This window comes from Streptomyces lasalocidi, from assembly GCF_005280215.1.
Lineage (GTDB): Bacteria > Actinomycetota > Actinomycetes > Streptomycetales > Streptomycetaceae > Streptomyces > Streptomyces longwoodensis.
The window spans coordinates 2,380,496-2,494,213 of the sequence record NZ_SZNQ01000001.1 but is presented as its reverse complement, the minus strand read 5'-3'; the positions used below and the strand labels follow the sequence as shown (position 1 = coordinate 2,494,213).

Genomic DNA, 113,718 nt, shown 5'->3' with positions numbered 1-113,718 from the left:
CGGAACTCGCCCGCCGCGAGGCCCGCGCGCTCGTCGATGAGGCCGCCCACCTGTGCGAGGAAGGCGCGGGTGCGGGCGCGGACCGTGCGGGGCAGCGTGCGCAGCAGCACGTCGCGCACACCGGGGCGGAAGGCGTAGTGGCCGGGGCTGCCGGGCGTGGCCGTGAGCATGCCGCTGAGGACGACCTCGGCCAGGTGCTGCGGACGCGGGTCGCGCTCCACGGTCCGCTGCACGAGCCGCATCACCGGCACCGACGGCACGGCTAGCGCCAGGTGGCCCGCCAGCCGGAACGCCTCCGGCGAGGCCGTCGCGCGGAAGCGCAGCACCAGGTCCTGCGGGGAGGACGGGCCGACTCCGCCGGCCGGTGCGGCGGGCTCCGGCGGGGCGGGGGCGAGCCGGGCGGCCGCGCCCGGCAGCCGGGTACCGCCCGGACCGGCCAGCAGCGACGCCCAGTTGGCCAGCCAGGGCGCGCCCGGCTCCAGCACCTGCAGCGGCAGGGACCCGGGCGGGCGGGCCGCGGAGCCGGGGTCGTCCTCGGCGCCTGGGTCGGGGTCGGGATCGGGGTCGTACGGGGTGAACGTCAGGGTGGCCGTCGGGGCCGCCGCGGCCCGCGCCGACAGCAGGCCCGGTTCGGCGGGCAGCGCGGTGGTGTGCCACAGGTGTTCCGGCAGCGGCTGGACGACGGCCAGCGGCACGTGGGCCGCCCAGTGCCGCAGGGTCGCGTACCAGCGGGTGCCCGCCGCGCCGGGCCGCCACTGCGGGCCCATGCAGTCGCTGAGCACCAGCGTGACGGTACGGCCGTCCGCCGGGACCGGGACGTGCCGGGCGCGCCCGTCGGGGCCGACCGGGTGCAGGGTGACCGTGCGGAAGACGCCCGACTGGGCGAGCACGGTGTGCAGTTCGCGCACCAGCGGCCGCCAGAGCGGCATGGTCGGGCCGGTGTCGTGCACCAGGTTCAGCCGCAGCCAGCGGTCGTGCGCCGGGCGCAGCACCGGCAGCCACACGTCCGGGTGGGCGCCGAGCCGGGCGATGCGGTCCGCGGTGGCCCGCTCGTCCAGCACCCGGGTCCGGGGCTCGGGCACCCGCCGCTTCAGCGGGCGCAGCGCGCGCTGGAGGGCCAGCGGGCGGTGCAGCATCGGCGGGGCGGGAGCGAGCAGGGACGGCCCGCCGGCCGGGGGACGGGTGCCGGGGTCCGGCCCGGGGGCCACGGGGGCGTCCGGCTGGGCGTCCGGGGCCGGGAGGTGCAGGGGGACCCGGGGGTCGGGCGGGGCCTGCCGCACGGCCGGGGAAGGGAGGCCGGGGGTCTGCCCGTCGGGGGCGTGCGGGACCGGCCCGGCCGCCTGCCGCGGTGGGTCGGGGGGCGTCGGGCCCGCCTCCTGCGCGGTCTCCGACTGACCGGCCAGCCACAGCACTTCCGCGATCTCGCGCGGGGTCGGTGCCGTGCCCGCGGCGGCGGTCAGCAGCGCCGCCAGCCGGGACACGGCGGCCGGGCCGTCGGACGCCTCAGAGGCCATCGCCGTCCGCCGGGGCGCTCAGGTAGGGCATGAGCTGTTCCGCCAGCGCGTCGCGCGAGTCGGCGTCCAGGCCCGCGACGCCGGTCAGGTAGACGGCGTTCAGCAGCTGGTCGGTGGCCAGTTCGCCGTCCTTGGCGCGCTCCACGAACCGGTCGATCAGCCGGCCCGCCCCGCCGGTGGCCGTGCCGAGGTGGGCGCGCACGATCTCGGCGAGCCGCTCGCCGTCCGGGCGGCGCAGCGCGAGCCGCACGCAGCGGCGCAGGAAGGCGGGCGGGAACTCGCGCTCGCCGTTGCTGGTCAGCACGACGAACGGGAACGCCCGGCAGCGCACCCGGCCGCGGCGGACCGGGACCGGGGCGCCGGTGCCGTCGGCGAGGACCTCGACGGCCTCCTCACCGGCCCCTCCGCCGCTCTCCGCGTCGGCCCCTCCGCGGGTCTCCGCGCCGGTCTCTCCACGGGTCTCTGCGCGGGTCTCGCCGGTCGTCCGGCGCGTGGCCCGCATCAGTTCCGGGATCTCGTACTGCCCCTCCTCCAGCACGTTCAGCAGGTCGTTGGGCAGGTCGAGGTCGCTCTTGTCGATCTCGTCGACGAGCAGCACCCGGGGGCGCGCGTACGGCAGCAGCGCGGTGCCCAGCGGGCCGAGGCGCAGGTGGTCCTCCACCCCGGTCGCGCCTGTCGCGTCGCCGGCCAAGGACGCCTGGCGGGCCGCGTACAGGCGGGACAGCGGGTCGTACTGGTAGAGGCCGTCGGCGAGGGTGCTGCGGCTGGTGATGTTCCAGCGCAGCACCGGGCCGAGCCGCAGCTCGCGGGCGACGGCGTAGGCCAGCGAGGACTTGCCGGTGCCGGGCGGGCCGGTGACCAGCAGCGGGCGGCGCAGCACCAGGGCGGCGTTGACCAGCTGGACGGCCTCCGGGGTGGCGACGTAGGTGCGGGCGCGGTGCACGCGGTCGGGGGACACGGCCGCCTCGTCGTCGGCGTCCCGGGGCGGGGGCAGGACGGGCGTGCCGTCGAAGGCCCGCCAGGGCGGCGGGGCGGGCAGACGGTCGATGCCGTCGTGCGGCTCGCTGTTGCCGGTGTAGACGGACCAGTGCGGCATGGGCGGTTCTCGGTCTCCGACGATCGGGTGCGGGTGGGCGCGTGCGGGCACGCGTGCGGGTGCGGGGGTCAAGTCGGCTGGGGCGTACGGCCGTTCAGGTTACGGGTGAGCGGGCGTGGGCCGGTTCGGTGGCGTGCGGGTCGGGGAAGACGCGGGGGTCGTCCCACAGCAACTGGAGGTCGCGCGCCCAGTGGTCGTCCTCGGCGTCGGCCTCCAGACGCAGTTCCCAGACGCGGCGCGGGAGTTCGGCGGGCGGCCGGTCGGCCAGGCAGGCGTCCAGCTCGTCCAGGAACGTCTTGCCGGTGCAGCCGTCGCCGCCCGTGCAGGGCTGCGGGCCCGGATCGCCGCCCGGACAGCCCCGGCGCGACCAGGCCACCAGCGGCGCGGGCGCGGTGAGCGAGGTGGTGAAGTGGGCGCGGGCGGCCGAGGGTGCCGCCGCGAAGCCCACCAGGCAGCTGTCGGCCCGGAGCAGCTTCAGCCGCAGCCGGGCGGCCGCCTCCTGCTCGGTGCACTCCACCCGGTGCATCCGGGCGCCGGACAGGGTGTCGAGCCGGTTCCAGGCGCGGGTGAGGACGTGCCGGGTGCCGGCCTTGCGGCGCGCCTGGTCGGTGACGACCAGCGGGTGCCGGCAGCCGAGCGGGGTCTCGTCCTCGGGGCCGAGGTGCCAGCGGTCCACGGGCAGGTCCAGCCAGTCGCGCGGCAGCGCGAACGCGATCAGCTCGTCGCAGCCCGGGGTCAGGTACTGGAACGCGGCGTCGATGCGGTCCTGCACGTAGCCGGGCAGCCGGGAGCGCGGCACCGTCCCCGAGTCCACCGGGTGCCGGCGCCCGCCGCTGTACGCCGACACCTCCACGCGCACCAGGTCGTCGCCCGCGCCGCTGTGCCGGAGGTCGACCAGGATGGGCGACCACTCGGGCGTCCCGGGCCGCTCCACGGGCGCGGTGGACTGCTCCCGCACCAGGTCGGCCAGCAGGTCCGCGAACCGGGCGACGGTCGCCGCCGCGTCCGGCCCGTCGAGTTCGCACAGCACGAACAGCGCCGCCGACCACAGCGAGTCGAAGCCCTCCTCGGGCGGTTCGGGCGCCAGTTCCCCGGCGGCGGCCCGGTACAGCCGTACGGGGTCGCAGTCCAGGCCGGTGCGCTCCGCCCGCTCGACCAGCCCGCGCAACCGCGCCCGGTCGACGCCGTGGTGGTCGGAGGTGGGGACCAGCCCCTCCAGCGCGGGCCAGTGCCGGGCCATCACCTCGGTCGGCATCATCCGCCCGGTGCGCACGCCCTGGGCGCCCGCGTCCGCGGTGACCATGCCGACCACCTCGCCGGTGTCGACGAGGGTGACGGCGGCGCCGCTGAACCCGGGGGCGAGCGGCTGCCCGCCGAGCTGCCAGGCCTCCAGCTGGAGCCACTCGCCACTGATCAACTGGGGTGCGGTGACGCGGTACTCGGCGAGCGTGCCCTCGTCGAAGCCGTCCGGGAAGCCGTACACGACGAGCTTGCGCGGCGGCGTGCCGTACGCCGTGTCGGCGGGGGCCAGGGCGGCCGGGGCGCTCGGCGCGTCCTCGGCCAGCTCCAGGACCGCGAGGTCGCCGAGGTCGGTGGCGGCGAGCACGTCCCAGCCGCCGTCGGCGACGCGCCGGGCCGGCACGGCGGGACGGCCGGGGAACGCGGCGAAGGACACGGCGAGTTCGTCGGCGGGGAGGTCGTGCACGACGTGCGCGCAGGTCAGCACGGTGCGCGGGGCGACGAGGAAACCCGCCCCGGCCACACCGCCGCCGACGCGTTCGATACGGGCCTGCCACGCGGCACTCTTCAGCGGCCGCACGTCAGACGCGGTCCCCGTGCCCGTTCCCGTCCCCGGGCGCACCCGCGGGCGCGGGGACGACCGCCGCGCCTGACGGTGCCGGTCCCGGGGCCGACCCCGGTCCCGGCGCGGCGGGGGTCCAGCTCAGCTTCACCACCAGGTGGCCCTCCGCCGTGCCCTTGGCGATGATCGCGCCCGTCTCCGCCGACAGCTTCACCCCGAACTCGATCTCCACGCCGTCCGGCCGCAGCGAGCCGTCGCGGAAGACCCGCAGGGCCGACTCGGCGGCGGCGCGGACCCCTTCCAGCGCGCCCTCGAAGGTGCGGGACGCCTGGACGACGCCGTTGTCCCGGGCGACCAGCCGGGACCCGGGCCGGGGCGGCTCGGCCGCCTCCACGGCGACCGCGACGCCGTCCGCGGTCGTGAACTCCACCAGTGCTGCCATCGTGCCCCCGTCGGTACTGCGGCTCTGTGCGCCCTCATTGTTACGGACGGTGCTCGTGGTTGTCCTCCCGTCCCGTCCGCCACCGCCCGCGCAGTGGCGGGAACCCGCCACGTCGCCTTCTCGCCGCGTCCCGCCGACTGCCGTGCCGCACAGGTCCCGTGACACTCGTCGGGCACGCACGACTCACGGCGGCGGAAGAGGCGTGGATGACCGGACGACCCGTCAGGCGCGCGGCGGTCACCTTCCTGTCGGCCGGACTCGTGGCCGGGGTGCTCCCGGCGGCCGGCCCCGCCAGGGCCGCGGACGCGCCCTCCCCGCAGGCCATCCGTCCCGCCCGGACCGCGGACGCGCCTTCCCCGCGGGCGGTCGATCCTGCCCGGGCCGCGGACGCGCCTTCCCCGCAGGCGGTCGACCCCGCCCGGACCGCGGACGCGCCCTCCCCGCCGGCCGCCGGTGCCGCCCGCACCGTCACCCTGGTCACCGGGGACCGGGTCACCGTCACCGGCCTCGCGGGCGGACACCGGACGGTCACCGTGCAGCGCCCCCGGGGTGCCGCCGGCGCCGTGCGCACCCAGTCGGACGACGGCGAGATCACCGTCGTACCGGACGAGGCCCGGCCGTACCTGCGGGCCGGGACGCTCGACCGGCGGCTGTTCGACGTCAGCGCGCTGCTGCGCCAGGGACTCGGCGACTCCGCCACCGGCGAGTTGCCGCTGATCCTCACCCACGCCCCGGGCGCGCGGGCCGTCACCCCGCGGTCGGCCGAGCGCACCCGGACCCTGCCCAGCATCCGCGGGATCGCCGTCGATGCGGCCAAGGGGCGGGACTTCTGGGACGAGTTCACCCGGCACGGCAGCGGCATCGACGCGGTCTGGCTGGACGGGCGGGTCACCGCCGACATGGCCGAAAGCAACGCCCGGATCGGGACGCCCGCGGCCTGGGCGGCGGGGCTGACCGGCAAGGGCGTCACCGTCGCCGTCCTCGACACCGGCGTGGACCCGGGCCACCCCGACCTGGCGGACCGGGTGGGGGTCAGCCGGAGCTTCGTCGAGGGCGAGGAGGTCGCCGACCGCAACGGCCACGGCACGCACGTCACCTCGACGGTCGGCGGCAGCGGGGCCGCCTCCGACGGCCGGGAGAAGGGCGTCGCGCCCGGCGCGGCCCTCGCGGTCGGCAAGGTGCTCGGCGACCAGGGCTCCGGCAGCGAGTCGCAGATCATCGCGGGCATGGAGTGGGCGGCCCGCGAGGTGCGCGCCGACGTGGTCTCCCTGAGCCTCGGCACCACCGAACCCAGCGACGGCACCGACCCGATGGCCCGCGCGGTGGACACGCTGTCCGCCGAGACCGGCGCGCTGTTCGTCGTCGCCGCGGGCAACACCGGCACACCGTCCTCCATCGGCTCTCCCGGCGCCGCCGACGCGGCCCTGACGGTCGGCGCCGTCGACTCCGCCGACCGGCCCGCCCCCTTCACCAGCGCGGGCCCCCGCCACGGCGACAACGCCCTCAAGCCGGACCTGTCCGCCCCGGGCGTCGACATCCTCGCCGCCCGCTCCCGGCTCACCGACGGCAGCGGCCCCTACACCACCCTGAGCGGTACGTCGATGGCGGCCCCGCACGTCGCGGGCGTGGCAGCCCTCCTCGCCGAGCAGCACCCCGACTGGAGCGGCGCCCGCCTGAAGGACGCCCTGATGTCGACGTCCGCGCCGCTGGACGCCCCGGCCTACACGGTGGGCGCCGGCCGGGTGAGCGTGCCGGACGCGATCGGCGCCCGCGTCACCGCCACCGGCAGCGCCGACCTCGGCTTCCACCGCTGGCCCCCCGCCACCGACCGGCCGGTCACCCGGACCCTCACCTACGCCAACTCCTCCGGCACCGACACCGTGGTGCGGCTCTCGGTCACCGGCGCCCCCGAGGGCGTCGTCACGCTCGCCGACGCCACGCTCACCGTGCCCGCCCACGGCACCGCGTCCACCACCGTCACCGGCGACGCCACCCGCGCCCCGGCCGGCCTCACCAGCGGGCGCGTCGAGGCCGTGGACGCGGCGGGCACCCCCCTCGCCCACACCGCCTTCGGCCTGGTCAAGGAGGACGAGCGGTACACGCTCACCGTGCACGTCAAGGACCGCGACGGCGCCCCCACGGCCGCCGACCTCGCCGTCCAGCTCCTAGGTCGTGTCCGCGAAGTCGCGCCTGCCCCGCGACGCCCGGCACGCTCCCCCACGCTCGACTTCGCTCGCGCGGGAGGTGCCCCCACCGCCGCACCGGGCGAACACCCGAGTACGGCCAGTACGCGGGCGTCCGCCCGGCACGACGAGAGCACGCACCGGACGCCGCAGGGCCCGCCCTTCGGGCGGACGACGCGACTTCGCCGACACGACCTCGCCCCGGGCGCGGACGCCACCCCCGAGCACGTCGGCGACACCGGCACCCTCACGCTGCGGCTGCCGCCGGGCACGTACGGCCTGACCTCGTTCCTCGACGTGCGCGGCAGCCACGGCGCCGACTCCCTCGGCCTCGGCTTCCTCGCCGCGCCCGAGGTCGTCCTCGACCAGGACCGCGAAGTGACCCTGGACGGACGCCGGTTGCGCGAGGTCCGGGCCGACGTCGGCCGGCGCACCGAGACCCGCCAGCTGCTCATGGAGTACGACCGCAGCGCGAACGGCACCGACCTGTTCGGCGCCGTCCAGGTGCCGGTGACGTACGACAGCGTCTTCGCCGCGCCCACCGGCCAGGTCGCCCGGGGCCGTTTCGAGTACCGCACGGTCTGGCGGCTGGGCGCGCCCGCGCTGCGGGTCACCGGCGTCCGGGAGGCGGTCGTCCAGCCCGGCGGGGCGCGGCCGGCCGGGCACCGCACCCTCCCGCTGACCGACGCGGGGGAGTGGCCCGGCCCGGGCCCGGGGGCGCTCGCCGGTACCCGGGGCAAGGCGGTGCTCGTGCGCCTCGCCGACGGCGCCGACCCCGTCGCCCTCGCGCAGGCGGCCCAGGAGGCGGGCGTGGCCGCGCTGTTCGTCACCGACGACGTGCCGGGCCGGCTGTCCGCCTGGTGGGGCACGGACGACGGGGGCGACCGGCCGTTCCCGGTCGCCACGCTCGACACGGCCGACGCGGCCCGGCTGCGCGCCCGGCACACGGCCGACCTGACCGGCACCCCCGACACGCCCTGGGTGTACGACCTGGCGCAGGGCCACCCCGGCGCCGTCCCGGACCGCGACCTCACCTACGCGCCCACCGCCCGCGAACTCGCCACCGTGGACGTCCGGTTCCACGCCCCCGGCCCGAGGAGCGGCGGCGAGTTCCGCTACTCCCTGACCGACGCCTTCCCGCTCGGCGTCGGCTTCCTGGAGCGGGTCGGCCTCCCGGCCGTGCGCACCGACCACGTCTCCACCGGACCCGGCCAGCTCTGGCAGGAGTCGGTCACCGCGGCGGACGGCGCGCTGGAGGAGCGGTCCGGACCGGTCGCCTACCGGGGCGGCAGTCACCCGGCGCTCAACTGGTTCCGCCCGGTGTGGCACCCGTGGCTGGGCACCGGGCTGGGCTGGGGCCAGCAGCGCTCGGGGAACTCCCTCCAGTTCAATGTGCCCGGCTGGGGCGACTCCGGCCCCGACCACACCGGGTCCGGCGACGTGTGGAGCGAGGAGAGCGGCATGGAGCAGACCACCTCGGCCTACCTGGACGGCGCCCTGGTCGACCGGCGCCGGGGCAGCGCCGCCCACGTCCAGGACGCGCCCGCCGACGCCCGCACCTACACCGTCGTCACGGACACCGCGCTCGACGCCGGCCGCTGGTCCCGGGCGAGCGAGGGCCACGCCGAGTGGACCGTGCGGTCCGCCGCCACGCCCGGGGACCACTGGACATACCTGCCGCTGATCAACCTCTCCTTCGCCGTGGACACCGACCTGGCGGGGGACGTCCGGGGCGGCACCCGCGTCCCGGTCGGCCTCGGCGCGCGGTACGTCGTGGGCGCGGCCGGCACCGGCACCCTCGGCGGCGGCACCCTCGCGGTGTCCTACGACGACGGGGCGACCTGGCGGCCGGTCCCGCTGACCGGTGGCGCGGCCACCTGGCACGGGACACTCGCCGTACCGCGCGACGCGGCGTCCGTGTCCCTGCGGGCGTCGGCCCGCGACGACCGGGGCGGGTCGGTGACCCAGACGCTGGTGCGGGCGGTCGGCGTGCGGTGAGCCGGTGAGCCGGCGGGACCGCCGGTCACGGCCGTCACGGCTCCGGGCCACGGCGACCCCGGGACGCGGCGACACCCGGGACGCCGCGACACCGGGGCCTCCCGGACTCCGGGGCTCCCGGCCTCCCGGACTCCGGGACTTCCGGCCTCCCGGCCTCCCGGCCTCCCGGGCTCCCGGGCTCCCGGGCTCCCGGCCTCCCGGCCTCCCGGACCCCGGGTCCTGCGGACGTCAGGCCCTACGGCCGCTGCGCGTCCGCCTCGTCCGCCCCCGCGCGGACCACGCCCAGCTCCACCAGGTCCTGCGGGCGCAGGCGCAGGTGGTCCGCCGTCGCCGGGACCTGGTCGGCGGGTCGCTTCAGGATCGCGGCGGCCGACTCCGGCGCGATGACGGAGAAGTAGCTGTCCGGGGCGGCCCAGGTGCGGCCCGGCGCGGCCAGGGCGAGGGCGCCGCCGGAGCCGCCCTCGCCGACGAGCAGTGTGGTGACCGGGATCCGGGTGCCTGCCACCGCGCCGAACAGCTCCGCGATTGCCGCGCCCACGCCCTGCCGTTCCGCCTCGGCGTCGTTCGCGGCGCCCGGGGTGTCCACCAGGGTCAGCACCGGGATGCCCAGCCGGTCGGCGAGGCGGATCAGCCGGGTCGCGGTGCGGTAGCCGGCCGGGCGGGTCGCCGCGCCGGTCTGGGCGGCGTAGGCGACGGTCCGCCCGTCGCGCGCGGTGACGCCGAAGCCGCACAGCATGCCCTCGGGGTCGGTGCCGCCGCAGCGGTCGCCGACGATGGCGGCCCGCCGGGTGAAGTAGGCGTCCAGGTAGCGTCCGGCGCGCGGGCGCCGTGGGTCACGGGCGCGCAGCACGGCCTCCCAGCCGGTGGCCGGCGGGTCTGTCGCGCCCAGCGGCGCGGGCACCGGCGCCGGGGTCCCGGACCGGCCGGTCAGCAGCCGCAGCCACAGGCCGAGCGTGCGACGCAGCTCCCCGGGCGGTACGACCGCGTCGGCCGAGCCCGCCGCGACCTGCGCCTCGGCGGTGTACGCGGCCGGGTCTGCGTCCGGCGGCCGCACCCGCGAGCCCGCGAAGCCCACCTGGGCGCCCGGCAGGGCGAGCACCACGTCGGCGCCCGCGCCCAGCGTGGCCCAGCCGCCGCCGGTCGTCGGGTCCCGCACCACCGCGACCTGCGCCAGCCCGGCCTCCCGGGTGAGCGCCGACTCGCGGGCCACCCGCTGGAGTTGGGTCAGCGCGAGCATGCCCTCCTGCATCCGGCTGCCGCCGGTGGCGACCAGCGGGACGACGGGGAGGCGGTGGGCGCGGGCGTACCGGTGGGCCGACTCCAGCCGGTCGCCGGTGCGCTGGCCGAGCGAGCCGCCGAGGAAGCCGAACTCGAAGGCGATCAGCACGGCCCGGGTGCCCTCGATCTCCCCGGTTCCGCAGACGACCGACTCGGACTCGCCGGTGCGCTCCGCGGCACGGGCCCGCGCCGCTCCGTAGCCGGGCCAGCCGAGTGGCCCGTCGGGGGCCGACTCACGGGCCGGGTACGGCAGTTCGGTGAAGGTGGACGCGTCGGTGACGAGGGCGAGGAGTTCCCGGGCGGTGGGGCGGGCGGCGGTCACGCGGTCAGGGCCCGCTTCATGATCTTGCCCATGTCGTTGCGGGGCAGGGCGTCGAGGTAGCGGACGGTGCGGGGGCGCTTGTGCGGGGCCAGGCGGGCGGCGACGTGGTCGGCCAGCGCGTCGGCGCCGGGCGGGTCCTGGGGGTCGGCCGGGACGATCCAGGCGACGATCCGCTCGCCCAGGTCGGCGTCCGGCTCCCCGGTGACGGCGGCCTCCCTGACCCCGGGGTGCTCCAGCAGCGCGTTCTCGATCTCCCCGGCGCCGATCTTGTAGCCGCCGCTCTTGATCAGGTCGGTGGCCTTGCGCCCGACGATCCGCACGGAGCCGTCCGGTTCGCGCACCGCCATGTCCCCGGTGCGGAACCAGCCGTCGGCGGTGAACGCGGCCGCGGTCGCCTCGGGCCGGTTGAGGTACTCGGTGAACAGGTTCGGCCCGCGCACCTGGATCTCCCCGACGCTCTCCCCGTCGTACGCGGCGACCGGTGAGCCGTCCTCCTCCACGAGGCGCAGCTCCACGCCCGGCAGCGGCAGCCCGACGGTGCCCGGACGCACCTCGCCGTCGGCCCGCACGGCCGTGTTCATCAGCGTCTCGGTCATCCCGTACCGCTCGACGACGCGCCGCCCGGTGGCGGCCGCGATCCGCTCGTGGTCGTGCACGGGCAGCGCGGCCGACCCCGACACCAGCAGCCGCGCCCGGCCCAGCGCCCCGGCCAGGGCGGGGTCGCCGGGCAGTGCCTCGGCGAGACGGTGGTACATCGTCGGCACACCGAACAGCATGGTCGCGCCGTCGCCGAGCTCCCGGGCCACGCCCTCGGGGGAGAACCGGCCGAGGTGCCGCACGGAGCCGCCGCGCCGCAGCGGGCCCAGCACGCCGAGCACCAGCCCGTGCACGTGGAACAGCGGCAGCCCGTGCACCAGCACGTCCGACCCCGTCCACTGCCAGGCGTCGGCCAGGGCGTCCAGGGTGTGGGCGAGGGCCCGGCGCGGCAGCACGGCCCCCTTGGGCGGCCCGGTGGTCCCGGAGGTGTAGACGACCAGCGCGGGGTCCTCGTCGTCCGCCCCGGGGCCGCCCGGGGCGGACGGCACCGGTCCCCGGGCCGCCGGGTCGACGTCGATCCGGTCGAGTCCGGCCAGCGCGCCGGGCAACCGCTCCCCGGCCGCCGCCAGCACCAGGCCCGGCGCGCTGTCGGACACGATGTGCCCGAGCTCCTTCTCGCCGGACTTCGGGTTGAGCGGCACGGCGGCGGCCCCGGCGAGCAGCACCCCGACCACCGCGACGGCGGTCTCCACCGACGGCGTGGCCCACACGGCGACCCGCCGGGCCCCGCCGATCCGTTCGCCCACGGCGCCGGCCGCCGCCGCGAGTTCCGCATACGTCAGGGACCGCTCGCCGAACCGCAGGGCGACCCGGTCGCCCGGTGCACCGGTCAGGGCGGGGAAGAGAGAGGACACGCGGGACACTCCTAGCGCCGGACGCCAACGACACCCCGTTCCTACCCCACCACGGGGCCCGTCGGACCGCCGCGCCGTTTGACTCCCGTCACGTTCACGCCCCGCCGGCGCGCGGCCCCCCGCGTCCGGCGCGGCTCACGCCGCCGCGTCCACCACGTCCGCCACCACGCACGTGACGTTGTCCGGCGCCCCGGCGTCCCGGGCCGCCCCGACCAGCGACCGTACGGCCGTCGCGGGGTCGTCGGCCGCGACCAGCAGCCGGTCGACCTCCGCGTCCGGGACCACGCTCGACAGCCCGTCCGAGCAGAGCAGGAAGCGGTCGCCCGCCACGGCGTCGTGCAGCCGGACGTCGGGGACGGGCGTGCCGGTGCCGAGGGCCTTCAGGAGCAGGCTGCGCTGCGGGTGGACGCCGGCCTCCTCCGGCGTCAGGCGCCCCTCGTCCAGCAGCGACCGGACCACCGTGTGGTCGTTCGTGATGCGGAACAGGCCCTCCGCGCGCCGCACGTACGCGCGCGTGTCCCCGATGTGCGCCAGGGCCAGCCGGGAGCCCGTCCACAGCAGCGCGGTGAGCGTGGTGCCGGCCTCGTCGCCGTCCCCGGCCACGCCCCGCACGGCCTCGTCCGCGCCGCGCACCGCGTCCTCCAGCAGGCCCAGCACGTTCCCGGCGGTCACCTCCTCGGTGTCCAGGACCTTCAGCGCCTCCACGGCGGCGCTGCTCGCGGGGCCGCCCCGGGGCCCGAAGCCGTCGGCGACGGCCAGCAGCCGGGCGCCGGCGTAGGCGCTGTCCTGGTTGGCGGGCCGTATCAGGCCCCGGTCGGAGTGGGCGGCGTAACGCAGTTCCAGCATGACGGTGTCCTCCTCGGTGGACGGTGGTGCCGACAGGTGGTCGACGAGGAAGGCGGCCAGGTCCCGGCGTACGGCCGTCTCGGCCTCGACCCGCGCCCAGTACGCGCGGACCTCCCGGGCGGCGGACGCCGCGTCGAGCGCGCACACCTCGCGGATCCGGGCCAGCGGCATGCCGAGCCGGCGCAGCCACGCCACCAGCCGGGCGCGGTCGAGCTGGTCGGCCGCGTAGTAGCGGTAGCCGGTGTCCGGGTCGACCCGGGCGGGCCGCAGCAGGTCCAGTTCGTCGTAGAGGCGCAGGGCCTTCGGCGAGAGCCGGGTGGCCTTCGCGAAGGCCCCGATCGTGAGCAGGGTCGTCATGCCCGGCCACCCCCGTTCCTGAGTGCGAGTCCGTGTGCGTGGTCGTTCCGCCGGCGGCCCGGGTCCCCCCGTCGCCGGCCCGTCGTCGATGCTGGGGCTTCACCGAAGGGGAAGGTCAAGGCGGCCGCCCCGGTTCCCGGCGGGCCGGTTAGCCTGCGGCTGTCGCACAGCCGTCCGAGGAGGTCCCCCCCCGTGCCCCGTATCGCGCTCGTCACCTACGACCCCGGGCCGCAGCCCAGCAGGGACACCGACCTGCCCGTCCTGGCCGACGCGCTGACCGCGGCCGGTGCCGACGCGCGGGCCGTCGCCTGGGACGACCCGGACGCCGACTGGGCCGGCTTCGACCTCGCCGTCCTGCGCTCCACCTGGGACTACAGCTGGCGGGCGGCGGAGTTCTCGGCCTGGCTGGAGCGCTGCGCCGGGCTGACCAGGCTGGTCAACCCGCTGGGCGTGGTGCGGTGGAACACCGACAAGCGCTACCTCGGCGAGCTGGCCGGGGCCGGTGTCCCCACCGTCCCCACCCGCTACCTCGCCCCCGGCGACCCGGCCGACCTGCCCGACGGCCACGACTACGTGATCAAGCCGACCTCCGGCGCGGGCGCCCGCTTCGCCGCCCGCTACACGCCCGGCGACCACGCCACGGCCGTGCGCCACCTGGAACACCTGCACGCCGAGGGCTTCACGGCGATGCTCCAGCCGTACGTCCGGGGCATCGAGACGGGCGGCGAGCGGGCCCTGCAGTTCTTCGGCGGCCGCCTGCTGCACGCCAGCCGCAAGGGCGCCGTCCTCGCCCCCGGCACCCCCTACGACGCCGACAAGGTGGCCCACCCCGACCTGGAGCCCTGGGAGCCGACGCCCGCCGAACTCACCGTGGCGGAAAGGGCCCTGGCCGCCGTGCCCGACCCCTCCGGCCTGCTGTACGCCCGGGTGGACCTGGTCGACGGCGACGACGGCACGCCCCGCCTGATGGAACTGGAACTGGTCGAGCCGAACCTGTTCCTGTGGCTGCACCCGGGCTCGGTGCCACGGGTGGTCGAGGCGGTCCTGGCGGCCGCGGGCGACGCCTGAGGCGGACGCGGGGGAGACGTCAGGCGCAGGGAGCCTGCCCAGACGTCACGCGGAGGCGGCCCGCTCCGGTGTGCCGGTCGTGGCCGTGCGCTGGAGCAGGCCCCAGGTGAACTCCGCGGTCACCGCCCGGGGGACGCCCCCGCCGTCCGGTGCGGTGAAGGCGAGGCCCCAGCGGGTCGGGGCGGTGCCCTGCAGCGGGCGGGCCGGGGCGAAGGCGCGGGCGGCCTCGTCGATCGTGCAGGACCAGGGCGTGAGGTCGTCCAGGGTGCGCAGGGCGGGCGCCGGTGCGCCGGGCGCGCGGACCAGCCACTCGGTCCAGACCGCGCCCCGGTCGCCGACCAGCACCTCGAAGCGCAGGTCGGGCCAGAGGGGGAGGGGCCACTGCCACGCCTCGCAGTCCAGGTCGCCGACGCGACGGGCCCGCGTCGACTCGGGGGTGCCGAGGACCGAGCGGTACCGGGACGCGGCGGGCCGGGGACGGGGGGAGCGGAGCATCGCCTGCCACCGCTTGTTGGCCTCGCGCATCTCGGCGAGCGTCACGCCCAGCCCACGGCGGGCGTCCTCCACCAGGTCCGGGTTGTGGTCGGCCATGCGGCGCAGCAGCACCAGCTGGAAGTGCAACGGCGTGAACGGGTCGGCGGGGCGCTTCTCGGGCGGCATGTCCCCCATCGTGGCCCACCTTTCACGACCATTGCCCGCTCCGACCCTCTATGACTAGCCTGTGTTCGTCATCCCGATCGTCAGTTGAAATCTCGAACGCAGTCGTCGTCGACCACAAGGGAGGGGGCCGGCCGTGGGACGCCTCGTACCTGCCGTGACCCGGGCTCTGGACATCCTGGAGCTGTTCCTCGACGGGGACGGGACGCTCTCCGCCCCCGACATCGTGCGCAGGCTCCAGCTGCCACGCACCACCGTGCACGAGCTCGTCACCACGCTCGCCGCCCGGTCCTACATCGTCCAGGTGCCCGGCCAGCCGGGACGCTACCGGCTCGGGGTCCGCCCGTACCAGCTCGGCAGCCGGTACGCCGAGCAGCTCGACCTCGCCGCCGAGGGCCAGCAGGTCGCCCGCTCGGTCGCCGAGACCTGCGACGAGACGGTCCACGTGGCGATCCTGGAGGGCACCGACGTCATCTACATCGCCAAGGTCGACTCCACGCACGCCGTGCGGATGGTGTCGGCGGCCGGCCGCCGGCTCCCCGCGCACTGCACCTCCGTCGGCAAGATGCTGCTGGCCTCCCTCCCCGAGCCGGAGCTCGCCGCGCGGATCCCCGACGACGCCGGGCTCGTCGCCATGACTCCCAACAGCATCACCGACCCGGGCGCGCTGCGGGAGACCCTGGCGGGGATCCGGCAGCGCGGAATCGCCGTGGAGAGCCGCGAATCCAACCCGGACGTCAGTTGTGTCGCCGCGCCGGTGCGGGACCGCACGGGGCAGGTCGTCGCCGCGCTGTCGATCTCCGTGCCGATGATCCGGTGGAGCGACGACCGCCTCGACGAGCTGGAGCAGCTCGCGGCCAAGGGCGCCGCCGAGCTGTCCGAGCGGCTCGGCTACCGGAGCGTGGCATGACGCCGCCGCGGTACGAGGTCGCCGTACGGGCCTCGGCGACGCTCGGCGAGGGGCCGACGTGGGACACGACCGCGGGACTGCTGCTGTGGCTGGACATCCTCGGCTCACGCGTCCACACCTTCGACCCCGCCACGGGGCGGCGCGGCGTGCGGGTCACCGACCAGCACGTGGGCGCGGTCAAGCCGCGGGCGGGCGGCGGCCTGGTGCTCAACCTCCGTGACGGCGTGGGCCTGATCGACCCGGACGGGACGTTCCGCTGGCTGCACCACGAGCCGGTCCCGGGGCGCCGGGCCAACGACGCGGCGGTCGCGCCCGACGGCTCGCTGTGGGCGGGCACCATGCGCTACGACGAGGCGCCGGGCGGGGGTTCGCTGTCCCGGTTCACCGGGGACGGCTCCGTGCGGACGGTCCTCGACGACGTGGCGGTGAGCAACGGCACGGGCTGGAGCCCGGACGGGCGCCTGATGTACTACATCGACTCGCCCACGCGGCGCGTGGACGTCTTCACCTACGACGCCGACGCCGAGGGCGGCGGCCAGGTGAGCGGCCGGCGGCCCCTGGCGGAGATCGAAGAGGGCGCCGGCTTCCCGGACGGGCTCACGGTGGACGCCGAGGGCTGCGTCTGGGTGGCCCTGTGGGACGGGGGCGCGGTGCGGCGCTACACCCCGGCCGGTGAGCTGGACCAGGTGATCGAGCTGCCCACCCCCCGGGTGACGGCGTGCGCCTTCGGCGGCCCGGACCTGACGGACCTGTACGTCACGACGGCCCGGGTGGGCCTGGCCGACCCGCACCCCCTGGCGGGCTCGCTGCTGGTGGTGCCGGGGGCGGGCAAGGGTCAGGTGCCGACCGCGTTCGCCGGGTGACGGAGCCGCCGCCGGCCCCCTGGGCTCAGGGGGCCAGCAGCGACCGTTCGGCCGCCGTCAGCGGCGCCCCGGCCTGCGGCGGCAGCAAGGGCCCCAGGGCGGCGGTCAGCAGCGTGCCCGGCGTGAACAGCCGCGTCGGCGGGGCCAGCAGGCTCGTCACCTCCCACAGCGCGGCCGCCGCCCCGTAGGCGCCGGTCGCCCCCTTCGTCAGGCGGCGCGAGTACGCCGTCACCAGCCGGTCGACCGGCGTGGGCCGCGCCCCGCGGGTCTGCGGGTACCACACGTCCTGCCCCACCGCCGCACTCCACGCCGCGTCCACCCACGGCACCACCCCCCGCTGCACCCGTGCCGCGAGCCCGGCGGAGCCCAGCCCGCCGCCCGCCCGCCGTACCTCCTCCGCCAGCAGCCGCGCCCCGAGCGCCGCCACCGACATGCCCTGTCCGTACGCCGGGTTGTACATCGCCAGCGCGTCGCCCAGCACCACCAGACCCTCGGGCCAGTCCCGCACCTTCTCCAGGTACCGCCGGTGGTTGTGGGTGCTGCGGCTGATCCACACGTCCGTCAGCGGCTCGGCCCGCGCGATGAACCGCCCGACGAGCGGGTCGGCCAACTCCATGGCGTAGCGCAGGAACCCGTCCACGTCGCCCGGCGGCTCCGCGCCGCGCGTCCCGGCCAGGCTCACCATCCACCGCCCGTCCTCGACGGGCAGGATCATCCCGCTGCGCCCGGGCCGCCCGACGTACGGGTCCGCCTGCACCACCGTCACCGGGAACCGCCCGGCCCCCTCCGGCGCCCGGTACAGGCGCGTGGCGTTCACCAGCCCGGTGTCCACGGTGCGTTCGCGTACGCCGGTCACCCCGAGGGCGGCCAGCCAGTGCGTCACCCGCGACCCCCGGCCGCTCGCGTCCACCACGAAGTCCGCGGCCAGCTCCCGGTCCTCGCCCCCGCCGGCCCTCGTGTCCCCGCTGTCGTGGAAGCGCACCCCCGTCACCCGGCCCGGCCTGCCGAGCAGCCCCGCCACCCGGGTGCCGGGCCGCACCTCCACCCGGACCGGCGCCTGGGTCACCACCGCGTCCCGCACCGTCCAGTCGAGCAGCGCGCGGGTGCAGGCGAGCAGGGCGGGCCCCTCGTGCCGCCAGCGGCGGAACCAGCCCTCCGGCGTGAGCACCACCATGTCCCGGCCGAGGGAGAGTTCATGGGCGCCGGCCGCCAGCAGCCGCTTGCGCACGCCCGCTCCGGGCACCAGCTCCTCCATCGCGGCGAGGCCCCCGGCCATGAGGATGTGCGCGTGCCGGCCCTGGGGGAGCCCCTTGCGGTGTTCCGGGCCGTCGGGCAGCGCGTCGGCGTCCAGCACGACCACCTCGTCCGCAGCTCCGGCCAGCGCGGCGGCGGCCAGCATGCCGGCCAGCCCGGCACCGATGACGACGGCTCTGCGGGGCATGGGACTCCTCGGTGTCGGCGGTGTCAGCGGGGGATGGCCCTCACCGTACCTTCACAAGTGCCCGTGACGAGGGGCGATCGGGCGAACTCCCGTGCCAGTTGGACGAGGCCGCTGGTGCCGGACACCTCCGTGGCGTGCAGCCGGTACCCGCTGGGCGGGTCCGCCGGCACGGCCCCGGCGGCGGCCCGCCGCGCCGCGTCGGCGACCATCGCGGCCTCGGCGGCGACCCGTGCGCCGTGGGCGTCCCGGCCCTCCTCCAGCGCGGCGGCCAGGGCGCGTTCCCGCACCCCGTCGTCGAAGTACGGCGCGAGCGCCAGCAGGGCGTCGTGGATGGACACCTCGCGCCAGTGCAGCCGCGCCCGGGGCGGCCGCCACCAGGTGCGCGGCTGCCGGGGCGCGGTCGAGGCGAACCGCACGCCGTCCCACAGGACGCCCAGCACGCGGTAGTCGCCGATGCTGTGCCAGTGGGCGGTGACCAGGGGCACCAGCCGGGGCAGGACGTAGCCCGAGGCGCACAGCAGCGCGGCGAGCGAGGCCAGCGGCGGCGCGACGACGGTGGACAGCGCGTCGAGGTCGTGACCGGTCCACCGGGCGGCCACCGCCGTGTACTTGGTGAGCTGGAAGCCCACCACGTCCAGCAGCACGCCGGCCATGATCAGCCGCAGCCCGGTGCGCAGCAGCCCGGTGACCTCCCGGGCCCACCGGCGGCACATCACGCTCATCACCAGCGTGGCGGCGCTGTGCCCGAGCAGGTACAGCACGATCATCTCGCGCATGCCGGGCGTGTTCGCGTAGTAGGTGTCGAGGTCGGTCAGCCGCTCGGTGTCCGCGTCGGCGAGCGCGAACAGTACGACGATGGCGACGATCAGCGCCGCGTAGGCGGCGACGGCCCGCCCCACCCGCCGCCGGACCACTTCGCGGGAGCCGCCGCGCCAGTTGATGAGCAGGATGACCAGCGAGCAGCTGTACGCCGACATCACGCCGTACGTCAGCGGGGCGCCGAAGTTGGGGACGCCGGTGAGTCGGTTGACGGCGGACAGCGTGGGCGGGGCGGCGCACGCGAAGACCAGCGCGCCGAGCGCGACGGCCGCGCAGGTCGACATGGCCAGCGGGTCGCGCCGCCCGGGACCGGGCCGGCGGAACAGCAGCAGCCAGGCCAGGGCGAGCACCAGGGCCGCGAGGTACACGACGAGACTCATCACGCGCCCCCGCTCACGCCGTGCCCGACGCCGCCGTGCCCCGGGGGGCCAGCCGGGCGGCGGTGACGTACGGCGAGGTGGTGAGGGCCGCGGCGACGCGGACCAGCAGGGCCGGGTCGGGCGTGCGGTCCTGGAGCAGGTCGGTGACGTCGGGGGCGCACACCGGGCGCTCCGGTCCGCCGGCCCGTTCCCGTTCCTCGCGCACGGCGGCCGCCACGACCGCCGCCCAGGCCGTCGCCTCGGCCCGCTCCGGGTCACCGGTGTCGCGCAGCACGGCCTCGTGCGTACGGTCGTACAGGCTCCGGTCGAAGAGGGCGTCGAGGTGGCCGAGCGCGTTGTGGATGCTGGTCTGGCGCCACACCAGCCGGGTGCCCGGCGACGCCCAGCGCGGCCGGGGCAGCCGCAGCGCGCGCCGGGTGAGCAGCTCGTCCAGTTCGCGCTCCAGGGGCTCCAGGCGGCCGTAGGTCCGCAGGGCGCGCAGACAGGCGGCGGCCCGGGGTCCGGCGAGCGGGATCAGCACGCCGGTCACGGTGACGAACGCGCCCAGCCCCGCGGCCACCGGCGAGATCGTGGTGCCGAGCGCCGACCAGTCCCGTCCGCACCAACGGGCCACCACCGCGACCAGCTTGGAGACGCTGTACCCGGCGTTGCACAAGGTGCCGACGCCCAGCGTGACCAGGCCCGCGCGCAGCCAGCCGTCGACCTGGCGGGCCCAGCGCAGCGCGGAGACGGTGGTGACGGCGACCGCCGCGAGGTGCCCGACCAGGTACAGCACGATCATCTCGGCGACGAACGGCGTGGTCGCGTAGTAGGTGTCGAAGTCGGTGCGCCGCTCCACGGGCGCGTCGCCCAGCCCGAACGTCACGGCGATGCCCAGCAGCACGAACGCGTAGGTGACGATCCAGCGCCGGGTGACGCGGTGCACGTGGGGGCCGCCGCGCCAGTAGACGATGAGCACCTGGGAGGCCGCGCTGTACGCGGTGATCGACGCGTACGTCAGGGGCGCGGCCAGGTTGGGCGTGCCGCTGAGGTGGTTGACCGCGCCGACGGTCGGCGGGGCGCCGAGGAAGAAGCACGCGCCGGCCAGGCCCAGGACGGCGCAAATGGCCCGCAGGTAGGGGTCGTGCCGGTGGCGCACCAGGTCGGGGGCGCGCACGATCAGGCCGAGCCACAGCAGTCCGCAACTGAGGTAGTTGATCAGGCCGTTCATCTGCGTGTCCCGCGGTAGTTGAGGGCCGCGCCGATGCGCCGGGCGAGGTCCGCGGCGCCGTCGCCGGGTCCGTCGGGGCCGGGCCCGGGCGGTGCGTCGAGCCAGTCGCGCAGCCGCTGGCCCATCAGCATGCCGAAGCGGTCCGCCTCCTGTTCCTCGGCGAGGTCGAAGTCGGTGCGCGCGGCGGCGGGCACCAGCCGGCCGGGTTGCGGCGCGGGGGCGGCGGACGACTCCCGCCGGTGCATGTGCCAGACCTCGTGGCAGAAGATGACGACCTGGTGCCAGGCGGCGGCGCGGCGGTCGACGACGACCACGTCGTGGTTGTCGCCCTCCAGCCACAGGCCACTGGCGGTGTGCGGCGGGAACACCTCGCGGCGCACGACGACCGGGCGCCCGCGCCACCGGCTCACGGAGGCCACGAGCGCGTCGAACAGGGCCTCGGGATCGTCGGGGACCGGCCCCCGCAACGGCTCGACGAGGATGTCCGCCAGCCGCCGCATCTCCCTCTTCCTACGCACCGTTCGCATGGTACTCACGCCCCGATCGCTCGTGCCCCGACCGTTCCCGGGCGGACCCCTCGGGCACCGGGCGGCCGCCCAACGTCCGTTCGGGTGCCGCTCGCCCGACTCCCTTGCGCCGCAGTCCCGTCAGGGCCCGTGTCCCGCGCCCGCCCCGGCGTCCCGTGCCCTCGCCCCCGGCCGCCCGGGCCCGGACCGCCGCGAGCGCGTCCGTGTCGCGCAGGGCCCACGAGACCGGGCCGATCTCCCGCAGCAGGGCGGTGGTGTCGCGGTCCGCGCCGGTGCCGTGTGCGGGCCTGCGGTCCCCGGCGGCGACCGCGTCCAGGACGGCCACCGCGGCGGCCAACGCCCGCGCGCGGGCCGGGGGATGGCCGAGCGCGAGGGCTGCGTCGTACGCGCGGGCGTGCAGCTCCTCGTCGAGGCGGCGGGCCAGCGGCAGCAGCGCGTCGCGGATGTACGTCTCCCGGTGGGTCAGCCGCAGTTCGGCGGACGCCCGCAGCAGCAGCGGCGCGCGCCCACCGCCGGCCGACCTCATCAGGGCGTACAGGGGCCGCAGCCGCCGGTGGGCGCGGCGCAGCAGCCAGCGCTCGTGCAGGTACTGGCCGGCGTGCGGCAGGATGAAGCCGACGGCGATGAGCACGGCCGACAGGCACGCGACGGGCGGCGCCACCCCGGTGCTGAGCCGGTCCAGGTCGTGGCCGGCCAGCCGGGCGCCCACGGCGGTGAACTTGCAGGCGTCGAAGCACAGGTTGAGCCCGTACCCGGCGCCGAGCGAGGTGAGCCCCCAGCGCAGCCAGGCGTCGAGGCCGTCGGCGCGGACCCAGTTCCACACCAGCCGGCCCGTGACGAGCACGGCGACGGTGTGCGCGAGCAGGTAGAGCAGGATCTCCTCGCGCAGGAACGGCGTGGTGGCGTAGTAGGTGTCGAGGTCGCGCACGCGCTCCACCGGGGCGTCGGCGAGGGCGAAGAGCACCCACAGCGCGACGACGACGGCCGCGTAGCCGCACACCACCCGGCGCATGGCGCGGCGGGTGGCGGCCGAGCGCCCCGCCAGGCCGTCCCGCCAGGCGAGGATGAGCAGCAGGCCCGAGCCGCTGAACGCGGTGAGCAGCGAATACACCAGCGGGGCCGAGAAGTTGGGCACACCGGTGACGCGGTTGGTCCACCGGATCGTGGCCGGGGTGACGAAGACGAAGACCGCGCAGGCGAGCAGCAGCAGCCCGCCGACGGCCCGCAGCAGCGGGTCCTGCCACAGCCGGACGATCGTGGGCAGCTTGATGACGAGCGCCGCGAGAAGGACCGCGGTCGGGAGGACGTACATCATCGGGCCCCTCCGTCCGCCGGCCCTGGCAGCTCGTCCGAGGTTACGCGTCCGGAGGTGTCCACGTCAGGCGAGTTCGCAGAAGGCGACGACGGCAAGCGCTTCCGGGACGCATCCAGGAGTCCTGTCGGAACCATTGACGCCCACGCGTCACGAATCTACCTTCCCGTTCGACGCCACGAGCGTGATCCGACATGTCGAACAGTCAGGAGAAGGGGACGGCGACCGCACCGCAGGGCCGCGCCCCCGTCCCCCGGAAGGTCCCCATGAGCCACCGCCCCGCCCGCTTCACCCTCGACCCCGCCTTCACCGTCGGCACGGCCGGCCCCCGGCTCTTCGGGTCCTTCGTCGAACACCTCGGCCGCTGCGTCTACACCGGGATCTTCGAACCGGACCACCCCACCGCCGACGACCAGGGCCTGCGCGGGGACGTCCTGGAGCTGGTGCGCGAACTGGGCGTCACCACGATCCGCTACCCGGGCGGCAACTTCGTCTCCGGCCACCGGTGGGAGGACTCCGTCGGCCCCGTCGCCTCCCGCCCGCGCCGCCTGGACCTGGCCTGGCACTCCACCGAGACCAACCGCTTCGGCCTGTCCGAGTACATCGGCTTCCTGCGCGCGCTCGGCCCCCACGCCGAGCCGATGATGGCCGTCAACCTCGGCACCCGTGGGGTGGCCGAGGCGCTCCAGCTCCTGGAGTACGCCAACCACGCCGGCGGCACCGCCCTGTCGGACCTGAGGACCGCGCACGGTGACGCGGACCCCTACGGCATCCGGCTGTGGTGCCTCGGCAACGAGATGGACGGTCCCTGGCAGACCGGCCACAAGACGGCGCAGGAGTACGGCCGCCTCGCCGCCGAGACCGCCCGTGCGATGCGCCGGTTCGACCCCCGCGTCGAACTCGTCGCCTGCGGCTCCTCCAGCCGGGCCATGCCGACCTTCGCCGCGTGGGAGGCGACGGTCCTGGAGGAGACCTACGACCTCGTCGACCACATCTCCCTGCACGCCTACTACTGGCCCGAGGACGGCGACGTCGACTCCTTCCTCGCCTCCGCCGTCGACATGGAGTCCTTCATCGCCCACGTCGTCGCGACCGCCGACCACGTGGGCGCCCGGCTGAAGTCCGAGAAGAAGATCAACCTCTCCTTCGACGAGTGGAACGTCTGGTACCTGCCCGAGTGGGAGGCGCGGGCCCAGGAGTTCGCGCCGGACGACTGGCCCGAGGCGCCCCGGCTGCTGGAGGACCACTACAGCGTGACCGACGCGGTCGTCCTCGGCTCGCTGCTGATCGCGCTGCTCCGGCACGCCGACCGGGTCGCGGTGGCCTGCCTCGCGCAGCTCGTCAACGTCATCGCCCCGATCATGACCGAGCCGGGCGGCCCCGCCTGGCGCCAGACGACGTTCTTCCCCTTCGCCCAGGCGGCCCGCCACGGCCGCGGCCAGGTCCTGGACGTACGGGTGGACTCCCCGACGTACCAGACGCGCAAGTACGGCGAGGCCGACCTGCTGCACGCCACGGCCGTGCGGGCCGAGGACGGCTCGGTGACCGTGTTCGCGGTCAACCGGGACCGCACGGCGCCGCTGCCGCTGGAGGTCGCCCTCGGCCGCCTCGGCGTCACCCGGGTCACCGGGCACAGCGCGCTCGCCGACGCCGACCCGGACGCCCGCAACACGCTCACCGAGCCCGGGCGGGTCGCCCCGCACGAGGTGACGGGCACGGCGGTGACCGACGGCACGCTCACCGCCACCTTGGAGCCCCTGTCCTGGAACGTGATCCGGCTGGCCTGACGCGGGACGGCCGCAGCGCTGCCCCACAATGGGCGCATGAGGATCTCGGCACGGGCGGACTACGCGGTGCGGGCGGTACTGGAGCTCGCCGTACGGCAGGGCGGCGGCGACCCGGTGAAGGCGGAGTCGATCGCCGCCGCGCAGGACATCCCGCACAAGTTCCTCGAGGGGATCCTCGGCGACCTGCGCCGCGCCGGCGTCGTCGACAGTCGGCGGGGCGGCGGGGGCGGCTACCGGCTGGCCCGGGCCGCCGAGGAGATCACGGTCGCCGACGTCATCCGCGCCGTCGACGGTCCCATCGTGTCCGTGCGCGGGGTCCGCCCCACCGGCCTGTCCTACGCCGGTTCGGCCGAGCCGCTGCTCCCGCTGTGGATCGCGCTGCGCGCCAACGTCCGGCGCATCCTGGAGGGCGTCACCGTCGCCGACATCGCGGCGGACGCCCTCCCGGAGCCGGTCCGTGCCCTGGCCGCGGAACCGGCGGCTTGGGAGAACCCCTGACGCACGCGCGGGGAGCCGGGTGCACAACTCACTCTGTTTTCAACGGAGTTGGGGATGTGAAAGGCGGGACGCGAATGGCTTGAGTTCTCCCTGACCGGGTCGCGGGGCGCTCCCTACGATGCCAACGCCCCGGCCTCCACAGGAAGCACACACGTCCTCCACGGGCGGTCGGGTGAGAGGTCCACCCCCCACTCCCACCCCCAGGAGGCGCCATGCCTGCCGGACTCCTGCTGGGCGGCGCGACCGCCGCCCTGCTCGCCACGGCCGTGACACCGGCGAACCCGTCGTCGCCGGTGTTCGACGACCCGCCCCCGGACAAGATCGTCATCAACCTCGCCACCGTGAACGGCTCCGGCTGTCCCGCGGGCACCACCGCCGTCGCCGTCTCCGAGGACAACACCGCCTTCACCGTCACCTACAGCGACTACCTCGCGCAGGCCGGCGGCACCTCCGACCCGACCGCCTTCCGCCGCAACTGCCAGCTCAACCTGGTCGTCCACGTCCCCCAGGGCTTCACCTACGCCGTCGCCAGCGCCGACTACCGCGGCTTCGCCGCGCTCCAGCCCGGAGCCACCGGCCTGCAACGGGCCTCGTACTACTTCCAGGGCTCCTCGCAGACGGCGTACAAGAGCCACACCTTCACCGGCGCCCTCAACGACAACTGGCAGGCCACGGATACCACCGACTGGGCCCAGCTGGTGTGGGCCCCCTGCGGGGTCCAGCGCAACTTCAACATCAACACGGAACTGCGGGTGACGGCGGGCAGCCAGTCGCCGGGCAAGGTCAGCTTCATGACGATGGACTCGACGGACGGGGACATCAGCACGGTGTACCACCTGGCGTGGAAGGACTGCCCGCCGCGCGTGTGACGACCGCGCACGACGGCCGCGCCCGCTCGTGGGAGCCGGGCGCGGCCCGTGCGAAGGGTCCCTGTCCGGATCGTCAGCCGGAAGAGGTGCCGGTCAGACAGTTGCCCGCTGAGCCGCAGGCGTCAGGGACAGGTACAGGCGTGTCCCGGCCGGCCGGAAGCCGACCCGCTCGTACACCCGCCGGGAGCCCTCGCCCCCGTACTCCAGCCAGACCGATCGGTTGCCCCGGTCGAACATCGCGCTGGTCAGCGCGGCGGTGACGGCGGCCGCCACGCCTCGCCCGCGGTAGGCGGGCCGGGTGCCCACACCCGCCAGTTCGGAGGTGCCCACGGCGGGCGCGGAGCACGTCGCCGCGCCCGCGCAGTCGCCGTCGGGGGCGCGCACGAAGCGCACCTCACCGCCGCCGTCCTGGATGCGCCGCAGCCGCGCCGCGCCCTCGGGGGACTGCGGGAACTCACCGCCGAAGGCTTCCGACAGGGCCGCGTCGATCGCCGCGTACTCGGCGTCCGTGCCCGGCGTCCCGGGCGTCGGGCCGGACTCCGGGACGCTCAGCGTGGCGGGCGTGCAGACCAGGTAAGCGTGCACGGCCTCGGTCGTGAACCCGGCCGTCCGCAGGGGCCCTTCGGCCTCCGGGGCCCCGTTCGGGGCGAACTCCAGGCGCGGGATGAGGTCCCGCTCGCGGAACGTCCGGACCAGCGCCGAGACGTCGGCGCCGGTGGGCGTGGCGCCGGGCAGCGGCGAGGCGTAGTTGACGTAGGGGCTGGTGGTCGAGGGGTCGAACCCCACGACGAATCCGCCCACCTCGACCGCCTCGGGGCGGCGGCGCAGGTTGGCGACGGCAAAGCTCTGGACGTCGATGTCCATGGTGATGGAAGTCCTCACGTGGAAGGGAAGGTCGCGCAGGGATGCGGGACGCGGCCGCCGTGAGGGAACGGGCGTGGCTCCTCAGAGCCGACGGCGACCGCTGCGGGACGCCGTGAACATAGGCTTCAGTCCTTCGACAGGTGTGCGGGCCTCGGTGGCACCGGCGGTCACGATGGTGACTGCGCGGACCGTCGACGCGCAAGCGATTTGCCTCCGCGGTCCGTCGTCCACAGCACGAGGTCGCTGCTCGTCGCCACGGCGAGGGTCCGGCCCGAGGGCGAGAAGCCCGCCGTGCGGAAGGTGGAGTACGAGCAGTGGTGGATGTGCCACCACTGCTCCCCGTGCGGACCGGCGTGGGGCAGGCCGCCGTCGCGGGACAGCAGGACGCGTTCGTGCGGCCAGGCCGGGGTGACGACCTCCAGGGTCCAGCCGTCCCCGGTGGTGGTGTGCAGCCCCCCGCCGAAGAGCCCGGCGATGCGCACCCGGCTCCCGGCGACGGGCCCCAGCCCCGGGCAGGACAGGTCGGCCACCGCGTCGGGGGTGCTGTCCTCGGGGTCGGGGTCGCGCTCCCTGGCGATCCTGTCCCCGGTGACCGCGTCGAAGAGGCCGTGACCGGTGGAGGAGACCACCATCACCAGGTCACGGCCGCTGCCGGGATGCGTCGCGAAGCCGATCCCGAGCAGCCCGCCGACGGCGGCGCCGTGGGTCTGCTCGAAGACGGGCCGCCAAGGGCCGGGCGCGGGCACCACGGGCGCCGCGAGCAGCCGGTCCCGCAGGGCCCGCTGGTACGCCGTCAGCTCGGGCAGGGGCTCGTGCTCCGGCTGCCCGGTCGGCCCCGCCTTCTTCGTCCACCTCTTCACCCGTCCATGATCCCCGCCCGCTGCCGTCAGCCCGCCGCCGCCGGCCACGCCCCCGCGTTCGGCCAGCCCGTCGCCGGGGCCGGGGTGAGGCCGTTCGTGCCGCGGACCTGGGCCGCCGTCAGGCCGCCTCGCGCCGGGACGCCGGGCGGGGTGGGGCCCGGCATCGCGGCGGCCGGGGCCATCGGGGGCACGGGCGCCGCGACCGGCTGCGGCAGCGGCGCCGGGGTCGGAGTCGGTATGTGGGGCGGGGCAGGGGCCGGTATCGGCGCAGGTGCCGCCACCGGCTGCGGGTACGTCTGCGCTGCGGCCGCCGCCGGCAGCGGCACGCCCGAGCCGTTCGACGCGGCCGGCACCGGGGACGGCGCCGGGGCCGGTGCGGACATCGCCTGCGCCGCCAGCCCCCGCACCCCCGCCCCGTTCGTCGCGCCCACCAGCCGGTCCACCGCCGCCGTGCCCGAGCTGTAGCCGGTCGCGGCTCCCGGCTCGGGCACGGCGGCTCCCCTCCTGGTCCCGTAGAGCACCTGTTCCAGGCCGGACACCAGGCGACGCACGTCCACCTGGGGGCGCACCACGAGCCGCAGGAAGCGACTGGACGAACCGATCTTGTTGCCGCACTCGCGCACCAGGATCCGGTGCTCGGTCAGCAGGCGGTCCCGCACGACCGTGCCCTCGGCCCCGACGGGCAGCCGCACGAACAGGAAGTTGCCCTGCGAGGGGTACACGGTCAGCCCCGGCAGCGCCGACAGCTGCGAGGCCATGTCCAGCCGGTCCCGCCGCACCTGCTGGAGGCTCTGCGCGTACTCCCCGCCGTGGTCCCTCAGCATGAACACCACGTGCTCGGCGAAGGAGTTGAGGTTCCACTTGGGCAGCATGGAGCGGACCCGCCCGGCGAGCGCCGGGTTGGCGACCAGGTAGCCGAAGCGGATGCCGTGCAGGCCGAAGTTCTTGCCGAGGCTGCGCAGCACGATCACGTTGGGCCGCAGCATCGCCTCCTGCACGACGCTCGGCTCGGCCTCCGCGTCCGCGAACTCCAGGAACGACTCGTCGACGACGATCAGGTCCAGGTCGGCCATCGCGTCCATGAACTGCACGAGCGCGTGCCGGTGCAGGAACCCGCCGTCGGGGTTGTTCGGGTTGCAGACCACCGCGACGCGCGTCCCGCGGGCCCGGATGAACTCGGCGTACGCGGCGAGGTCCAGGGCGAAGCCGCTGGACTCCTGGAGCGGGAACATGTCGACGCGCTTGCCGGTCTCCATCGGCTGGTCGGTCCACCGCCCGAACGTGGGCACCGGGATCGCGAGCGACTCCCGCACCAGCAGGTGGTCGATCCAGGTGATCAGCTCGGTCGAGCCGTTGCCCATCGCCACGGCCTGCGGCGGCAGTTGGAGCAGGGTGCACAGCTCGGCCGTGATGGTGTCGGCGCTGCTCGGGTAGTACGTGACGATGTCCCGCAGCCGCGCGGCCATCTCCTCGAACATCGCCGGGGTGGGGAAGTACGGGTTGCAGGGGATGCAGAAGTCCACCGGGCCGGCTCCGTCGCCGCCCTCGCGGGTCAGCGCCGCCATCGACGGGCTGTGCGCCGCCGTGCTGCGGAACAACGAGGTGACGTTGTCGGCCATCGAACCTCCGTAGGGGGCGGGCCCGGTGGGGACGGCCGGGCCCGTCGTGCGTGGGCGGCCCGCGCGGGGGAGCGCGGGCCGCCCTTGCATACGGACGCGGGTGGGGCCGTGTTCAACCCGCGCTCGGACGGCGCGCGGTCAGCGGCCGAAGGTGTGCACCGTCGACGTCCGGTACGTGCGGCCCGGCCGCAGCACGGTCGACGGGAACGACGGCTGGTTCGGCGAGTCCGGGAAGTGCTGCGTCTCCAGGCACAGCGCGTCGCCCTGCCGGTAGGTGCGCCCGCTGGTCCCGGTCAGGGTGCCGTCGAGGAAGTTGCCGGAGTAGAACTGCAGTCCGGGCTGGTCGGTGGCGATCCTCAGGGTGCGGCCGGAGCGCGGGTCGCGCAGCGTCGCCACGTGCACCGGCGTGGCCGTGGTGCCCTTGTCCAGGACCCAGTTGTGGTCGTAGCCCTTGGCCAGCACCTGCTGCTCGTGGCCGGCGCGGATGTCCCGGCCGATCGGCTTGGCCCGGCGGAAGTCGAAGGGCGTGCCGGCGACCTTGGCCAGTTCGCCGGTGGGGATCAGGCCCGCGTCGGTCGGCGTGAAGCGGGAGGCGGCGATGGTCAGCTCGTGGTCCTCGATGCTGCCGCTGCCCTCGCCGGCGAGGTTCCAGTACGTGTGGTTGGTGAGGTTGACGACCGTGGCCCGGTCGGTGGTGGCCGCGTAGTCGATGCGCCAGACGCCGTGCCGGTCCAGCGTGTAGGTCACCTTGGTGCGCAGCGTGCCGGGGTAGCCCATCTCGCCGTCGACGCTGGTGTAGTACAGGTGCAGCCCGACGTCCGAGCCGCGGGTGAACGGCTCGACGTCCCACACCCGCTTGTCGAAGCCCTTGGCCCCGCCGTGCAGGCTGTTCTCGCCGTCGTTCACGGACAGCTGGTACGCCGTGCCGTCCAGGGTGAAGCGGCCCTTGCCGATCCGGTTGCCGTAGCGGCCGATCAGCGCCCCGAAGTACGGGCTGCTCGCGACGTAGTCGTCCAGGGCGGCGAAACCCGCGGAGACGTTGGCGTACCGGCCGTGCTTGTCGGGGATCTCCAGGGACTGCACGATCCCGCCGTAGGACAGCACCTTCAGGCGGGTGCCGCCGTTCTGGAGGGACCAGCGGTGGACCTTGGTGCCGTCCGCGAGGGTGCCGAAGAGCTCCTTGACCGGGCCCCTGCCCGTGGCGGCACGGGCCGTGCCGCCGAGCGCGGTGGCGGCCACCCCCGCGGCCGCGGCGCCCGCGATGACCGTGCGTCTGTTCAGTTCCATGTGCGGCTCCCGGAAGGGAAGGGGCCCCACCGTCCGGTGGGGCCCAGCTGACTTACGAACCGGACTTGCGCTTGTTCCACACGTCGAAGCCGACCGCGGCGAGCAGGGCGAAGCCCTTGATCACCTGCTGCCAGTCGGTGCCGACGCTGAGGAGGTTCATGCCGTTGTTCAGCACCCCGAGGACGAGACCGCCGATGATCGCGCCGAGGACGGTGCCCACACCGCCGCTCATGGACGCGCCACCGATGAACGCCGAGGCGATCGCCTCGAGTTCGTAGTTCAGGCCCGCCTTCGGGGAGGCCGCGTTCAGCCGGGCGGCGATCGCCAGACCCGCCAGGGCCGCGAGCGCGCCCATGTTCAGGAAGACGAAGAAGGTGACCTTCTTGTCCTTCACGCCGGACAGCTTGGCCGCCGGCAGGTTGCCGCCGATCGCGTAGATGTGCCGTCCGAAGACCGAGTTGCGCATCACGTAGCCGTAGCCCACGACCAGCGCGCCGAGGATCAGCAGCACGATCGGCGCGCCCTTGTAGCTGGCCAGCAGCATCGTCACCACGAGGATCGCCGCGACGATGGCCACCAGCTTCAGCAGGAAGATGTTGCGCGGCACGACCTCCAGCGAGAACTCCTGCTGGCGTCCCCGGTCCCGGAACTCCTGCGCCACCACGAACACGATCAGCGCGAGGCCCAGCAGCAGCGTGATGTTGTGGTAGTTGGTGTTGGGGCCGGCCTCCGGCAGGAAGCCGTTGCCGATCTTCTGCAGGCCGTCGGGGAACGGGCCGAGGGTCTGCCCCTGGAGCAGGATCTCCGTGAAGCCGCGGAAGATCAGCATGCCGGCCAGGGTGACGATGAACGACGGTATGCCGAGGTAGGCGATGAAGAAGCCCTGCGCCGCGCCCGCCAGGGCCCCGGCGGCCAGGCACAGCACCACCGCCACCGGCCAGGGCACCTGGTGCTCGACGGTCAGCACGGCCGCGAAGGCGCCCACGAAGGCCGTGAGCGAGCCGACCGACAGGTCGATGTGCCCGGCGATGATCACCAGCATCATGCCGATCGCGAGGACCAGCACGTAGCTGTTCTGCAGGACCAGGTTGGACACGTTGCGCGGCAGCAGCAGGTCGCCGTCGGTCCACACCGCGAAGACGGCGACGATCAGGCCGAGCGCGAGCAGCATGCCGTACTGCCGCATGTTGCGGCGCAGGCCGTCCAGCACCAGCTGGAGCAGGCCGCCGCCCGCCGCGCCGCCGCCCTTGCCCGGCGGAGCGGCGGCCGGGCTCTTGTCGGTCACATCGGTGCTCATCGCGTTACCTCTTTGTCCTTCGTCATCTGGCGCATCAGCACTTCCTGCGTGGCCTCGGCCCGCGGGACCTCGCCGGTCAGCCGCCCGGCGGCCATGGTGTAGATGCGGTCGCACATGCCGAGCAGCTCGGGCAGCTCGGAGGAGATGAAGACGACCGCCTTGCCCTGGGCGGCCAGTTGGTCGATGACCGTGTAGATCTCGAACTTGGCGCCCACGTCGATGCCGCGCGTCGGCTCGTCCAGGATCAGTACGTCCGGACCCGCGAAGATCCACTTGCTGAGGACGACCTTCTGCTGGTTGCCGCCGGACAGCTTGCCCACGGGCTCGAACACGGTCGGCGCCTTGATGTTCATCGACGTGCGGTAGCCCTCGGCGACCTGGCGTTCCTCGTGCTCGTCGACGACCCCGTGCCGGGCGACCTTGCTCAGCGCGGTCAGCGAGATGTTGCGGTTGATCGTGTCGATGAGGTTGAGGCCGTAGTGCTTGCGGTCCTCGGTGACGTAGGCGATGCCGTGCCGGACCGCGTCGGACACGGTCCGGGTGCGGATCTCCCGGCCGTCCTTGAGGACCGTGCCGCCCCCGTACCGGCCGTAGGCGCGCCCGAAGACGTTCATCGCGAGTTCGGTGCGGCCGGCGCCCATCAGGCCCGCGATGCCGACGATCTCCCCGCGCCGCACGTGGACCGACACGTCGTCGACCACCTTGCGCTGCTGGTCGATCGGGTGCAGCACGGTCCAGTTGCGGATCTCCAGCGCCGGCGCCGCGCCCTCCTCCGCCTGGTGCGGGGTGCGCTCGGGGAAGCGGTGGTCCAGGTCGCGGCCCACCATGCCGCTGATGATGCGGTCCTCGGTCGTCTCCGGCGCCGTCACGTCGAGCGTCTCGATGGTCCGCCCGTCGCGCAGGATCGTCACCGAGTCGGCGACCCTGCGGATCTCGTTCAGCTTGTGGGAGATGATGATCGAGGTGATGCCCTGCTTCTTCAACTCCAGGATGAGGTCCAGGAGTTTGCCGCTGTCCTCGTCGTTCAGGGCCGCCGTCGGCTCGTCCAGGATGAGCAGCTTCACCTTCTTGGACAGCGCCTTGGCGATCTCCACCAGCTGCTGCTTGCCCACGCCGATGTCGGCGACGCGGGTCTCCGGGTGGTCCGTCAGACCCACCCGGCGCAGCAGCTCGGAGGCGTGCCGCAGGGTCCGGTTCCAGTCGATGAGCCCGCCCCGGGCGTGTTCGTTGCCGAGGAAGATGTTCTCCGCCAGGGAGAGGTACGGCACCAGGGCGAGCTCCTGGTGGATGATCACGATGCCGTGCTGCTCGCTCGCCCGGATGTCCCGGAAGCGGCAGACCTCCCCCTCGAAGAGGATCTCGCCCTCGTAGGTGCCGTGCGGATGGACGCCGGAGAGCACCTTCATCAAGGTGGACTTGCCGGCGCCGTTCTCCCCGCAGATGGCGTGGACCTCGCCCTGCCGGACGGTGAGCGTGACGTCCGACAGCGCCTTGACACCGGGAAAGGTCTTGACGATCGAGCGCATTTCCAGGACGGGTCCCGCCATGGTCGTGCCTTCCAATCCGTGAGGTTCGACGGTTGCTGGGCCGAGGACCGCTACTTGAGCTGACCGGCCGTGTAGAAACCGCCGCCGACCAGGACCTTCTCGTAGTTCGTCTTGTCGACGCTGACCGGCTCCAGCAGGTAGGCCGGGACGACCTTGCTGCCGTTGTCGTAGGTCTTGGTGTCGTTGACCTCGGGCTTCTTGTCGTTGAGCACCGCGTCGACCATGTTCGCGGCGACCTTGGCCAGTTCGCGCAGGTCCTTGTAGACGGTCTGGGTCTGGTCGCCCGCGATGATCGACTTCACCGAGGCCAGCTCGGCGTCCTGGCCGGTGACCACCGGCAGCGGCTTGTTCGCGGAGCCGTAGTTGTCCGACTTCAGCGCGGACAGGATGCCGATGGAGATGCCGTCGTACGGCGAGAGCACCGCGTCGACCTTCTCGCTCTTGTACGACTTGGTGAGGATGTCGTCCATGCGGCGCTGCGCGGTGGCGCCGTCCCAGCGCAGGGTGGTGACCTGGGTGAGCTGCGTCTGCCCGGAGCGGACCACCAGCTTCTTGCTGTCGATGTACGGCTTGAGCACGGTCATCGCGCCGTTGAAGAAGTACTTGGTGTTGTTGTCGTCGTTGGAGCCGGCGAACAGCTCGATGTTGAACGGGCCCTTGCCGCTCTTCAGGCCCAGCTTGTCCACGATGTAGTTGGCCTGGAGCTCGCCGACCTTCTCGTTGTCGAACGACGCGTAGTAGTCGACGTTGGGCGTGCCCAGGATGAGGCGGTCGTAGGCGATGACCGGGATGTCCGCGTCCTTGGCCTGCTGCAGGACGTTGTTCAGCGACTTGTTGTCGATGGCGGCGACGATCAGCGCCTTGACGCCCTGGGTGATCAGGTTCTCGATCTGCGAGACCTGCTGGTCGGGGTCGTCCTCGCCGAAGACCAGTTTGGTCTTGTAGCCCTTGGCCTGGAGGTTCTTGACGACGTTGTTGCCGTCGGCGATCCACCGCTCGGAGGACTTCGTCGGCATCGCGATGCCGATGGTGCCGCCCTTGCCGGACTCCTTGTCCTCCTTGCTGCCGCCCTCCCCGCTCTGACCGCACGCGGTCAGGGTGAGTGCGAGGGAGGCGGCTGCGGCTATGGCGGCGAGGGCGCTTCTGCGAGTGCGCATGGTCATCGTCCCTGTTCTTCTCTTCGTCGAGATGGCTGGCGGGGTCGTCGGCGGACGTGCCCCGGAGGGCGGGGGGAACAGCGCGAGCGGTCCCTGAGGCCCGCTGCCGCGCCGGTCATGCGGTGGCGTCCCCGGTGGGGAACCGGTTCAGGGGCCCCGGCAACCGGGAGCCGAGCGGCGCCATGTCGACGTCCGCGCCGTGCCGGGCGAGCAGGTCCAGGGCGAGCCGGCCGCGCCGCACCCGCTCCCGGGCGGTGTCCAGGGTCACGTCCCGCAGGTGGGTGCCCCAGGGGTAGATGCCGGGCGCCTTGGACAGGCCGAACTTCAGGTACAGCGGGGCGCCGCGCCGGATCAGCTCGGCGACCTCGTACATCCGCACGTAGCCGCCCAGGTCGTCCGGGGCCTCGATGTACATGTCCATCGGGGCGGCCGACACCCGGCGGATCTCGGTGAGGTGGTCCAGCGTCAGGTCGCTGGGCACGTTGACCGAGTCGGCGCCGAGCCGCTCGTACACCGCGTAGCTCGCGGGGTTCACGGGCCCGATGAGCGCCGACACCTTCAGCGTGGTGTCGGCCGGGATGATGCCGGCCTCCCGGGCCCGGTGCAGCGTCCACAGCACGCCCTCGTCGGCCACCAGCAGGCATCTGACGCCCAGTTCGGTGGCGCGCAGGGCGTCCTCGACGCAGCCGGCCACGGCGTCGTGGCCGCGGGCGCGCAGACCTGCCCCCCGCGAGTCGCTGCGCACCGAGCCGCCGATGTCCCAGGTGCCGCGCGGGCCGGTGAACAGGCAGAGCTCGATGTCCCGCGCGGCCGTCGCCTCGACCATCTCGGTGATCTCGGCGTCGGTCAGCATCCACACGCCGCTGCCCTGGCTGATCCGGTGGATCGGCACGTCCAGCCGCGAGGACTCCTTCAGGACGACGGCCAGCGCTTCGGGCCCCTCGCACGAGGGGATCTCGGTGCGCCAGCGGCCGCCTCCGGCGAAGGAGTGGACGGAGGCGTCGGAGGGGTCGGGGGCGGGCGCGCCCAGGCCGAGCGCGGCGAGCGCCTGCTCACCGGGCCTGCGGGCTGCCGTAACGGAAGCGTCGGTCACAAGCTGTCCTTAGTGTTCGAGATGTCGGACGGAGTTCGCGGCTCAAGGCGTGGGGGGCTCGGGTACGCCGGCACGGGAACCGTCAGGTCGTCCCCGAGCCGGCGCACGTCTACGGGCGGAGCAGCACCTTGCCCACCGTCGGATCGCCGGACCCGACCAGCTCGATCGCCTCGGTGAAGCCGGCGAGCGGCAGCTCGTGGGTGACCAGCGGCAGCGGGTCCAGCAGTCCGGCGCCGAACACCCGCACCGTGTGCGACCAGGCGTCCGGCGGTGCCCCGAAGACGGAGTGCACCTCCAGCTGCCGCACGACGAGGTCGGTCGGGTCCAGCCCGTCCGCGCCCGGCGCCGGGATGCCGGTCAGCACCAGCCGCCCGCCGCGGCGCAGCAGCGAGGCGGCGGTGCGGGCGGCGGAGGCCGACCCGGCCGTCTCGATCACCACGTCCAGGTCGTCCGGCAGCTCCTCGTCCCGGGTGCGGAAGTCGCTCGCCCCGAACCGCCGGGACAGCTCCTCCCGGTCCCGGCGCGTGCCCACCACCAGCAGCTCGGCCGGCGAGCCCGCCTTCAGGAACTGCACGGCGAACATCCCGAGCGTGCCCGTGCCCACCACGCCGACCCGCTCGCCCGGCAGGGCGCGCGCCTTCACCGCGGCGGCCGCGACGCACGCGGCGGGCTCCAGCAGGGCGGCCGCGGTCAGGTCCGCGTCGTCCGGCAGGACGTGCAGCAGCCGCGCCGGCAGGGTCAGCGTCGCGGCCATCGCCCCCGGCTGGGTGAACCCGGTCTCCTCGTACCCGTCCGTGCACAGCGTGGTCTCGCCCGCGTGACAGCGGTCGCAGACCTGGCAGTTGCGGAAGCCCTCGCCGACGACCTTGCGGCCCACCAGCGCACCCGGCACCCCCGCACCGACCGCCTCCACCGTGCCCGACCACTCGTGGCCGGGGGTGAGGGGGTAACGGACGTACCCCTCGGGCCGGTTGCCCTGGTACACCTCGCGGTCGCTGCCGCAGATGCCGACCGCGTGCACCCGGACCAGGGCCTCGCCGGGCTCCGGGCGGCGCGGCTCGTGCGGGACGAGCCGGTGCGCGCCGGGTGCGTCGACGACGACGGCCGTGCTCACTGGGTGGCCTTCGGCTTGCGCTGCTCCCAGCCCTCGGCCCACAGGTCGAACCGGGCCTGCTGCTGCGGGAATTCGGCCGCCGCGTCGACGTCCAGCTCGACGCCGAGGCCCGGGGCGTCGGACAGGTGGAAGCAGCCGTCCTCCGGGTCGACCTGCGGGGCGCCCTTGACCACCTTCTTGATCTCCGCGTCCGCGAAGTCGTTGAAGTGCTCCAGGATCTTGAAGTTCGGCGCGGTGAACCCGACCTGGAGGGAGGCGGCGGTCAGCACGGACCCGCCCACGTTGTGCGGCGCGACCAGCATGTAGTGGGTCTCGGCGGTGGCGGCCAGCTTGCGCGTCTCCCAGATGCCGCCGAGGTGGCCGACGTCGGGCTGGATGATGTCCACGGACTGGCTGTCGAACAGCTCGCGGAACTCGATCCGGTCGTGGATGCGTTCACCGGTCGCGACCGGCAGGTCCACCTTGGCGGCGACCTTCTCCAGCGCCTTGAGGTTCTCCGGCGGCACCGGCTCCTCCAGCCAGGCCGGCTTGAACGGGGCCATCTCCTTGGCCAGCCGCACGGCGGTGGCGGGGGAGAAGCGCCCGTGCATCTCCAGCATCAGCTCGGCCTCCGGCCCGATGGCGTCGCGCACGGCCTCGATGAGGGAGACCGCGTACAGCGTCTCCTCGTGGTCCAGCTCGAAGTGCCCGGTGCCGAACGGGTCGATCTTCAGCGCCCGGTACCCGCGCTCCATGACCCCCTGCGCGGCCTTGTGGTACGCCTCCGGGGTCCGCTCGGTGGTGTACCAGCCGTTGGCGTACGCCTTGACCTTGTCGCGGACCTTCCCGCCGAGCAGCTGCCACACCGGCACGCCCAGGGCCTTGCCCTTGATGTCCCAGCAGGCCATCTCGACGACGGCGATGCCGGACATCACGATTTCACCCGCGCGGCCGTAGTCGCCGTACTTCATCCGGCGCACGAGGTCTTCCACGGCGAACGGGTCCGAGCCGAGAATGTGGTTGGCCTCGGCCTCCCGGAGGTAGCCGATCAGCGCGTCGGTGTGGCCCAGCATCCGGGTCTCACCGACCCCCGTGATGCCCTCGTCGGTGTGCACCTGGACGTAGGTCAGGTTCCGCCACGGCGTTCCCACCACGTGGGTGCTGATTCCGGTGATGCGCACGGTGATTGCCCCTCAGCTGTTCGAGATTTCGTCACACGTTCGAAATGCTGGCGTGACAGTAAGGACGGGGCGCGGGGAGTGTCAATGGGTCGAACACACAACGGTTTCGACAGTTTCGACGGCGGCTTTCGGGCCGGTTGGTGGTTTCCTGCGGCTTGGGGGGTGGCTCGCACACGTTCCTGCACCTGAACGGCCGGTCTCCCACACAACTTTCACAGGCGACCCTAGGAACGTCACCCTCCGGGAACTTAGTCTTCCGGCGTCATGGACTACTGCACCCCGTGCCGACGGCACCTGAACGGCGCCCTCGCCTGCCCGGGCTGCGGCGCCCCCGCCGACCGGACCCACGCGTACGCGCGGGCGCCCGAGGGGTACGCGGGCCGGGCACACGAGGGGCAGGTCCACCCGGTCGGCCCCGCCCCCGAGGCCCCGGTGCCCGACGCGCGCGTACCGCACCAGCGGCCCGCACCCGAGGACACCGCGTCCGGGGAGCTCCCCGCGCCCGCCCCGCCCGGCACGGCGGAGGAGCCCTCCGAGAGCGCGTCCGCCCGGCTCAGCCGTCGCGACCGCAAAGCCGCCGTGCACCGCAGGCGCCGTCGCCGCACGGTGCTGATCGTGGCCGGGTTCGTCCTCGCGGCGGGCGGCCTGAGCCTCGCCGAACTCGGCATCGACGCACCGGGTTTCTCCTCGTCCGACCCGGCGGCGGCCGGCGGCGAGTCGGCGGAACTAGACGCCGGCGACAGCCCCTCCCCGGGCGGGTCGGACCGCCCCGAGGACGGCCCCCGCGGCGCCGACGGCACCTCGGCCTCCCCGAGCGCCTCCGCCTCCGCCTCGGCGTCGGCCTCGCCCTCCGCGTCGGCCAGTACGTCGGCGTCCCCGTCCGGCAGTACCAGCCCGGACCCCCAGTCGGCGACGGCCCCCGGCACGGTCCCGGTCACCCCCGGCACGGACCCGGACCAGGGCACGGACCCCGCCCCCGACCCCACCCCCACCACCGCACCGCCCACCGCGGACCCCACCCCGAAGCCGTCACCGTCCCCGACGAAGACCTGCGACCGCTTCCTGTGGTGGTGCACGTAGCACTGCCGCACCCGGCGCCGCTGATGCGCACGCACCCGCGCGGCGCCATCCTGGACGCATGACCGGGGGAGAGCGCCGCCACGACGTCTGGGCGGCCGGTGACGCCTACGAGCGCTACATGGGCCGCTGGAGCCGCCTGGTGGCGGACGTGTTCCTGGGCCGGCTGGCCCCGGCGCCCGGGCTGAGCTGGATCGACGTGGGATGCGGCACCGGAGCCCTCGCGCACGCGGCCGCCGCCCGCTGTGCCCCACGCGCCGTGCTGGGCGTCGACCGCTCCGAGGGGTTCGTGGCCACCGCGGCCCGTGCGGCGGCCGAGGGCACCAGGTTCGTGGTCGCCGACGCCACCGCCCTGCCGGTCCGCGGTGCTTCGCACGACGTGGCGGTCAGCGGCCTCGCCCTCAACTTCCTGCCCGAACCGGCCGACGCCGTACGGGAGTCGGTCCGGGCCGTCCGCCCCGGCGGCCTGGTGGCGGCGTACGTCTGGGACTACGCCGGGGGCATGGACGTCCTGCGCGCCTTCTGGGCGGCGGCCGAGGAGGTGGACCCGGACGCGGCGGCCCTCGACGAGTCCCGTCGCTTCCCGCTGTGCCGCCCGGGGACGTTGGGCGCGCTGTGGACGGAGGCGGGGCTGGTGGACGTCTCCACCCGGCCGGTCGTCGTGCCCACGGTGTTCACCGGCCTCGACGACCTGTGGACGCCCTTCCTCGCGGGCCAGGGCCCGGCCCCCGGCTACCTCGCCGCCGCTCCGCCCGCCGTCCGCGACCGCGTGCGAGAGGCGCTGGCGGCCCGGCTGCCGGTGGCCGGCGACGGCTCGGTGACTCTCCGCGCCCGCGCCTGGGCCGTCGAGGGGCGCAGGCCGTAGCACCCGCGGACCGAAGCACGCGGACCGAAGCACGCGCCGGCCGCGGCAGCACGCGTGGTGTGCGGGTGCGATGGCCTCACGACTCCAACATGCGGCTCAACAGGTCGCGCAGGGCGAGGCGTTCGTCGTCGGCCAGGGCGGCCAGGGGTTCGCGGGCGAAGCGCAGGGACTCACGCAGGTCGCGGGCCACGCGGCGGCCCTCGTCCGTGGCGGCGGCGAGCTTGACGCGCCGGTCCGCCGGGTCGGGGCGGCGCTCGACCAGGCCCCGCGCCTCCAGGCGGTCGACGATCCCGGTGACGTTGGACGGCTCGCACTTGAGCCGGTGGGCCAGCTTGCGCATCGGCAGCGGCTCCAGCGAGAGCAGGCCGAGCAGCTTGGCCTGGGCGCCGGTGAGGGCGTGCTCGGCCGCCGCCTCCTCGTAGTCCGCGTGGTAGCGCGCGACGACCTCGGCGATCAGCTCGACGACCTCCAGGCTCACGGGGTCGGGGCGGCGCGTCCGGTGGGGTGTGGCCATGTCCACCAGGGTACCCGTTTGCTTGACATCCTGAAATATTCAGTCGCATGGTTGTTTCAGGTACTGAACTAAATGGAAGGGCTCCACCCATGATCAACCGCGAATGGCACCTGCTCAGCCGCCCCGTCGGCTGGCCGAAGCCCGAGGACTTCGCCCTGGTCGAGGCCGAGGTCCCCACCCCGGGCGAGGGCCAGGTGCTGGTACGGAACGCCTACCTCTCGGTGGACCCGTACATGCGCGGGAGGATGTCGGCGGCCAAGTCCTACGTCGCCCCCTTCGAGCTCGGCAAGGCCATGCAGGGCGGCGCCGTCGGCGAGGTCGTGGCCTCCAACGCCGAGGGCATCGAGGTCGGCGACCACGTCCTGCACTTCCTCGGCTGGCGCGAGTACGCCGTCGTCCGCGCGGAGAACGCCGTCAAGGTCGACCCGGCCGCCGCGCCCCTGTCCGCCTACCTCGGCGTCCTCGGCATGACCGGCCTCACCGCCTACGCCGGCCTGCTGCGCACCGCCGCCTTCACGGAGGGCGACGCGGTCTTCGTCTCCGGCGCGGCCGGCGCCGTCGGCAGCCAGGTGGGGCAGATCGCCAAGCTCAAGGGCGCCTCCCGGGTCATCGGGTCGGCCGGCTCCGACGACAAGGTCAAGCTGCTGGTCGAGGAGTACGGCTTCGACGCCGCGTTCAACTACAAGGACGGCAAGGTGAGCGAGCAGCTGCGGGCCGCCGCTCCCGACGGCGTGGACGTCTACTTCGACAACGTCGGCGGCGACCACCTGGAGGCGGCCATCGGCTCGCTGAACCAGGGCGGCCGGATCGCGGTCTGCGGCATGATCTCCGTCTACAACAACACCGAGCCCGCCCCCGGCCCGCGCAACCTCGCCCGGCTGATCCAGACGCGCGGCCGGATCGAGGGCTTCCTGGTCGGCGACCACTACGACCTCCAGCCGCAGTTCGTCGCCGAGGTGGGCCCCTGGGTGGCCTCCGGAGAGCTCAAGTACCGCGAGACGGTGGTCGAGGGCATCGAGAACAACCTCGAGGCGTTCCTCGGCGTCCTGCGCGGCGACAACACCGGGAAGATGATCGTCAAGCTGTAGGGCTTCCCGGGTCCCTCGGCCTTCCCTGCGGTTTCCGGTATGCGGTAACTTCTTTCCGAAACCCGTCGGCGATCGTGGGCGCGAGTCGCGGCGGACCGACACGAAGGACACCCGCATGCCGATCACCGAGTCCGACGTCCTCTACACCGCCGTCGCCACCGCCGAGAACGGCCGCGACGGCCGGGTCGCCACGGACGACGGCAGGCTCGACGTCGTCGTCAACCCGCCCGTCGAGATGGGCGGCAGCGGCGCCGGGACCAACCCGGAGCAGCTGTTCGCCGCCGGGTACAGCGCCTGCTTCCAGGGCGCGCTCGCCGTCGTCGCCCGGCAGGAGGGCGCCGACGTCTCCGGCTCCACGGTCACCGCGCGGGTCGGCATCGGCAGGAACGACGAGGGCTTCGGGCTGATCGTGCGGATCTCGGCCGACATCCCGGGCGTCGACGCCGAGACGGCGGCGGCCCTCGTGAAGAAGGCCCACGAGGTCTGCCCCTACTCCCGGGCGACCCGCGGGAACATCACCGTCACCCTCGGCTGACGGACGCCGGGGCGCGGTCGCCCGACCCGCCCCGGCGCACCCCGCCGGCCACGGGGCCGGCCACCGGGCCGGTCACCGGGCCGGTCACCGGGTCAGGGCCGCCGTGTGGACGGCCCTGACCAGGCGCCCGTTCTCCGGCGCCGCGCCGCCCGGGAAGGCGAACCGGCGCCGGGTGTAGCCGTAGGCCAGCCCGCTGCGCGGGTCGGCGAAGCCCTGGCTGCCGGCCGCGCCGCTGTGCCCGAACGCCCCCGCGCCCAGGAACGGGTACCAGGTGTCGGCGGTCGCCTGGAAGCCCAGGCCGTACGACTTGTGGCCGCGGGCCACCAGGTCGTAGCCGGCCGCGTGGATCTGGCCGAACTCCGCCACCGTGTCCTCCTTCAGCAGCGGCGCCTTGCCGTCCAGCTCGCTGAGCGCGGCCGCGTACATGTCGGCCAGGCCGCGTGCGGAGGCCACCCCGCCCGCCGACGCCGGGCCCTTGGCCCGCACCGCCGGGTCGTTGGGCAGCAGCTCCAGGTCGGTCGGGGCCTCGACGTGCCGGTTGAAGGCGATCGCGGCCAGCGTGTGCGGGCCCTGCGGCAGCGCGTCCAGCAGCGCCTGCTGCTTCGGCGTGGGCGCCATCGGCTGCGTCGGGCGGAACCGCGGCTCGTGGACCGCGGACAGGCCCAGGTGGAAGTCCAGCCCGTGCGGCGCCCGGACGCGCTCCTCGTACACCTCCTGCAGCGTGCGGCCGGTGGCACGACGCACCACCTCACCGGTCAACGCCCCGATCACCAGGGCGTGGTAGCCGAACGCCGTGCCCGGACGCCAGAACGGCCGCTGGTCCGCGAGGCGCTCGGCGATCTGGCGGTCGTCGGCGAGTTCCGCCAGGGAGAAGCCCGTGTCCGTGCCGATCAGGCCCGCCCGGTGGGCCAGCAGCTCGCGCAGGGTCAGCTGCCCCTTGCCCTCCGCCGCGAACTCCGGCCAGTAGTAGGTCACTTTGCGGTCCAGCTCCAGCGTGCCGTCCTGCACCAGGAGCGCCACCACCAGGTGGGCCGCGCCCTTGGTGGAGGAGAACACCCCGTACAGCGCGTCGGGCCCCGCCCCCTCGCCGGCCCACAGGTCCACCACCCGCCGGCCGTGCACGTACGCGCACACCTGGCCCTCGTAGTCCGGCCGTTCCGTCGCCACGAACGTGGCGAACTCCTCGCGCACCGCCTCGAACCCCTCGGCGACCGTGCCCTGGACCGTTTGCGTCGTCATCCCGCTCTCCTCACCCACGACCCGTGTGTGCCAGTGTCTCCTGCGTCACAGCCTGTACCCCGGAGATCGGTACGGCGGGGCGCACCCCTTCGACTCAACTGCGGCGGCAGGTGGTCGGTGTCGCCCCTGCCCCGGATGGCGTAGGACCGGACGGGTGTGCCCCCGCGCCCGGGGGGAGCGCACGCGGGCCCGCACAGGCGATCGAACGCCCGATAGAGTTCCGGCATGCGCGATCTCGGGGTGGGTTTCCGCTATCTCCTGCGGGGCCAGAAGTGGGTGGGCCGGCACGGCAGGCAGTACGGGTTCGGCCTGCTGCCGGGCCTGATCACGCTGGTCCTCTACGTCGGCGCGCTCCTCGCGCTCGGCGTGTGGGGCGACGACCTGGTGACCTGGGCGACGCCGTTCGCCGACGACTGGTCCGGCCCCTGGGCCGGGCTGTTCCGCGGCTTCCTGACCGCCGTGCTGTTCGCCCTCGGACTGCTCCTCGCCGTCGTCACCTTCACCGCCGTGACCCTGCTGGTCGGCCAGCCCTTCTACGAGAGCCTGTCGGAGGCCGTCGACCGGGACGTCTCGCCCGACGGCACCGCGCCCGAGTCGGGGCTGCCGCTCTGGCGCGAGCTGTGGGTCTCGGCGCGGGACAGCCTGCGGATCGTGGTGCGGGCCGCGCTGTGGGGCGTGCTGCTGTTCGCCGCCGGGTTCATCCCGTTCGTCGGGCAGACGGCGGTCCCGGTGATCGGCTTCTTCGTCACCGGCTTCTTCCTCACCGAGGAGCTCACCGCGGTCGCCCTCCAGCGCCGCGGGGTCGAACTGCGGGCCCGGCTCGCGCTGCTGCGCTCCCGCCGGACCCTGGTCTGGGGCTTCGGCACGCCGCTCGCGGTGGCGTTCGTGGTGCCGTTCGTCGCGGTGTTCCTGATGCCGGGCGCGGTCGCGGGCGCCACGCTGATGGCCCGCGACCTGCTGGGCGAGGAGGACCGGACGGACGGCGAGGACACCGACGACGAGCAGACGGCGGAGGGCATCACCGCCTGACCGGGCCGGCGGCGGCCACCGCCACCGCCAGCACCGAGCGGACCTGGGCGACGATGTCCAGGCGGTTGCGGACGAACTCCGGGTCGGTGACCGTGCCGGTCGCCGGATCGGTGTTGCCGGCGCCGAACTGGAGGACCGGGGTGTGCAAATGCCCGCCGGGCAGGCGGTCGTGCAGCCCGAGGCGGTCGCGCAGCAGGGTGACGCGGTAGGCGATCTCGTTGGAGAGGTAGTTGCCGCCGCCCCCGGCGCGCGCCGTCGACCCCGGGGTCGGGCCGTCGGGGCGCACCACGGCCTCCGTGCCCCCGGCGGAGACCTCGGTCACGCTCGTGTTGTCGTACACCGGGAAGCGGCCCGTGGCCGCGGCCGTGATCGCCCCGTACGGCAGGGTCGTCGACGTCCACTGCGGCTGGGACGCCGGGTCGGTGACCGGGACGGCCTCCGCCCGGCCGGTGTTCTGGTTGTCCGGGGAGCCGCCCCGCCAGGCCCCGTTGGTCCGCTCGACGTCGAAGCGGCCGACGCGGCCCTGGCTCACCGTGGTGAACAGGTCGGCACGCGGCAGGTACGGGCGCAGCGCCCGCTCGACGGTGCCCCGCGTGAAGTCCTCCCAGCGCACCGGGAACACGACCGTCTCGACGCGCGCCGGCCCGGCCGCGGTGTGGATCACCGTGCCGTCCAGCGCGAGGGCCGCCGCCCCGGAGGGGTTGGAGGTGCGGACGTCCCGGTCCAGCGTGAACGGGTCGAACCCGGTGACCAGGACGCGCCGGACGCCCTTGCCGCCCCCGCCCAGGTTCACGTCCGTCTGGCCCCGCGAGGTGCGCTCCAACTGGTCCAGCAGCGCGGCCCGCCGGGCGTCCGACAGGGCGAAGTCGGGCTGCCAGGTGCGCAGGTGCCGGGTCATCGCCAGCCGTGCCCAGTACAGCGGCCGGTCGTCGTCCCGGCTCAGGTCACCGCCCGCCGGACCGTGCCCCTGCGCCCGGTCCACGGCCCGCCGCCACAGCGCCGTCCCCTCCTCCCCGACGACCCGGCGGGCCCGTGCCGGTGAGGGGGCGTCCGCCAGTCGCCGGGCGAACCGCTCGGCCAGGGCGTCGAATCCGGACCGCGCCAGGATCTCCCGCGGGACGGCCCGGTCGAGCCGCTGCTCCTCGACGGTGGGGGCGGCCGCGGTGGCGGCGGTGGCCGTCGGCGCGGTGAGGGCGGCGGCCAGGGTGAGCCCGACGGCGAGGGCGCCGGTGCGCAGGCGTATGAGGGCCATGGGGGGAGGGGTCCTTCCGTCGCAGTGGGGTGCGTGCGGGACGGCGGAAGTATCCCGTGACGGAAGCGGCCCCCGCCATGGTGCGTGCCCGCGTGCGACGGCTCCAGGGGCCCGGCGGCGGGGACGGTGCGGGCGGTTGTGAAGGGTTCGTACGGAATCGGGGCCGGCCGCCCGATCGCCGGTCGCCGGCCGGCGCCGGGGATTACCGTCTGACCAGGGACCTGACACCCCAGGAGCAGCCCCGGCCCGGACCTGACCCCGGACCGGGGCTCATCCCGTTCCGGGGAGGGGACCGGCGGGTCCGGCGGGGGCCGGCCCCCGCCGGCAGTGACCGACAAGCGACCGGCGAGCGACCGGCCGGTCCCGCGGCCGCGGGACCGCGCTAGCGCGCCGAGAAGCCGTACACCGTCTCCGAGCGGTACACCTCGCCCGGCCGCAGCACCGTGCTGGGGAAGGCGGGCCGGTTGGGGGAGTCGGGGAAGTGCTGCGTCTCCAGGGCCACGCCCTCGCCCGGTGCGAGCGGTGCGGGCAGGTGGTCCCCGGTGTACAGCTGGAGGCCCGGCTCGGTCGTCGCCACCGTCAGCACCCGCCCGGACGCCGGGTCGTGCAGCTCGGCCACCTCCTCGGCGGCCGCCGTCAGGCCCTTGTCGAGCACGTAGTTGTGGTCGTAGCCCGCGTCGAGCTTGCGGGACGTGCGGAAGTCGAAGCGGCTGTCCGCCACCGGCGCGAGGTCACCCGTGGGGATGAGGTCGGCGTCGACCGGCGTGTACCGGGAGGCGGCGAGGCGCAGTTCGTGCCCCGTCGCCGTACCGCTGCCCGCGAGGTTGAAGTAGCTGTGGTTGGTCAGGTTCACCACCGTGGGGGCGTCCGTGACCGCCTCGTACGCGAACCGCAGCGCCCCGGAGGCGTCCAGCGTGTACGTCGCCGTGACCTCCAGGCGGCCCGGGAAGCCCTCCTCGCCGTCCGGGCTGACCCGGCTCAGCCGCAGCCCGTGCTCGACCGGCTCGACGTCCCACACCCGCTTGTCGAACCCCCGCGACCCGCCGTGCAGCGAGTTCGGGCCGGCCGTGGGCTCCAGCGGGTACGCCACGCCGTCCAGCTCGAAGCGGGCCCGCGCGATCCGGTTGGCGTACCGGCCGATCAACGCGCCCAGGAACGGCTCCGGGTGGTCCCGGTAGCCGTCCAGGTCCGCGAACCCCAGCACCACGTTCGCCGTCCGCCCGTCCCGGTCCGGGACCTCCACGGACTGCACGATCCCGCCGTACGACAGCACCCGCACCCGGGTGCCCGCCCGCTCCAGGGTCCAGCGGTGCACCTCAGTGCCATCGGAAAGTGTTCCGAAGTGTTCGCTCATGAGCGGAACCCTAAGTCACGTGCCCCGGGCGACGACCTCGCGGTAGGCGATCTCCGCGAGCCGCGCCTGGCCGTTCCTGCTGGGGTGGAACCAGTCCCAGTGGCTCAGCTGGTCGGTGCCGAACCGGTACGCGTAGACCGCCCCGCCGTCGAACCGGCACCGGGCGTCCTGCGCGCAGACCTCCCGAAGCACCGCGTTGTAGTCCTCCACCCGCCGCTGCACCGTGTCGCGCCGCCGGGTCGCCGCCGCGTCCAGCGCGTCCGCGTCGCCCAGCATCGACGGGCAGATCCCCAGCCGCCAGATCTGCTTGCCCAGCGGGTTGGTGCGCCCCTCGGACCACAGCCGCTTGAGGTTGGGCACGCTCGCCACGTACACCTGCGCCTTCGGCGCCGTCCGCCGCAACGTGCGCAGCGCCTCCTGGAATTCGGCCCGGAAGTCCGCCACCGGCGTCATCGCGTCCGCCGAGTCCCGGCAGGCGTCGTTGGCCCCGGCCATCACCGTCACCAGCGCGGGGCGTCGCACCGCCGCCTGCGCCATCTGGCCCGGCAGGTCGGCCATCCGGGCCCCCGACACCGCGTAGTTCCAGCTGTGCGTGGCCGCCTTCGCCCGCCCCAGCAGCCGCACCGCGAGGCTGTTCACCTCCGGGGCGCTGCCCGTCGCCCACGACACCGCCGGACAGTCCTGGAGGACCGTACAGGCGTCGAAGCCGCGCGTGATGGAGTCGCCGACCGCGGCGACCGAGGCCGGGCTCACGTCCCAGACCGGGGCCGTCGGCGTCGCACGTCGCGCCTGGGTGCCCGACGGGCCGTGCGCGTCGCCGCCCACGGCGTCGCAGCCCGCCACGCCGAGCACGGCCGCCGTCGTGACCACGAGCGCGGCCCGCACCCGCCGGCTTCGCTTCCGCATCCCTCGCCGATCCCCTCGCTGCTCGACTGCTGGTCCCGCCCGTCCGCCCACCCCGCCCGCCCCGCCCGGGCGGCGCACCGGCCCACCCCTCACAACGTGCGAGGGTTCCCGGAACGCGCGCACGACCCCGCACGACACGGCACATCGCACCCGTACAGGCGTCCTGCCGGGTGAATGGCGGACGTTTCACGGCACCGGGACCGACGGTACGTCACACTCCTTGCGCCGCCGCACGGTAGCCTCGCCCTCAGCGCGGCCGCCCGGCCGCCGCCCCTGTGCCCGTCTGCAAGACGACCCGCCTGCCCGGAGGTCCCGGTGACGACACGTGGAGTTCTGTACGTGCACTCCGCGCCGCGCGCGATGTGCCCGCACGTCGAGTGGGCCGTCGCCGGGGTGCTCGGCACGCGCGTCAACCTCGACTGGATCCGGCAGCCCGCCGCGCCCGGCACCTGGCGCTCGGAGTTCTCCTGGCAGGGCGAGGCCGGCACCGCCTCCAAGCTGGCGTCCGCGCTGCGCGGCTGGCACCTGCTGCGCTTCGAGGTGACCGCCGAGCCCCGCGCCACCGCCGAGGGCGAGCGCTACAGCTGCACCCCCGACCTCGGCATCTTCCACGCCGTCACCGGCATCCACGGCGACATCCTCATCCCCGAGGACCGGCTGCGCGCCGCCCTGCAGCGCTCCCAGCGCGGCGAGACGGACCTGGAGGCCGAGATCGCCAAGCTCCTCGGCAAGCCCTGGGACGACGAACTGGAGCCCTTCCGCTACGCGGGCGAGGGCGCCCCGGTCCGCTGGCTGCACCAGGTGGTCTGAGCCCCCGCCGAGCCCACCCGCCCGAAGACACCGAAGGGCCCCCACCGCGGTGGTGGGGGCCCTGGCGGCATGCTCACGGGGCTGTCAGACCGTACGGAACGCCAGCACCACGTTGTGCCCGCCGAAGCCGAACGAGTCGTTCAGCGCGGCGATGCGGCCCTCCACGGGCAGCTTCCGCGCCTCGCCGCGCACGATGTCCGCGCTGGCCTCGGCCTCGGGGTCGATGTTCTCCACGTTGATGGTCGGCGGGGCCACCCGGTGGTACAGCGCGAGCACGGTCGCGACCGTCTCCACGCCGCCGGCGCCGCCGAGCAGGTGCCCGGTCATGGACTTGGTCGCGGAGACCGCGATGTGGTCCGTGTCGTCGCCGAACACCTTGCGCAGCGCCTTCAGCTCGGCGATGTCACCGGCCGGCGTCGACGTCGCGTGCGCGTTGACGTGCACCACCTCGGACGGGTCCAGGTCGGTGCGGTCCAGCAGGTTCTGCAGGGCGTGCGAGATGCCCCGCCCCTCCGGCTCCGGCTGCACGATGTCGTGCGCGTCGGCCGAGATGCCCTGCCCGACCGCCTCGGCGTACACCCGCGCACCGCGCTTGGCGGCGTGCTCGGCGGACTCCAGGACGACCACGCCGGCGCCCTCGCCGAGGACGAAGCCGTCGCGGGCGACGTCGTAGGGGCGCGAGGCGCCCTGCGGGTCGTCGTTGTTCTTGGACATCGCCATCATGTTGCCGAACGCGGCGATCGGCAGCGGGTGGATGGCCGCCTCCGTACCGCCGGCGACGACGACGTCGGCGCGGCCGGTGCGGATCATCTCGATGGCGTAGCCGATGGCCTCCGCGCCCGACGCGCACGCCGAGACCGGCGTGTGCACGCCCGCGCGGGCGCCCACCAGCAGACCCACGTTGGCGGAGGGGCTGTTGGGCATGAGCATCGGCACGGTGTGCGGGGAGACGCGGCGGACGCCCTTCTCCTTGAGCACGTCGTACTGGTCGAGGAGCGTGGTCACGCCGCCGATGCCGGAGGCGATGACGGCGCCGAGCCGGTCGGGGTCGACGGAGCCGTCCTCACCGGCGCGGCCCTCGAACCCGGCGTCCTTCCAGGCTTCCTGGGCCGCGATCAGCGCGAACTGCGCCGAGCGGTCCAGCTTGCGGGCCTGCGGCCGCGGGATGACCTCGCCGGGCTCCACGGCGACCGGGGCCGCGATCTTGACGGCCTGCTCGGCCGCCCACTCCTGCTCCAGGGGCTTGACGCCGGAACGACCGGCGACCAGGCCCTCCCAGGTAGAGGCTGCGTCGCCACCCAGCGGTGTGGTTGCGCCGATACCGGTGACGACCACGGTGTGATTGGTCGGGCTCACGGGAATTCTTTCTCCAACGTTTACGAGGATCAGCGGCGCCACCGCCGGGTGGCGGGGCGGGCCGGAAGGCTCCGGCCCAAGCAGTGGCTCAGGCCTGGTGCTTGAGGATGTAGTCGGTCGCGTCGCCGACGGTCTTGAGGTTCTTGACGTCCTCGTCGGGGATCTTCACGTCGAAGCGCTCTTCGGCGGCGACGACGACCTCGACCATGGACAGCGAGTCGACGTCCAGGTCGTCGGTGAAGGACTTGTCCAGCTGGACGTCCTCAACCGGGATCCCGGCGATCTCGTTCACGATCTCGGCGAGACCGGCGACGATCTCTTCCTGAGTGGCGGCCATGTCGGCGCTCCTTCGTTGGTGTTCTTCAGGGTGTTCTTCAGGGGTGGCACTGACCGCGGCAGCGGCAGGCCGGTTGCTGTCCCGTCCCGGACGCGTGATCCGGCACGGAGTGCCTAGGGGAGAGTAACGACCGTCGCTGCGTAGACGAGACCCGCCCCGAAACCGATCACGAGGGCGGTGTCGCCGCTCCTCGCCTCGCCGGTCGCCAGGAGCCGCTCCATCGCGAGCGGGATCGAGGCGGCCGAGGTGTTGCCCGTGGTGCGCACGTCACGGGCGACCGTGACGGACTCCGGCAGCTTGAGCGTCTTCACCATCGAGTCGATGATCCGCTCGTTCGCCTGGTGCGGGATGAAGACGTCCAGGTCGGCCGGGTCGACGCCGGCCGCGTCCAGCGCCTGCTGGGCGACCTTCGCCATCTCGAACACGGCCCAGCGGAAGACCGCCTGGCCCTCCTGGGTGATGGCGGGGAACTTGACGTTGCCGTCCCGGTCCAGCGGGAGCTGGTCGACGTCCCCGACCCGCCACTCGTTCCACGCGACGGTCTGCTTGATGGTCTCCGACTTGTCGCCCTCGGAGCCCCACACCGTCGGGCCGATGGCCGGCTCCTGGGACGGGCCGACCACGACCGCGCCCGCGCCGTCGCCGAACAGGAAGGCCGTGGCGCGGTCCTCCAGGTCGGTCAGGTCGCTCAGCCGTTCCACGCCGATGACCAGCACGTACTCGGCCGAGCCCTCGACGATCAGGCCCTTGGCGAGGGTCAGGCCGTAGCCGAAGCCCGCGCAGCCGGCCGAGATGTCGAAGGCGGCGGCCTTGCCGGTGCCGAGCTTGTCGGCGATCTCGGTCGCCACGGCCGGGGTCTGCTTGAAGTGCGAGACGGTGGAGACGATCACCGCGCCGATCTGCTCGGCGGTGATCCCGGCGTCCGCGATGGCCTTGCCGGACGCCTCGACGGACATCGCGGCGACGGTCTCCTCGTCGTTCGCCCAGTGCCGGGTCGAGATGCCCGAGCGGGAGCGGATCCATTCGTCGGACGAATCGATGTGCTCGAGGATGACCTCGTTGGGCACGACCCGGATCGGGCGGTAGCCGCCGACGCCGATGATGCGCGCGTACGGTGCGCCCTTGCTGGCCTTGATCTTCGCCATGTTCGAATCGGCTCCTTGGCGTCTCAGGCGTGCTCGGCGATGAGCGCGCGGGCCGTGTCGAGGTCGTCGGGGGTCTTCAGCGCCAGGGTCTGCACCCCGGGCAGGGCACGCTTGGCCAGGCCGGTCAGGGTGCCGCCGGGGCACACCTCGACCAGCGCGGTGACGCCCAGCTCCTTGAACGTCTCCATGCACAGGTCCCAGCGGACCGGGTTGGCGACCTGGCCGACCAGCCGCTCCAGCACCTCGGTGCCCGAGGTGACGGCAAGACCGTCCTTGTTGGACACGTAGGTGACCTTCGGGTCGCCCGGCGCGACGGCCTTCGCGGCCGCGGCCAGCGTGTCGACCGCGGGGGCCATGTGGTGCGTGTGGAACGCGCCGGCCACCTTCAGCGGGACGACCTTGCGCACCCCCTCCGGCTTGTCCTCGGCCAGCGCGGCGAGCTGCTCCAGCGTGCCCGCGGCGACGATCTGGCCCGCGCCGTTGATGTTCGCCGGGGTCAGGCCCAGCTTCTCCAGGTGGGCGACCGAGGTGTCCGGGTCGCCGCCGAGCAGCGCCGACATGCCCGTTTCGGTGATCGCGGCCGCGTCGGCCATCGCCAGGCCCCGCTTGCGGACCAGGGCCAGCGCGTCGGTGTCGTCGAGGACGCCCGCGAAGGACGCGGCGGTGAACTCACCGACGGAGTGGCCGGCGACGGCGCCGGGCGCGATGTCACCCAGTGCCGCGGCGGACAGGATTCCGGCGGCGACCAGCAGCGGCTGGGCCACGGCGGTGTCGCGGATCTCGTCCGCGTCGGCCTGGGTGCCGTAGTGGGCGAGGTCCAGGCCGATGGCGTCCGACCAGGCGGCGACGCGGTCGGCGGCACCGGGCAGTTCGAGCCAGGGAGTCAGGAAGCCGGGCGTCTGGGCGCCCTGGCCGGGAGCGACGAGTACGAGCACTCTCACACTCTCTCTTGGGGACGGGCACGGCCGCCCGTGGGGACAAGGACGAAGAACGGCAGGGGGATTTGTGGGCCTCCGACAAAAGGCTAGGTCTGAGGATCACCGTCGGCCAGGCGCCCCAGGATCAGCGCGATGCGCAACGTGAAGGCCGAGCGTACATCGGACGGCGACCATCCGGTGACGTCAGTCACACGTCGGAGCCGGTAGCGCACGGTGTTGGGGTGGACGAACAGCATCCGCGCCGCGCCCTCCAGGCTGCTCGCCTGTTCCAGATACACGGACAGGGTTTCCAGCAGCGCAGAGCCGGCCTCCTCCAGCGGTCTGTAGATCTCCTCCACCAACTGGTGCCGGGCGCCGGGGTCCCCGGCCATGGCGCGCTCCGGCAGGAGATCGTCGGCCAGCACCGGGCGTGGCGCGTCCTGCCAGGCCGAGCAGGCCTTGAGCCCGGCCGCGGCGGCCTGCGCGGACCGGGTCGCGGCCAGCAGGTCGGGGACCACGGGCCCGGCGACGACCGGCCCGGCGGCGAACGGCCCGATCAGCGACTTCGCCACCGCCAGCGGGTTGTCGCTGCCGCCCGCGATGACCACGAGCCGGGCCCCGAGCACCCCGGTGAGCACCTGGAGCTTGGCGTGCCGGGCGGCCCGCCGGATCGCCTCCACGGTCAGCTCGGAGTCGCCGTCCGGGGCGGTGCCGAGGACCACGCAGACGTGTTCCGGCGCGTTCCAGCCGAGGGCGGCGGCCCGGCTGACGGCGCCCTCGTCGGCCTCGCCGCTGAGCACGGCGTTCACCACCAGCGACTCCAGCCGGGCGTCCCAGGCGCCGCGTGCCTCGGCGGCCTGGGCGTAGACCTGGGCGGTGGCGAAGGCGATCTCCCGGGCGTAGACCAGCAGCGCCTCGCGCAGCACGGACTCGTCGCCGGGCGCGGCGACCTCGTCGATCGCCGACTCCATGACCTCGATGGTGGTGCGCACCATCTCCACGGTCTGGCGCAGCGTGATGGCCCGGGTCAGCTCGCGCGGGGCGGTGCCGAAGACGTCGGTGGAGATGGCCTGCGGGGCGTCGGGGTGCCGGAACCACTCGGTGAAGGCGGCGATGCCGGCCTGGGCGACGAGGCCGATCCAGGAACGGTTCTCCGGGGGCATCGCCCGGTACCACGGCAACGATTCGTCCATGCGCGCGATGGCCTGCGCGGCGAGCGCCCCGGAGGACTTCTCCAGCCGCTTCAGGGTCGCGGCGTGCGGGTGGACGACGTGCGCTGCGGCGGGGGCCTTGCTGGCTTCGGGTTCGGGCACGGGGACAAGACTGCCTTATCGGTCCGCGGGCGTGGCGTGCCGGGGTGTGCCGGTGCACCTCCTCCCGCCGGTCGCGGGGCTACCGTGGGGTACGTGATGGACGTGCGGCGCGCCGGCGGGCGCTACAGGGGCGGGGACCCGGCGGCCGGGGTCGAGACCCGCCACGCCTTCTCCTTCGGCCCCCACTACGACCCGGACAACCTCCGCTTCGGCGCCCTGATCGCCTGCAACGAGGAGCGGCTCGCGCCCGGCGCCGGCTTCGACGAGCACCCGCACAGCCACACCGAGCTCGTCACGTGGGTGGTTGAGGGCGAGCTGACCCACCGCGACTCGCGCGGCCACGGGACGCTGGTGCGGCCCGGCGACGTCCAGCGGCTCAGCGCGGCCGCCGGGGTGCGGCACGTCGAGCGCAACGACGGCGCGGGGCCGCTGACCTTCGTGCAGATGTGGCTGGCCCCGCTGGACCCGGGCGGCGACCCGGTGTACGAGGTCGTCCGCGGCATCGCCGACGCCACGCCCTACGCCGTCCCGGAGGCGGGCGCGATGCTGCACGTGCGGCGGCTGGTGGCGGGGGAGCGGACCGCGCTGCCGGACGCGCCGCGGCTGTACGTCCACGTCGTGCGCGGCACGGTGCGGCTCGGCCCGCACGAGCTGGGCCCCGGGGACGCCGTGCGGGCCGCCGACGAGAAGGGCCACGAGCTGTCCGCCGCGGGCGGCCCGGCCGAGGTGCTGGTGTGGGAGCTGTCGGCCTGACCGGGCGGCCCGTCAGCTGGCGGCCGGCTCTTCCGCGTTGCGCCAGATCGTGAGGTCGACCGAGACGTAGTCGCTGGGGTCGCCCTTGGGCGCGGTGCCCTTGAAGGTGATCAGGGCGATGTGCCCGGACGTGGTGTGCACGCACAGGTGCGACCCGGCGCTGACCTGGGCGAGCGTGACGCTCTTGGCGTACCGGGTGTCCTCCCGGCACGTCTTCAGCGACGCGTCCTCGGCGTTGTTCAGGAGCACGATCTTCTCGCCGGGGCTGCCCAGCGCGGCCGGGCCGCCGAAGTCGCCGCCCTGGTAGTAGAAGTCGGAGCCCTCGGCGTAGGAGGCGCCGACGTCGTCGTAGAGCGGCTTGGGCGGGGAGTCGGCGAAGCGGACGTAGTAGCCCTCGGGGATGTTGATCCCCTTGTACGTCACCGGCTTCGGGTCGGGCAACGGCCTGGCGCCGTCCCCGGCGACCGGGGAGGAGGTCGAGGAGCTCGTGGCGCCGCCGTCCTCGGCCTTGTCCGTGATGTCCAGCAGCACCGATGCGCAGCTGCTGAGCCACACGAAGGCCGCCACCGCGGCGATGCCGATGCCGATCCACTTGCCGGCCCGGTTCCTCCTCGGCGGCAGCGGCGCGGGACGCCAGCCGGGCTGCTGTCCGAAGGGCGGCTGGGGCCCGGTCGGCGGGCCGTACGGCGGCCGGGGCCCGGTCGGGGGCCCGAAGCCGGGGGCGGGGGTGTGCGGCACCGGCGGCGGCCCGTAGCCCGGGACCGGCGTCGACGGGACGTGCGCGGCGGTCGCGGTGGGCGCGGCGTGCGCGGGCGGCGGGGTCGCGGGGGACGTGGGGGAGACGTGGGTGAGCGGCGCGGTGGGCGGCGGTCCCGCCGGGGCGGGCTTCGGCGCGGCCAGGGCGGCGGAGGCCGACACCCGCTGGGTGATGTCCGCGGCGATGGCCGCCGGCAGCCACGAGCCGGACTGGCGCAGCGGCGTCGGGGACGCCTCCTGGCACAGCTCGACGATCCGCGCCGGGGTGGGCCGCCGGGCCGGGTCCTTGGCCAGGCACTCCCGGACGAAGCGCAGCTGCTCGGGCAGCCCCTCCAGGTCCGGCTCCTCGTGGACGATCCGGTACAGCACGGCGTGCGAGGGGCCGTCGCCGTAGGCGCCCTGACCGCGCCCCGCGAAGGCGGCCACCTGGCCGAGCGCGAAGACGTCCGAGGCGGGCGTGATGGCCTTGCCGGCGGCCTGCTCCGGCGACATGAAGGCGGGCGTGCCGACGGAGATGCCGGTGCCGGTCAGCGCGGTGGCGTCGGCGGCCCGCGCGATGCCGAAGTCGATCACGCGCGGGCCGTCGGAGGCCAGCAGCACGTTGGACGGCTTCAGGTCGCGGTGCACGATGCCCGCGCCGTGGATCACCGACAGCGCCTCGGCCGTCCCGGCGAGCAGCAGCAGGACCGACTCGGCGGGCAGCGGGCCGTGCTCGGCGACCGCCGCGGCCAGCGAGGGGCCGGGCACGTAGGCGGTGGCCAGCCAGGGCCGGGTGCCGTCCACGTCGTAGTCGATGACCGGCGCGGTGTACAGGCCCTGCACCCGCTTGGCCGCCTCGACCTCCTGGCGGAACCGCCGGCGGAACTCGGGGTCCTCGCTCAGCTCGGGGCGGATCGTCTTCAGCGCGATCGGGTGCCCGCCGGGCGTGTACGACAGGTACACCGTGCCCATGCCGCCCGAGCCGAGCCGCGCCGCGAGCCGGTAACTCGCCACCGATCCCGGATCGCCGCTCTCCAGCGGACGGAACTGCCCGCCCGGTCCCCCGACTGCCATCGCTCTCCCCCGAGATCCACGCGTGACGTACCGCCCAAGTGTGCGTACGCACAGGGAGGTTATCCGAGCCGCACCCCCGACTGCGGCCTACCCCTGGGCTTGTGCCCGCACCGCGTCGGTGAACGGCGGCCACGCCTCGACCGCCCACGGCCCGAACGCGCGGTCCGTCAGGGCCACGCAGGCCAGCCGGGCGTCGGGGTCGATCCACAGGAACGTGCCGGACTGGCCGAAGTGACCGAAGGTGCGGGGCGAGGACGAACTCCCGGTCCAGTGCGGCGCCTTGCCGTCACGGATCTCGAATCCGAGCCCCCAGTCGTTGGGGTTCTGGTGGCCGTAGCCCGGCAGCACGCCCTTGGTGCCCGGGTACTGCACGGTCATCGCCTGCGCCACCGTGCGCGCATCCAGCAGCCGCGGCGCCTGCACCTCGGCGGCGAACCGCAGCAGGTCCTCCACGGTCGACACCCCGTCCTTGGCGGGCGAGCCCTCCAGCGAGGTGGCCGTCATCCCCAGCGGCTCCAGCACCGCCTGACGCAGGTACTCGGCGAACGGGATGTCCGTCGCCTTGGCGATGTGGTCGCCCAGCTGCTCGAACCCGGCGTTGGAGTACAGCCGCCGCTCCCCGGGCGGCGCAGTCACCCGGTGCTCGTCGAAGGCCAGCCCGGAGGTGTGGGCGAGCAGGTGGCGCACGGTCGCCCCGGCGGGCCCGGCCGGCTCGTCCAGCTCGACCGCCCCCTCCTCGTACGCGACGAGGGCGGCGTAGGCGGCGAGCGGCTTGGTCACCGAGGCCAGCGGGAACCGCCGGCCGACCGGGCCGTGGGTGCCCAGGACGGTCCCGTCGGCCCGGACCACGCCCGCCGCGGCGCAGGGGACCGGCCAGTTCTCGATCAGTGCGAGGCTCGTCAGCGACATGCGGCCGAGCCTACCTCCGGCACGGTCACCCTCCTCGCTTGCTTGGAGTGCACTCCAAGGCCCTAGCGTGGGGGCCATGACGGTGATGCAGACCACGCCCGTTCCCCTCGAGCACACCACCCGCCCCGCCGACGTCTGCTCCGCCCCGCCCCGGCGGCATCCCCGCCCCGACGGGCAGGACAGCTACACGATCAGCGAGGTCGTCGCCTTCACCGGCCTCACCGCGCACACCCTGCGCTGGTACGAGCGGATCGGCCTGATGGCCCACGTGGACCGCTCCCACACCGGCCAGCGCCGCTACAGCAACCGCGACCTGGACTGGCTCGACCTCGTCGGGAAGCTGCGGCTGACCGGCATGCCGGTCGCCGACATGGTGCGGTACGCCGAGCTGGTGCGCGAGGGCGACAGCACCTACGGCGCCCGGCGCGCCCTGCTGGAGGCCACCCGCCGCGACGTCCAGGCCCGCATCGCGGAGCTGCAGGACACGCTGGCGGTGCTCGACCGCAAGATCACCTTCTACTCCGACGCCACGCGCCCGTACGAAGCCGAGAGGACCCCCACCCGATGACCGACTCCAGGATCCCGACCACCCGGCTCGGCGACGACGGCCCCGAGGTCGGCGTCCAGGGCCTGGGCTGCATGGGCATGAGCTTCGGCTACGGCCCCTCCGACGCCGACCAGTCGCGGGCCACCCTCGAACGCGCCCTGGAGCTGGGCGTCACCCTGTACGACACGGCCGACGCGTACGGCGCCGGCGAGAACGAGCGCTTCCTGGCGCCGTTCGTCAGGGCCCACCGCGACGAGGTGGTCATCGCCACCAAGTTCGCCCTGAGCATCCCGCCGGACGACCCGACCCGGCGCGTCATCCGCAACGACGCCCCCTACGTCCGCGAGGCCGTCGAGGCTAGCCTGCAGCGCCTGGACGTCGACGTCATCGACCTCTACTACATGCACCGGCGCGACGTGGCCGTGCCGATCGAGGAGACCGTCGGCGTGATGGCCGAGCTGGTCCGCGAGGGCAAGGTGAAGCACCTGGGCCTCAGCGAGGTCACCGCCGACGAGCTGCGCGCGGCCCAGGCGGTCCACCCGATCGCCGCGCTGCAGTCGGAGTGGTCCCTGTTCAGCCGCGACATCGAGCGCCGGGTGGTGCCGGCGGCCCGCGAGCTGGGCGTGACCGTGGTGCCGTACTCGCCGCTCGGCCGGGGCTTCCTCACCGGCTCCTTCGCCGACGCCGACACGGACCTCACCGCCGACGACTTCCGCCGTCAGCAGCCCCGGTTCACCGGCGCGAACGCCGAGGCCAACGCGGCCCTCCTGGCGCCGCTGCGCGCCGTCGCCGACGCCCACGGCGCCACCCCCGGCCAGATCGCCCTGGCCTGGGTGCACCAGCAGGCCCGCGTGCACGACCTGCCGCTGGTGCCGATCCCGGGCACCCGCAAGCCCGGCCGGGTCGAGGAGAACACGGCGGCCACGGCGATCGTCCTGACCGACGAGGAGCTCGCCCTGCTGGAGCCGGTCGCCGGCCGGGTGGTGGGCGACCGCTACGCCGACATGTCGTTCACCTCGGCCGGGCGGGAGTAGTCCCGGGGCGCGCTCAGCGCGCCCCGCGCACGGCGGCGAGCACGGCCGCGGCGAACGGCAGCGACTCGTGCACCACCCCGTAGCCCAGCCCGAACACCACGGCGGCCGGGTCCTGATCGGCGGGACCCGGCCGCTCGTCGGCGCCCTTGCGCCGCAGCCGCAGGTACCCCTCGAACAGCTCCGGCGACCGCCACTCCACCCCGCACAGCTCGGACACCGGGAAGCTCTGGTCGCCGGCCTTCCACTTCGCCGACGACGCGCCCGTCCAGAACCAGCGGAAGCGCACCGTGCGCCCGTCGAAGGACGCCTTGCCGTCGTACGCCTTGAACGACAGCGGCACCTCGGGCGCCTCGACCAGGAACCGGTCCGTGGGCCCCGACTCGGTCAGCAGCCCCTTCAGCTCGTCGGCGTAGTACTCCGCGAGCAGCTCGCGGTCGCCGGGCAGCACCAGCTTGTAGGGGTCGCACGCCTCCTTCAGCTGCCCGTCGGCGGCCTCCGTCAGCGGGTCGGCGCCGGGCCGGGGCACCGCCCGCAGGACCACGGTCCCGCGCTTGCCCTGCTCCAGCGTGACGCGCTCCAGCGCCGAGAAGGGGACCCGCCGCTCGCGCAGTGCCGAGAACAGCTTCGGGGCCCGCAGACCCCGCTCGTAGCGGATGAGGACGGAGTCGGAATCGAACTCCCAGGTGGCATGGAATCCGGCCAGTACGTCACCCATGCGGCTCATCGTAAGCGGGACCCGCCCGTTCGCACCCTCCCCGCGCATGCCGCAGTTCCTCCTCTTCTACGCGCGTCCGACCGGCGTGGTGGCGGACAAACCCGTGCGACAGGCGTCGTCTTCGCGGGCGCACACGACCGACGGGTACGCGCCAACCCCGATGCGGGCGAAGTTGCGCAGGCTGTCGGTGCCGGGTTCGAAGTAGCCGCCGTGGCCCCGGGCCTGCTCCGCCGAGAGCACCCGGGCGCCGAACGCCCGGGACACCGGGTCCTCGCCGTGCCCGAGCCCGCCCAGTTCCAGGTAGGGAACGTCGCGCACCCAGTCGTCGGCGTCCCGCATCGCCCACACCCGGGCGCCGGTGCGCAGCTGGGCGGCCTTCTCCACGCGCATCCCGGGGCTGCCCGCCACCGCGACGTCGGCCACCCGGCGAGGCATCGCGTGCGCGGCCACGCCGCACACCACCGAGCCGTAGCTGTGGCAGAACAAGGCAACCGGTGCCACCGGCGCGGTGTCCGGCAGGGCCCGCAGCAGCGCGTTCAGCCGCACCGCCCCGTTCTCGGCGCGCAGTCCGGTGGCCGAGTCGATGCCGAGGCCGTGGGGCGAGGTGTAGTCGGCCCAGGCGATCACGGCGGTGCGGGTGGCCGGGCTCGCCGTGCGCTCGGCCGCGTACAGCGCCTCGGCCATGCCGACCGGCGCCGACCAGCGGCGCGAGGTGCGCTGGAAGGTGAGCAGGTCGGTGTCGACACCGGGGACGACCACGGAGATCCGCTGGGCGCGGTCGAGGTCGCCGAAGACCTCGGCGGCCCGCCCGGAGCCCTCCGGGTCGAAGGCGAGGATCTGCCGCCCGGGGGCGCCCATCGCCTCGAAGCGGTGCATCCGGCGGCCCGCCTCGTGCTGGCCGGCCGGGGTGAGCCGGCCGTCGTGCATCCGGGCCCGCTCGGCGCGCACCGCCTCGGCCAGCGCGAGGCGGTTGGCCTGGTAGCGCAGGGTGACGGGGGCGCCGTTCATGTTGCCGACGGCCAGCGGGTAGCGCCGGGCGAGCGCGGCGCGCTGGGCGCCGCTCAGCGAGGCGAAGAAGCGGGTCAGGCGGGCCGGGGACGCGCCGGGGTCCGGCAGGGCGTGCCCCGACAGCCGGCCGTGCTCCCAGGAACTGAGCGAGGTCTGCAGGGCGGTGGCGGTGCGGTGGTGGCGCAGAGCGGTCCAGCCGCTCGTCGTCAGCATCACGAACACCACGGCCAGCGCGAGCAGTGCGCGCCAGACGTTGAGCTGCGGGGAGGTGTCGAAAGAAGTCACTGGGAGGACACACTAGGAGAACGGGCGGGTCTCGGGAGACCCGAGTGACAGGGATCACGTTTGGATAAACGCTTTCGGGGCCCACCTTCTCAGAGGGCGCGCCAGTTCCCCGTGAGCGCGGGCCCCACCTGATCGAGGTAGGCCGTCGTCAGCGCCCGGATGGCGGCCAGGCTGAAGTCCTCACCGAGGCTCCACTGGCGCTCGGTCACCCGCATCACCCCGCCGAAGACGGCCACCGCGATGCGCGGGCGCGGGTCGGCGTCCACGTCCAGGCCCTCCCGCTCGGCGAGCACCCGCGCGATCCGGTCCTCGGTGTCGGCCGAGCGGCGCAGGTGGGCGGCGAGCAGCACGGGCGTCGACTCGATCAGCCGGTACATCCGCAGGTACAGCTCGACCGGTACGACGTCCTCGACGCCCTCGCTGAGCGTGTCCCAGCCCTCCGTCAGGGCGTGCCGCAGCGCCTGGAGGGGCGTCTCGTCGGCCGGACGCGCCCGCACGGCCGCCACGAACCGCTCCTCGACCAGGTCCTGCACGGCGAAGGCGGCCTCCTCCTTGCCGGCGAAGTAGCGGAAGAAGGTGCGCTGCGAGACGCCGACCGCATCGGCGACGTCGTCGACCGTGGTGCGCTCGTAGCCGCGGGTGGTGAACAGTTCGAGCGCGGCGCGCAGCAACGCCTCCCGGGTGCGCTGCTTCTTGCGCTCACGCAGGGTTTCCATAATGTGTCAGTAACCGACTTGTGAATTGGTTTGTCAATTGTCAGCGGCTGTCACTAGCCTCGCGGTATGACTAGTCAGACCACCATCGACGCGAAGGGGCCGGGGGACAAGGCACCCGCGGGCCGTTCGGACCACGGGCCCTCCGCGGGCCTGCGCGGTCACCCCTGGTTCACGCTGATCACCGTTGCCGTAGGGGTCATGATGGTGGCCCTCGACGGCACCATCGTGGCCATCGCCAACCCGGCGATCGCGAAGGACCTGGGCGCCACCTTCGCCGAGGTCCAGTGGATCACCAACGCCTACTTCCTGGCCCTCGCGGTCTCCCTGATCACCGCGGGCAAGCTCGGTGACCGCTTCGGCCACCGCCAGACCTTCCTGATCGGCGTGGTCGGCTTCGCCGCCGCCTCCGGCGCGATCGGCCTGTCCGACAGCATCGCGCTCGTCGTCACCTTCCGGGTGTTCCAGGGCCTGTTCGGCGCGCTGCTCATGCCGGCCGCCCTCGGCCTGCTGCGGGCCACCTTCCCGGCCGAGAAGCTCAACATGGCCATCGGCATCTGGGGCATGGTCATCGGCGCGTCCACCGCCGGCGGCCCGATCCTCGGCGGCGTCCTCGTCGAGCACGTCAGCTGGCAGTCGGTGTTCTTCATCAACGTCCCGGTCGGCGCCCTCGCGCTGGTCCTCGGCGTGCTGATCCTGCTCGACCACCGCGCCGAGAACGCGCCGCGCTCCTTCGACCTGCTGGGCATCGCACTGCTGTCCGGCGCGATGTTCTGCCTGGTGTGGGCCCTGATCAAGGCGCCGACCTGGGGCTGGGGCGACGGCACGACCTGGCTGTTCATCGTGGTCTCCCTGGTCGGCTTCGCCGCTTTCGCCTTCTGGGAGACGAGGGTCAAGGAGCCGCTGATCCCGCTGAAGCTGTTCCGCTCCGTCCCGCTGTCCGCGGGCGTGGTGCTGATGGTCCTCATGGCCATCGCCTTCATGGGCGGCCTGTTCTTCGTGACGTTCTACCTCCAGAACGTCCACGGGATGAGCCCCATCGACGCGGGCCTGCACCTGCTCCCGCTCACCGGCATGATGATCGTCGGCTCGCCGCTGGCCGGCGCGATGATCACCAAGCTCGGCCCGCGCGTCCCGCTGGCCGGCGGCATGCTCTGCACCGCCGTCGCCATGTACGGCATGTCCACCCTGGACACCGGCACCGGCAGCGCCGTGATGTCCCTCTGGTTCGCCCTGCTGGGCCTGGGCCTTGCCCCGGTCATGGTCGGCGCCACCGAGGTCATCGTCGGCAACGCGCCGATGGAGCTGTCCGGCGTGGCCGGCGGCCTGCAGCAGGCGGCCATGCAGATCGGCGGCAGCCTCGGCACCGCCGTGCTGGGCGCCGTCATGGCCTCCAAGGTGGACGGCGACCTGCCGGGCAACTGGAAGGACGCGGGGTTGCCCCCGCTGACGCCGGGTCAGCTCGACCAGGCGTCCGAGGCGGTCCAGGTCGGCGTCGCGCCGGTCCAGCCGGGCATGCCCGAGGCGATCGCCGCGAAGATCACCGACGTGGCCCACGACACCTTCATCTCCGGCATGAGCCTCGCCTCGCTCGTCGCGGCCGGGGTGGCGGTCGTCGCCGTGTTCGTCGCGCTGCTGACCAAGCGCGGCGCGAACGTGGAGGCGGGCGCGGGCGTCGGCCACATCTGACGCTCCCGGCCCGGCGGCGGCCCCGGCTGAGGGGCCGCCGCCGGGCGAGGGGCCGGCGCCGCAATTCCCTCATCAGGGTGAGAACGCTCAAGGCCGCTGGCTCCCGGCGCGCGCCGCAGGTCACAGTGGGTCAAGCCCTGCGCAACGCAGGGCGGACCGGGCCGCGGCGCGCTGCCGGAGGGGGACAGCGCGCCGACGCCCCGGCCCGGGCGGCGCATGATCCGCGCCCGTGCGGTTACCCGTCTTCGTGAACTGGTCGTCTGGTTCTGGGAGTTGACAATGACGGGCTTCGGGCAGCACGGGACGCGCAAGTACCCCCGCACGCGTGGCCGGATGGGGTCACGGTCCGGGCCGGATCGCGCGACGCTCGGCATCATCGGGCTCGTCTGCGCGGTCGCGGGCTTCTTCACGCTCGGGATCGTCCTCGGTCCCGCCGCGATCGTCTGCGGCTGGCTGGCCATGGGCCGCACCTGGGCGGGCTCCCGCCCCGTGCCGGCCCTGGTCGCCGTGGTCCTGGGTGCCATCGACACCCTGCTGGCCGTCATCTGGCTGGCCGGCGCGGCCGGCCCGGGCGGCGGCCTGCTGTAGCACCGGCCGTTCCCGGCCGGGGCCCCGATCCCGGCCGAGGACCGTCGGGACCGCCGGGACGGGCGCGACCGCCGGGACGGGCGGCCGGAGCGGCCCGGACAGCGCGGCGACCTCCGCCCGCAGCCGCCGCACCTCCTCGGTCAGCGCCTCGATCGCCTCGGTCTGCCGCCGCTCCTCCACGTCGTCCTTCTCGAAGCGCGAGATGAACCAGGCGGCGATGTTCGCCGTCACCACACCGAGCAGGGCGATCCCGGACAGCATCAGCCCCACGGCGAGGACGCGGCCCAGGCCGGTGGTCGGGGCGTGGTCGCCGTAGCCGACGGTCGTCATGGTGGTGAAGGACCACCACACCGCGTCCCCCAGGGTGCGGATGTTCCCGTGCGGCGCGTCCCGCTCGACCGACAGCACGGCCAGCGAGCCGAACATCAGCAGCCCCACCACGGCCCCGGCGACGTACGTGGTCAGCCGGATCTGCGAGGCCATCCGGGCGCGCCGCCCCACCAGCATCAGCGTCGACACCAGCCGCAGCAGCCGCAACGGCTGCAGCATGGGCAGCACCACGGCGCACAGGTCCGCCCAGTGCGACCGGACGAAGTCCCACCGGCGCGGGGCGAGGCCGAGCCGGGTCAGGTAGTCGACCGCGAAGGCGCCCCACACCACCCACTCGACGACCGTGCAGACCCGGGTGAGCGCGTGTCCCGCCGAGGTGTCGACGATCGGCACGGCGTAGGCGACGGCGAAGAGCACCGCCAGCACGAACAGCGGGCGCTGGGTGGCCTGCTCCCACCGGGCCTGCGCGGTCTCTCGGTCCATGCGGGCATCGTAGGGACCGCGCGACGGCCGCCGGGGCCGCGCGGGTGGCGGGGACCCGGTCCCCGCCACCCGCGTCGGGCCGGCCGGCCCGGGAGCGGCTACGCGTCCCCGCCCGCCGCGCCCGGATCGGCCGCGGTGACGTCCAGCAGCTGGTACCGGTCGATGGCCTGCTTGAGCACGGACCGGTCCAGCTTGCCCTCCCGCGCCAGCTCCGTGAGCACCGCGACCACGATCGACTGCGCGTCGATGTGGAAGAACCGGCGCGCGGCCCCCCGGGTGTCGGCGAAGCCGAAGCCGTCGGCGCCCAGCGACTGGTAGGTGCCCGGCACCCAGCGTGCGATCTGGTCCGGGACCGAGCGCATCCAGTCGGACACCGCCACGAACGGGCCCTGCGCGATGCGGAGCTTGCGGGTCACGTACGGCACCCGCTGCTCCTCCTCCGGGTGCAGCAGGTTGTGCCGCTCGACCTCGACGGCCTCGCGCCGCAGCTCGTTCCAGGAGGTCGCCGACCACACGTCGGCCCGGACGTTCCAGTCCTCGGCGAGGATCCGCTGCGCCTCGACCGCCCAGGGCACGGCCACGCCGGATGCCATGATCTGCGCCGGGATCTCGCCGGCGGTGCCCTCGCTGAAGCGGTAGATGCCCTTGAGGATGCCCTCGACGTCCACGTCCGCCGGCTCGGCCGGGTGCCGGATCGGCTCGTTGTAGACGGTGAGGTAGTAGAAGACGTCCTCGCCCGGCTTGCCGTCGGCCGTCTCGCCGTACATCCGGCGCAGGCCGTCCTGCACGATGTACGCGATCTCGAAGCCGAACGCCGGGTCGTAGGCGACACAGCCCGGGTTCGTCGAGGCCAGCAGCTGGGAGTGGCCGTCCGCGTGCTGGAGGCCCTCACCGGTCAGCGTCGTGCGGCCCGCGGTCGCGCCCAGCACGAAACCGCGCGACAACTGGTCGGCCATCTGCCAGAACTGGTCGCCGGTCCGCTGGAAACCGAACATCGAGTAGAAGACGTAGACCGGGATCAGCGGCTCGCCGTGCGTGGCGTACGACGAGCCGGCCGCGATCAGGGACGCCGTGCAGCCCGCCTCGGAGATGCCGTCGTGCAGCATCTGGCCGGTGGGCGACTCCTTGTAGGCGAGCAGCAGCTCACGGTCCACCGACTCGTACTGCTGGCCGAGCGGATTGTAGATCTTCGCACTCGGGAAGAAGGAGTCCATGCCGAACGTGCGGTACTCGTCCGGCGCGATCAGCACGAACCGCCGGCCGAGCTCCTTGTCCCGCATGAGGTCCTTGAGGAGCCGCACGAAGGCCATGGTCGTCGCGATGGACTGCTGGCCCGAGCCCTTCTTCACGGTCGCGTACGTCTTGTCTTCCGGCAGCGGGAGCGGCTTGGCACGCACGACCCGGGTCGGGACGTAGCCGCCCAGCGACTTGCGCCGGTCGTGCATGTACTGGATCTCCTCGGAGTCGCGCCCCGGGTGGTAGTACGGCGGGGCGCCGGACTCCAGCTCCTTGTCGGAGATCGGCAGGTGCAGCCGGTCGCGGAAGCGCTTGAGGTCGTCGACCGTCAGCTTCTTCATCTGGTGCGTGGCGTTGCGGCCCTCGAAGTTCGGGCCCAGCGTCCAGCCCTTGATCGTCTTGGCCAGGATGACCGTCGGCTGGCCCTTGTGCTCCACGGCCGCCTTGAACGCCGCGAAGATCTTCCGGTGGTCGTGACCGCCGCGCCCGAGGTGCAGGATCTGGTCGTCGGTCATGTTCTCGACCATGGCGCGCAGCCGGTGGTCGTCGCCGAAGAAGTGCTCGCGGATGTACCCGCCGGACTCGGTGGCGTACGTCTGGAACTGGCCGTCCGGCGTGGTGTTCATCTTGTTGACCAGGATGCCGTCCCGGTCCTGCGCGAGCAGCGGGTCCCAGGTGCGGTCCCAGATCAGCTTGATCACGTTCCAGCCGGCGCCCCGGAAGACCGACTCCAGCTCCTGGATGATCTTGCCGTTGCCGCGCACCGGACCGTCCAGGCGCTGGAGGTTGCAGTTGACCACGAAGGTCAGGTTGTCCAGGCCCTCACGGGCGGCGATGGACAGCTGGCCGAGCGACTCCGGCTCGTCCATCTCGCCGTCGCCGAGGAAGGCCCACACCTGCGACTTCGAGGTGTCGGCGATCTCGCGCGCGTGCAGGTAGCGGTTCATCCGCGCCTGGTAGATCGCGCCGATCGGGCCGAGGCCCATCGACACCGTCGGGAACTCCCAGAAGTCCGGCATCGAACGCGGGTGCGGGTACGACGACAGCGCGTACGGCGCCTTCGACTTCTCCTGGCGGAACCCGTCCAGGTGCTGCTCGCTCAGCCGGTCCAGCAGGTACGCGCGCGCGTAGATGCCGGGGGAGGCGTGGCCCTGGAAGAAGACCTGGTCGCCGCCGAGCCCGTCGTCCTTGCCCCGGAAGAAGTGGTTGAAGCCCACGTCGTAGAGCGAGGCGGAGGACGCGAACGTGGCGATGTGGCCGCCGACGCCGATGCCCGGGCGCTGGGCGCGCGAGACCATCACGGCCGCGTTCCACCGGGTGGCGTTGAGGATCTTGCGCTCGATCTCCTCGTTGCCGGGGAAGAACGGCTCGCTCTTGGTGGGGATGGTGTTGACGTAGTCCGTGCTGCGCATCTCGGGCACGGCCACGCGCTTCTCGCGGGCCCGCTCGATCAGCCGGAGCATCAGGTAGCGCGCCCGCTCCCGGCCGCGTTCGTCGACGGCGGCGTCGAGGGAGTCGAGCCACTCCTGGGTCTCTTCGGGATCGAAGTCAGGAACCTGACTCGGAAGGCCGCCAATGATGATCGGATTGCGATCGGATCCGGAAGCCACGCTGTTCCTTACCTGTCAGAGGGCACCGCTGGGGGCCACATTCCGGTATGCCTGCACCGCCCCCATCGTGTACCTCCGGGCGGCCGAACGGCATCTCTACTGTGGGGTAACCAGGAGCTGGTACCCGATGGCGGTTGCCAAACACGCAAACAGGGCAGAAAGGTGTGGGGTGTGTCACGCTCGGTGGACGGCGGGTGCCTGAAGTTGGGGCGAGACGGCCGGTATCGTCACCGTTTCGGCGGTCCGGATCGCCGGGTACTTGCGCGATCCGCCCCGCCCGTGTGGACTACGGCCAATGCTTCGCGCACGCGCGTGGCTGAGACATTCCCAAAACATGATCAGGAGGCAACCCGTGAGCGCGACCGCGGACCACGCGGAGGAGCGGACGAACCCTGCCGCCAGGCTGGGGTTCCAGCCCGGGCAGGTGGTCCAGGAGATCGGCTACGACGACGACGTCGACCAGGAGCTCCGCGAGGCCATTGAGGAAGCCATCGAGGGCGACCTGATGGACGAGGACTACGACGACGTGGCCGACGCCGTCGTGCTCTGGTTCCGTGACGACGACGGCGACCTGACGGATGCGCTGGTGGATGCCACCACGTACATCGAAGAGGGCGGCGCGATCCTGCTCCTCACGCCGAAGACCGGCCGTCCGGGCTACGTCGAGCCGAGCGACATCTCGGAGGCCTCGACGACCGCGGGCCTGACGGCGTCCAAGGGCGTCAGCGTCGGCAAGGACTGGAGCGGGAGCCGGCTGGCGACCCCGAAGGGTGCCGCCAAGAAGCGGTGACCTCGCCCCCCTGCGTACCGGGCCGGACCTTCCGGGGTCCGGCCCGGCCCCGTTGCGGCGGTCCGGTCGCGGGGTCCGGGCGATCGCTCCGTAGGCTGTCCTCCAGCGTGTTCCCACCCGGACAGCCCACGAAAGGGATCCCATGACGATGGCCATCCAGGTCGGCGACAAGGCCCCCGACTTCGAGCTCAAGGACAACCACGGCGCGACCGTGAAGCTGTCGGACTTCCGCGGCAGCAAGAACGTCGTCCTGCTCTTCTACCCCTTCGCCTTCACCGGCGTGTGCACCGGCGAGCTGTGCGAGGTGCGGGACAACCTGCCGCGGTTCGCCGACCGCGAGACCCAGGTGCTCGCCGTCTCCAACGACTCCATCCACACCCTGCGCGTCTTCGCCGAGCAGGAGGGCCTGGAGTACCCGCTGCTGAGCGACTTCTGGCCGCACGGCGAGGTCTCCCGCGCCTACGGCGTCTTCGCCGAGGACAAGGGCTGCGCGGTGCGCGGCACCTTCGTCATCGACAAGGAGGGCGTGGTCCGCTGGACCGTCGTCAACGCCCTGCCCGACGCGCGGGACCTGAACGAGTACGTCACGGCGCTCGACACCCTCTGATTCTTGGGCGTCAGGGCCTGCGGCAGGTGGGAACCCGTCACTAGGATCGAGTCGTTGATCCGATATCCGACGCACGACGGGGCTCCCGCCCCCGAACACCAATGGAGGACCCCGTGGGAGTCAGCCTCAGCAAGGGCGGCAACGTTTCGCTGACCAAGGAGGCCCCGGGCCTGACCGCGGTGCTCGTCGGCCTGGGCTGGGACGCCCGCACGACGACCGGCACCGACTTCGACCTCGACGCCAGCGCGCTGCTGCTGAACAACGGGGGCAAGGTCGCCAGCGACCAGCACTTCGTGTTCTTCAACAACCTCAAGAGCCCCGACGGCTCGGTGGAGCACACCGGTGACAACCTCACCGGTGAGGGCGAGGGCGACGACGAGGTCATCAAGGTCAACCTGGCCGGCGTCCCGGCGGAGGTGGAGAAGATCGTCTTCCCGGTCTCCATCTACGAGGCCGAGAACCGCCAGCAGTCCTTCGGCCAGGTCCGCAACGCCTACATCCGCGTGGTGAACCAGGCCGGCGGCGCCGAGATCGCCCGCTACGACCTGAGCGAGGACGCCTCCACCGAGACCGCCATGGTCTTCGGTGAGCTCTACCGGCACGGCGCGGAGTGGAAGTTCCGCGCCATCGGCCAGGGCTACGCCTCGGGCCTGCGCGGCATCGCGCAGGACTTCGGCGTCAACGTCTGAGCCGACGCCCCCACCCGTCCGGCGCCGACCGTTTCCACGGTCGGCGCCGGACGTGCAGGACAACCGAAGAAGCACCATCCAGGGGAGGACCAGCATCATGGGCGTCACGCTCGCCAAGGGGGGCAACGTCTCCCTGTCCAAGGCCGCGCCGAACCTCACACAGGTGATGATCGGGCTCGGCTGGGACGCGCGCTCCACCACCGGGGCCCCGTTCGACCTCGACGCCAGCGCGCTGCTGTGCAACGGCGGACGGGTGCTCGGCGACGAGTGGTTCGTCTTCTACAACCAGCTCACCAGCCCGGACGGCTCGGTGGAGCACACCGGTGACAACCTCACCGGTGAGGGCGAGGGCGACGACGAGTCGATCCTGGTCGACCTGTCCCGGGTGCCGGCCCACTGCGACAAGATCGTCTTCCCGGTCTCGATCCACATGGCCGACGAGCGCGGCCAGACCTTCGGTCAGGTCTCCAACGCCTTCATCCGGGTGGTCAACCAGGCCGACGGCCAGGAGCTCGCGCGCTACGACCTGAGCGAGGACGCGTCCACCGAGACGGCCATGATCTTCGGCGAGCTCTATCGCTACCAGGGCGAATGGAAGTTCAGGGCGGTGGGCCAGGGGTACGCGTCGGGACTGCGGGGTATCGCTCTAGACTTCGGGGTCAACGTTTCGTAAAGCCGAGTGCGGCACGGGGGAAACCCGTACACGTACGGATTGGGTAGCCAGTGCTTCTGAAAACCTTCGGCTGGTCGTTCGCGGTCACCGCGCTCGGCCTGGTCGCGGCGGTCTTCTACGGGGGGTGGGAGGCCTTCGGGATCGTGGCCATCCTCTGCATCCTGGAGATCTCGCTGTCGTTCGACAACGCGGTGGTCAACGCCGGGATCCTGAAGAAGATGAGCCCCTTCTGGCAGAAGATCTTCCTCACGGTGGGCGTGCTCATCGCGGTCTTCGGCATGCGGCTGGTCTTCCCCGTCGTCATCGTGGCGATCAGCGCCAAGATGGGCCCGATCGAGGCCGTCGACCTCGCGCTGAACGACAAGGACCGCTACCAGCAGCTCGTCACCGACGCACACCCGTCGATCGCCGCGTTCGGTGGCATGTTCCTGCTGATGATCTTCCTCGACTTCATCTTCGAGGACCGTGACATCCAGTGGCTGCGCTGGATCGAGCGGCCGCTGGCCAAGCTCGGCAAGGTCGACATGCTGTCGGTCTGCATCGCCCTGATCGTCCTGCTCATCACCGCCTTCACCTTCGCCACCCACGCCCATCAGCACGGCGGCGCGCACGTGGACAAGGCGCAGACGGTGCTGATCTCCGGCATCGCCGGTCTGATCACCTACATGGTGGTCGGCGGACTGTCCGGCTACTTCGAGGACCGGCTGGAGGACGAGGAGGAACGCGAGCACGAGGCCGAGGAGGAGGCCCGGCGCAGCGGCAAGCAGGCGTCGGCCGTCACCCTCGCCGGCAAGGCCGCGTTCTTCATGTTCCTCTACCTGGAAGTGCTGGACGCGTCCTTCTCCTTCGACGGCGTGATCGGCGCCTTCGCCATCACCAACGACATCGTGCTCATGGCGCTCGGTCTGGGCATCGGCGCGATGTACGTGCGGTCGCTGACGGTGTACCTGGTCCGCCAGGGCACCCTGGACGACTACGTCTACCTGGAGCACGGCGCCCACTACGCGATCGGCGCCCTGGCCGTGATCCTGATGATCACCATCCAGTACCAGATCAACGAGGTCATCACCGGCCTGGTCGGCGTCGTCCTGATCGCCTGGTCCTTCTGGTCCTCGGTGCGCCGCAACAAGGCACTCGCGGCGGCCGAGGGAAAAGCTGAGGGCTCGGACGACAAGGCAGAGGTCTCGTCCGGGGTGTGAGACCGCGAGCACACCCGGGTGTGATCAGCTTCCGGGTGAGGAACGCTTCCAGCGGGGCGGCCGGCGAGGAGGAGTCCTCCCGGCCGCCCCGCCGGGCTTTTCGTCATGACTGTGGGGGCGGGAATGGGGTTGTTCGACGGGTTCTGGAGCGGGCGGGCGGCCGACTTCGACTCGGGCAGCGCGGCGAGCAACGCGATCGAGCTGACCAAACGGCACCACCAGGTGTCCCTGACCCGCCAGGGGGCCGCCACCGGCAACCTGCGGGTCAACCTGGCCTGGCGGATGCGCACCTCCGACTTCGGCGGGCAGCAGCGCGAGAGCCTGCTGCGGCACCCGTTCAAGGCGCTCAGGCCGCCGGAGGTGGTGGGCCACAGCCAGAGCATGGTCAACGTCGACCTGGACCTGGGCTGCCTGTACGAACTGGCCGACGGCACCAAGGGCGTCGTCCAGCCGCTCGGCGGCTACCTCGGCGACGTCAACGCCCCGCCGTACGTGAAGCTCAGCGGCGACGACCGGTTCGGCTCGGCGTCCGGCGAGACGATGTACGTCAACCTGGACCACCGCGAGGACATCAAGCGGCTGCTGGTCTTCGTGTACATCTACGACCAGACGCCGGCCTTCGACCGGACCCACGCGGTCGTGACGCTGTACCCCAGCAACGGGCCGCGCATCGAGATCGGGCTGGACGAGCGGCACCCGCAGGCCCGCTCCTGCGCCGTGGTGATGATCGAGAACGTCAAGGACGAACTCGTCGTCCGCCGCGAGGTGCGCTTCGTCTACGGCTTCCAGGCCGAGCTGGACCGGCTCTACGGCTGGGGCCTGCAGTGGGGCCGGGGCTACAAGTCGAAGGCCGAGAGGTAGCCCGGTCCGTACCGCCCCGGCCGGCGTCCCGTCACCGGCCCACGAACTGCGGTCCCATCGGCGGCAGCGCGAAGTGGTCCGGGTAGGAGTAGCCGTGGGTCGGCAGTGACGACGGGTAGCCGTACGCCGGCTGCGGCTGCTGGTGCGGCTGGGCGGGGACCGGCTGGGTCGGCTGCTCCGGGGGCAGCGGCTGGGACACCACCGGCTCGGCGGCCGCCGCCCGCTCCGCCTCCTCCGACTCGTCCACCGAGATGCCGAAGTCGGTGGCCAGGCCCTTCAGGCCATTGCTGTAGCCCTCGCCCAGCGCGCGGAACTTCCACACCTCGCCCCGGCGGTACAGCTCGCCGCAGATCAGGGCCGTCTCCTCGCCGGTCTCCGGGCGGATGTCGAAGTGGGCCAGCGGCTCGGCGTCCGCGGCCGACGCGTCGTACAGCAGGATGCGCAGGTCACGTACGCGGTCGAAGGTGACGCCGTCGGCCGAGGCGACGAGGAGAACTCGGCCGACGGCGGACTCGACACCGGCCAGGTCTGTCTGGATCGTGTCGGTGAGGCCCTCGGCGACCCGCTTCTTGCCCAGGCGCCAGACCTTCCCGGACGGGTGCCGGGGCTGGTTGTAGAAGACGAAGTCCTCGTCGGAGCGCACCCGGCCGTCGGGACCGAGGAGCAGCGCGGAGGCGTCGACGTCCGGGACGCCCTGTCCGGGCGTCCAGCGCAGCACGGCCCGTACGGTGGTGGCTTCGAGCGGGACGTTCGACCCCTTGAGCATCGCGTGCGTCATACCGGTCATCCTGCCCTCTCGGTCCTGGCCACGACAACGCGGGGTGTCGGGGATTTCCCTGGGGGAACGCGTCCCGTCACCGGGAATTCACGCCCTGCGGGAACCCCGGACACAGGGCGGTACGTACTATTACCGGCCACCCCTCCACATCCACAGCCTCACCTTGCGCCACGGGGAGCTCCATGCGTCATTTCGGGCACATCGCCCCTGAGGTGCGGCGACGCCTCTTCCACCACGAGCCGTGCACGTTCACCGCCGACTCGCCGGCCCGGCTGCTCTCCGCTGCCCTGGGCGCCACCCTCTACAGCCCGGCCACCCGGCCCCGGCTCGCCGACGACGTCGTCAAGCAGGGCGCCAACGGCGTGGTGTCGATGGTGCTGTGCCTGGAGGACTCCATCGGCGACGAGGACGTACCGGCCGGCGAGGAGAACCTGGTCCGGCAGTTCGCCGACCTCGACGGCCGGACCGCGGGCGGGGGCCGCGCGGACGTCGGGCTGCCGCTGCTGTTCATCCGGGTGCGCACCCCCGAGCAGATCCCCGACCTGGTCGGGCGGCTCGGCCCGGCCGTGCGGCTGCTGTCCGGGTTCGTCGTCCCCAAGTTCACCGGCGAGCGGGGCATCCCCTTCCTGGAGGCCCTGGCGGTCGCCGAGGCCGCCTGCGGACGCCGGCTGTTCGTCATGCCGGTGCTGGAGTCGCCCGAGCTGCTGTACCGCGAGTCGCGCGTGGAGACCCTGGAGGGCATCTTCCGGGCCGTCGACAAGTACCGGGACCGGGTCCTGGCGCTGCGCCTGGGCGTCACCGACTTCTGCTCCTCCTACGGCCTGCGCCGGGCGCCCGACATGACGGCGTACGACGTCCAGATCGTCGCGTCCGTGATCGCCGACGTGGTCAACATGCTGGGCCGGGCCGACGGCACCGGCTTCACCGTCACCGGGCCGGTCTGGGAGTACTTCCGGGTGCCCGAGCGCATGTTCAAGCCGATGCTGCGGCACAGCCCCTTCCTGGAGGGGCAGGCGGTGGAGCTGCGCGAGAGACTGATCGAGCACGCGATGGACGGGCTGCTGCGCGAGATCACGCTCGACCACGCCAACGGCCTGCTGGGCAAGACGTGCATCCACCCGTCCCACGTGCCGGCCGTGCACGCGCTGTCCGTCGTCAGCCACGAGGAGTACAGCGACGCGGCCGACATCCTGCGCCCCGAGCGCGGCGGCGGGGGAGTGCTCAGGTCGCAGTACACCAACAAGATGAACGAGGTGAAGCCGCACCGCGCCTGGGCGGAGCGGACCATGCTGCGCGCGGAGGTCTTCGGCGTCGCGCACGAGGACGTCAGCTTCGTCGACCTGCTCGCCGCCGGCATACCCGGCTGAACCCCCACCTCACCCCCTAGGGACGCATGAACAAGGCAGTGAACAACGCGGTCTGGTCCGGCAGCTGGGTCGCCGAGCGGCTCGGGGTCGAGCTCGCGGGCGACCCCGGTCTGACGGAGCTGCTGGGGCTCGCCCTGCGGCGCAACCCCAAGCGGGCGCACCTGCTGGTGTCGAACGTGCTCGGCAAGCACGTCCCGCAGTCGCCGTCCGTGGTCTACGGCTCGGGGTTCGCCCTCGGCCGCCGGGTGCGCGAGCTGCTCGGCGCCGAGGAGGCGGCCCGCGCGGTCGTGCTGGGGTACGCGGAGACCGCGACCGGCCTCGGCCACTGCGTCGCCGACGGCCTCGGCAGCGCGCCCTACCTGCACTCCACCCGCCGTCCGGTCCCGGGCGTGGCGCGGGCGGGGGGCTTCGAGGAGTCCCACTCCCACGCCACGTCCCACCTGCTGCTGCCCGAGGACCCGGCCCTGCTGGCCGGCGACGGGCCGCTGGTCCTGGTCGACGACGAGTTCTCCACCGGCAACACGGTCCTGAACACCGTCCGCGAGCTGCACGGGCGGTACCCGCGGCGGCGCTACGTGGTGGTCGCCCTGGTCGACATGCGCTCGCCCGCCGACGCCGGCCGGCTGGCGGACCTCGCCCGGGAGATCGGCGCCCGGGTCGACCTGGTGGCGGCGGCCTCGGGCACGGTGCGCCTGCCGGACGGGGTGCTGGAGAAGGGCCAGGAACTCGTCGCGCGCCACGAGGCCGCCGCCGGCCCGGAGCGGCCGGCCGCCGCCCCGCCCGCCCCCCGGCCCCGCGTCACCTCCGTCGACCTGCGCTGGCCGCGCGGGCTGCCCGACGGGGGCCGGCACGGCTTCACCCCGTACCAGCGGGCCCGGCTGGAGCGCGCGCTGCCCGCCCTGGCCGCCCAGCTCGCCGAGGCGATACCCGGCGACGCCCGCCGCGTCCTCGTCCTCGGCTCGGAGGAGCTGATGTACGCCCCGCTGCGGCTCGCCCGTGAGCTGGAGCAGCTCCTGACGGCCGAGGTCCGCTACTCCACCACGACCCGCTCACCCGTCCTCGCCGTCGACGACCCCGGCTACGCCATCCGCACCCGGCTGGTCTTCCCCGCCCACGACGACCCGGCCGACGGCCCCGGCGAGCGCTACGCCTACAACGTCGCCGGCGGCGGCTTCGACGCCGTGGTCGCCGTCGTCGACTCGGCCGGCGACACCCCCGCCCTGCACGCCCCCGGCGGACTGCTCGCCCGGCTCGCCGCGCACGTGCCGCACGTGCTGCGGGCCGTCGTGCCGTCGTACGTCCCCGCGCCGCCGTACCTCCCCGAAAGGACAGCCGTGCTGCCCGAACCCCTCCGCGGTCCCGCCTTCTCCTCGTACGCGCCCGAGGAGGTCGGCTGGCTGCTCCAGGACCTCTCGGAGGTGACGCTGGAGGCGCCCACCGAGGAGCGCGAGGAGGCCATCCAGAGCGGCGGCGCCCACTACGCGGAGTCGCTGCCGGTGGAGTACCAGCCCACCGAGCAGTACCAGCAGCTCTTCCACACCGCGCTGGACGCCTCCGCGGCCCGCCTCGCGCACGCCGTCGGCGTCGTCACCGAGACGGTGATCGCCGAGCGGTCGCCGCGCCCGGTCCTCGTGTCCCTGGCCCGGGCCGGCACCCCGGTGGGTGTGCTGATGCGCCGCTGGGCCCGGTACCGGCACGGGCTGGACGTGCCGCACTACGCGGTGTCCATCGTGCGCGGGCGCGGCATCGACGCCACCGCGCTGCGCTGGCTCGCCGCCCACCACGACCCGGCCGACGTGGTCTTCGTCGACGGCTGGACCGGCAAGGGCGCGATCACCCGGGAACTGGCCGCCGCGATCGAGGCGTTCGAGGCGGCGGGCGGGGCGAGCGGGTTCGACCCGGAGATCGCGGTGCTCGCCGACCCCGGCGCGTGCGTGCGCACCTACGGCACCCGCGAGGACTTCCTGATCCCCTCCGCCTGCCTCAACTCCACGGTGTCCGGGCTGATCTCGCGGACCGTGCTGCGCGCCGACCTGGTCGGTCCCGACGACTTCCACGGCGCGAAGTACTACCGCGAGCTGGCCGGCGCCGACGTCTCCGGCCCCTTCCTCGACGCGGTCTCCGCGCGCTTCGACGAGGTCGCCGACGCGGTCGACGGCGCGGTCAAGGAACTGCTGGCGAGCGACCGCACGCCCACCTGGGAGGGCTGGGCCGCCGTCGAGCGGATCAGCGAGGAGTACGGCATCCACGACGTGAACCTGGTCAAGCCGGGCGTCGGCGAGACCACCCGGGTGCTGCTGCGCCGGGTGCCCTGGAAGATCCTGGCCCGGGCCGGGGCGGGCGCCGACCTGGAGCACGTGCGGCTCCTCGCCGAGCAGCGCGGGGTGCCCGTCGAGGAGGTCGAGGGGCTGCCGTACACCTGCGTGGGGCTGATCCACCCCCGGTTCACGCGCGGGGCGACCGGCGCCGACGGCAAGGCGGTGGCCCTGTGATGCCGGTGCTGGTGGCGAGCGACCTGGACCGTACGCTCATCTACTCCGCGGCGGCCCTGGCGCTGACCATGCCGGACGCGCGGGCGCCGCGGCTGCTGTGCGTCGAGGTGCACGAGAGCCGGCCGCTGTCCTACCTGACGGAGACGGCCGCCCAGCTGCTGACCGACCTCGGGGACGCGGCGGTGTTCGTGCCGACGACCACCCGCACGCGCAAGCAGTACCAGCGCATCAACCTCCCCGGGCCCGCGCCGGCGTACGCGATCTGCGCGAACGGCGGGCACCTGCTGGTCGACGGCGTGACCGACCCCGACTGGCACGCGGGCGTGCTCGCCCGGCTGGCGGACGAGTGCGCGCCGCTCGCCGAGGTGCGGGCGCACCTGGAGGCGACCGCCGACCCGCTGTGGGTGCGCAAGCACCGCGTCGCCGAGGACCTGTTCGCCTACCTGGTGGTGGAGCGGGAGCTGCTGCCCGAGGAGTGGGTCAAGGAACTGGGCGCCTGGGCGGAGAACCGGGGCTGGACGGTGTCGTTGCAGGGCCGCAAGGTGTACGCGGTGCCCAAGCCGCTGACCAAGAGCGCGGCGGTGCGCGAGGTCGCGCGGCGGACCGGGGCGGAGCTGACGCTGGGCGCGGGTGACTCGCTGCTGGACGCGGACCTGCTGCTGGCGGTGGACCGGGGGTGGCGGCCGGGCCACGGGGAGCTGGCCGAGACGGAGTGGACGGCGCCGGGGGTGACGGCGCTGCCGGAGCGGGGGGTGGCGGCGGGGGAGCGGATCCTCCGGGAGTTCCTGCGGAGCGTGCGCGGGGGGCCGTCTGCCTGACGGCGACGGGGCGCGGGCCGGGGTGGGGTGTCAGGTCGTCCGGCGGCTGTCCGTGCGTCGTGGCTGGTCGCGCAGTTCCCCGCGCCCCTGGGGGCACGGGGCCTGCGGCCCCTGCCCCCGTCAGCCGCAGCAGCCGCCTCCGCAGCAGCCGCCGCCTCCGCCGCCTCCGGCGGGGCGGGGGGTGGCCGTGCCGCCGACGGCGACCGTCGAGAGGAGCTTGACGGTGTCGTCGTGGCCGGACGGGCAGTTCGCCGGGGCGGAGGACTCCGCCATGGGACGGGACAGTTCGAACGTGTCGCCGCAGGTACGGCAGCGGTACTCGTAGCGAGGCATGCCCCCAGGCTAGCCACTGGGACACGGGTGGGGTGCCCGGGACCGCAGGTGTGACGCGTTCTGCCCGTTTCCTGTGTGGAGAGTTTGCGAAGGGCGCTGGTAATTTGATGGGGCCGCGAGGACCACGAGGTCGAGGGGATTCAGGGTTTGCGGCCGCTCTGCGGCAACTGACATCAAACCCTTGTACGTCTGTACGTCTGCCTGCGCGAGCAACAACGAGTGCGGAGGGAGGCGCGCAGTCGTGACCCAGGCAGGGCGAGGGAAGAACGACGAGGGCGGCGACGACGAGGTTCCCCTGGAACCGGACGCCACCATGCAGTTGAAGGTCCCGTCGATGCCGCGACCGGACGAGACCATGCAACTGCGCGTCCCCCCACCGGACATATCCGGAACTCCGGATGAGCCGGAGATATCAGACACATCAGGCACGTCCCGTTCCGTGCGTGGCCGCCGCAAGGCCGCCCAGCCCTCCCCCCGCGACCGCCTCACCGCCGCCCTCGCACCCCTCCTCGCCCGGGCCGCCGCCGCCCTCGCCCCGGTCCTCGCCTTCCTCGCCCCCCACCTGCGCCGCCTGCGCCCCCAGTACCCCCGCCCCGGCCGGGACGACTGGCGCCGCTGGATACCGTCCTGGCGGCAGTGGCTCGGCGGGATCCTCGGCTCGCTGGGCCTGAGCACCTTCTTCCTCGTCGTCGCCTACGCGGCCACCGACATCCCCGACAACCTCAACTCCTACGCCACCCAGCAGGACAACGTGTTCTTCTGGGCCGACGGCACGCCCATGGCCCGCACCGGCTGGGTGCAGCGCCAGGCCATGCCGCTGAAGGACATCCCCGAGGGCGTCCGCTGGGCCGTCCTCGCCGCCGAGAACGAGAGCTTCTACTCCGACCCCGGCATCTCCTTCAAGGGCATCACCCGCGCCCTGTTCCGCACCGTCGGCCAGGGCGACACCCAGGGCGGCTCGACCATCACCCAGCAGTACGTCAAGAACGTCTACCTGAACCAGGACCAGACGGTCAGCCGCAAGTTCACCGAGGCGATGATCTCGCTCAAGCTCGACAACAAGATGAGCAAGGACAAGATCCTCGAGGGCTACCTCAACACCAGCTGGTTCGGCCGCGGCACCTACGGCATCCAGCGCGCCTCCCAGGCGTACTACGGCAAGGACGTCAGCAAGCTCAACCCCTCCGAGGCTGCGATGCTCGCCTCGCTGCTCAAGGGCGCCGGCCTGTACGACCCCACCCTGGGCAAGGCCAACCACGACCGGGCCGTGGAGCGCTGGTCCTGGATCCTCGACCGCATGGTCAAGATCGGCAAACTGTCCCCGGCCGAGCGGGCGACGTACAAGGCGTTCCCCGAGCCGCTCAAGCAGAACCCGCTGTACGACACCGGCCAGCAGAGCGACTACCTGGTCGAACTCGCCACCCAGTACGCCAAGAAGACCGGGCACATCTCCGACAAGGACTTCGACCTCGGCGGCTACCAGATCTACACGACCTTCGACAAGAACCGCGAGGCGCAGCTCACCGACGCCGTCACCAAGGCCCGCAAGAAGGCCCAGCGGGACGACCCGAAGACCGCCGCCGACGCCCACTACGGCGCCGCCTCCGTCGCCACCGACGGCCGCATCCTCGCCGTCCACGGCGGTCCCGACCACCGCAGGCAGGGCTACAACGAGTCCAACGCCACCACCGTCCCCGCCGGCTCGGCGTTCCTGCCGTTCGTGTACGCGGCCGGGCTCGAGCACGGCGTGCACAAGACCCGCGAGGGGCCGGCGACCCCGGTGACCGGAGAGTCGCTGTACGACGGGGACGACGGCGTGCCGGTGACCACGCCCGAGGGCCCCTACTGGGACCGCAGCGGCCGCAAGGTCGCCGCCCACAACGACGGCGGCACGTCGTACGGGCAGATCTCCCTGCACCAGGCGCTCGCCAAGTCGGTGAACACCCCGTTCATGCAGCTCGGCATGGACACCGGCCTGGCCAACGTCCGCGCCACCGCCCAGGCCGCCGGACTGCTGTCCTCCAGCCTCGGCGCGCAGGTGCCCGCGCTGTCCCTGGGCAGCTCCACGCCCAGCGCCATCCGCATGGCCAGCGGGTACGCCACCTTCGCCGCCGACGGCAAGCACACCGAGCCGTACTCGGTCCGCAAGATCACCCACAACGGCACCAAGGTGCCCCTGGAGATCCCCTCCGCCCGGCGGGCGATCGGCGCCGACACGGCCCAGGAGGTCTCCTCCGCGCTGCGGGACGCCTTCCGCACGGCCCACCCCGGTGACGCCTCCGCCACGGCCCAGGTCGCGGGCAAGGCCGGCACCACCGAGGGCGACACCGCCGCCTGGTACGTCGGCACGGCCAAGGCCGTCTCCACGGCGGTCGTCGTCTACCGCATCGACCTCGCCAAGAGCCTCGAACCCCTGCCGCTGAAGGACGTGGCCGGCAAGTCCGGAGACGTCCCCTACGGCATCTGGTCAGGTGCCATGAGTCCGCTCGGCTGACCCCCGACGGCACCGCCTCCGCCCCTGTCCCCAAGAGAATGAGCCGCACATGAAACACCCGTCGGGCCGCCGCCGCAAGGCCCGCGCAGCGCGCCATCCCGCGACCCGTCCGGGCTTCGTGTCCCTGGCGGCCTTCCTCGTGGTCGCCTCCCTGCTCACCGGCTACCTGGTCCTCTCCCGCTCCGACAACACCGCCCCCACGGCGTCGGCCAAGGACGGCAAGGCGTCCGCGAAGGAGACCAAGGAGCCCGAGTGGGACGGCAAGACGCATGTGCTCGGTGACGGCTCCACCTCCTACACCGGCCCTCAGACCGGGCAGTTGAAGCCGGTGCCGCTCAAGCCGGGCGAGAAGCCGCCCCAGTTCGTCGTCTTCTCCTGGGACGGCGCCCTCCAGGGCGACGACCAGCTCTTCTCCCACTACCGGGAGATGGCCAAGGAGTACGACGCCCACATGACCTTCTTCCTCACGGGCATCTACCTGCTGCCCAAGAACAAGGCGCAGCTGTACTCCCCGCCGCAGCACCCCAAGGGCTCCTCGGCCATCAGCTTCCCCACCGACGAGCACATCCGCACCACGCTGGAACAGCTCGGCGAGGCGTGGAAGGAGGGCAACGAGATCGGCACCCACTTCAACGGCCACTTCTGCGGCGCCAAGGGCGGCGGCGACTGGAGCGTCGAGGAGTGGAAGAGCGAGATCGACCAGTTCTACGGCTTCGTGGAGCACTGGAAGACCAACACCGGCTACACCGACATCGACCCACTGCCCTTCGACTTCAAGAAGGAGGTCACCGGCGGCCGCGCGCCCTGCCTGGAGGGCCAGCCCAACCTGCTGAAGGCGGCCAAGGGCTACGGCTGGCGCTACGACGCCTCCTCCACCGGCGACTTCCAGATCTGGCCGGCGAAGAAGAACGGCCTGTGGGACTTCCCGCTGCAGCTCCTGCCCTACGACAACGGCAAGATCCAGGCCCTGTCGATGGACTTCAACTTCCTCTACAACCAGTCCGACGGCGAGACCGACGGCGACCCGGCCAAGTACGCCCAGTGGCAGCAGATGACCACCGACTCCTACATGGCCGGCTTCAACCGCGTCTACTACGGCAGCCGGGCCCCGCTGTTCATCGGCAACCACTTCGAGGAGTGGAACGGCGGCGTCTACATGAAGGCCGTCGACGACGTCATCAAGAACGTGTGCACCAAGAAGGACGTCAAGTGCGTGTCCTTCAAGGAACTCGCCGACTGGATGGACGTGCAGAAGCCGGCCACCCTGGAGCGGCTGCGTTCCCTCGACCCGGCGCAGTCCCCGGACTGGTCGGCCGTCGTGCAGTGACGAACCCATAACGGGCTCGGTTCCACTTGGGCATCCCCCTTCACAAACGCCGCACACGGCATGCGAGGATTCCGGTCCCGGCATCCCTCGCCGGGGTAAGAGGGGAATCTCTAGTGAAGTCAAGGAAATTGAGCCGTACGCGGCGCCGCGCGAGCATACTGACGGCGGCCGCCGCCTCGGTCGTCGCGGGTGTGGCGCTGCTGCCCAACTGGAGCGCGGGCGCCGCGGTCGTCGACGACCCCACGGTGGACGCGAAGACCAAGGCCACCTTCCAGAAGCTGGCCGACGCGTTCTTCACCGACCGCACGGACGCCCTGGTCGCCGGTGGCGCGCAGAGCAAGCGCGACAAGCCGCTGACCGCCGGCTTCTCCGGTCACGTGAAGCTGTCGTCCGGACTGTCCCGCACCGAGGACAGCGCCCGGGACACGCTCGAGGGACGCAAGGACAAGCTGGCCTCGCTCGGCGAGGAGTACAGCAAGGCGAACACCGCCGTCACCCTGAACGCCACGCGCGTGGAGGGCCGCCGGGCCACCGTCGCGGTCACCGAGACCACGACCCTGACCTACGCCCAGGCCCGCGGCAACGAGCCCCGGACCACCGGGTTCCAGGCCGGTCACGAGCTGACCTTCAAGGCCGACCGGCACGGCAACTGGCAGCTCACCAACGTCAAGGACACCGACTCGGGCCTGGCGGTCAACACGCTGTCCAAGCCGGCCGTGAAGGCGCCGACCACCGCGGACGACGGCAACACGACGCCCGACGCCCCGCGCGCCGCGACCACCCGCAACCCGGTCAAGGTGCCGAAGACCGGCACCGCCTACGACTACAAGGCGATGGCGGCCTACGCCGAGAAGTACTGGAACGTCTACAACAAGGACTACCCGGACTTCAACGGCCACGGCGCCGGCGGCGACTGCACCAACTTCGTCAGCCAGTCCCTGAAGGCGGGCGGCTGGAAGCACGTGCCGGGCTACGTGTACGACTACACCAAGTGGTTCGGCACGGCCGACATCCAGTCCGACTCGTTCGTCGGCGTCAACGAGTGGTCCTGGTTCGCGCAGAACTCCAAGCGGACCACGCCCCTGGCGAACGTCTACCAGCTCGAGGTCGGCGACGTCCTGCAGATGGACTTCGACCGCGACGGGTCCAAGGACCACACGATGATCGTCACGGCCAAGAGCAACGGCGTGCCGTACGTGACGTACCACTCGAACAACACCTTCCGCCGGTCGGTGGCGAGCCTCGTGGCGTCGTACCCGACCGCGTACTACTACGCCTACCGCACCTGATCACGGGGCCTGTTCGGACCGGTCGGCCTTGTTCAGGTCCGGGTACTCCTCCCGCCGCTCGCGCCCGCGGTCCTCGTCGGTCGCGAGCCCGGGGTGGCGGGCCCGGAAGTACGGGTTGTCGTGCGGCAGGGACGAACCGACCCTGCCGTACATCCCGAACGTCATCAGCAGCAGCCCCACGACGAAGCTGAACAGGCAGTTCTGGATCTGGAACGCCAGGAAGTTGTAGTCGGTGTCCAGCAGGCTGAGCGTCAGGAAGCCGTTCACGAGGAACAGCACGCCGAGCGTCATGTTCAGCGTGGACGCGAAGTTCCCGCCGATCACCATGCCGACGAAGAGCAGCAGTCCGACGGCGACCGACAGCCAGCTCAGCGCGCCGTTGGTGTTCAGGCCCAGCACGTGGTCGCCGCCGGTGTCGAAGGTGCCGATCTTGTCGAGGATGCCGAGGATGCCGAAGGCCACGAGGAAGAGGCCCATCAGTCCGGCGCCGATCCGGTAGACCCTGTTCAGCCGGTGGTCGACCGGGAGGTGGTCGTTGAACCGGATGCGTTGCCGCGGCCCGGAGCGCACTGCGTGGGTGGCCATCTCCGCCTCCTAGCGTTCAGGGGAGCCGAGTGCCCGCCGCGCACCGGCGGCGGGCCCTGCCTCCCCTTCAGCATCCGCCCCCGCGCGTTCCGCGGCAAACGCCGCGTACGCCCCTCGTGCCGCGGGTGCGGACCGCTCAGTGCGCGGCGCCCCGCTCCTCCCGGATGAGCGCCACGACCCGCGCCACCGTCTCCCGGACGGCCTCCGTCTCGGTCAGGAAGTGCCAGTAGTCGGGGTGGCGGCCCTCCAGCGTGCCGATCGCCCGCTCCAGCCGGGCCACGCAGTCGTCCAGCGGGCGCGCGTGCCGCGGGTCCGGCGTGGTGCGCCCCGTCATCGCCAGGCGCTGCGCGTCCCGGATGGCGAACCGGGTCCGCTCGATCTCCGCCCGCGGGTCCTTCTGCACGGCGTTGAGCCGGCTCAGCCGGTCCCCGGCGGCCGACACGGACTCGTCGGTGGCGTTCAGCAGCGCCCGCACCGTCGACAGCAGCGCGGTCGCGTCCGGCCAGCGCTGGGCGTCCCGGGCGGTGCGGGCCTCGGCCAGCTTCGCCTCGGCCTGCCGTACGTTCTGGGCGGCCTGCTCGGGCACGTGCTGGAGGTCCTGCCAGCAGGCGACCGTGAACCGCCGCCGCAGTTCGCTGAGCACCGGCTCCACCTGCCCGGCGCGGGTCGTCAGCGCCTGGGCGCGGGTGCGCAGCGACACCAGCCGGTGGTCGATCTCGGCGGCCCGCTCCGGCAGCCGCTCCGCCTCCGCGCGCACCGCCTCGGCCTCGCGGGCCACCCGCTCGGCCCGCTCCAGCGTCTGCGGCACGCCGTGCTGCCCGGCGCCCTGGTTCAGCCGGGTCAGCTCCGGCGCGAGCGCGGCCAGCCGGGCGGCCAGGTCGTCGGCCCGCAGCCCCGCGGCCCGTACGGCGTCCAGCGCGTCGGAGGCGGCCCGCAGCGCCTGCCGGGCCCGCTCCACGGCGGGCGCCAGCCGGGCGAGCTGGGTCTCGGCCTTGCCGAGCAGCGGCGCGAGCCCCTCCGTGTACCGGTCCAGTTCGCCCTTGACGCGCTGGAGTTCGTCCTGGGCGCGGGTCAGCTCGGTGCGGGCCTGCGCGGCCGCCCCGGCCTCCAGGTCGTCCCGGTCGAGGTCGTGGGCGTCGACGGCGGCGATGTACCGCCCACTGGCCTCGTCGATCCGCCGGCCGAGCGCCTCGAAGTCGGCGACCGCGCGCCGGGCCGCGGGGGAGTCGTCCACGGCCCTGATCGTCTCGATGGAGATCCGCAGGTCGCGCTGGGCGGTGTCCAGCTCGTAGAACGCGGTGGCCGCCGCATCCTTCGCGGCCTGCGCCTCGGCCCGCTGGCTCTCGGAGCGGCCGCCGAACCAGCGCCGGGTGCCGCCGCCGGCGAACGCGGCGGGCAGCGCGAGCGCGGCCAGCACGGGAAGGGCGACGGCGAGGACGAGGGTGTCGCCCACGCCACGGCGGGCGCGGGACGCCCCCGGCGACGCGGCCTGCTGTGAAGGTGTCGCCGTCACATCCCTCTCCCGTGCCGTGATCAGCCCTGCCCGGTGTCATTCTCCCACCCGGTGAGGACGAACACACGGGCCGGTCAGTTGCCGCTGCGCACCGTGATGTGTCCGTCGCCGGTGCGGGCGGACACCACGTGCGCGCGGGCGGCGTCGTCGCGCGGCACGGACACGTCGACCCCGCCGTCCGCGCTGTGGGCGGTCACCTTGTAGGTCGCCCGGGGCAGCACCAGCGTCACCGAGCCGTCGCCCGCCACGGACTCGACCCGGTCCGGTACGGAGCTCAGCTCCAGGTGGACCGAGCCGTCGCCGCTGTGGGCGCTGACCCGGCGGGAGCCGACCTCGGCGCGCAGCGAGCCGTCGCCGCTGCGCAGCTCCAGTGGGCCGGTGGTGTCCGTGACCCGCACCGAGCCGTCCCCGGTCCGGATGCTCAGCGCGTCCCGGAACCCCCGGGCCCGCACGCTGCCGTCGCCGTCCACGACCCGGACGGCCACCCCGCGGGGCACCTCCACCCGGTGCCGGGCCGCGCAGTCGGCGACCACGCCCGAGCAGTGCAGGCGCAGCGTGAGCCGGTCGTCCTTCATCGACCAGGTCACCTTGGGGTCGCCGCCGACCAGGACGGACCCCTTGAACCAGCGGGTGACCTGGACGTGCCCGGCCGGGCGCGCGTCGGTGGCCACGATCTCCAGGGAGGAGTCGTCGGAGTCGACGGTGAGGGTACGGCCGTGCAGCGCGAAGGCACGGTGGTCGGGCTGCTGGTCGTCGCCTGCGTCGGCCCCGCAGGCGGTGGCCGTGGCGAGCAGCACCGTCACGGCGCCGAGCCCCAAGAAGGCGCGGCGGGCGCGGCGGGCGCGGCCGGCGTGGCCGGCGCGGCCGGGCGTGAAACGGGAGCGGGTCATGGTGGGTCCCCCCTGGGTCCTGCGGGTGCCTGAATGGTCCGCCCCTGACGCTAGGGACCCGGGGCCCGCCGGACGATCCGGCGGCCTCCCGGACCGGGGGTGGGGGAAACCCCCGGAAACGGCCGCCGACGGGCGCCGACGGGCGCCGATACGGGTTTGCGGTCCCCTGGCCCGGGCCATGTAGGCTGTCGACTCGTCCTGGGCGCGTAGCTCAGGGGTAGAGCGCCTGCCTTACAAGCAGGATGTCGGCGGTTCGAAACCGTCCGCGCCCACCGGCCTTCGAGGCCCACCTCAGGACACAGGCGACGGCCCCCCGGAACATTCCGGGGGGCCGTCCCTTTTTTCCGAAGACTTTGTCGATGGCCGATTGCATACGGCCGCACGCCGCGGCTGGGCCGCCGCCGGTTGTCGCGGACGTAAAGAGCGGCCGAAAACACGGGGGTGGCGAGCCGGTCCGGGATGGTTCCGCGTTGACCGGAACCTGTTCGGTGACGCACCGTCGACATGTAGGTGGTCCCTACAACTGGTTCGCCCGAGCAACCTCACCCGTACGGGGAGTACACCACCCGGAAACAGGAGGGCAGGACATGTGCGGCATCACCGGCTGGGTCTCGTTCGACCGTGACCTCGGCGCGGAGCGCGCCTCGTTGGACGCCATGACCGAGACGATGGCCTGCCGGGGCCCCGACGACACCGGCACCTGGGTGCGGGGCCCGGCCGCCCTGGGCCACCGCAGGCTCGCGATCATCGACCTGCCCGGCGGGCGCCAGCCGATGACCGCCGAGACCCCCGAGGGCACCGTCGCCCTCGTCTACTCCGGCGAGACCTACAACTTCACCGAGCTGCGCCGTGAACTCACCGGCCGCGGGCACCGGTTCGCCACCGACTCCGACACCGAGGTCGTGCTGCGCGGCTACCTCGAATGGGGCGAGGCCCTCCCCGAACGCCTCAACGGCATGTACGCGTTCGCCCTGTGGGACGCGCGGCACGACAAGCTCGTGATGGTCCGCGACCGCATGGGCATCAAGCCCTTCTACTGCTACCCGACCCCCGACGGTGTGCTGTTCGGCTCCGAGCCCAAGGCGATCCTCGCCAACCCGCTCGCCCGGGCCAGGGTGCGCCCGGACGGGCTGCGCGAGCTGTTCACCATGGTCAAGACCCCCGGGCACGCGGTCTGGGACGGCATGCGCGAGGTCGAGCCGGGCACGGTCGTCACCGTCGACCGCACCGGGCTGCGCACCCGTGCCTACTGGCGCCTGGAGACCCGCCCGCACACCGACGACCGGGCCACCACCCTCGCCACCGTGCGCGGCCTGCTCGACGACATCGTGCGCCGCCAGCTCGTCGCCGACGTGCCCCGCTGCACCCTGCTCTCCGGCGGCCTCGACTCCTCCGCCATGACCGCGCTGGCCGCGCGGCAGCTCGCCGAGCACGGCGAGACGGTGCGCAGCTTCGCCGTCGACTTCGTCGGCCAGGCCGACCACTTCGTCGCCGACGAACTGCGCGGCACCCCCGACACGCCCTTCGTGCACGACGTCGCCCGCGCCGCGCACACCGAGCACCAGGACATCGTGCTGGACGCGCAGGCGCTCGCCGACCCGGACGTGCGGGCCAGGGTGATCCGGGCGCGTGACCTGCCCGCGGGCTTCGGCGACATGGACGCCTCGCTGTACCTGCTCTTCCGCGCCATCCGCGAGCACTCCACCGTGGCCCTGTCCGGCGAGTCCGCCGACGAGGTGTTCGGCGGGTACCTCCAGTTCTTCGACGAGGAGGCCCGCCGCGCCGACGCCTTCCCGTGGCTGGTCAGCATGGGCCGCCACTTCGGTGAGGACACCGAGGTCCTGCGCCGGGACCTGCTGGGCTCCCTCGACCTGCCCGGGTACGTCGCCGACGGCTACCGCACGGCGGTCGCCGGCATCGAACGCCTCACCGGCGAGAGCGACTTCGAGTACCGGATGCGGCGGATCAGCCACCTGCACCTGACCCGCTTCGTGCGCGTCCTGCTCGACCGCAAGGACCGCGCCAGCATGGCCGTCGGCCTGGAGGTCCGGGTGCCGTTCTGCGACCACCGGCTCGTCGAGTACGTCTACAACGCGCCGTGGGCGCTGAAGTCCTTCGACGGCCGTGAGAAGAGCCTGCTGCGCGAGGCCACCGCCGACCTGCTGCCCCGGTCCGTCTACGACCGGGTCAAGAGCCCGTACCCGTCCACGCAGGACCCGAAGTACGCGGCCGCCCTCCAGGACCACGTCAAGGAGCTGCTGGGCCGTCCCTCCCACCGGGTGTTCGACCTGGTCGACCGCGACCGGGTGCGCGGGCTGGCCGAGCGCGCCGAGCCGGTCAGCACGCAGGCCGAGCGGCGCGGCCTGGAACGCACCCTCGACCTGGCGGTGTGGCTGGACATGTACGCGCCCGAGATCGTGCTGGACTGACGGTCGGCCGACCGGGGGGCGCGGAGCCGTCAGGCGTCCTCGTCGGGTGGGGCCTCGTGCGCGTGCTTGAGCTGTGAGCGGGCCTCCACCCGGTCCCCGGTCGCGACCTCCTGCCAGAAGCGGTGGCAGGTCACGAACACCGCCAGCTCGTGCTCGCGGCGCCGGAGCTTCTCCACCTCGGCCTGTTCGTCGGCCGTCCAGCCGGGGGAGGCGGGGCGCTCCACCTTCCGCCAGCCGCCGTCGTCACTGAACCCGTCCAGGGGCTCCACCGACCAGGGCAGCCGCTTCAGGAGGGCCGACAGCTCGGCCCTGACCTGATGCAGCTCCTCCTGACCGGCGCGCAGGTCGCTCGGAAAGTCATAGGTCGTAGCCACACGCTAATGCTACGCCTGTTCGATTTTGGGTCGCGAGTTCCTTCCGGTGGTTCATGCGATCGAGTGGCGGGCGGCCCGCTCCCCGCCCGCGCGGGATGGTCGGACCCCTCGCCTACGGTGGGTGCCATGGATCACAGCGGTGGGGAGCGGGTACGGCTGGTGCCCTGGGCGCAGGGGGACTTCTGGCTGCTGGAGCGGGCCAACACCCCGGAGATGACCGCGCACCTGGGCGGGCCGGAGTCGCCGGAGAAGCTGGCCGACCGGCACCGGCGGTACCTGGCGCTCGACGCGGGCCGGATGTACCGGGTCGAGCTCGAGGGCACCGGCGAGACGGTCGGCTCGATCGGCTACTGGGAGCACGAGGGGGCGGACGGCACCGTGTGGGAGACGGGCTGGGCCGTGCTGCCCGGGTTCCAGGGGCGCGGCCTGGCCGCGGCGGCGGCCCGCGCCCTGGTGGAGGTGGTCCGGGAAGCCGGCGGCCACCGCTCCCTGCACGCCTACCCGAGCGCGGACCACTCCGCGTCCAACGGGGTGTGCCGACGGGCCGGTTTCACCCTGCGCGGCCAGGTCGACTTCGAGTACCCGAAGGGCCACTGGCTCAGGTCCAACGACTGGGCCGTGGACCTGCGCCCCGACGAGCCGTAGCGGCGGGGCCGGCCCGTCCGGCCCGGTGTCACCCCCGCGTGCGTCCCCCGAGTTCCGCCACCACCCGCTCGGCCACCGGGACCGGCACCCCGTGCCGCCGCGCGGCCCGCAACAACGCCCCGCCGATCGCGTCGAGTTCCAGGGCGCGGCCCGCCTCGGCGTCGCGCTGCATGGACGACTTCATGCCGGCCGGGAACGCGTCGTACCGGGCGAGGGCCGCGGCCGGGTCGGCCGGCGCGCCGTCGGCGGTGCCGACCGCGGCCGTCTCCGTCACCAGGGCGGTCAGCTCGTCGCGGTGACGCGTGCGGACCTCGCCGAGGGGCAGGCCGTAGCGCGTGGTGAGCAGGGCGAAGGGGGCGAGGAAGGCCATCTTCGCCCACAGCGCGGCCTTCTCGTCGGACAGCACCCGGGTGGTGGGTCCCGCCGCCGCGAGCACCGAGGCGAGCGCGTCCAGGCGGGGCCGCGGCACCGGATCGCCGGTGAGGTCGACCTCCGCGAAGGGGCTGGTGTGCTCGACGACGCCCGGGGCGACGCGGGTGGACTCCACGCGGATCACCGCCGGGGCGACCCGGTCCGGGCGGTGGTGGGCGCGCAGCAGCGCGGGGTGCTCGACGCCGTTGAGGAACGGCACGAGGACGGCGTCGCCCAGGGCGGGGGAGGGGATGCGGGCCAGGGACGCCTCCAGCGCGGTGTGCTTGACGGCGATCAGCACCGCGTCGGGCTCGGCGCGCAGCACCGTGTCCGCCTCCACCGGCGCCGTGAACGCGCCGAACCGCGCGCTGCGCACCCGGATGCCGTCGGTGCGCAGGGTCTCGGCCGTCTCCGGCCCGGCCAGGCAGATCACCCGGTGTCCGGCCCGGGCCAGCAGCGCGGCGAGCAGTCCGCCCACTCCGCCGGGGCCGAGGACGGCCACGGTCGTCCGGTCGTTCGTCATGCGGGATCCTCTCGTCGGTCGGCCCCCGCCCTCGGGTGGCCGCCGCGGACGATCATGCCAGTCGGGCTGTCGCCGCGTCCCGGACCGGGCGAGACTGGGGGCATGTGCCGCAGCATCAAGACGCTCCGTCCGCCCGCCCTGCCCGAGGAGGCCACGGAGGAGGACATCCGCGCCGCCGCCCTCCAGTACGTCCGCAAGGTCTCCGGCTTCCGCGCCCCGGCCGCCCACAACCGCGAGGCGTTCGACCGCGCGGTCCAGGCGGTCGCCGACGCGACCGCGGAACTGCTCGGGGACCTGGAGGTGCGCGGGGCTCCGGCCCGACGGGCCTGACGCCCGGAGCGGTGGGCCCGCCGTGCGCGCGGGGGCGGTGCGGGCGGGGGTCAGGCCGCCGGGCTGCGCCGGACCAGGAACGCGGCCAGGCCGCCCGCGCCGAACAGGGCCACCACCGAGACGCCCGTCGCCAGCCAGGTCGCCCCGAGCCAGTGCGCGCCGAGGTAGCCCAGCGCCACGCTGTACGCCGCCCAGGACAGTCCCGCGATGACCGACCAGGGCACGAAGTCGCGGGCCCGGCGGTGTGCCGCGCCCGCGATCAGGGAGACGACGGAACGCCCGGCGGGGGCGAACCGGGCCAGGACCATCAGCGGCCCCCCGCCCCGCGCCAGCGCCTGGCCGAGACGTTCCTGCGCGGTGGTGAGCCGGCGGGACCGGGCGATGGCCCGGTCCAGGCGCTCACCGCCCCGCCACGCGAGCCGGTAGGCGACCAGATCGCCCACCACGGACGCGGTCGTCGCGCACAGGATGATCACCAGCACGTCGGGCACGTCGTTCGGCACGACGTGGCCGGCACCGGCTCCCGCCCCGGCGGCGGAGCCCGCCGCCGCGGCCGTGGCCGCCGTGATCACCAGCACTCCGCTGGGCAGCAGCGGCAGGAACACGTCGAGGAGCACGGACAGGGCGATCAGCCCGTAGATCCATGGGCTGCCGGTCAGCGACCCCACACTTTCCAACACCGAGACTCCCCGTGACTCCCCCGTACGGCCGCACGAGCCGCTGCGTCGCGAGGGAGCGGCAGGGGCGGCCAGTGACAGCCATACAGCGTACGCCCGCGGTGTGACGGAAGGGTCACGGGGGCCTCGTGTGTTGGACACGCATCGTCACCGGGAGCGGTGCGGCCACCCCGTCAGACGGTCACCGCGGCCTCCGGGGCGGCCGCCACGGGCTCGCGCACCGCCCGCCGGGCGACCAGCCGGTCCAGGCCGAGCGCGCCGGAACCGGTGAACACCAGCAGCAGGAAGGCCCAGCAGAACATCGCCGACGGCTCCCCGCCGTTCTCGATGGGCCACAGGGCGCCGCGCGCGTGCACGTCGAAGTAGGCGTACGCCATGGAGCCCGAGGCGAGGAACGCGGCCGGGCGGGTGCCGAGGCCGAGCAGCACCAGGCAGCCGCAGACGAGCTGGATGAGGGCCGCGTACCAGCCGGGCCAGGTGCCGGCGTCGAGCGCGCCGCCGTCGGTGCCGACGGCACCGCCGAGGACGCCGAAGAGCGAGGCGGCGCCGTGGCACGCGAAGAGCAGGCCGACGACGATGCGGAACAGGCCGACGGCATAGGGCTGGGCGCTGTTGAGGCGTCCGGTCATGCGGGGGCTCCTTCGGTTCGGACGGTCGGCCGGTCACGGGGGACCGGCCGGTGGGGGGCGTGCTGTACCGAGGGATGACCCACGCTAGGGAGCCGTGATGTTGCTTGCAAGTTCAACATCGGGCCAACGTCACGCCCACCACGGAACGGACACCTCCGCCGTCCGCGCACGTGGAACGCCCGGTGCGACGGCGGCCGCGACCGAAACCCTGTCCGAAAATCCGGTGGCACCCGCCGGTCTAAGGGGTCAGCACCGACCTGTACACCTCCCCGAGGCTCCCGTCCTGACGGGCCTGCTCCAGCCCCAGGTGGGCCGAACGGCCCCGCAGGGTCAGCGTCATGAGCTGGTTGCCGAACCAGGGACCGCCCGTCTTGCGCCACGTCACCGGCGGCCGCTCGCAGCGCCCGTGCCGCCGCAGCAGCCGGCCGAACGCCCGGGCCGGCGCGCTCCAGCCGAGGCGGAAGCCCCATCTGATCGACGCCGGGACGGAGTTGTGGACCGGCGAGCAGGTCAGCTGGAGCACCCGGGCGTCCGGCTCCCCGCCCGGCCAGTGCGGCTCGGCCACGTACGCGTGGTGCACGTCCCCGGAGAGCACCAGGATCGTGGCCGGGGCCCCGTCCCCGGTGCCGGTCTCGGCCAGCAGCGCGGCCAGGTCGGCGAAGGACCGCGGGAACGCCGCCCAGTGCTCCAGGTCGGCGCCCCGCCGCAGCCACTCCCCGAACCGCGCCCAGCGCCCGTCGCGCCCGCCGCGCTCGCCCCGGCTCAGCGCCGCGTCCCACGCCTCGGCGTCGTGCACCAGGTGCGGCAGCAGCCACGGCAGCGAGGTGCCGACCAGCAGGTGGTCGTAGGACTCCCGGTCGGTCAGCGCCTCCGTGCGCAGCCACTCCTCCTCGCCGGGGTCGAGCATCGCGCGCTCGTCCTCGGCCAGCACGCGCGCGGCCCGGCTGTCCACCATCAGCAGCCGCACCCGGCCGAAGTCGCGCCGGTAGCTCCAGCGCACCGACTCCGGCTCGGCGTCGGCGCGTTCGGCGAAGTCCCGCAGTATGTCGGTGGCGTCGTCGGCCGCGCGGACGGCGGCGTAGAGCGGGTCGGTGGCGAGGTCGGCGGGGGAGAGGTTGCCGAGGTGCTGGTGCACCCAGTACGAGGTGAGGCCGCCCAGCAGCCGCTCGCGCCACCAGGGCGTGGCCCGCATGTCGGCGAGCCAGGAGGCGGAGGTGTTCCAGTCGTCGATCAGGTCGTGGTCGTCGAAGATCATGCAGCTCGGCACGGTCGACAGCAGCCAGCGCACCTCGGGGTCGAGCCAGGACTCGTAGTAGAGGTGGGTGTACTCCTCGTAGTCGGCGACCTGGGTGCCGGGCGGCTCGTCCACGTCGCGGCGCGCGGCCAGCCAGCGCCCGGTGGCGTCGGAGGTCTCGTCGGCGTAGACCTGGTCGCCCACCAGGAGCAGGACGTCGGGCCGCTCGCCGTCCGGGTCGGCCGCGATCCGGGTCGCGAGGGCGTCCAGGGCGTCCGGGCCGACCGGGTCCTTCTCGTCGGCCGCCGGCGCGGCCCAGCGGCACGAGCCGAAGGTCACGCGGACCTCGTCGCCCTCGGCCGGGGTGTGGAGCACCGACGGCGGGAACCGCGAGTCCGGCTCCGGCCACACGCGCGCGTCGTCGAGGTACACCTCGTACGCCGTGGTGGTGCCCGGGGTCAGACCGGTCACCTGCACCAGCGCGTAGTGGTGCCCCGACACGTGGAAGGTGCGGGCCGTGCCCACGACCCCGTCCGCGCACCGCACTTCGACCCCGCAGGGGCGGCTCGCCTCGACCCACACGGTCGCGCTCGTGCCGTCCACGTACCTCAGCAGGGGACCCAGCTTCAGTTCACCCACACACGCCTCCTCCGTCGCCCCGTACGGTACGCAGCGACGGAGGGCCGCGGCGAGGTACGGGATCAGCAGTTGTTGAGGTACCCGCTCAGCGCGTTCTTCTCGGCCGAGTCCACGGACAGGCCGTAGTAGTACTTCACCTGCACCCAGGCGCGGACGTACGTGCAGCGGTAGGAGCTGACCGACGGCATCCAGGTGGCCGGGTCCTGGTCGCCCTTGGCCTGGTTGACGTTGTCGGTGACGGCGATGAGCTGCGGGCGGGTCAGGTCGTTGGCGAAGGACTGGCGGCGGGAGGTGGTCCAGGCGCTCGCGCCGGAGTCCCAGGCCTCGGCGAGCGGGACCAGGTGGTCGATGTCCAGGTCGGAGGCGGCGGTCCAGGTGGCGCCGTCGTACGGGGAGTACCAGCTGCCGGAGGTCGCGGCGCACGAGGAGTCGGTGACGACGCCCGAGCCGTCGCGCTTGAGGACGGTCTCGCGGGTGTTGCAGGTGCCGGAGACGGTGATCCAGTGCGGGAACAGGTCCCGGCTGTAGCCGGTGCGGTTCTCGGCGGCGACGGTGAGGCTCGCCAGGTAGGTGCGGGCGGTGGCGGCGCTGACCGGGGTCGGCAGGGCAGCGGAGGCGGTCGGCGGGTTCAAGAGCGTCGCGGAGGCTATGAGGCCGGTGAACGCCGCGAGTATGCTCAGCCGTCGACGCGCGTAGAGCTTCGGCATGCGAACTCCCTTGGGGTGGTGGGGTGGTGGGGCACGAGCGGGGGAATGCTCGTCGGCCCGCGTTGCCGGGGGATGAGTGCTCGGTGAGAAGTTAGTGACGTGCGCATGACACGACAAGGTTGATGGCGGAACGATCTCGTACACTGGGGAGTGCAGAAGGGGAGTAGCTCTTCGCCGGACCGTCGACATACTGCTCAGCGAGCCTGAGCCGGCGCCCGGAGGCGGATCCCGACGGATCGGCCAGCGAGACCTTCGGCAAGCAGTGCACGCCCGCGCCGCACGGCACGGGTGACACGTGTGCTGTCCTGCCGAGGCGTCCGGTTCGTGGAGACTGCGCACTCTCGGTGGGGCGGCACCCGACCGATTGAGGAACCTTGATCAGCCTGACCGTCACGGCGCTCGTCTTCGGTGTCGTCTTCCTCGCCGAACTCCCGGACAAGACCGCCCTCGCCGGCCTCGTCCTCGGCACCCGCTACCGCGCGTCCTACGTCTTCACCGGGGTCGCCGCCGCGTTCGCCCTGCACGTCGCGCTCGCCGTCGCGGCCGGGAGCGTGCTGACGCTGCTGCCGCAGCAGATCGTGCACGCGCTGACCGGTGTGCTGTTCCTCGGCGGGGCCGCGGTGCTGCTGATGAAGAAGGACGAGGACGAGGAGGAGATCCGCAGCCCGGCGAACCAGTCCTTCTGGAAGGTGGCCGGTGCGGGCTTCATGCTCATCCTGGTCGCCGAGTTCGGTGACCTCACCCAGATCATGACGGCCAACCTCGCGGCCCGCTACGACGACCCGCTGTCCGTCGGCCTCGGCGCGGTGCTCGCGCTGTGGGCGGTGGCCGGGCTCGGCATCGTCGGCGGGAAGGCGCTGATGAAGCGGGTGCCGCTGAAGCTGATCACGCAGATCGCGGCCGTGCTGATGCTGGCCCTGGGCGTGTGGAGCCTGTGGGAGGCCGTCACCGGTTGAGCCGCCCGCGGCTGAACGTCCGGTGAACGGTTCCCGGGAGCGGTGGCGCGGGACCGGGGTTGTTTTGTACCGTGGAGAAACAAAGTGGCTCCCGCCCGTTTTCCCTGACCGGCGGGCGGGGCCGCTCTGTCCCCCGCGGACCGTCCCCGTGGCCCGCCCCCGCGTCCCACCAGGAGCTGCCGATGACGGCGACCACCGTGCTCACCGCCCGTGCCCTGCTGCTCGACATGGACGGCACCCTGGTGAACTCCGACGCCGTCGTGGAGCGGGTCTGGCGGCGCTGGGCCGACCACCACGGCCTGGACGGCGACGAGGTGATGAAGGTCGTCCACGGACGCCAGGGCTACGCCTCGATGGCGGTGCTGCTGCCCGGGCGGCCGATGGAGCGCAACCACGCGGACAACGCCCGGATGCTGGCCGAGGAGACGGCCGACCTGGACGGCGTCGTGCCGGTGCCGGGGGCGGGGGAGTTCCTCGCCTCGCTGGTGCGGCTCGGCGTGCCGCACGCGCTGGTGACGTCGGCGGACGTGCCGCTGTCCACGGCGCGGATGGGGGCGGCGGGGCTCGCCCTGCCCGCGGTGCGGGTCACAGCGGAGTCGGTCGGCGCGAGCAAGCCGGACCCCGAGGGCTTCCTCAAGGGCGCGGCGGAACTCGGCGTGGACCCGGCGGACTGCGTGGTCTTCGAGGACTCGGGCGCGGGCATCTCGGCGGGGCGCTCCGCGGGGATGCGGGTGGTCGGGGTCGGGCCGCGGGCGGCCGTGCACGGGCCGGACGCGGTGGTGCGGGACCTGACGCGGGTACGGGTGGAACCGGCGGCGGACGGGTTCGCGCTGCACGTGGGCTGAGCGCGCTCCGGCGCCTGAGCGCGGTACGTCGACCGGGCGCGGCACGTCGACCGGGCGCGGCACGTCGACCGGGCGCGGTACGCCGACCGGGCGCGGCCGGGGTGGGCGGCCCGGGTCGCGGGGGCGGCGAACCCGCCCCCGCCTCCGGACCGCCCTCCACCGGCCGCAGCGCAGGGCCTGGGCCGGACACGGCCTAGGGGGTGTCTTGCCGATCAAGCCGGGCTCGCGGCGTCTGGCACCGCGCCTCGCCGCGTTGTCGTCAGTCGCCGATGCGCCGCATCGACTCCCTCCTCCGCCTTGCGATGCACGGCACCAGACGCCGCTCCCTGATCCGGCCCGATCGACAAGACACCCCCTAGCAGGCCCCGAGGTCCTCCCAGACGCCCCACTGGCCGGTGGTGCCGGGCTTGTCGCCGGTCACCCACCACTTGGCGCGCCAGGTGTGGCCGCCGTAGGTGACGGTGTCGCCGCCGTTGTAGACCCGCGCCGGGTCCCAGGCCGCCGCGGCGCAGGTGCTGCCGCCCCCGCCCCCGCCGCCGGTGCCACCGCCGCCGCCGCCCGTGCCGCCGATGTTGACGTCGACGCAGGAGTAGAACGCGTTACCGGTGTCGGCGATGTTCCAGACCGCGAGCACCTTCTGACGGCCCGTGAAGCTGCCGAAGTTCACCTGCTGACTGACGTCCGCGGCCGGCTGCTGGTTGCGCCCGTCGAACTGGGCGATCTTCTGGCCGCCGATGAAGTACTGCCAGTTCGCGGTCGAGTGCCGCGCCGTGTTGTGCCAGGTGAACGTCGCCGTCGTGCCGACCGGGGTGACCTTCCACGCCTTGCTGTCATTGTCCAGCTCGGCGTACTCGGCGTGCCCGCCGCTGCAGCTCTGCAGCCCCTTGGGGCCCTCCACGCTCTGCGGCTCGTACTTGATCTGGCCGCAGTCGACCAGGCCCTGGGCGCACTGTTCCTGCCGGCTCGTGGGCAGGGTCACCCAGCCGTGGGCGACGGCCGAGCTCGCGGGAAGGCTGACGGCGAGCACCGGAGCGGCGAGCGCACCGATCACGAGAGCCGTCCCTCTCTTCATGTTCATGACATTTCTCCCTCGGGGTCTGACGCCGACTAGGTCTAGACCATAGCCCCGCCCGTGGCGGCCCGGTCAAGGGTGACTGTGCGGTAATCGGCGAGAGGTGAACGCTGTCCGGACGCGGTCCAGTCGACCGGTACGTGCCCTGTACAGGGACGGTCTGTCCGAGGAGTGCCCAAGGGGTCCCAATTGGTCTAGTCCCTTCTTGGTCCAGACCATTGCGCCCACCCCGGGGCGGGCGCTATTCCAGTAGGCGGCAAGTCCCCGTCCCGGCACGGGACATCGGGCCCTTCCCCACACACACCTGGACTGACATGAGACGAGTGCGTCCCCTCCGCGCGGCCCTCGCAGCAGCCGCCACCGCGGCCGCCGTCGTGGGCCTCGCCCTCACGGGAACCGGCACCGCCCAGGCCGCGACGCCCCTGCCGAACCACGTGTTCGCGCCCTACTTCGAGGCGTGGACCGGCGAGAGCCCGGCCGCCCTGGCCGCCCAGTCGGGCGCCAAGCACCTGACCATGGCGTTCCTCCAGACCGCCACCAAGGGCTCCTGCACGCCGTACTGGAACGGCGACACGGGCATGCCGATCGCCGCCTCGACCTTCGGCTCGGACATCAAGACGATCCAGGCCAACGGCGGTGACGTCATCCCCTCGTTCGGCGGGTACACGGCCGACACCACCGGCACCGAGATCGCCGACAGCTGCACCGACGTGCAGCAGATCGCCGCCGCGTACGAGAAGGTCATCACGACCTACGACATCTCGCGGCTCGACATGGACATCGAGGTCGACTCGCTCGACAACACCGCGGCCATCGACCGCCGCAACAAGGCCATCAAGCTGGTCCAGGACTGGGCGGCGGCCAACGGGCGCAAGGTGGAGATCTCCTACACCCTGCCGACCACCACCCACGGGCTCGGGGACACCGGCGAGGCGCTGCTGCGCAACGCGGTCGCCAACGGCACCCGGGTCGACGTCGTGAACCTCATGACGTTCGACTACTACGACAACCAGCCCCACGACATGGCGAAGGACACCCAGACCGCCGCGCAGGGCCTGTACGACCTGCTCGCCCAGCTGTACCCGGGCAAGACGCCGGCCCAGCTCTGGAACATGGTCGGCGTCACCGAGATGCCGGGCGTCGACGACTTCGGCAAGGCCGAGACCTTCACGCTGGCCAACGCCCGGACCGTGTACGACTGGGCCGTCGCCAAGGGCATCAACACCCTGTCCTTCTGGGCGCTCCAGCGGGACAACGGCAGTTGCCCGGGCGGGGCGGCCGCGGACAACTGCTCGGGCATCGCGCAGAACACGTGGGACTTCACGCACGTCTTCGCGCCGTTCACCGGCGGTACCAGCACCCCGTCGAACGACTTCTCCGTGGCGCTCACCCCGGCCTCCGGGACGGTGACGGCCGGCCAGTCCGCCACGGCCACCGTGAAGACGGCCGTCACGGCGGGGAGCGCCCAGAGCGTGAAGCTCAGCGTCAGCGGGGCCCCGGCGGGCGTCACCGCCTCGCTCAGCCCCACGTCGGTCACCGCGGGCGGGACCTCCACGCTCACCCTGGCCACCACCTCGGCGGCGGCCTCCGGCACCTACACGGTCACCGTGACCGGCACCGGCACCTCGGGCAGCCACGCGGCCACCTACTCGCTGACCGTCACCGGCGGCACCGGCAACCAGTGCACCGCGGCCCCGTGGGCCAAGGACAAGGTGTACACGGGCGGCCAGCAGGTCTCGTACAAGAGCCACACCTGGAAGGCCAAGTGGTGGACGACGGGCGAGGAGCCCGGCACCACCGGCGAATGGGGAGTCTGGCAGGACCTCGGCACCTGCTGACCCACTGACCGACCGTGCCGGCCGCGGACCCGAACCGAGGGGGGCCCGCGACCGGCACGGCCGCACGGCGCCTTGTCGCCGCCGGGTGCCGTCACCCACCCAGGGGCGCGGGGAACTGCGCGACCGGCCACGACGGCGCCGCACACGCACGACGGCAGGGCCACACGGAGCCGAACAGGCCGACGGTGCCGTCACCCACCTCAGGGGCGCGGGGAACTGCGCGACCGGCCACGACGGCGCCGCGCACGCACGACGGCAGGGCCGCGAGTCGAGACGCACGGCGCCCACCACGCCGACGGTGCCGTCACCCACCCAGGGGCGCGGGGAACTGCGCGACCGGCCACGACGGCGCCGCGCCACGGCCACCCGCCGCCCGTCACCCCACCTGCGTCTCCGCCTCCAGCCGCGCACGCGTCACCGCGCCGTACACCCCCGGCTCGTCGTCCTGGATGCCGCGCCACCACTGGAACGTGCGGACGCCGTTCTCGACCTGTTCGTTGTAGCTGCCGTTGATGTCGCTGCCGTACAGGCCCACCTGTCGCAGCCGGGTCTGGAGTTCCGCCACCTCCGGCCCCTTGTCGCCGCGGCGCAGCGCCGTCGCCCGCCCGTTGTCCTGGCCGGAGGGCGACGGTGTCGGGGCCGTGGCCGTGGCCGTCGGGGACGCCGGTCCGGACGGGGACCCGGACGGCGACGGGGACGCGCTGGACGCCGACGGGCTCGGTGACGCGCTGTCGCTCGCCGAGGGCGACGGGGAGTCGGAGGCCGAGGGGGAGGCGGACGCCGTCCCCGTGGCGGACGCCGTCGCCGACGACGGACTGTCCGACGGGCCGGGCACGGCCGCCCGGACGTCCCGCGGGGCCGCCGTGTCCCGCGTCGGCGTCTCGTAGGAGAACAGCCCGCTCGCGAACCCCGCCGCGGCCGCCACCGTCACCACCGCCCCCGCCGCCACCAGCAGCAGCGTCCGCCGGCGCCGCCCGCCCGGCTCGGGCGCGGGGTCCCCGGCGGGCGCACCCTCCTCGAACAGCTCCAGATCCTCCGCGCCGGCCCCCACCGGCGCGGCCGGCACCGCCCGCAGCGGCATCGTCCGCTCGGCCGGGGCCCCGCCCGGCTCACTCGGCCCGCCCGGCCCGCCCGGCCCGCCCGGCTCACCCGGTTCGCCCAGCCGCCCGTATTCGACGTACGGCCGCACCCGCAGCGGGTCGAAGTCCTCGGCCGCCGCGACCTCCGCCGTGCGGGTGTCGCGCACGGCGTCGGAGGTGCGGCGCGCGCAGGCGCAGGACGGCGTGTGGTCGGCCGCGCGCGGCGCACCGCACTCCGGGCACGGATGCCCCAGCGGTCCGTGCGGGCCGTTCGGCTCGTTCACGTGTTCGTCCCTCCCCATGCAAGCTCCAGAGATTATGCAGATTCTCCACACGGGACCCCGCCCGCGGTCCCCGGAATTCCCGCTTCCAGCAGGACTCGACGGGCCATTACGGGACACACCCACCACGATGGAACTGTCACGACCGTCACGACAGCCAGCACGGCCCGGGAGGTCTCGATGGCCTTGGATGCGCACGCCCGTACCGAGGATCCGCGGCGGGAGCAGGTCGCCGGCAACGTCCTCGTCTCGATCGGCGCCCTCCTGCTCGGCATGCTGCTCGCCGCGCTGGACCAGACGATCGTGTCGACCGCGCTGCCCACGATCGTCAGCGACCTCGGCGGTCTGGAGCACCTGTCCTGGGTTGTGACCGCGTATCTGCTGGCCTCGACCGCGGCGACCCCGCTGTGGGGCAAGCTGGGCGACCAGTACGGGCGCAAGAAGCTCTTCCAGGCCGCCATCCTGATCTTCCTCGTGGGGTCCGCGCTGTGCGGGATGGCCCAGGACATGCCGCAGCTCATCGCGTTCCGCGCCGTCCAGGGCCTGGGCGGCGGCGGACTGATGGTGCTGTCGATGGCGATCGTCGGCGACATCGTGCCGCCCCGCGAACGCGGCCGCTACCAGGGCCTGTTCGGCGCGGTGTTCGGCGCGACCAGCGTCCTCGGCCCGCTGCTCGGCGGGCTGTTCACCGAACACCTCAGCTGGCGCTGGGTGTTCTACATCAACCTGCCCGTCGGCGTCGTCGCGCTCGCCGTCATCGCGGCCGTGCTGCACATCCCGCGCAAGGGCACCCGGCACGTCATCGACTACCTGGGCACCTTCCTCATCGCCTCCCTCGCCACCTGCCTGGTCCTGGTCGCCTCCCTGGGCGGCACGACCTGGCCGTGGGGCTCGGCGCGGATCGCCGGCCTGATCGCGCTGGCCGTCGTCCTGGCCGTGGCGTTCGTGGCCGTCGAGCGCCGGGCGGCGGAGCCGGTGCTGCCGCTGAAGCTGTTCCGGGTGCGCACCTTCACCCTGTCGGCGGTGATCAGCTTCATCATCGGGTTCGCGATGTTCGGCGCGATGACCTACCTGCCGACGTTCCTCCAGGTCGTCCAGGGCGTCTCGCCGACCATGTCGGGCGTGCACATGCTGCCGATGGTGTTCGGCATGCTGCTGTCCTCCACCGTGTCCGGGCAGATCGTCAGCCGCACCGGCCGCTGGAAGGTGTTCCCGCTGACCGGCACCGCCGTGACCACCGTCGGGCTGCTCCTGCTGCACCAGCTCGACGAGCGCAGCTCCACCGCCGAGATGAGCGCCTACTTCTTCGTCTTCGGCCTCGGGCTCGGCCTGGTCATGCAGGTACTGGTGCTGATCGTGCAGAACGCCGTCTCCTACGAGGACCTGGGTGTCGCCACCTCCGGCGCGACCTTCTTCCGCTCCATCGGCGCCTCCTTCGGCGTGGCGATCTTCGGCACGGTCTTCGCGAGCCGCCTCGCCGACAAGCTCACCGACGCGTTCCGCGGCGTACGGCTGCCCGCCGGGGCCTCCGCCGACGCGCTCCAGGCCGACCCGCGGGGCATCTCCGCCCTGCCCTCCTCACTGCGCCCGGCCGCGCTGCACGCGTACGCGTCCGCCATCACCGACGTCTTCCTGTACGCGGCGCCGGTCGCCGCGCTCGGCTTCCTGCTGGCCTGGTTCCTCAAGGAGGACAAGCTGCGCGGCTCGGTCACCGCGCCCGACGTCACCGAGACGCTGGCCAGCAACCCGGTCCAGCGGTCGTCCTACGACGAGGTGTGCCGCGCCCTGTCCACGCTCGGCACCCGTGAGGGCCGCCGCGAGATCTACCGCACGATCACCGAGCGCGCCGGGTACGACCTCCAGCCCGCGGCGAGCTGGCTGCTGCTGCGGATGAAGAAGTACGGCACGGTCGAGCCGTCCCTGCTCGCCGAGCGCACGCCCGTCCCGCTGCCCGTCATCCTGGAGGGCGCCCGCCAGGTCGAGGAGCGCCGCCTCGCCGTGCGCGAGGGCATCGGCCTGGTGCTGAGCCCGCAGGGCGCCCTGGTCGCCGAGGACCTGGCGCACGCGCGCGAGGCCTCCCTGGCCGAACTCCTCGGCGACTGGTGGGGACCCGACCGCCCCACCGACCTGGTCCGCCTCGTCCAGGAGCTCAACGCCGAGCTGTGCGGCTCCGACCGCGAGCAGCCGCACGCCGCCGGCCGCGCGTCCCGCCTCAGCTGAGCGCTTTGGCGAACCAGTGCTCGGCGTACGGGTCGGCGTTGTGCGGCCCGGTCTCGGTGTAGCCGAGCCGTGCGTACAGCGCCCGCGCCTCGACCAGGTCGCCGCGGGTGTCCAGCACGATCCGGGCGGCGCCCAGCTCCCGCGCCGCCCGCTCGGCCGCGGCCACCAGCAGCGCCGCCCCGCCCGTCCCGCGCGCCCCGGGCAGCACGAACACCCGCGTCAGCTCGGCCGTGGCCGCGTCCAGCAGCCGTACGCCCGCGCTGCCGGCCGGTGTCCCGCCGTACCGCCCGACGAGCAACTGGCCGCTGGGCGGATCGAGTTCGGCGCCGGTGTGGGCGGCGACCTCGCGCTCCAGCTCGTCGGGGTCGGTGCGGCGCCCCTCGTGCAGGAGGTACCAGCGGTCGCTGACCTCCGTGTAGTAGGCGCGCCACAGGCCGGCGGCGACGGCGGAGTCGTACGGCTCCGGGGCGATCGTCCAGGTCATGCCCGCATTCTCGGCCCGGCCGGCGGGCCGGCCGCAAGCGAATAAGCACCCCGGCGCGCGGTCCGGGCCGGGGCGGGGGACAATGCGGGCTTGTTTGAGGGGTGTGGTGCGGGCAACACGACCGGAAACCGGCCGACAGGGCCGACTCACCGGAAGGCAACCATGTCCACAGGCGTGATCATCGCTCTGATCGTGGTGGCGGTCGTCGTCGTCGCGGTCCTCGTGGCCATGTGGGTCCGCGGCCCGCGTGGCGCACACAGCCTGAAGCAGCGCTTCGGGCCCGAGTACGACCGGGCGGTCGCCCGGCACGGCGGCGACACCAAGGCGGCCGAGCAGGAGCTCGGCGCCCTGGTCGAACGCCACGGCAACCTGCAGCGGCGGCCGCTGGAGCCCGCCGAGCGGGAGCGGTACGAGGCCCGCTGGACGGCGGTGCAGGAGCGCTTCGTCGACTCGCCCCGCGAGGCGGTCGTGGAGGCGGACCGGCTGGTCGCCGAGCTGGCCGGCGCCCGCGGCTACCCGGACGGCGACCAGTACGACGAGCAGCTGGCCGCGCTGTCCGTGCACCACGCCCACCACGTGAACGGCTACCGGACCGTGCACGGCGTGGCCCACAGCCGTACGGCGGGCACCGCGTCCGGTGACGGCAGCGGTCCGGGCACCGAGGACATGCGGACCGCGCTGGTCGAGGCCCGCGCGCTGTTCGAGGAGCTGCTCGGCTCCGGCCGCGACCGGGCCCCGGCGGTCCGCGGGTCCTCCGACACGTCGAGCGGCAAGGGCCGGTCCGGCCGGCAGCCCTGGGCCGTCCGCCGACACCAGGCCCACTGAGCCGGGAAGAGTGAACACGATGACCGACCTGACACCGGGCGGCGCCGACGAGCGCCGCACCCAGCAGACCGACGGCGTGACCGAGGCACAGCGCGTGCGGGAAGCCAAGCGGGCGCACGAGACGTACCAGGACGACCGGGCGGCGGCCGAGGCCGCCCGGCAGGACCCCACCGGCCACGGGGCCTCGGGCCTCGACACCGGCACCAGCACGCTGGACGCCGGCACGACGCACACGACCGGCGCGGCCGGCACCACCGCCGCCGCGGGTACGACGGGTACTACGGGTACGGCGGGTACTACGGGTACGACGGGTGCCACTGGCACCACCGGCACCTACGCGACCGTCGTACCCGACGCGACGACCGGGACCACCGGGACATCCGGCACGACCGGGACATCCGGCACGACCGGGACCACCGGCACGACCGGCACCCACGGCACCCACGACACCGGCACCACCGGCGCGTTCGCCAAGCCGGCCACCACCGGCACCACCACGACCGGCACCACCACGACCGGCACCACCACCCCGGACACCTCCGGCTCGGAGGGGCACGGGGTCGCGGCCGACGCCCCGTCCCTGCTCCCGCGTGACGCGAGCGACGAGCTCGCCGGGCGGCTGCGGCAGACGGTCGTCGAGTTCGTCGACCGGCCCAAGGAGGCCGTCGAGGAGGCCGACCGGCTGCTGGAGGAGCTGGCGAACCGCTTCACCGAGGCGGTGACCGAGCGGCGCCGTACGCTGCGCGGCGCGTGGCACACGGACGACACCGGCAAGCGCGGTGCCGGTTCGACCACGGACACCGAGCAACTGCGGCTGGCGCTGCGGGACTACCGCGAGCTGGCGGAGCGGCTGCTACACGTCTGACGGGTCCGGCGACCCACCGGGAGTGGCGCGGCGCTCGCGCCACTCCCGCACGACCGCCTCCACGTCGTACGGCTTCTTGCCGAGCGGCGGGCCGGGCGGCGGCTTGAACATCATGTCGCGGATCTTGACGTTCACCTCGGTGATGATCCGCCGCACCACCCGCTCCGACGGCGCGGCGTACGCCGCCTCGAGCGCGTCCTCGGCCTCCTTGCGCAACGCGAGCGCGGGAGGCAGCACGGACAGCCCCTCACGGGCCATCTTCCGCTTGATCCACCACAGTTCGTCGTACGAGCTCTCCAGCCCCGGCGGCAACGGCTCGCCCGCACCCGGCAGTCGCTCGAACTCCCCGCGCCGCTGCGCGTCACGGATCTGCTTGTCGACCCAGGACTCGAACGGCACACCCGGTGGCTTTCGCTCGGTCATGCGTCCATTGTGCCGGACGCGACGGGGCCGGGCGATTTATCATGCGGCGGCTGTAGTTCACGAGGACTCTTCTGAAGGAGCGCACGTGCTCGAACTCACCATGGCGTCCGTCTCGGGGGCGGAGGAGGGCGCCACGGCCGGCATGCTCATGGCCGACGCGCCCAGTGAACCGGGCGCCGTGCTGCGGGTGGGCCGGGACAGGTCCGTGTGCCGCCTGGCCACGCCCGACGACTGGCTGTTCGTGTCCCGGGTGCACCTGGAGTTCCTGTGCGGGCCCGAGGGCACCTGGCAGGTGTCCTGGCTGCGCGGCTCCCAGCCCGACCCGTCCTCCGAGGTGCGGCTGGTGGTGGGCCAGTACGCGCAGACCATCGCCTACGGCGGGACCGTGCCGCTGCCGCGCGGCGGCTCCGGCGAGATCGTCGTCCAGGACCGCACCGGGCCGCGCAGCGTCAACGTCGGCTTCTACCACGAGGGGTAGGGAGGCGGGCCGTCACCCGGGGGTGACGGCCCACCCGCTCAGAAGGTGTACGACGCGCGGACCGAGCAACTGGGACTGCTGAACTTCGCCCCGGCCGACCCCGACGCCGTGTCGCTCTTCAGGTCGTAACTGCCGGTGAACGGGCCCAGCGAGCAGGAGAGCGGGACGCTCCAGCCTTTGCTCGCGTTGCTGCTGTTCACCTTCACGCCGCCTCCGAAGCTGGGGTTGCCCAAGCCGGTGGAGAGCCCGAGGTGGAAGGTGCCGTCGCTGTTGAAGTTGAAGCTGGCCCCGAGGCAGACGAAGTAGCAGCCCTCGACCTCCGGGCTGACGGAGAACAGCCCGCTCGGGTCGATCCGGTTGACCGGGTCGCCCTCGGCGTAGAGGTACGGGTTCTTCTCCTGGCCCGAGGGGTCGGGCTGGGTGAAGCGGGTCAGCTCCGGGTCGTAGTAGCGGCTGCCCAAGTGGTACAGCCCGGTCGGGTCGAGCTGGCCGCCCGCGAAGCGGAACGGCTGCGGGACCGTCTCGGTCGTGCCCGCGCGGGGCAGGCCGGACGGCGTGTACGCGTAGGTGTCGACCTGCTTGCCCGACTCGTCGACCAGGGCGGTGACCGAGCCGAGGGCGTCGGTCAGGTAGTAGTAGCTGTTGCCGCCGGTGGAGACGGAGTTGAGGGTGCCGCCGGGTTCGCGGATGTACTCGCTGTCCTTGCCGGCCGTGGTCTCGCCGGACAGACCGAGCGGACCGTTGTGGAAGACGGTGTCGCCCAGGCGGGTGCGCTCGCTGCCGTCGGTGCTGGCGTACTGCGCGGAGTACGACGTGCCGCCGGTGGTGAGGGACTTGAGCTGGCCGTACCCGGTGTACTGCTCGGCGGTGCGGGCGGCCTGCGGGTTCGGGGCGCCGGCGGTCTCGTTGCCCGCCTTGTCGTAGGACCAGCCGCTGGTGACGCCGTTGCGCGCGACCAGCTCGGAGGCGTCGTCGTAGGTGTAGACGGTGGACGCCGGGCACCCGGGCGTCTGGCCGCGTGAGGTGAGGTTGCCCGCCGGGTCGAAGCACTGCTGCCAGGAGGTCTCCACGCCCCGGGCGTCGATCTCCTTGGCCAGCGAGAGCCGGCCGGCCCCGTCGTAGGTGTAGTCCGTGCGCGCCTTGGTCAGGGTGTCGGTCCGGGAGTGGATCCTCGCCCCGTCCACCGTGACGCCGCCGACGGTGTAGCCGTAGCCGTAGGACAGGTGGCTGAGGATGATGCCCGAGGGGGCGACGACCCGGATGTCCTGCGGGCGGCCGGAGGCGTCGAGGGTCTGGGCCTGCAGGGTGCCGCCCGGGTAGGTGGTCTTCGTGCGCCGGTCCTCGTTGTCGTACTCGTACGTCGTCCTCTTGCCCTGCGGCCCGGTCAGCCGGGTCAGCCGGTGCGCCGCGTCCCACGCGTAGGCCGTGGTGCCGCCGGGGTCGCGGTAGGTGTCGACGTTGCCGTCGGCGGTGTAGGCGAGCACGGTCTGCGAACCGTCCTGCAGGGTGCGGACGGTCTCCCGGCTGAGGGCGTCGAACTGGTAGCGCTGGGTGCCGGTGGCGTCGGTGCGGCTGACGAGGTTGCCGTCACCGTCGTAGGCGTAGGTGACGTCGGCGGAGCCGGTCGCGGTCACCCCGACGACGCGGTCGCGCCGGTCGTAGGTGTAGACGGTCTTCACCCCGCGGCCGTCGGTCGTGCTCGCCGTACGGCCGAGGGCGTCATAGGTGTACGTGGTGCGCCCCAGCGGCGCGGGCGGGGTGACGCTGTCCAGGTTGCCGACGGCGTCGTAGTGGAACTCCGTCTTCTTGCCGTTGGCGTCGGTGGCGGTGCACGTCTGCCCCTGGAAGCCGCCGCACTTGGGGGCCGCCTCGTTGTACGAGAAGGACACGGTGCCGCCGCCGGTGCCGCTGGTGGCGACGGACGCGGTGTTGCCCGCCGCGTCGTAGGAGTAGCTGGTCTTCTCGCCGTCCGCGCCCGTGGTGGTGTTCGGGCGTTCCGCGCCGGCGACCGTCTGCCACTTGCCGGAGGCGTTCGCCCCGGTCGGCAGCTTCATCGAGGTGGGGTTGTTGCGGGCGTCCCAGCCGTAGGTGGTCACGTTGCCGCCGGAGCCGCCGCTGCCGGTGCCCATCGCGTCGGTGGCGGTCTGCAGCAGGTGGTTCTGGTACGTCGAGGCCCGGGCGTGCCCGAGGGCGTCGGTCACCTTCGTCATCTCGCCGTCGGCGTTGTGCTCGTACGTCGACTTGTGCCCGAGGGGGTCGGTCACCGTGGTGGTGCCCTGTTCCCCGGGGGTGGCGGCGCTGTAGGCGTAGGTGGACGTGGGGCCGCTGCCGCCCTCGCCGCTCTCGGCGTAGCGGCGCATGGAGGTCACCCGGTCGGCGGCGTCGTAGGTGAACGCGGTCGAGCGTCCCTCGGAGCTGGTCACCTTCACCACCCGGCCGTCGGCGTCGTAGCCGAAGGTGGTGGTGTGGCCGGTGCTGTCGGTGGTCCGCACGACGTTGCCGTGGTCGGCGTCCAGGGTGTACGTGACCGTGCGGCCGGTGTTGTCCTCGGCGGTCCAGCGGGTGGTGCCGGACCGGGTGAGGTCGATCCAGCGGCCCGAGCGGGTCTCGGTCAGCTTGAAGCCCGCGGAGGCGCCCGACGCGTCGAGGTGCGCGGTGACGGTCAGGACGCCGCCGTTGCGGTCACCGACCTTGGTGAGGCGGCCGCTCGCGTCGTAGGTGTCGGCGGCGCCGGACCCCCGGTCGGTGAGGGTGTAGGTGCCGTCGTCGTTCTTGCGCAGGTCCCTGGAGTAACCGGACGGGGTGGTGAAGGTGCCGTCGGAGCCCCGGGTGAACTCGACGGTCGCGCCGGTCTGGTCGTAGGCGATCACCGAGTTCGCGCCGGAGACGTCCAGGTCGCGTTCCCAGTTCACCCACCAGGGGCGGCTGACCTGGCCCTCCGGCGCGGTGAACGCGTTGTACGTGCGGGTGAGTTGCAGCTTCTGTCCGACTCCCGCGATGTCGAAGTCGGTGGCGGCGAGCATCAGGTTGCCGGTGGAGTAGTCGATCCGCCCCGTCAGGGCGTCGGTCATGCGGAACCCGAAGATGCTGTGCCAGGGCACGTCGCCCTGGCCGCGCGGCACGAAGGCGGCGGCGGCGGTGGCGGAGCGCGGGGCGGCCGGTCGCCGGCCGCCGTGCCGCAGCCGGTCCGACTCGCGCTTGCGCCAGGCCTGTTCGGCGGCGGACGGGTCGGCCGAGCGGACGGTGCCGGGCGGCCGGGTGGTACCGGTGCGCACCGGCGGCATCGGGGCGCGCCCGTGGTCCCCCCAGTGCGACCGGTCACCGGCGGGCGGCCCGGCCTCCGGGGCGGCGACGGCCGGGACGGCGGCCGCGCCGAGGGCTACGGCCGTCAGGACGGCGGCCAGGGTGCGGGCGGCGCGCAGCCGTCCGGAGCGTAAGCGTCGTGCGCGGGCACGTGGTGTCGACACCGTTTCCCCCCGTTGGGACGTCGAGGCGGCCACGGCAGCCGTCTCGGTCCCCTCAAAGTGACACGCGTCCGACGGGTGACAGCGGGCCGTTCCCCCGATCGGCAGTTGTATGCAGTCTCGAACAAGCCCGAGCGTGACCAGGCGAGTTGTCACTGGTTTGGGTCACATTCCGTACCGACGTGCGAAAAGAGGGGATTGGTCCACCCCGGAGGATGACCGGTTCCCGTGCGCGGAACGCGTTCGTCCGACGGGGCGGACCGGTACAAAGGTCGGGAACCGGGCAATGTCCCGACGTCGAGAAACGGAGCCTGCCGTGCCCACACGCCTGACCCTGGCCCTGCCCCTGCTCGCCGCCACCGCCCTGACGGGGCTGGTCCTCGCGCCCACCGCGTCCGCCGAAGCCGACCCGCCCGGCTGCCCCAAGGAGTACTTCTGCATCTACGCGGGGGAGGGCCAGACCGGCCAGCTCCTGCTGAAGACCCAGCACAGCTGGACCGGCAGCATCAGCGGCCGGTCCGTGTTCAACAACGGCATCCCGTACCCGAACGCCGACCACATACAGCTCACCTGGACGTACCAGGGCAACACCTACGAGCAGTGCGTGCACTACAACCCGGGTCCGGGCGAGTACAAGCTCGACTTCTACGAGGGAGTGACGTTCACCAAGGCGTCCTGGCGGGGCGAGTGCTGACCACGGCGTCCCGCCGGGGTCAGCCGAGCACGCGGGCCAGGGCGAAGCCGTCGTAGCCCTTGCCGCCCACCGTCTGGATCGCCGTCCCGCTCAACCGCGGGTGGGAACCGATGAGTTCGATGGCCGCCCGGGTGCCGCGCACGTCCTCGGCGGTGCTGTCGGCGTCGACGACCCGCCCGCCCCGGACCACGTTGTCCAGGACGATCAGGCTGCCCGCGCGGGTCAGCCGCAGCGCCCACTCGACGTAGTGCGGGTTGTTGCCCTTGTCGGCGTCGATGAAGACCAGGTCGAAGGGCGGGGGGTTCTCGTCGGCGAGCCGGGGCAGCGACTCCAGCGCCGGACCCACCCGCACCTCGACCTGGCCGTCCAGGCCGGCCCGCGCGAGGTTGCGCCGGGCGACCTCGGCGTGGCGGGGGCTGTACTCCAGGGAGATCAGCCGGCCCTCGGGCGGGAGGGCGCGGGCCAGCCAGATCGTGCTGTAGCCGCCCAGGGTGCCGATCTCCAGGATGCAGCGGGCGCCCTGCACCTGGGCGAGCAGCTGGAGCAGCTTGCCCTGGTTGGCGGTGACGCCGATGGGCGGCAGCCCGGCCGCCTCGCTCTCGCGCAGCGCGGCCGCGGTCACCTCGTCGTCGGGGGAGAGGTGCTCGGTGAAGTAGGCGTCGACGGCGTCCCAGACCTGCGACTCGCTCATGGCTCTGCCTCGTCCTCGCTGTGCGACCACTGACAGCAGGACCTTAGCGGCGCCGACCACGGCTCCGCGTGCAGGTCGGGGGCCGGGAACCGACCCGGCGGGACGGCCGGTCAGCCGGAGCACTATCGTCTTCCGGACAAAAGGAGAGCGGACGTCAGGTGAAACCGCGGTGGCCTGCGTCTCTGTCCGGGCAGGTGCGAGCCTCATAGGGTTTGCAGGGGAGACCCCGCGCACAGGACGCGCGGGGCGAACGGGGCGGGAGGCAGACGCGGCGTGGCGAATGCGGAGCACAGCGGGCGACCGGCGGGTGCCTTCGGGGCGACAGCCGTCGGCGCGACCAGGGCGCGGCTGCACGCGGCCCGCCTCGGACTGTGGGCGATCGCGGCGGTCCTCGCCGTACGGCAGGTGGCCGTCGTCCTCAGCACCCCGCGCGGGGAGCGCCTGACGGACCTGGAGACCTGGGTCGGGGAGAACGGCGTCCTGCACGTCAACGGCTCGCTCTACGACTCCACCCGGTTCACCGGCACGCCCTTCGGCGGCCTCGTCCTCAAGCCCCTCACCCGGGCCGCGGAGCAGGCCCTCGGCTGGGGCTGGACCTTCGGCTCGCTGCTGCTGGTCGTCGCCCTCGGCCTGGTGGCCGCCCGCGCGCTGCCCGAGCCGGTCACCCGGCGGGCGTCGCTGCTGGCAGCGCCGGTCGCGATCAGCCTGCTGATGCTGTCGCTGCCGGTGCGCAACGCGCTCTGGCTCGGGCAGACGAGCATCCTGCCGGTGCTGCTGGTGCTGTGCGGCTGCTTCGTGGCCCGGGGCGAGCGCACCAGCGGGGTGCTGATCGGCGTGGCGGCGGCGTTCCAGCCGACGATCCTGCTGTTCGCGCCGCTGCTGTGGTTCACCGGCCGGCGCCGGGCGGCGCTGTCCACGGGCCTGACGTTCCTGGCCTGCACCCTGCTCGCGTGGGCCGCGATGCCGCACGACTCGTACACCTACTGGGTGCACCACATGGCGGGCACGGGCCTCGGCGGCAAGGCCGACGACCTCGCCAACCAGTCGCTGCACGGCGCCCTGCTGCGCCTCGGCCTGTCCGGGCCGCTGGAGATCGGCCTGTTCCTCGCGCTGGGCGCGGCGGTGGCGGTCCTCGGCGTGCGCCGCGCGGTGCGCTACGCGCGCGACGGGCAGCTGCTGCTCGCGGTGGCGATCACCGGCTGCGCGGCGATCGCGGTGTCCCCGACGACCTGGCAGCACCAGCTGCTGTGGGTGCTGCTCGCGATCGTCGGCCGGGTCGGCCGGCGGGCCTCGGACCGGCTGGTGTGGCCGGTGGCGGTGGTCCTGGTGATGACGCTGCCGGCGCGGATGATGCTGCCGAACATGGCGGCGCTGTACCCGCTGCGGGACAACGTCGTGCTGCTCGCCGCGCTGGCCGCGGCCACGCTGGTGCCGTTCCTGTCGCGGACCTCGCCGTACTTCTACCGCCCGGTCCCGACGGAGTACGCCGAGCAGCCCCCGGCGCGCTGGCGCCGCGTCCCGCTGGTGCCGTTCCTGCGGCGGGTGCTGACCCGCCCCAACCTGCTGCTGGAGCTGCTGCTGATCCGCGTGACGTACGCGGCCTACCAGCAGGTGCGGCTGGCGGCGACCGGCGGCACCAACTCGGGCGGCCGGGCGCGGGCGGAGGCCCACGGGCACCAGGTCCTCGACATCGAGCGGTTCCTGCACATCGACGTCGAGCACTGGGCGAACCACGCGGTCGTCAAGGTCGACTGGCTGCGCAACTTCTTCGACTTCTACTACGAGTCGTTCCACTTCGTGGTGCCGCTGTCGGTCCTCGCGCTGCTGTACTGGCGCCGGCCGGTGGACTACCGCTGGGCCCGCTCGGCGCTCGGCTTCGCCACGCTGCTCGCCCTGGTCGGCTTCTGGCTGTACCCGCTGGCCCCGCCGCGCCTGATGCCGAACCTCGGCATCATCGACACCGTCCACGGCGTCCAGGACTTCTCCCAGCCCGACTACGGCACGCTGACCGCGCTCACCAACCAGTACGCCGCGATGCCGTCCCTGCACTTCGGCTGGTCCCTGTGGTGCGGCCTGGTCATCGCGATCGTGGCGCCCAAGTGGTGGATGAAGGCCCTCGGCCTGCTGCACCCGCTGTTCACGGTCTCGGCGATCGTGGCGACCGGCAACCACTGGGTGCTGGACGCGGTGGGCGGCGCGGTCGTGGTCGTGGCGGGCTTCGCCCTCACCTACGCGCTCCAGGGCCCCCGGGGCCGCATGACGAGGGCCACGGCGGTACGGGAGGAAGACACCCCCCGCCCCCTGGAACCGGAGCGGGAACGCGCCGCCGGGGCGTGAGCGCGGTGTGACACGGGGGGCACACTGGGGGCATGGACTACGTCGGACGGGTGCCCGCGCCGCCGCTCGACCGGTTCGTCGACGACGTCTACTGCCTGACCGGCGTGCCCCGGCACCGGCTGATGAACGTCCCGCCGATGCCGTCGGCGCACCTGTTCCTGCACCTCGACGGGCCCGTGCGGCTGTGGGACCCCGACCGGTCGACGGAGCCCGCGGTGTTCGCCGACGGATGGTTCATGGGGGTGTGGACCAGGCGCTTCCTCTTCGAGTACCCGGCGCGCGTGCGGCTCGTCGGGGTGCACTTCAAGCCCTGGGGGATGGCGCCCTTCGTCGGTCTTCCGGCCACCGACCTCAGCGACCGGTGGGCGCCGGCCGATGCCGTCTGGCAGCGCTCCCTGGACCGGATGCGCCACCGCGTCGGCGACGCCACGTCGGCCGCGGGGACCCTGGACGTGCTGGAGGAGGAGCTCACCGCGCGCCTCGCCGGGACCCCGGCGCGCGGCCTGGACCTGGTCCGGCACACGGGCCGGCGGCTGGAGGCGGCGCACGGCACGGTCCCGGTCGGCGCGCTGGCCGACGCCGCCGGGGTCAGCGGCAACCACCTGGCGAACCTGTACAAGGAACACGTCGGGGTCACCCCCAAGCGGATGGCGCGCATCTACCGCTTCGCGCGGCTGATCCTGTCCGTGGACGCCGGGCAGCCGGTCGACTGGGCGGACCTGGCGCAGTCGGCGGGCTACTTCGACCACGCCCACTTCAGCCGGGAGTTCAAGGACTTCACCGGCCACAC

At 73.5% G+C, this 113,718-nt stretch carries 98 protein-coding genes, 1 tRNA gene and 2 pseudogenes (2 of these 101 only partly in view); 44 read left to right on the top strand and 57 right to left on the bottom strand.

From position 1 onward, the window contains the following. The 4 genes from E4U91_RS38430 to E4U91_RS11165 form a co-directional block, all read right to left on the bottom strand. Positions 1-1,514, bottom strand: the beginning of a protein-coding gene (locus tag E4U91_RS38430; RefSeq protein ID WP_174867786.1) for an SAV_2336 N-terminal domain-related protein. The gene continues 3,082 nt to the left of window position 1, outside the view; the window shows 1,514 of its 4,596 coding nt (coding positions 1-1,514); its start codon is at positions 1,512-1,514; its stop codon lies beyond the left edge, outside the window. Next, positions 1,504-2,610 (bottom strand): AAA family ATPase, encoded by a 1,107-nt coding sequence (locus E4U91_RS11175; RefSeq protein WP_137306714.1) that lies wholly within the window; start codon positions 2,608-2,610, stop codon positions 1,504-1,506. Before E4U91_RS11175 ends, E4U91_RS38430 begins: the two co-directional genes overlap by 11 nt. 94 nt (positions 2,611-2,704) lie before the next feature. Further along, positions 2,705-4,420 carry a VMAP-C domain-containing protein gene (locus E4U91_RS11170; RefSeq protein ID WP_137310770.1) on the bottom strand — a complete coding sequence of 572 codons (1,716 nt, stop codon included), beginning with the start codon at positions 4,418-4,420 and terminating at the stop codon, positions 2,705-2,707. Positions 4,421-4,430: 10 nt separating this feature from the next. Next, positions 4,431-4,853 carry a CU044_2847 family protein gene (locus E4U91_RS11165; protein WP_137306713.1) on the bottom strand — a complete coding sequence of 141 codons (423 nt, stop codon included), beginning with the start codon at positions 4,851-4,853 and terminating at the stop codon, positions 4,431-4,433. A 206-nt stretch (positions 4,854-5,059) separates the two neighbouring features. Here E4U91_RS11165 and E4U91_RS11160 point away from each other — a divergent pair, with 206 nt between their 5' ends. Further along, positions 5,060-9,034: a S8 family serine peptidase gene (locus tag E4U91_RS11160; RefSeq protein ID WP_137306712.1), complete on the top strand. Its 3,975-nt coding sequence runs from the start codon at positions 5,060-5,062 to the stop codon at positions 9,032-9,034. A gap of 235 nt (positions 9,035-9,269) precedes the next feature. Here E4U91_RS11160 and E4U91_RS11155 read toward each other — a convergent pair whose 3' ends face one another. From E4U91_RS11155 to E4U91_RS11145, 3 genes are all read right to left on the bottom strand, one after another. Beyond that, on the bottom strand, positions 9,270-10,634 hold the full coding sequence (locus E4U91_RS11155) for a carboxyl transferase domain-containing protein (RefSeq protein ID WP_137306711.1): 1,365 nt from the start codon (positions 10,632-10,634) through the stop codon (positions 9,270-9,272). Beyond that, positions 10,631-12,085: an acyl-CoA synthetase gene (locus tag E4U91_RS11150; protein WP_137306710.1), complete on the bottom strand. Its 1,455-nt coding sequence runs from the start codon at positions 12,083-12,085 to the stop codon at positions 10,631-10,633. The genes E4U91_RS11155 and E4U91_RS11150 overlap by 4 nt, the downstream gene beginning before the upstream one ends. Positions 12,086-12,220: 135 nt before the next feature. Next, on the bottom strand, positions 12,221-13,288 hold the full coding sequence (locus E4U91_RS11145; protein ID WP_137306709.1) for a MerR family transcriptional regulator: 1,068 nt from the start codon (positions 13,286-13,288) through the stop codon (positions 12,221-12,223). A 192-nt stretch (positions 13,289-13,480) separates the two neighbouring features. Between E4U91_RS11145 and E4U91_RS11140 the strand changes: the two genes are divergently transcribed. Further along, a complete protein-coding gene (locus E4U91_RS11140) occupies positions 13,481-14,356 on the top strand; it encodes an ATP-grasp domain-containing protein (RefSeq protein WP_137306708.1) in 876 nt (291 codons plus the stop codon). Positions 14,357-14,401: 45 nt separating this feature from the next. Here the strand turns inward: E4U91_RS11140 and E4U91_RS11135 are convergent, their stop codons facing one another. Next, on the bottom strand, positions 14,402-15,025 hold the full coding sequence (locus E4U91_RS11135; protein ID WP_137306707.1) for a hypothetical protein: 624 nt from the start codon (positions 15,023-15,025) through the stop codon (positions 14,402-14,404). Between the two features lie 124 nt (positions 15,026-15,149). On the opposite strand from E4U91_RS11135, the gene E4U91_RS11130 reads away from it, so the two are divergent. Continuing rightward, positions 15,150-15,923, top strand: a complete 774-nt coding sequence (locus E4U91_RS11130; protein WP_137306706.1) for an IclR family transcriptional regulator — start codon at positions 15,150-15,152, stop codon at positions 15,921-15,923. After that, the gene (locus tag E4U91_RS11125) at positions 15,920-16,786 is read left to right on the top strand and encodes an SMP-30/gluconolactonase/LRE family protein (RefSeq protein WP_137306705.1); all 867 of its coding nucleotides are present in this window, start codon (positions 15,920-15,922) and stop codon (positions 16,784-16,786) included. The genes E4U91_RS11130 and E4U91_RS11125 overlap by 4 nt, the downstream gene beginning before the upstream one ends. A gap of 25 nt (positions 16,787-16,811) precedes the next feature. Here the strand turns inward: E4U91_RS11125 and E4U91_RS11120 are convergent, their stop codons facing one another. From E4U91_RS11120 to E4U91_RS11100, 5 genes are read right to left on the bottom strand one after another with little or no spacing between them, the layout of a single operon-like run. After that, the gene (locus tag E4U91_RS11120) at positions 16,812-18,227 is read right to left on the bottom strand and encodes an NAD(P)/FAD-dependent oxidoreductase (RefSeq protein WP_137306704.1); all 1,416 of its coding nucleotides are present in this window, start codon (positions 18,225-18,227) and stop codon (positions 16,812-16,814) included. 23 nt (positions 18,228-18,250) lie between these two features. Continuing rightward, positions 18,251-19,426, bottom strand: a complete 1,176-nt coding sequence (locus tag E4U91_RS11115; RefSeq protein WP_137306703.1) for an MAB_1171c family putative transporter — start codon at positions 19,424-19,426, stop codon at positions 18,251-18,253. Positions 19,427-19,439: 13 nt separating this feature from the next. Next, positions 19,440-20,636 carry an MAB_1171c family putative transporter gene (locus E4U91_RS11110; protein WP_137306702.1) on the bottom strand — a complete coding sequence of 399 codons (1,197 nt, stop codon included), beginning with the start codon at positions 20,634-20,636 and terminating at the stop codon, positions 19,440-19,442. After that, complete coding sequence (locus tag E4U91_RS11105) at positions 20,633-21,154, bottom strand: toxin (RefSeq protein WP_241678555.1); 522 nt, start codon at positions 21,152-21,154, stop codon at positions 20,633-20,635. The genes E4U91_RS11110 and E4U91_RS11105 overlap by 4 nt, the downstream gene beginning before the upstream one ends. Beyond that, a complete protein-coding gene (locus E4U91_RS11100) occupies positions 21,147-22,478 on the bottom strand; it encodes a hypothetical protein (protein ID WP_241678554.1) in 1,332 nt (443 codons plus the stop codon). Before E4U91_RS11100 ends, E4U91_RS11105 begins: the two co-directional genes overlap by 8 nt. A 263-nt stretch (positions 22,479-22,741) precedes the next feature. Between E4U91_RS11100 and arfA the strand changes: the two genes are divergently transcribed. The 3 genes from arfA (at position 22,742) to E4U91_RS11085 (ending at position 25,629) form a co-directional block, all read left to right on the top strand. Continuing rightward, complete coding sequence (gene arfA / locus E4U91_RS11095) at positions 22,742-24,262, top strand: arabinosylfuranosidase ArfA (protein WP_137310768.1); 1,521 nt, start codon at positions 22,742-22,744, stop codon at positions 24,260-24,262. A gap of 36 nt (positions 24,263-24,298) precedes the next feature. Then, positions 24,299-24,760 (top strand): RrF2 family transcriptional regulator, encoded by a 462-nt coding sequence (locus E4U91_RS11090; protein ID WP_137306701.1) that lies wholly within the window; start codon positions 24,299-24,301, stop codon positions 24,758-24,760. A gap of 212 nt (positions 24,761-24,972) precedes the next feature. Then, positions 24,973-25,629, top strand: a complete 657-nt coding sequence (locus E4U91_RS11085) for a DUF4360 domain-containing protein (protein WP_137306700.1) — start codon at positions 24,973-24,975, stop codon at positions 25,627-25,629. Between the two features lie 93 nt (positions 25,630-25,722). On the opposite strand, the gene E4U91_RS11080 is transcribed toward E4U91_RS11085, so the two are convergent. The 10 genes from E4U91_RS11080 to E4U91_RS11035 form a co-directional block, all read right to left on the bottom strand. After that, positions 25,723-26,493: a GNAT family N-acetyltransferase gene (locus E4U91_RS11080; RefSeq protein WP_137306699.1), complete on the bottom strand. Its 771-nt coding sequence runs from the start codon at positions 26,491-26,493 to the stop codon at positions 25,723-25,725. A gap of 167 nt (positions 26,494-26,660) precedes the next feature. Next, positions 26,661-27,353 (bottom strand): hypothetical protein, encoded by a 693-nt coding sequence (locus E4U91_RS11075; RefSeq protein ID WP_422070894.1) that lies wholly within the window; start codon positions 27,351-27,353, stop codon positions 26,661-26,663. Between the two features lie 26 nt (positions 27,354-27,379). Beyond that, positions 27,380-28,972, bottom strand: a complete 1,593-nt coding sequence (locus E4U91_RS11070; RefSeq protein WP_137306698.1) for a pyridoxal phosphate-dependent aminotransferase — start codon at positions 28,970-28,972, stop codon at positions 27,380-27,382. A gap of 138 nt (positions 28,973-29,110) precedes the next feature. Continuing rightward, on the bottom strand, positions 29,111-30,259 hold the full coding sequence (locus E4U91_RS11065; protein WP_137306697.1) for an aldose epimerase family protein: 1,149 nt from the start codon (positions 30,257-30,259) through the stop codon (positions 29,111-29,113). 52 nt (positions 30,260-30,311) lie between these two features. Then, positions 30,312-31,556, bottom strand: a complete 1,245-nt coding sequence (mmsB, locus tag E4U91_RS11060; protein ID WP_137306696.1) for a multiple monosaccharide ABC transporter permease — start codon at positions 31,554-31,556, stop codon at positions 30,312-30,314. Beyond that, positions 31,553-33,103 (bottom strand): multiple monosaccharide ABC transporter ATP-binding protein, encoded by a 1,551-nt coding sequence (mmsA, locus tag E4U91_RS11055; protein WP_137306695.1) that lies wholly within the window; start codon positions 33,101-33,103, stop codon positions 31,553-31,555. Before mmsA ends, mmsB begins: the two co-directional genes overlap by 4 nt. Before the next feature lie 50 nt (positions 33,104-33,153). Continuing rightward, positions 33,154-34,260, bottom strand: a complete 1,107-nt coding sequence (chvE, locus tag E4U91_RS11050; RefSeq protein ID WP_137306694.1) for a multiple monosaccharide ABC transporter substrate-binding protein — start codon at positions 34,258-34,260, stop codon at positions 33,154-33,156. Between the two features lie 115 nt (positions 34,261-34,375). Next, a complete protein-coding gene (locus tag E4U91_RS11045; protein ID WP_137306693.1) occupies positions 34,376-35,353 on the bottom strand; it encodes a hypothetical protein in 978 nt (325 codons plus the stop codon). Positions 35,354-35,462: 109 nt separating this feature from the next. Further along, positions 35,463-36,467: a zinc-dependent alcohol dehydrogenase gene (locus E4U91_RS11040; RefSeq protein WP_137306692.1), complete on the bottom strand. Its 1,005-nt coding sequence runs from the start codon at positions 36,465-36,467 to the stop codon at positions 35,463-35,465. Continuing rightward, positions 36,464-37,627, bottom strand: coding sequence for a mandelate racemase/muconate lactonizing enzyme family protein (locus tag E4U91_RS11035; protein WP_137306691.1), 1,164 nt, complete (start codon positions 37,625-37,627; stop codon positions 36,464-36,466). The genes E4U91_RS11040 and E4U91_RS11035 overlap by 4 nt, the downstream gene beginning before the upstream one ends. 264 nt (positions 37,628-37,891) lie before the next feature. Here E4U91_RS11035 and E4U91_RS11025 point away from each other — a divergent pair, with 264 nt between their 5' ends. Continuing rightward, positions 37,892-38,707 (top strand): SCO2400 family protein, encoded by an 816-nt coding sequence (locus E4U91_RS11025; RefSeq protein ID WP_168218027.1) that lies wholly within the window; start codon positions 37,892-37,894, stop codon positions 38,705-38,707. Between the two features lie 58 nt (positions 38,708-38,765). After that, positions 38,766-39,569: a class I SAM-dependent methyltransferase gene (locus E4U91_RS11020; protein WP_137306688.1), complete on the top strand. Its 804-nt coding sequence runs from the start codon at positions 38,766-38,768 to the stop codon at positions 39,567-39,569. 76 nt (positions 39,570-39,645) lie between these two features. Here the strand turns inward: E4U91_RS11020 and E4U91_RS11015 are convergent, their stop codons facing one another. Further along, the gene (locus tag E4U91_RS11015) at positions 39,646-40,083 is read right to left on the bottom strand and encodes a MarR family winged helix-turn-helix transcriptional regulator (protein WP_137306687.1); all 438 of its coding nucleotides are present in this window, start codon (positions 40,081-40,083) and stop codon (positions 39,646-39,648) included. A gap of 89 nt (positions 40,084-40,172) precedes the next feature. On the opposite strand from E4U91_RS11015, the gene E4U91_RS11010 reads away from it, so the two are divergent. Together E4U91_RS11010 and E4U91_RS11005 are read left to right on the top strand one after the other, a co-directional pair. Continuing rightward, positions 40,173-41,171: an NADP-dependent oxidoreductase gene (locus E4U91_RS11010; RefSeq protein WP_137306686.1), complete on the top strand. Its 999-nt coding sequence runs from the start codon at positions 40,173-40,175 to the stop codon at positions 41,169-41,171. Positions 41,172-41,286: 115 nt separating this feature from the next. After that, a complete protein-coding gene (locus tag E4U91_RS11005; RefSeq protein ID WP_137306685.1) occupies positions 41,287-41,706 on the top strand; it encodes an organic hydroperoxide resistance protein in 420 nt (139 codons plus the stop codon). 84 nt (positions 41,707-41,790) lie between these two features. Here E4U91_RS11005 and E4U91_RS11000 read toward each other — a convergent pair whose 3' ends face one another. Further along, positions 41,791-42,945: a serine hydrolase domain-containing protein gene (locus E4U91_RS11000; protein ID WP_137306684.1), complete on the bottom strand. Its 1,155-nt coding sequence runs from the start codon at positions 42,943-42,945 to the stop codon at positions 41,791-41,793. A 225-nt stretch (positions 42,946-43,170) separates the two neighbouring features. On the opposite strand from E4U91_RS11000, the gene E4U91_RS10995 reads away from it, so the two are divergent. Continuing rightward, entirely contained in the window at positions 43,171-43,974 is an 804-nt protein-coding gene (locus E4U91_RS10995; RefSeq protein ID WP_137306683.1) for an EI24 domain-containing protein, read from the top strand. Here the strand turns inward: E4U91_RS10995 and E4U91_RS10990 are convergent. From E4U91_RS10990 to E4U91_RS10980, 3 genes are all read right to left on the bottom strand, one after another. Beyond that, on the bottom strand, positions 43,964-45,226 hold the full coding sequence (locus E4U91_RS10990; RefSeq protein WP_137306682.1) for a pyroglutamyl-peptidase I: 1,263 nt from the start codon (positions 45,224-45,226) through the stop codon (positions 43,964-43,966). The two genes, E4U91_RS10995 and E4U91_RS10990, sit on opposite strands and share 11 nt — an antisense overlap. 382 nt (positions 45,227-45,608) lie before the next feature. Beyond that, positions 45,609-46,580, bottom strand: coding sequence for an aldose epimerase family protein (locus E4U91_RS10985; protein ID WP_137306681.1), 972 nt, complete (start codon positions 46,578-46,580; stop codon positions 45,609-45,611). A 15-nt stretch (positions 46,581-46,595) separates the two neighbouring features. Further along, the gene (locus E4U91_RS10980; protein WP_137306680.1) at positions 46,596-47,486 is read right to left on the bottom strand and encodes an SGNH/GDSL hydrolase family protein; all 891 of its coding nucleotides are present in this window, start codon (positions 47,484-47,486) and stop codon (positions 46,596-46,598) included. A gap of 315 nt (positions 47,487-47,801) precedes the next feature. Between E4U91_RS10980 and E4U91_RS10975 the strand changes: the two genes are divergently transcribed. After that, positions 47,802-48,296: a DUF3145 domain-containing protein gene (locus E4U91_RS10975; protein ID WP_067231203.1), complete on the top strand. Its 495-nt coding sequence runs from the start codon at positions 47,802-47,804 to the stop codon at positions 48,294-48,296. 84 nt (positions 48,297-48,380) lie between these two features. Here E4U91_RS10975 and fabF read toward each other — a convergent pair whose 3' ends face one another. From fabF to E4U91_RS10950, 5 genes are all read right to left on the bottom strand, one after another. Continuing rightward, the gene (fabF, locus tag E4U91_RS10970) at positions 48,381-49,652 is read right to left on the bottom strand and encodes a beta-ketoacyl-ACP synthase II (protein ID WP_137306679.1); all 1,272 of its coding nucleotides are present in this window, start codon (positions 49,650-49,652) and stop codon (positions 48,381-48,383) included. Positions 49,653-49,740: 88 nt separating this feature from the next. Then, entirely contained in the window at positions 49,741-49,989 is a 249-nt protein-coding gene (locus E4U91_RS10965) for an acyl carrier protein (RefSeq protein ID WP_030341284.1), read from the bottom strand. Between the two features lie 113 nt (positions 49,990-50,102). Continuing rightward, positions 50,103-51,134: a ketoacyl-ACP synthase III gene (locus E4U91_RS10960; RefSeq protein WP_137306678.1), complete on the bottom strand. Its 1,032-nt coding sequence runs from the start codon at positions 51,132-51,134 to the stop codon at positions 50,103-50,105. A 23-nt stretch (positions 51,135-51,157) separates the two neighbouring features. Beyond that, a complete protein-coding gene (locus tag E4U91_RS10955; protein WP_137306677.1) occupies positions 51,158-52,069 on the bottom strand; it encodes an ACP S-malonyltransferase in 912 nt (303 codons plus the stop codon). 89 nt (positions 52,070-52,158) lie between these two features. Further along, the gene (locus E4U91_RS10950; RefSeq protein WP_137306676.1) at positions 52,159-53,364 is read right to left on the bottom strand and encodes a PucR family transcriptional regulator; all 1,206 of its coding nucleotides are present in this window, start codon (positions 53,362-53,364) and stop codon (positions 52,159-52,161) included. Positions 53,365-53,457: 93 nt separating this feature from the next. Between E4U91_RS10950 and E4U91_RS10945 the strand changes: the two genes are divergently transcribed. Next, positions 53,458-54,117 carry a pirin family protein gene (locus tag E4U91_RS10945; protein ID WP_168218101.1) on the top strand — a complete coding sequence of 220 codons (660 nt, stop codon included), beginning with the start codon at positions 53,458-53,460 and terminating at the stop codon, positions 54,115-54,117. 12 nt (positions 54,118-54,129) lie between these two features. On the opposite strand, the gene E4U91_RS10940 is transcribed toward E4U91_RS10945, so the two are convergent. Both E4U91_RS10940 and E4U91_RS10935 read right to left on the bottom strand, forming a co-directional pair. Next, entirely contained in the window at positions 54,130-55,926 is a 1,797-nt protein-coding gene (locus E4U91_RS10940) for a serine/threonine-protein kinase (RefSeq protein WP_137306675.1), read from the bottom strand. A gap of 87 nt (positions 55,927-56,013) precedes the next feature. Beyond that, complete coding sequence (locus tag E4U91_RS10935) at positions 56,014-56,835, bottom strand: serine hydrolase domain-containing protein (protein WP_137306674.1); 822 nt, start codon at positions 56,833-56,835, stop codon at positions 56,014-56,016. A 76-nt stretch (positions 56,836-56,911) separates the two neighbouring features. Here E4U91_RS10935 and E4U91_RS10930 point away from each other — a divergent pair, with 76 nt between their 5' ends. Then, complete coding sequence (locus E4U91_RS10930; RefSeq protein WP_137306673.1) at positions 56,912-57,403, top strand: MerR family transcriptional regulator; 492 nt, start codon at positions 56,912-56,914, stop codon at positions 57,401-57,403. Then, entirely contained in the window at positions 57,400-58,416 is a 1,017-nt protein-coding gene (locus tag E4U91_RS10925; RefSeq protein ID WP_137306672.1) for an aldo/keto reductase, read from the top strand. The genes E4U91_RS10930 and E4U91_RS10925 overlap by 4 nt, the downstream gene beginning before the upstream one ends. Before the next feature lie 25 nt (positions 58,417-58,441). On the opposite strand, the pseudogene E4U91_RS10920 reads toward E4U91_RS10925, so the two are convergent. From E4U91_RS10920 to E4U91_RS10910, 3 genes and pseudogenes are all read right to left on the bottom strand, one after another. After that, positions 58,442-59,140 (bottom strand): annotated as a pseudogene (locus E4U91_RS10920) (DUF4429 domain-containing protein); the annotation flags it as partial. Between the two features lie 57 nt (positions 59,141-59,197). Beyond that, positions 59,198-60,424, bottom strand: coding sequence for an alpha/beta hydrolase (locus tag E4U91_RS10915; protein WP_137306670.1), 1,227 nt, complete (start codon positions 60,422-60,424; stop codon positions 59,198-59,200). An 89-nt stretch (positions 60,425-60,513) separates the two neighbouring features. Continuing rightward, positions 60,514-61,140 carry a TetR family transcriptional regulator gene (locus E4U91_RS10910; RefSeq protein WP_137306669.1) on the bottom strand — a complete coding sequence of 209 codons (627 nt, stop codon included), beginning with the start codon at positions 61,138-61,140 and terminating at the stop codon, positions 60,514-60,516. A gap of 66 nt (positions 61,141-61,206) precedes the next feature. On the opposite strand from E4U91_RS10910, the gene E4U91_RS10905 reads away from it, so the two are divergent. Together E4U91_RS10905 and E4U91_RS38925 are read left to right on the top strand one after the other, a co-directional pair. Continuing rightward, positions 61,207-62,826 (top strand): MFS transporter, encoded by a 1,620-nt coding sequence (locus E4U91_RS10905; protein ID WP_137306668.1) that lies wholly within the window; start codon positions 61,207-61,209, stop codon positions 62,824-62,826. Positions 62,827-63,105: 279 nt separating this feature from the next. After that, positions 63,106-63,414 carry a small hydrophobic protein gene (locus E4U91_RS38925; protein ID WP_137310765.1) on the top strand — a complete coding sequence of 103 codons (309 nt, stop codon included), beginning with the start codon at positions 63,106-63,108 and terminating at the stop codon, positions 63,412-63,414. A gap of 93 nt (positions 63,415-63,507) precedes the next feature. Here E4U91_RS38925 and E4U91_RS10895 read toward each other — a convergent pair. Continuing rightward, a pseudogene (locus E4U91_RS10895) lies at positions 63,508-64,227 on the bottom strand (potassium channel family protein); the annotation flags it as partial. A 98-nt stretch (positions 64,228-64,325) separates the two neighbouring features. After that, on the bottom strand, positions 64,326-67,073 hold the full coding sequence (gene aceE / locus E4U91_RS10890; protein WP_137306667.1) for a pyruvate dehydrogenase (acetyl-transferring), homodimeric type: 2,748 nt from the start codon (positions 67,071-67,073) through the stop codon (positions 64,326-64,328). A 352-nt stretch (positions 67,074-67,425) separates the two neighbouring features. Between aceE and E4U91_RS10885 the strand changes: the two genes are divergently transcribed. From E4U91_RS10885 to E4U91_RS10860, 6 genes are all read left to right on the top strand, one after another. Beyond that, the gene (locus E4U91_RS10885) at positions 67,426-67,863 is read left to right on the top strand and encodes a DUF3052 domain-containing protein (protein ID WP_168218100.1); all 438 of its coding nucleotides are present in this window, start codon (positions 67,426-67,428) and stop codon (positions 67,861-67,863) included. Between the two features lie 148 nt (positions 67,864-68,011). Then, entirely contained in the window at positions 68,012-68,470 is a 459-nt protein-coding gene (locus E4U91_RS10880) for a peroxiredoxin (protein ID WP_137310764.1), read from the top strand. A 113-nt stretch (positions 68,471-68,583) separates the two neighbouring features. Next, a complete protein-coding gene (locus E4U91_RS10875) occupies positions 68,584-69,159 on the top strand; it encodes a TerD family protein (protein WP_137306665.1) in 576 nt (191 codons plus the stop codon). Between the two features lie 97 nt (positions 69,160-69,256). After that, positions 69,257-69,832, top strand: a complete 576-nt coding sequence (locus tag E4U91_RS10870) for a TerD family protein (protein WP_067231246.1) — start codon at positions 69,257-69,259, stop codon at positions 69,830-69,832. 50 nt (positions 69,833-69,882) lie between these two features. Continuing rightward, complete coding sequence (locus tag E4U91_RS10865) at positions 69,883-71,031, top strand: DUF475 domain-containing protein (RefSeq protein WP_137306664.1); 1,149 nt, start codon at positions 69,883-69,885, stop codon at positions 71,029-71,031. A 123-nt stretch (positions 71,032-71,154) separates the two neighbouring features. Further along, positions 71,155-71,892, top strand: a complete 738-nt coding sequence (locus E4U91_RS10860; protein WP_137306663.1) for a TerD family protein — start codon at positions 71,155-71,157, stop codon at positions 71,890-71,892. Between the two features lie 31 nt (positions 71,893-71,923). Here the strand turns inward: E4U91_RS10860 and E4U91_RS10855 are convergent, their stop codons facing one another. Continuing rightward, positions 71,924-72,670 carry a TerD family protein gene (locus tag E4U91_RS10855; protein WP_137306662.1) on the bottom strand — a complete coding sequence of 249 codons (747 nt, stop codon included), beginning with the start codon at positions 72,668-72,670 and terminating at the stop codon, positions 71,924-71,926. Between the two features lie 182 nt (positions 72,671-72,852). Here E4U91_RS10855 and E4U91_RS10850 point away from each other — a divergent pair, with 182 nt between their 5' ends. Genes E4U91_RS10850 through E4U91_RS10840 form a run of 3 tightly spaced genes read left to right on the top strand, consistent with a single transcriptional unit; the run spans position 72,853 to position 77,347 of the window. Further along, positions 72,853-74,037 (top strand): HpcH/HpaI aldolase/citrate lyase family protein, encoded by a 1,185-nt coding sequence (locus tag E4U91_RS10850; protein ID WP_137306661.1) that lies wholly within the window; start codon positions 72,853-72,855, stop codon positions 74,035-74,037. 26 nt (positions 74,038-74,063) lie between these two features. Beyond that, positions 74,064-76,529: a phosphoribosyltransferase gene (locus tag E4U91_RS10845; protein WP_137306660.1), complete on the top strand. Its 2,466-nt coding sequence runs from the start codon at positions 74,064-74,066 to the stop codon at positions 76,527-76,529. Next, positions 76,529-77,347 carry an HAD family hydrolase gene (locus E4U91_RS10840; protein WP_137306659.1) on the top strand — a complete coding sequence of 273 codons (819 nt, stop codon included), beginning with the start codon at positions 76,529-76,531 and terminating at the stop codon, positions 77,345-77,347. Before E4U91_RS10845 ends, E4U91_RS10840 begins: the two co-directional genes overlap by 1 nt. A gap of 120 nt (positions 77,348-77,467) precedes the next feature. On the opposite strand, the gene E4U91_RS10835 is transcribed toward E4U91_RS10840, so the two are convergent. Beyond that, complete coding sequence (locus tag E4U91_RS10835) at positions 77,468-77,680, bottom strand: FmdB family zinc ribbon protein (RefSeq protein WP_137306658.1); 213 nt, start codon at positions 77,678-77,680, stop codon at positions 77,468-77,470. A 313-nt stretch (positions 77,681-77,993) separates the two neighbouring features. Here E4U91_RS10835 and E4U91_RS10830 point away from each other — a divergent pair, with 313 nt between their 5' ends. From E4U91_RS10830 to E4U91_RS10820, 3 genes are all read left to right on the top strand, one after another. Beyond that, positions 77,994-80,174 carry a transglycosylase domain-containing protein gene (locus tag E4U91_RS10830; RefSeq protein ID WP_174867923.1) on the top strand — a complete coding sequence of 727 codons (2,181 nt, stop codon included), beginning with the start codon at positions 77,994-77,996 and terminating at the stop codon, positions 80,172-80,174. A 49-nt stretch (positions 80,175-80,223) separates the two neighbouring features. Beyond that, a complete protein-coding gene (locus E4U91_RS10825) occupies positions 80,224-81,501 on the top strand; it encodes a polysaccharide deacetylase family protein (protein ID WP_137306657.1) in 1,278 nt (425 codons plus the stop codon). A 128-nt stretch (positions 81,502-81,629) separates the two neighbouring features. Beyond that, entirely contained in the window at positions 81,630-82,790 is a 1,161-nt protein-coding gene (locus E4U91_RS10820) for an amidase domain-containing protein (RefSeq protein ID WP_241678553.1), read from the top strand. On the opposite strand, the gene E4U91_RS10815 is transcribed toward E4U91_RS10820, so the two are convergent. The 3 genes from E4U91_RS10815 to E4U91_RS10805 all read right to left on the bottom strand — a co-directional run bounded on the left by E4U91_RS10815 (position 82,791) and on the right by E4U91_RS10805 (position 85,778). Next, positions 82,791-83,375 carry a DUF4383 domain-containing protein gene (locus E4U91_RS10815; RefSeq protein WP_137306655.1) on the bottom strand — a complete coding sequence of 195 codons (585 nt, stop codon included), beginning with the start codon at positions 83,373-83,375 and terminating at the stop codon, positions 82,791-82,793. A 136-nt stretch (positions 83,376-83,511) separates the two neighbouring features. Beyond that, the gene (locus tag E4U91_RS10810; RefSeq protein ID WP_137306654.1) at positions 83,512-84,888 is read right to left on the bottom strand and encodes a hypothetical protein; all 1,377 of its coding nucleotides are present in this window, start codon (positions 84,886-84,888) and stop codon (positions 83,512-83,514) included. A gap of 74 nt (positions 84,889-84,962) precedes the next feature. After that, complete coding sequence (locus E4U91_RS10805) at positions 84,963-85,778, bottom strand: DUF4097 family beta strand repeat-containing protein (protein ID WP_168218099.1); 816 nt, start codon at positions 85,776-85,778, stop codon at positions 84,963-84,965. Between the two features lie 200 nt (positions 85,779-85,978). Here E4U91_RS10805 and E4U91_RS10800 point away from each other — a divergent pair. Next, positions 85,979-86,050 (top strand) — tRNA-Val (locus E4U91_RS10800). A 315-nt stretch (positions 86,051-86,365) separates the two neighbouring features. Further along, on the top strand, positions 86,366-88,207 hold the full coding sequence (gene asnB / locus E4U91_RS10795; RefSeq protein WP_137306653.1) for an asparagine synthase (glutamine-hydrolyzing): 1,842 nt from the start codon (positions 86,366-86,368) through the stop codon (positions 88,205-88,207). 29 nt (positions 88,208-88,236) lie between these two features. Here the strand turns inward: asnB and E4U91_RS10790 are convergent, their stop codons facing one another. Further along, positions 88,237-88,581 carry a hypothetical protein gene (locus E4U91_RS10790; protein WP_137306652.1) on the bottom strand — a complete coding sequence of 115 codons (345 nt, stop codon included), beginning with the start codon at positions 88,579-88,581 and terminating at the stop codon, positions 88,237-88,239. Positions 88,582-88,707: 126 nt separating this feature from the next. Between E4U91_RS10790 and E4U91_RS10785 the strand changes: the two genes are divergently transcribed. Continuing rightward, a complete protein-coding gene (locus E4U91_RS10785; protein WP_241678552.1) occupies positions 88,708-89,226 on the top strand; it encodes a GNAT family N-acetyltransferase in 519 nt (172 codons plus the stop codon). Between the two features lie 28 nt (positions 89,227-89,254). Here the strand turns inward: E4U91_RS10785 and E4U91_RS10780 are convergent, their stop codons facing one another. Further along, positions 89,255-90,160: a ketopantoate reductase family protein gene (locus E4U91_RS10780; RefSeq protein WP_137306650.1), complete on the bottom strand. Its 906-nt coding sequence runs from the start codon at positions 90,158-90,160 to the stop codon at positions 89,255-89,257. A gap of 102 nt (positions 90,161-90,262) precedes the next feature. Here E4U91_RS10780 and E4U91_RS10775 point away from each other — a divergent pair, with 102 nt between their 5' ends. Continuing rightward, the gene (locus E4U91_RS10775) at positions 90,263-90,490 is read left to right on the top strand and encodes a DUF2277 domain-containing protein (protein ID WP_107119541.1); all 228 of its coding nucleotides are present in this window, start codon (positions 90,263-90,265) and stop codon (positions 90,488-90,490) included. 50 nt (positions 90,491-90,540) lie between these two features. Here E4U91_RS10775 and E4U91_RS10770 read toward each other — a convergent pair whose 3' ends face one another. From E4U91_RS10770 to E4U91_RS10755, 4 genes are all read right to left on the bottom strand, one after another. Beyond that, positions 90,541-91,170, bottom strand: a complete 630-nt coding sequence (locus tag E4U91_RS10770; RefSeq protein ID WP_137306649.1) for a DedA family protein — start codon at positions 91,168-91,170, stop codon at positions 90,541-90,543. A 170-nt stretch (positions 91,171-91,340) separates the two neighbouring features. Further along, positions 91,341-91,796, bottom strand: a complete 456-nt coding sequence (locus E4U91_RS10765) for a DoxX family protein (RefSeq protein ID WP_137306648.1) — start codon at positions 91,794-91,796, stop codon at positions 91,341-91,343. Between the two features lie 238 nt (positions 91,797-92,034). Continuing rightward, positions 92,035-93,669 carry an alkaline phosphatase D family protein gene (locus E4U91_RS10760; protein ID WP_137306647.1) on the bottom strand — a complete coding sequence of 545 codons (1,635 nt, stop codon included), beginning with the start codon at positions 93,667-93,669 and terminating at the stop codon, positions 92,035-92,037. 62 nt (positions 93,670-93,731) lie between these two features. Further along, entirely contained in the window at positions 93,732-94,376 is a 645-nt protein-coding gene (locus tag E4U91_RS10755; protein WP_137306646.1) for an HNH endonuclease family protein, read from the bottom strand. A gap of 374 nt (positions 94,377-94,750) precedes the next feature. On the opposite strand from E4U91_RS10755, the gene E4U91_RS10750 reads away from it, so the two are divergent. Both E4U91_RS10750 and E4U91_RS10745 read left to right on the top strand, forming a co-directional pair. Beyond that, the gene (locus E4U91_RS10750) at positions 94,751-95,332 is read left to right on the top strand and encodes a TMEM165/GDT1 family protein (RefSeq protein WP_137306645.1); all 582 of its coding nucleotides are present in this window, start codon (positions 94,751-94,753) and stop codon (positions 95,330-95,332) included. A gap of 182 nt (positions 95,333-95,514) precedes the next feature. Continuing rightward, positions 95,515-96,177, top strand: coding sequence for an HAD family hydrolase (locus E4U91_RS10745; RefSeq protein ID WP_174867785.1), 663 nt, complete (start codon positions 95,515-95,517; stop codon positions 96,175-96,177). Between the two features lie 355 nt (positions 96,178-96,532). Here E4U91_RS10745 and E4U91_RS10740 read toward each other — a convergent pair whose 3' ends face one another. Next, positions 96,533-97,255, bottom strand: coding sequence for a lytic polysaccharide monooxygenase (locus tag E4U91_RS10740; protein WP_137306644.1), 723 nt, complete (start codon positions 97,253-97,255; stop codon positions 96,533-96,535). 308 nt (positions 97,256-97,563) lie between these two features. Between E4U91_RS10740 and E4U91_RS10735 the strand changes: the two genes are divergently transcribed. Continuing rightward, positions 97,564-99,087, top strand: a complete 1,524-nt coding sequence (locus E4U91_RS10735; RefSeq protein WP_137306643.1) for a chitinase — start codon at positions 97,564-97,566, stop codon at positions 99,085-99,087. 376 nt (positions 99,088-99,463) lie between these two features. On the opposite strand, the gene E4U91_RS10730 is transcribed toward E4U91_RS10735, so the two are convergent. Continuing rightward, complete coding sequence (locus E4U91_RS10730) at positions 99,464-100,450, bottom strand: peptidoglycan-binding domain-containing protein (protein ID WP_338326666.1); 987 nt, start codon at positions 100,448-100,450, stop codon at positions 99,464-99,466. A 177-nt stretch (positions 100,451-100,627) separates the two neighbouring features. Between E4U91_RS10730 and E4U91_RS10725 the strand changes: the two genes are divergently transcribed. Then, the gene (locus E4U91_RS10725; RefSeq protein WP_137306641.1) at positions 100,628-102,667 is read left to right on the top strand and encodes an MDR family MFS transporter; all 2,040 of its coding nucleotides are present in this window, start codon (positions 100,628-100,630) and stop codon (positions 102,665-102,667) included. Here the strand turns inward: E4U91_RS10725 and E4U91_RS10720 are convergent. Next, positions 102,660-103,151 (bottom strand): GNAT family N-acetyltransferase, encoded by a 492-nt coding sequence (locus E4U91_RS10720; RefSeq protein ID WP_137310760.1) that lies wholly within the window; start codon positions 103,149-103,151, stop codon positions 102,660-102,662. The genes E4U91_RS10725 and E4U91_RS10720 overlap by 8 nt on opposite strands. 162 nt (positions 103,152-103,313) lie before the next feature. Here E4U91_RS10720 and E4U91_RS10715 point away from each other — a divergent pair, with 162 nt between their 5' ends. Together E4U91_RS10715 and E4U91_RS39760 are read left to right on the top strand one after the other, a co-directional pair. Next, a complete protein-coding gene (locus E4U91_RS10715) occupies positions 103,314-103,976 on the top strand; it encodes a hypothetical protein (protein ID WP_137306640.1) in 663 nt (220 codons plus the stop codon). A 19-nt stretch (positions 103,977-103,995) separates the two neighbouring features. After that, on the top strand, positions 103,996-104,841 hold the full coding sequence (locus E4U91_RS39760) for a hypothetical protein (RefSeq protein ID WP_168218098.1): 846 nt from the start codon (positions 103,996-103,998) through the stop codon (positions 104,839-104,841). Here E4U91_RS39760 and E4U91_RS10705 read toward each other — a convergent pair. Then, entirely contained in the window at positions 104,830-105,264 is a 435-nt protein-coding gene (locus E4U91_RS10705; RefSeq protein WP_137306639.1) for a DnaJ family domain-containing protein, read from the bottom strand. The genes E4U91_RS39760 and E4U91_RS10705 overlap by 12 nt on opposite strands. 85 nt (positions 105,265-105,349) lie before the next feature. On the opposite strand from E4U91_RS10705, the gene E4U91_RS10700 reads away from it, so the two are divergent. After that, positions 105,350-105,742, top strand: coding sequence for a hypothetical protein (locus E4U91_RS10700; protein ID WP_067231323.1), 393 nt, complete (start codon positions 105,350-105,352; stop codon positions 105,740-105,742). 38 nt (positions 105,743-105,780) lie between these two features. On the opposite strand, the gene E4U91_RS10695 is transcribed toward E4U91_RS10700, so the two are convergent. After that, on the bottom strand, positions 105,781-109,026 hold the full coding sequence (locus E4U91_RS10695) for an RHS repeat-associated core domain-containing protein (RefSeq protein WP_137310759.1): 3,246 nt from the start codon (positions 109,024-109,026) through the stop codon (positions 105,781-105,783). Positions 109,027-109,522: 496 nt separating this feature from the next. On the opposite strand from E4U91_RS10695, the gene E4U91_RS10690 reads away from it, so the two are divergent. Then, entirely contained in the window at positions 109,523-109,900 is a 378-nt protein-coding gene (locus tag E4U91_RS10690; protein ID WP_241678550.1) for a peptidase inhibitor family I36 protein, read from the top strand. Positions 109,901-109,919: 19 nt separating this feature from the next. Here E4U91_RS10690 and E4U91_RS10685 read toward each other — a convergent pair whose 3' ends face one another. Then, positions 109,920-110,591: an O-methyltransferase gene (locus E4U91_RS10685; protein WP_137306637.1), complete on the bottom strand. Its 672-nt coding sequence runs from the start codon at positions 110,589-110,591 to the stop codon at positions 109,920-109,922. Positions 110,592-110,864: 273 nt separating this feature from the next. Here E4U91_RS10685 and E4U91_RS10680 point away from each other — a divergent pair, with 273 nt between their 5' ends. Both E4U91_RS10680 and E4U91_RS10675 read left to right on the top strand, forming a co-directional pair. Continuing rightward, on the top strand, positions 110,865-112,928 hold the full coding sequence (locus tag E4U91_RS10680; RefSeq protein ID WP_137306636.1) for a bifunctional glycosyltransferase 87/phosphatase PAP2 family protein: 2,064 nt from the start codon (positions 110,865-110,867) through the stop codon (positions 112,926-112,928). 32 nt (positions 112,929-112,960) lie between these two features. Further along, positions 112,961-113,718 carry the 5' portion of an AraC family transcriptional regulator gene (locus E4U91_RS10675; RefSeq protein ID WP_137306635.1) on the top strand. It continues 85 nt past the right edge of the window, so the window shows 758 of its 843 coding nt (coding positions 1-758); it begins with the start codon at positions 112,961-112,963; its stop codon lies off the right edge, out of view.

Coding starts and splice junctions, on each gene's coding strand:
- E4U91_RS11175 (WP_137306714.1), bottom strand. CDS start 2,610: ATGCCGCACTGGTCCGTCTACACCGGCAACAGCGAGCCGCACGACGGC.
- E4U91_RS11165 (WP_137306713.1), bottom strand. CDS start 4,853: ATGGCAGCACTGGTGGAGTTCACGACCGCGGACGGCGTCGCGGTCGCC.
- E4U91_RS11160 (WP_137306712.1), top strand. CDS start 5,060: ATGACCGGACGACCCGTCAGGCGCGCGGCGGTCACCTTCCTGTCGGCC.
- E4U91_RS11145 (WP_137306709.1), bottom strand. CDS start 13,288: ATGACGACCCTGCTCACGATCGGGGCCTTCGCGAAGGCCACCCGGCTC.
- E4U91_RS11135 (WP_137306707.1), bottom strand. CDS start 15,025: ATGGGGGACATGCCGCCCGAGAAGCGCCCCGCCGACCCGTTCACGCCG.
- E4U91_RS11125 (WP_137306705.1), top strand. CDS start 15,920: ATGACGCCGCCGCGGTACGAGGTCGCCGTACGGGCCTCGGCGACGCTC.
- E4U91_RS11120 (WP_137306704.1), bottom strand. CDS start 18,227: ATGCCCCGCAGAGCCGTCGTCATCGGTGCCGGGCTGGCCGGCATGCTG.
- E4U91_RS11115 (WP_137306703.1), bottom strand. CDS start 19,426: ATGAGTCTCGTCGTGTACCTCGCGGCCCTGGTGCTCGCCCTGGCCTGG.
- E4U91_RS11110 (WP_137306702.1), bottom strand. CDS start 20,636: ATGAACGGCCTGATCAACTACCTCAGTTGCGGACTGCTGTGGCTCGGC.
- E4U91_RS11100 (WP_241678554.1), bottom strand. CDS start 22,478: ATGATGTACGTCCTCCCGACCGCGGTCCTTCTCGCGGCGCTCGTCATC.
- arfA (WP_137310768.1), top strand. CDS start 22,742: ATGAGCCACCGCCCCGCCCGCTTCACCCTCGACCCCGCCTTCACCGTC.
- E4U91_RS11090 (WP_137306701.1), top strand. CDS start 24,299: ATGAGGATCTCGGCACGGGCGGACTACGCGGTGCGGGCGGTACTGGAG.
- E4U91_RS11085 (WP_137306700.1), top strand. CDS start 24,973: ATGCCTGCCGGACTCCTGCTGGGCGGCGCGACCGCCGCCCTGCTCGCC.
- E4U91_RS11080 (WP_137306699.1), bottom strand. CDS start 26,493: ATGGACATCGACGTCCAGAGCTTTGCCGTCGCCAACCTGCGCCGCCGC.
- E4U91_RS11070 (WP_137306698.1), bottom strand. CDS start 28,972: ATGGCCGACAACGTCACCTCGTTGTTCCGCAGCACGGCGGCGCACAGC.
- E4U91_RS11065 (WP_137306697.1), bottom strand. CDS start 30,259: ATGGAACTGAACAGACGCACGGTCATCGCGGGCGCCGCGGCCGCGGGG.
- mmsB (WP_137306696.1), bottom strand. CDS start 31,556: ATGAGCACCGATGTGACCGACAAGAGCCCGGCCGCCGCTCCGCCGGGC.
- mmsA (WP_137306695.1), bottom strand. CDS start 33,103: ATGGCGGGACCCGTCCTGGAAATGCGCTCGATCGTCAAGACCTTTCCC.
- chvE (WP_137306694.1), bottom strand. CDS start 34,260: ATGCGCACTCGCAGAAGCGCCCTCGCCGCCATAGCCGCAGCCGCCTCC.
- E4U91_RS11025 (WP_168218027.1), top strand. CDS start 37,892: ATGGACTACTGCACCCCGTGCCGACGGCACCTGAACGGCGCCCTCGCC.
- E4U91_RS11020 (WP_137306688.1), top strand. CDS start 38,766: ATGACCGGGGGAGAGCGCCGCCACGACGTCTGGGCGGCCGGTGACGCC.
- E4U91_RS11015 (WP_137306687.1), bottom strand. CDS start 40,083: ATGGCCACACCCCACCGGACGCGCCGCCCCGACCCCGTGAGCCTGGAG.
- E4U91_RS11010 (WP_137306686.1), top strand. CDS start 40,173: ATGATCAACCGCGAATGGCACCTGCTCAGCCGCCCCGTCGGCTGGCCG.
- E4U91_RS11005 (WP_137306685.1), top strand. CDS start 41,287: ATGCCGATCACCGAGTCCGACGTCCTCTACACCGCCGTCGCCACCGCC.
- E4U91_RS11000 (WP_137306684.1), bottom strand. CDS start 42,945: ATGACGACGCAAACGGTCCAGGGCACGGTCGCCGAGGGGTTCGAGGCG.
- E4U91_RS10995 (WP_137306683.1), top strand. CDS start 43,171: ATGCGCGATCTCGGGGTGGGTTTCCGCTATCTCCTGCGGGGCCAGAAG.
- E4U91_RS10990 (WP_137306682.1), bottom strand. CDS start 45,226: ATGGCCCTCATACGCCTGCGCACCGGCGCCCTCGCCGTCGGGCTCACC.
- E4U91_RS10985 (WP_137306681.1), bottom strand. CDS start 46,580: ATGAGCGAACACTTCGGAACACTTTCCGATGGCACTGAGGTGCACCGC.
- E4U91_RS10980 (WP_137306680.1), bottom strand. CDS start 47,486: ATGCGGAAGCGAAGCCGGCGGGTGCGGGCCGCGCTCGTGGTCACGACG.
- E4U91_RS10965 (WP_030341284.1), bottom strand. CDS start 49,989: ATGGCCGCCACTCAGGAAGAGATCGTCGCCGGTCTCGCCGAGATCGTG.
- E4U91_RS10960 (WP_137306678.1), bottom strand. CDS start 51,134: ATGGCGAAGATCAAGGCCAGCAAGGGCGCACCGTACGCGCGCATCATC.
- E4U91_RS10940 (WP_137306675.1), bottom strand. CDS start 55,926: ATGGCAGTCGGGGGACCGGGCGGGCAGTTCCGTCCGCTGGAGAGCGGC.
- E4U91_RS10935 (WP_137306674.1), bottom strand. CDS start 56,835: ATGTCGCTGACGAGCCTCGCACTGATCGAGAACTGGCCGGTCCCCTGC.
- E4U91_RS10930 (WP_137306673.1), top strand. CDS start 56,912: ATGACGGTGATGCAGACCACGCCCGTTCCCCTCGAGCACACCACCCGC.
- E4U91_RS10925 (WP_137306672.1), top strand. CDS start 57,400: ATGACCGACTCCAGGATCCCGACCACCCGGCTCGGCGACGACGGCCCC.
- E4U91_RS10910 (WP_137306669.1), bottom strand. CDS start 61,140: ATGGAAACCCTGCGTGAGCGCAAGAAGCAGCGCACCCGGGAGGCGTTG.
- E4U91_RS10905 (WP_137306668.1), top strand. CDS start 61,207: ATGACTAGTCAGACCACCATCGACGCGAAGGGGCCGGGGGACAAGGCA.
- E4U91_RS38925 (WP_137310765.1), top strand. CDS start 63,106: ATGACGGGCTTCGGGCAGCACGGGACGCGCAAGTACCCCCGCACGCGT.
- E4U91_RS10880 (WP_137310764.1), top strand. CDS start 68,012: ATGGCCATCCAGGTCGGCGACAAGGCCCCCGACTTCGAGCTCAAGGAC.
- E4U91_RS10870 (WP_067231246.1), top strand. CDS start 69,257: ATGGGCGTCACGCTCGCCAAGGGGGGCAACGTCTCCCTGTCCAAGGCC.
- E4U91_RS10860 (WP_137306663.1), top strand. CDS start 71,155: ATGGGGTTGTTCGACGGGTTCTGGAGCGGGCGGGCGGCCGACTTCGAC.
- E4U91_RS10855 (WP_137306662.1), bottom strand. CDS start 72,670: ATGACGCACGCGATGCTCAAGGGGTCGAACGTCCCGCTCGAAGCCACC.
- E4U91_RS10850 (WP_137306661.1), top strand. CDS start 72,853: ATGCGTCATTTCGGGCACATCGCCCCTGAGGTGCGGCGACGCCTCTTC.
- E4U91_RS10845 (WP_137306660.1), top strand. CDS start 74,064: ATGAACAAGGCAGTGAACAACGCGGTCTGGTCCGGCAGCTGGGTCGCC.
- E4U91_RS10840 (WP_137306659.1), top strand. CDS start 76,529: ATGCCGGTGCTGGTGGCGAGCGACCTGGACCGTACGCTCATCTACTCC.
- E4U91_RS10835 (WP_137306658.1), bottom strand. CDS start 77,680: ATGCCTCGCTACGAGTACCGCTGCCGTACCTGCGGCGACACGTTCGAA.
- E4U91_RS10830 (WP_174867923.1), top strand. CDS start 77,994: ATGCAGTTGAAGGTCCCGTCGATGCCGCGACCGGACGAGACCATGCAA.
- E4U91_RS10825 (WP_137306657.1), top strand. CDS start 80,224: ATGAAACACCCGTCGGGCCGCCGCCGCAAGGCCCGCGCAGCGCGCCAT.
- E4U91_RS10815 (WP_137306655.1), bottom strand. CDS start 83,375: ATGGCCACCCACGCAGTGCGCTCCGGGCCGCGGCAACGCATCCGGTTC.
- E4U91_RS10805 (WP_168218099.1), bottom strand. CDS start 85,778: ATGACCCGCTCCCGTTTCACGCCCGGCCGCGCCGGCCACGCCGGCCGC.
- asnB (WP_137306653.1), top strand. CDS start 86,366: ATGTGCGGCATCACCGGCTGGGTCTCGTTCGACCGTGACCTCGGCGCG.
- E4U91_RS10785 (WP_241678552.1), top strand. CDS start 88,708: ATGGATCACAGCGGTGGGGAGCGGGTACGGCTGGTGCCCTGGGCGCAG.
- E4U91_RS10780 (WP_137306650.1), bottom strand. CDS start 90,160: ATGACGAACGACCGGACGACCGTGGCCGTCCTCGGCCCCGGCGGAGTG.
- E4U91_RS10775 (WP_107119541.1), top strand. CDS start 90,263: ATGTGCCGCAGCATCAAGACGCTCCGTCCGCCCGCCCTGCCCGAGGAG.
- E4U91_RS10765 (WP_137306648.1), bottom strand. CDS start 91,796: ATGACCGGACGCCTCAACAGCGCCCAGCCCTATGCCGTCGGCCTGTTC.
- E4U91_RS10755 (WP_137306646.1), bottom strand. CDS start 94,376: ATGCCGAAGCTCTACGCGCGTCGACGGCTGAGCATACTCGCGGCGTTC.
- E4U91_RS10745 (WP_174867785.1), top strand. CDS start 95,515: ATGACGGCGACCACCGTGCTCACCGCCCGTGCCCTGCTGCTCGACATG.
- E4U91_RS10740 (WP_137306644.1), bottom strand. CDS start 97,255: ATGAACATGAAGAGAGGGACGGCTCTCGTGATCGGTGCGCTCGCCGCT.
- E4U91_RS10735 (WP_137306643.1), top strand. CDS start 97,564: ATGAGACGAGTGCGTCCCCTCCGCGCGGCCCTCGCAGCAGCCGCCACC.
- E4U91_RS10725 (WP_137306641.1), top strand. CDS start 100,628: ATGGCCTTGGATGCGCACGCCCGTACCGAGGATCCGCGGCGGGAGCAG.
- E4U91_RS10720 (WP_137310760.1), bottom strand. CDS start 103,151: ATGACCTGGACGATCGCCCCGGAGCCGTACGACTCCGCCGTCGCCGCC.
- E4U91_RS10715 (WP_137306640.1), top strand. CDS start 103,314: ATGTCCACAGGCGTGATCATCGCTCTGATCGTGGTGGCGGTCGTCGTC.
- E4U91_RS39760 (WP_168218098.1), top strand. CDS start 103,996: ATGACCGACCTGACACCGGGCGGCGCCGACGAGCGCCGCACCCAGCAG.
- E4U91_RS10705 (WP_137306639.1), bottom strand. CDS start 105,264: ATGACCGAGCGAAAGCCACCGGGTGTGCCGTTCGAGTCCTGGGTCGAC.
- E4U91_RS10695 (WP_137310759.1), bottom strand. CDS start 109,026: ATGCCGCCGGTGCGCACCGGTACCACCCGGCCGCCCGGCACCGTCCGC.
- E4U91_RS10685 (WP_137306637.1), bottom strand. CDS start 110,591: ATGAGCGAGTCGCAGGTCTGGGACGCCGTCGACGCCTACTTCACCGAG.